A 115343-nucleotide genomic window follows, 5' to 3' on the forward strand; every position below is an offset into this window, starting at 1 on the left:
CTGCTGAAACGCTTGCCAAGGCTCTGCTCGCATGCCGAAGCAAGCACCAGGGTAAGCAAATTCTTCTCATTGTCGACGGGCTTGACCACATCGACAGAGTACGCGGACGCAACATCGGGGGAGGAATCGCAGACCCTGCGCGAGCCATGGTCGAGCAGCTCGCGAGCATCGATCTCCCCGAAGGTACTTGTCTTCTTTTAGCCAGCCAACCGGGAATGCACTTGGACGGTGCTAGGCCGGCAAGTGGCATGCCACTGCAAGTGCCACGTATGTCAACCGACGAACTAGCTACACTCGCCGCGCGCCACGGGGTGCTAAAAGACACCAAAACAGGCCTACCGATCACAGTGAGTAACCGGCAGACAATCGTCAGTCTGCTCGCGGAACGCTCTCATGGGAACGCGTTGTACGCGACCTACCTCTGCCGCCACGCAATAGGCGCATCCCTCCTCGGCCAACCGTTGTCCGCCCCTGTCACCGTCGCAGAGGCCATCGAACGACTCCAGCAAGTACCCGACACTGCCAACGACATCGACACCTACTACCAGCATCTCCTTAACGGTCTTACAGATGGAGAACTCCAAGCGATCGGCGCACTCGCCATCTGCGACTTTGCGCTTACCAAAGAAGAATTGGGCCAGGTCATTCCTGCCTTTGCACTTGGCCTAGAAGAAGCACTCGCAACACTCGCCCCTGTTCTGGTCTCGCTCCCTGGAGCTGGGGGACTTAAAGTCCATCACGAAAGCCTTAGCCGGTTCATACGTCGCGGCAAACCTGAAGCATGGTCAAACCATATCCGGAAGTGCGCAGCCGCCTGGCTTCGCAGTCGAGGTTTCTTCAATGACACACGGTCTTTTCGCAATCTCCCTCAGCTCCTAGCCGATCTAGGTCAGCACGAAGAACTCGTCGCACTAATCGACCGCGACTTTGTCAGCAATGCAATCGCGCAACTGCAGCCACCCGAAGCTATCAAACACGTACTCGCGACCGTCGCCACTGAAGCTCAGAACCGCCGTGACTGGAAGACTCTCATCACCTGTGTGGAGGCAATTCGCGCAGTCAGTGTTTACGAAAACGAATCGTTGCCCGATACCCTAGTTCAGTACGCTGATGTGGTCGTCCGCCTCATCAGCGCCGATACCGTCGCTGAACGTCTCATATATGAGAGCCGCGCGACATTTCCTGCCCGCTGGGGCCTAAATCTGTGCGAAGCGGTCGACCGAGCCGGCGCTCCGGCACCCTGGGACGCCTACTTGAGTGCTCGTATACAGGAAGCTAAGAATGACAACGTAAGCTACGGTGCAGAAAGCGACGCGAATCTTCACCTCTCCGAACAGCTCGGCCACCTTCGCCAGCGGTTCGACGCCGGCCGTACCATCGACAAAACCGAGCTCGCTAAGCACTTTGACGGACATGATGCCAAACCACATCTAGGCCAACTCGTCGAAGTTTTTGCCTGCGCAGTTCCTGCTGAAGACCTTCTTGATACAGCGCGCGAGATGACAGTTGAGAAGAACGCGGCCACCGTCCTTATTACCCTTGCTGAACTTGCTGCCACAGGCTCTTTCAACCTCCCGGACGCGACGGAGATTGCCCGCGAAGCCGCTACACGAGCACCAGAGGCATACATCAATGAGTACCTCGACCATGGAATTCCTGCAAGCGAACTCGTAGCGCTGCTAGCACTGTCGGACTTACAATCCGAACTACGCAATGCCACGAAAAAACTGCTTTCCGATCTCATGACCGAACGCCCGGAACACGTCCGTCGTTGGCTCAACCTCCTACGTATCGCACACGAAACCGATCCGAACATCGTCCTTATCATCGGCAGTGACATCAGTGGTCCTGGTTTTTACCGCGCATGGCTTCGGTTCGCCGTTGCAACAGTCGGTCTGGATGAGGACTCTTCCAACGGTGCGACAACGCCTGATACAGCATCGACCGCGGTTAGAGTTGCGCTGGAGCAGCTAGCAATCGAGGCTGAGCCGTTCACTGGCCGTCCTCGTGCCGTCGACCTCTGGTCTATTCGCCACCTAATTCACGAAGTCATCGAACGAGCCCTCGCTGTCGTTCTCCCTCACGACCTTGGCGAGGTCCTCGCCTTTCTCACGACAATTGGCGATAAAACGACGGCTTCCCTTATGGGTATGGCGGAAGGAGGACCGCTTGCAACCAACGACCTTCTCGCCATCTTGAGCCGATTAGCCGATCGCATGGGCATAGAACCCATCCATAAACTGATGTCCGAGGTCAGGCATAACCGCTACGATGCCAATACCATGTACTCAGTAACGGCCGACTTCGAGATGGCAACCGCACGCATCTGCCTTGATGCGGGGGACCAGCTTGAAGCCCAGGCCTGCTGGGGCCGTGCCGCCGCCCTACTTTGCGCATATGATGGACATAAGGACCCAACGATTTACGAATTCATCGAAGCAACTGCGGATATCGGGGCGATCGATCTCGATTCAGCACGTGCAGCTCTAGCACGTGTCCAAGATGCCGCCTATCTAGCTGCTGACCATAGCGATGGACGTGGAACCAACCATGCCCCTGCCACTTGGTGGCGACGAGCCGCTGAACTCGATCCAATAGCAGCAGCGCTGAACTCGGCGAATACCCTTATCCGTGATTACGGATATGAGGACTTCCATGTGCACACCACACACATCCAACTTCTGGAAACTTACGCCGAGAGCGCCGACCCTATCGTTCTCGCAGCACTCCGCCTAACTACTGGACCAGAATGGCGACAACAAGACACCGATCTGGTACTTCTCAAACGGCTCCAAGCTGAAGTTGGTCTGTCAGTTCAAAGTGACAGAGCCCTCGTGATTTTCGCGAATCAGGTCGCCGCCAGCTACGACAACCAAGCACTCGTGTACGTCAGTGACCTACCAACCAGTACCGCGCCACTTGAGCTAGTAGCTGCCGTCCAGGCCTTAGGCGGACCCGACTTCCCGCTCTATGAACCTCGTGAAGAAAACAACCTCTCCGAGACTCCACTTAGCAGCCCTCACCGTGGCTCCGAATCGTTGCTCGAAATTCTTGAGAAATCACAACGCCCAACGTTCGGATCCGGTGCTCAAGGCGCAGCTCTCGCCGCACGGGATTACCAAGACAAGAGATACCAAGCGGACCAGAAAACCATTAGATTCGACCGCGACGCACTCATCAGTGCCATCGGCTGGCGCATCCTCGAAGCTACCAGCATCGACGGTGCTCAGGGTGGAATGAAAGTTCTCGACGCAGTCACTCGCGAACTACACTTCACAAGCGTCGACGAGCTGCTCGCCGTCATTGTGGAAGGGCTCGCACGATGTTGCGACGGGACAATTCCCGAGCTCGATCAAGTCGCTAGCTACGCACACGTCGTCGCCTACACCCGCATCAGGGGCGGCGGCGGATGGCAAACCTTCGCCGGTCGCGAACGCATCGAGCTTTGGAAACAAGCCCGCGTCCTCGACGCAGACACTGCCGATGATACACTCGCAGCAGCCATCGGCTACAACGTCGCCACTGAAGGGTACGGAGTCTTCGGTATTACTGAGGCTGTAGTCGCGGCATTCGCAGCCGCACCTGCTCAAGGCACCGCTGGCACCGCAGACCAGATTTGGAATACCGCCTTCGACATCCTCGAACAACGGTTACCAGGAACCGTAAACAGAACTGGCCCTCGCTATACCCCGACCCTGGCACCAGACCCGCACGGCGAGTTGGACAGTGCCCTCGCCTCCCTCGCCATCGCCACCATCTGCCAACCCAAGACGGAAGATATCCGAACTGCACTTCTTGCACTAACACTGCTTATCGCATGCAGACCACAGCTCGCTCAGTTTGCTGTGATTCCAGTGATTGAAGCCAATCTAGACGCAGGGCGCATCACGTGGGTCCTCGAAACGGTACATGATCATTTGCGGTACGGAAATCTCACCGACGACCTAAAGGATAAGCTGACCGCACTTGCAACTACCAACCGCTTGTCAGTGCGCACTCTGGCCGGTCAAATCCTGGCACAACATGGTTACCCCGTTCCGAACGTTCCAGCGACACATCCCGACGGTTCGATACGCCGCGCTATTAACCAATCGATGGATGACTCATGACTAAGAACGCCCGAGAGTTCGCTAAAGAGACAGTAAAAGAATTTCTGGGACAACGTCTCGAACTAGCACGGCACCCACCCGGCCTACGAGATGCGGTTGAGACCCGCATAGCCAATATATACGACGAGGTCGTCGATCGATTCAACAACCAAGTCAAACAACTGAAGCCTCGAGACTACGACCGCCCCCAAGCGTACTACGCACACCAGGAAGCGCTCGAAACTAATCTCCAAGAGGCAGCTGCTGGCATCCGTACTGCCATAGCGGACGAAGGGTTTACCATCGATGCGCTCCCTTTCGAACAAGCCGCGACACTATGGCTTGCATCAACAGCAACATGGGCAATTCGAAGCGAAGCTGCACGCGTCCCACGTCCGCCAACTCGACCCTCTACACTCTCGTGGACAATCCCAGCGGTCCCATGGCTCAACGACAACGCGTATATATGGCCGCCAACTGAAGCTGTGACTCTTCAACGGAAGAAAGAAATTTCGTTAACTGAACTACCTCGCTGCGCTGAATTCCCATATAAGAACTGGGTGCAACTTGGACTTTTGGAGCGGCAACGCACTTTCGCCAGTAAACATCCGGACCGGCCTGCCCGTCGCTTCATGATCGCCACAGGACTGGAATCGACTAACGGTGAGCCGAGAGGACGGAATCTGCCATTCGTTGGGTCGAACCCCACAATCTGGAGTAATCGGGCCACAGACCTCGAACCGGCACTTCACCGAGCGCAGGCGCACGCCAATCTCACTGCCCTTGCAAGACCCCTTGTTGCGCTTCTGGATTTTGATACCACTTTTGGCTCCCCTCATACTGATGCGGCGCCTGGGCTCCACCCGTTCCTCTTGGCCCCACACATCGAACTTAGTGCACTCCTTGGACTCTGGCCAGAATCTCCGTCGAACCGATTGATGCTCATAGACGATAGTGGGCCGGCCCTCGTCTGCAGACAATGGAGTTCTTTTCCAGTTCATGTCGGGAGCTACGAGCCGCTTGAACCAGCGGTCGTTGGAACCGACCTACTTCTCAGGCCGGACCTTCACGACAAAGTAATGGAAGCTATTGGTTCCACTAGACTCCGCATCGGGCTATCGGTTCAGGTCTCTACCTGAGACCTAGAACGACAGTCGATGACACCTGTCCAGCCCGGTCACCTGCTCCGGGTAGCTATCGGGCAGCGGGTTGGTGATCTGCATAATAACCGTGCCGACCACGCTGGCATCCATGTAGATGCCAGGAGGAGCGGATGCACCGCGACTGGCTGTACGAACTGGGTGTAGACCAGAAACCCAGCAAAGACGATGACACGCACCATCTGCAGATAGCATTCGACGAGCTTCTCGATGGGCCCGATCCCCGATAACTGTCCCGGGTACGGTCCGTTGCCGCAGTGGTTCACTACCGTTTTGAGGAAGTATGGCAGCGCCTGCAAAACGTCATCTAACAACTTACGCAGTGAAGTTAAGCCCCGACCTGCACATGAACCCAGAACAACTTCGCTCTGGCAGCCAGCGACTGGCACGCTAGCTGCCCGACATCCGCCTCGGAATAGAAGGTTACTAATTAGATGGCCGCAGCGAACTGGCGTGAATACTCACTCAGCAAGCTAGCTATGTCCAGGTAATGGGCATGATTCACCTTCCCATGGGCTATCACGCTCAGGCCCTGCAAGGCCGCCAATTGTTGGTCATCGGAAGCCCTATAGATGATTAGCTAGGACAGCTGGCCGCGCAGAGGCTCGGTATCGACCTGGACCCGGTCCTTCTCCAGAACATTGCCCGGCATGATGTGCAAATGCCCATCGTTAAGCGCGGGATGACCTGCAGCTTCAAATGTGCTGGCGGCGCTTCGTCGCAGTGCAGCGCGACTCTACCGCCCGGCAAGGGCGGTACGTCTTGGTCTAGTGGAGAAGAGCGCTAGGGCACGAGCAGCACCTTGCCGGTGGTTTTGCGCGATTCCAGCGCTCGATGTGCATCACCGGCGTCGGCCAACGCGAATTTCTGCCCGACGCGGACATCCAGGTCCCCAGTGGCGGCCCAGCCGAAGACGTCGCCGAAGCGCCAGGCCCGTTCCTCATCGGTGGCCAGGAAATCCGCGAGTTTCGGCCGGGTGACGGTCAGCGACCCGCCCGCATTCAAGCGCTGCAGGTCGAAGGGAGGCACCTGGCCGCTGGCCCCGCCAAAGAGCACCAGCGTGCCGCGGCGCTTGAGCACCTTCAGCGAGGTTTCGAAAGTGTCTTTGCCGATGCCGTCGTAGACCGCGTGCACGCCCACCCCGTTGGTGACCTTGTCCACGGTGGCTTCGACCTGGTCATAATCCACCACGTGGTCGGCTCCGGCGGCACGGGCCAGATCCTTCTTCTCCTGCGTGGAAGCGGTAGTGATGACGGTGGCGCCCTTCATCTTCAAGATCTGCGTGAGCAGCAGTCCCACTCCACCGGCGCCGGCGTAGGTGAGAATGACATCGCCCGAACGCACCAGGTAGCTCGAATGCGTCAGGTAGTGCGAGGTCATGCCTTGCAGGGGCAGCGCCGCGGCCAAACGCAGGTCGACCTTGTCCGGGACCTTGCCCAGCTCGGACTCGTTGACCACCGTGTACTGGGCGTAGCCCTTTTCGCCGCTGGCGGTGGCGACCCGGTCGCCGACCTTCAAATGGCGCACGTTCTTGCCGATCTGCGTGACGGTGCCGGAGAATTCGCTGCCCGGGGTGAATGGATAGCGAACGGCGTAGATTCCCGAGCGCTGGTAGGTTTCGATGAAGTTCACACCGGTCGCTTCGACCTTGACCAGCACTTGCCCCTCGCGGGGGGTGGGAATTTTGGTTTCGCCGAGCTCCAGAACTTCAGGCCCACCTGCGTGGGAGACGAGTATGCTCTGCTGTTTCATGCGATGCGCTTCCAATCTTTGTCCCTTGCCATATTGCTGTCGGCTTCTAGTAACTAGTCTAGATCTGAAGGGTGCGGGCCGGGTGAGTTGAAACCCTTGAAATGAGGAAATACCAGACAGCTTATGCATATTTATTAGGTTTGATGCATAACCGGTTGTAGAGTGAGGTCATGACGATTTCAGTTGCTGTCTCCGGCGCCAGCGGATACGCCGGCGGCGAGGTCCTTCGAATTTTGGCCAACCACCCACAGGTAGAGATCGGTGCGATCACCGCGCACTCGCAGGCCGGATTGCGCTTGGGCGGCATCGCCCCGCATCTGCATTCCCTGGCCGAGCGCGTGCTCGTGGAGACCACCGTGGAAAACCTGGCCGGGCACGACGTGGTCTTCCTGGCGCTTCCGCATGGCGCGAGCGCCGCGGTCGCCGCCGCCTTGCCCGAATCCACCCTGGTCATCGACGCCGGGGCAGACCACCGACTGGAATCCGCCGCGGCCTGGGAGAAATTCTATGGTTCGCCGCACGCCGGATCCTGGCCCTATGGGCTGCCCGAACTTCCCGGCCAACGCGAAAAGCTGATCGGCGCCAAGCGAGTAGCGGTACCCGGCTGCTACCCGACCGGCGGCCAATTGGCCCTTGCTCCGGGCTACCACGCCGGGCTGCTGGAGCCGCAAGACGTGGTCATCGTCTCCGCCTCGGGCACCTCGGGTGCCGGAAAGAGCGCCAAAACCCATCTGCTGGGCAGCGAAACCATGGGCTCGATGAGCACCTATGGCGTCGGCGGCACCCACCGCCACATCCCCGAAATGGAGCAGGGCCTGTCCAAGCTCGCCGGTCAGGAGGTCACCATATCCTTCACCCCGACGCTGGCCCCCATGCCGCGCGGCATCCTGACCACCGCCACCGCACGCGTCCTGCCCGGCGTCACCGCCGCTGCGCTGCGCGCAGCCTGGGAGTCGGCCTACGCCGACGAGCCCTTTGTGCACCTGCTGCCCGAGGGCCAGTGGCCGACCACCGGCGCGGTGCAGGGGAGCAACCACGTGCAAATGCAGCTGGCGCTCGATGAGCACGCCGGACGAGTGATCGTCACGGTTGCGCTGGATAACCTCACCAAGGGCACCGCGGGCGCCGCAGTGCAATCGATGAATATCGCCCTGGGCCTGCCCGAAACCACCGGATTGATGATGCAAGGAGTCGCACCGTGAGCCTGTCCCACACCCCAACCTTTCCGCAGGCCGAACTGGCCGGCGTCACCGCACCGGCAGGATTCTTAGCCTCCGGGGTCCCCGCGGGCCTGAAATCCACCGGCAAGAACGACGTCGTGCTGGTGCAGAACCTGGGACCGAACTTCACCGCCGCCGCGGTGTTCACCGCGAACCGCGTGGCCGCCGCCCCGGTGCACTGGTCCAAGGAGATCGTCAAGGACGCCCGGGTGGATGCGATCGTGCTGAACTCCGGCGGCGCCAACGCCTGCACCGGTGTCGAGGGATTCGGCAACACGCACCGCACCGCCGAATACGTGGCCGAACTGCTGAACCTGTCATCCGGCGACGTGGCAGTGGCCTCCACCGGACTGATCGGCATGCAGCTGCCCATGGATAAGCTGCTGCCCGGGGTGAAGCAGGCGGCCGAAGCGCTCGCCGACGGCCAGGGCGCCGCCGATGAGGCAGCCGCCGGCATCATGACCACCGACACCGTCCCGAAAATCGCCTCGCGCAGCGTGAACGGATACAGCATCGGCGGCATGGCCAAGGGCGCGGGAATGCTCGCCCCGGCGCTGGCCACCATGCTCGTGGTGCTCACCACCGACGCGGTGATCGAGCCCAAGGCGCTGGATCAGGCCCTGCGCGCGGCCACCGCGGTGAGCTTTGACCGGGCGGACTCCGATGGCTGCATGTCCACCAACGACACCGTGCTGCTGATGTCCTCCGGCGCCTCGGGCATCGCCCCGGACCTGGAGGAATTCAGCGCCGCCCTGGCAGATCTGTGCCAGGAGCTGGCCGCGAAGCTGATCGACGATGCCGAAGGGGCGGCGCACACCATCGCGGTGCGCACCTACAACGCGGCCACCGAGGCCGACGCTTTGGAGGTCTCCCGCGCGGTGTCCCGATCGAACCTGGTCAAGACCGCGATTTTCGGCAAGGACCCCAACTGGGGCCGGGTGCTCTCCGAGGTCGGCACCACGCGTGCCGCCTTCGAACCCGATGAGCTGAACGTGGCGATCAACGGCGTCATGGTCTGCAAAAACGGCGGCGTCGGCGAGGACCGCAATCTGATCTCGCTGGAAGAGCGCTTCGTCACCATCGACATCGACCTGAACGCCGGGGCGATCGAGGCGACGATCCTCACCAACGACCTGACGCACGACTACGTCCACGAGAATTCCGCCTACTCCAGCTAGGCCACCTTCGCAGGAGCAAACCCACCATGCCGCACACAGCACATACCAACCTCGGCGCCGCCCGCACCAAGGCCGAAGCCCTGATCGAGGCCCTGCCCTGGATCCAGCGTTTCGCCGGGACCACGATGGTCATCAAATACGGCGGCAACGCAATGGTCAACGAGTCCTTGCGCCGCGCTTTCGCCGAGGACATCGTGTTCCTGCGCCACGCCGGGATCAACCCGGTGGTGGTGCACGGCGGCGGCCCGCAGATCAACAAGATGCTCGACACCCTGGGGATCGAATCCGAATTCCGCGGCGGGCTGCGGGTGACCACCCCGGAGGCCATGGATGTGGTGCGCATGGTGCTCACCGGCCAGGTGCAGCGCGATCTGGTGGGCCTGATCAACTCGCACGGGCCCTACTCGGTGGGCATGTCCGGGGAGGACGGCGCCACCTTGCAGGCGGTGCGCCGCGGCACCACCGTGGACGGTGTCGAGGTTGACCTCGGGCTGGTCGGCGAGGTCACGCGGGTGCGCACCGATCAAGTGGATTCGCTGGTCAAGGCGGGAATGATCCCGGTCATCTCCACCGTCGCCCCGGAGTTCGATGAGCATTCCGAGCCCACCGGCGCGATCCTCAACGTCAACGCGGACACCGCCGCCGCGGCCCTGGCCACCGCGCTGGGCGCGGCAAAACTGGTGATCCTCACCGACGTGGAGGGGCTCTACGCCGCCTGGCCGGACAGGTCTTCGCTGATCAGCTCGCTGACCAATGAGGAGCTGCGCACCTTGCTGCCCACCCTGGAATCGGGCATGATTCCGAAGATGGGCGCTTGCCTGAAAGCGGTCGACGAGGGAGTGCCCCAGGCGCATATCGTCGACGGCCGCGAGGCGCACTCGATGCTGCTTGAAATTTTCACCACCGCCGGGGTCGGCACCCAGGTGGTACCCCAGAGTAAGGAATCCAAGTGAGTCAGGAACTGCGCGCCACCGGCGCGTTGAACGAGGCCAACGAACTCTCCGCCCTGCACGGTGCGGATCTCTCCGCCCGCTACGCCAAGTCGCTGCTCGGCGTGTTCGGCGCCCCGTCGCGGGTGCTCGTGCGCGGGGCCGGCTGCCATGTCTGGGATGCGGACGGCAATCAGTACCTGGATCTGCTCGGCGGCATCGCGGTGAACACCCTGGGCCATGCGAACCCGCTGCTGACCAGCGTGATCACCAGCCAGCTGGCCACCTTGGGCCACGTCTCGAACTTCTTCAGCTCCCCGACGCAGATCGCGCTGGCCGAGAAGCTGCTCGAAATTTCGGCCGCACCAGAAGGCTCGAAGGTGTTCTTCGCGAACTCCGGCACCGAGGCGAACGAGGCGGCGCTGAAGCTCACCCGCCGGAACACCGGCACCGAAGCGGTCCCGCGCACCAAGGTGATCGCCCTGGAGCACGCCTTCCACGGCCGCACCCTCGGCGCCCTGTCGCTGACCTACAAGGAGAAATACCGCGCGCCCTTCGCGCCGCTGCCGGGCAACGTCACCTGGATTCCTGCAGGCGACGAAGCCGCGCTGCGCGCCGCGGTGGACGAAACCGTCGCCGCCGTGTTCATCGAACCCATCCAGGGCGAGGCCGGGGTGCGCGAGCTGGGCGCCGACTACCTGCGCGCCGCCCGGGAGATCACCACCGCGGCCGGGGCCCTGCTGGTCTTCGACGAGGTGCAGACCGGCATGGGGCGCACCGGCGAGTTCTTCGCCTCCGCGGGAGTGATTCCCGATGTGATGACCTTGGCCAAGGGCCTGGGCGGCGGCTTCCCGATCGGCGCGATGATCGTCTTCGGGCAGGAAAACACCGCCTGGCTGACCCCGGGGGACCACGGCACCACCTTCGGCGGCAACCCGGTGGCCTGCGCCGCCGGACTCGCAGTCATCCACACCATCGAAAATCAGCAGCTGCTGGAGCATGTGCGCGAAACCGGCCACTGGCTGCGCGGCGAACTTTCGGCCCTCAACGGGGTCGGGGAAGTCCGCGGACGCGGCCTGCTCACCGCCTTCGAGCTGGCCAATGGTTCGGCGCCGAAGCTGGTTGGCGCCGCGCTGGATGCGGGGTTCATCGTGAACGCCACGGACGAGACCACCATCCGCCTGGCCCCGCCGCTGATCATCACCCGCGAGCAGCTGGGCACCTTCCTCGCCGCCCTGCCGGCGCTGCTCGCAGCGGCCACCGCCGCATAGCCCACATATTTTCCCGGCACCACCGGAAGCAAAAGGAACAGATCCATGAGCGCTACCCGCCACTTCTTGACCGACCTCGACCTGAGTCCCGCCGAGCAGTCCAAGGTCCTGGACCTCGCCGCGGCGATGAAGGCCGACAAATACGGCTACCAGCCCTACGCCGGACCGCAAACCGTCGCGGTGTTCTTCGATAAGACCAGCACCCGCACCCGCGTCTCTTTCCATGCGGGCATCGCAGAGCTCGGCGGTTCCCCGCTGATCATCAACTCCGGCGAATCGCAGCTGGGCCACAAGGAATCCATCGCCGACTCCGCCATGGTGCTCGAGCGCATGGTCTCCACCATCGTGTGGCGCACCTACGCGCAGTCCGGGCTGGAGGAAATGGCGGCGAACTCGAAGGTGCCGGTGATCAACGCGCTCTCCGATGACTACCACCCCTGCCAGCTGCTCGCGGACCTGCTCACCGTGCGCGAGCACAAGGGCAAGACCGCCGGGCTGAGCATGGTCTACCTGGGCGACGCGGCGAATAATATGGCCAACTCCTACCTGCTGGCCGGGGTCACCGCCGGCATGCACGTGCGCATCGCCGGCCCCGAAGGCTATCTCCCGTCAGCGGAGATCATCGCCGCCGCGGAAATCCGCGCCGAGCAGACCGGCGGATCGGTCATGATCACCACCGACGCGGCCGCCGCCCTGGCCGGCGCGGACGTTGTGGTCACCGATACCTGGGTGTCCATGGGGCAGGAAGAGGAGAAGGCGACGCGCCAGAAACTCTTCGTGGACTATGCGGTGGACGCGGAAGCGATGAAGCTGGCCAAGCCCGATGCCATCGTTCTGCACTGCCTGCCGGCCTACCGCGGCTACGAAATCTCCGCCGAGGTGATCGACGGCCCGCAGTCGGTGGTCTTCGACGAGGCCGAAAACCGGGTCCACGCGCAGAAGGCCATCATGACCTGGCTGATGGTCGCCTCCGGACTGGCCCAGGACGAGCGGGTCGAGCTTTAAATGGGGGCGCAGCCGAGCACGAAAACCGCACGCCAGGCACGGATCCGCGCGTTCTTGGGGAATAATTCGGTCAAAAGCCAGGCCGAGCTGCTCGGGCTGCTGAAGGACGACGGGCTGGAGGTCACCCAGGCCACGCTGTCCCGGGATCTGGTGGAGATCGGGGCGGTGCGCATCCGCGACCACCTGGGCCAGCTGATCTACGCCGTGCGCCAGGAGGGCGGGGACCGTTCACCGAAGACCGCCATCACCCAGGAGGTGCTCGACGCGCGGCTGGCCAAGATCTGCCAGGAGCAGCTGGTCACCGCCGAGGCCTCGGGCAATATCGTCGTGCTGCGCACCCCGCCGGGCGCCGCGAACCTGCTCGCGCTGGCCATCGACCACTCGCAGATGCCCTCCATCCTCGGCTGCATCGCCGGGGACGATACGATCATGGTGATCACCCGGGCCGCCGATGGGGCCGCGGAGGTCGCCGGGCGTTTCCTGCAGCTGGCCGAACCGCGCTAACCGGGCCTCCACGCAGGATTTCCACGCCTGATCAGCCCGCCACCGGATGTTTTCCACACCCGGTGGCGGTGCTGTTTAACCCGCGCCTGCGGCGGTGCATCATCGGTGCATGGACCCCGAACAACTTTCATCCACGCTGCGCGAGCTGGCCGGCCAGCTCGCAACTGCGCCCGCACCGCCCACGAGATCGAGCTGGAAGCGGAAGACCTGCGCAAATTATTGTGCGAAGCAGAAATCATCCCCATGGTTTTCAACTCAGACGGGCAGGTGATCGATGCCGGACGATCCCAGAGGCTGTTTCCCAGAACGATCAAACGGGCCGCGCGGGCACAGGACGGCGGCTGCGTCGTGCCCGGCTGCACCATGGATCCGGCGCTGCTGGACTACCGCCACATCCGGTCTTGGAAGCACGGCGGCAAAACCAGTCTGTCCGACTGCTGCCCATTGTGCCCGGCCCATCATGTCGCGGTGCACCTGGGGTACCTTAAGATCGTGAGCATCGCTGGGCTGCCGCACGTCATCTTGCCCGAACACCTCGACACCGATCGGCGACCGCGGCACAAACAGAGAACTACCCGTCAGGCGCTATGCCATGACGGGTAGTTCACTGAGCAAAGCCGCGAGGGATTGAAGGTTTCAGGCCGCAAGCCGATCCACGGAGGACATGCCAAACGCCTGTTCGAACGCCTCTTGAACCTCGTCGGTATGCGAAACCATCACAACTCGATGGATTGGCGAAATATGCTTATTCGTTTCGATCCACGCGCTGATGGTTTCGAAACCAATCTGCGCGACCTGCTCTGGTGGCCAGCCGAACGCGCCCGCACCCAAGGCCGGGAACGCGATCGAGTGCGCCTCATGGCGCGCAGCTAGATAGAGCGAATTGCTGAAGCAATCGGCCAGGATCTTCGGGTTTGGCTTAATCAGTGCGAGATTTGGCGCAGCGGTGTGAATAACCCACTTCGCCGAGAGGTTCCCCGCTTTCGTTGCCACGGCGATGCCGGAAGGGATCCCATCGGGATACCGGGCCGTGCGTACTTCGCGGCAGGCGGCGAGCAGGCCCGGGCCGGCCGCCGCATGAATAGCTCCGTCAACGCCGCCGCCACCCAGCAATGAGGGATTGGCTGCGTTCACGATGGCATCAACGTTCAACGTGGTGATATCACCGCGGTACAACTGGATTTCCATGGGGTTTCCTCCAACGAAGTATCCGTATTCGGCTGTGTGTCTCTCACCATACGCCCGCCTTCGCACCTGCGGAAGTGTGAAACGCGCAACTCACCGTCTCCTATCAGAAAATCGACTCAGACCGCTCCGGTAGCCGATGGATGCTTGCACCGCGCGCAAGGCATAACGGTGCGTGGTCTCCTTCGGAGCCCTGGCGTTCGGGAGCTACCGATGCTGCGCGCGGCTTATTCCCAAACTCGCTGAATATTTATGAGCGACAATGCATAAAGCTTTGCTAGAGTGGATTCAGCGCATCAAAAACTTTACCCGTCGCCCGGCGGGATCTGGCTGAAAGGAACGAGTCATGACCTCGTCAACAAATGAAGGATCGCTCTGGGGCGGACGCTTCTCCGGTGGTCCGGCAGAAGCAATGGCTGCACTGAGTAAGTCGACCCACTTCGACTGGCGCTTGGCCAGCTACGATATCGCCGGTTCCCGCGCCCACGCCAAGGTGCTCAATCGCGCCGGGCTGCTGACCGAGACCGAACTGACGGATATGATCGCCGCCCTTGACCTGCTCGAAGCCGACGTGAAGTCCGAAGCCTACGTGGCAGCGGAGTCCGATGAGGACGTGCACGGTTCGCTGGAACGCGGACTGCTCGAACGCGCCGGCACCCAGCTAGGGGGCAAGTTGCGCGCAGGCCGGTCGCGCAATGACCAGATTGCCACCCTGGGCCGCATGTTCCTGCGCGACCACGCGCGCATCATCGCCGCTGGCGTCATCGACACCATCGACGCCATGGTTGCACAGGCCAAGGCGCACCCATACGCACCGATGCCGGGACGCACCCACCTGCAGCACGCGCAGCCGATCCTGCTCTCGCATCTGCTGCTCGCCTACGCGTGGCCGCTGCTGCGCGACGTGCAGCGCTTTGTCGACTGGGACAAGCGCGCGGCGGTTTCCCCTTACGGTTCCGGCGCGCTGGCCGGCCAGACCCTGGGCTTGGATCCGAACTTCGTCGCCGCGGAACTGGGCTTCGACTCGGCAGTATTCAACTCGATCGACGGCACCGCCGCGCGCGATGTGTTCGCCGAATTCTCCTGGATCACCGCGATGATCGGCGTGGATCTCTCCCGCGTGTCGGAGGAAGTGATCCTCTGGGCTACCAAGGAGTTCAGCTTCGTGAAGCTGCACGACGCCTTCTCCACCGGCTCCTCGATCATGCCGCAGAAGAAGAATCCGGACATCGCCGAGCTGGCCCGCGGCAAGGCCGGCCGCCTGATCGGCGACCTGACCGGGCTGCTGGCAACACTGAAGGCGCTGCCGCTGGCCTATAACCGCGACCTGCAGGAGGACAAGGAGCCGGTATTCGACGCCGCGGATACCTTGGAGATGCTGCTGCCAGCGATGGCCGGCATGATGGGCACGCTGACTTTCAACACCGAACGCATGGCGGAGCTTGCCCCGCAGGGCTTCGCGCTGGCCACCGACATCGCCGAATGGCTGGTCCGCCAGGGCGTGCCGTTCCGTGATGCCCATGAGCTTTCCGGCGCCGCCGTTACCCTGGCCGAATCGCGCGGCGTGGAGCTGTGGGATCTGACCGACGAAGAATATGCGGGCATCTCCGAACACCTGACCCCAGCGGTGCGCGAAGTGCTCTCCACCGAGGGTTCGCTGAACGCGCGCAACGGGCAGGGCGGCACCGCGCCGAGCGCCGTCGCGGCGCAGCTGACCGAATTCGAACGCCAGCTCGGCGAGATCCGCGCCTGGGTCAAGGGCTAAGCTCAAACCTCCGTTCCGCAGTTGATGGCGGCCGCTGGCTTCGCGATACCGTGAAGCCAGCGGCCGCCATCGGGTGTTTAACCCGCTGGACTTCAGCTCGGATGCGCCCGCGCGCTAGAGTGTGTGCCATGACATACGAACTTCCTCCGGCGCAACTCATTGAGCAGGTCACTACGGCCTTGGACGAATTGGCCGCGCAGCTGGCGGAGCTGCCCGACGAGGCCTTCGCCAAGCCCAGCTCGCTGCCCGGCTGGAGCACCGCGCAATTAGTCGCGCACCTGCATTCGCTGGCGCAAGCGGCCCGCCGGCAATTCGAGAACGCCGGGGCTGCGCACCTGCCGCCGATGTACGACGGGGGACAGGTGGGGCGGATCGAAGCAATCAATATGGTCGCCCTGATGCGTCCGGAAAAGCTGCGCGAACTAGTGGCCGAATCCTTCGCGCAGCTGCGCGTCGTGCTGGCCGGTTGCGAAGCTCAATGGGAGCAGCCGGTGGGCTACCGGCCCGGGGCGCAGGTCGCGGACATGATGTGCGCGGTGTGGCGCGAGATGCTGATCCACGCGACCGATCTGGACGAATTCCTCCGCCCGGCCGCCAGCTGGCCGCAAGAATTTTCCGATCATCTGCTGCGCGCGCTGGCAGCTCGCGTGCGCGAGGGGGACCGTGTGGTGGTGCAGCCCCACGGACGGCAGCGCCAGGTGCTGGGAAGCGGAGAGCGGTCCTGGGTATTGGAAGGCACCGACTACGATCTGGCAGCCTGGTTCGCCGGCCGCCCGGTCAGCGGGGTGGTACGCGCCACCAAGGCCGCTGATTCGGCCGAGTTCCCCACACTGCTGCCCTGGCCCAGCGACACCCTGATGAGTCGTTGATTCCGCGCGAATCCGCGGTCGGCGCGGTGCCGAACTAGCGAAAAGGTGTTCGGGCTCCGCCGCGGCCGCGGGCCGCAGCGCGCCCGTTCCGCGCAAGGCGCAATGGCGCAGTACCCGGCAGGTGCGCGCACGCACTAAAATATTACGCGTGACTAATAACGAGAGCATTTGCGACCTGCTGGACCGACTGTGCGCGGTGGTGCCCGATTACCCGCAGCCCGGGGTCTCCTTCAAGGACCTCACCCCGGTGTTCGCCGACCCGGTGGGCTTGCGCCGCCTGGTCGACGAGCTGATCGCGCCCTTCATCGGGACCTTTGACATCGTCGCCGGGCTGGAGGCGCGCGGCTTCGTGCTCGCCGCGGCCGCCGCCTATGCCTCGGGGACCGGGATGCTGACCATCCGCAAGGCCGGCAAGCTGCCGCGCGAGGTCTACCGGGATGACTACACCCTGGAATACGGCAGCGCCTCGCTGGAATTGCACAAGGATGAGATCGCGCCTGGCACCCGAGTGCTGGTGCTCGACGATGTGCTCGCCACTGGCGGGACCGTGGGCTCCTCGGTGCGGCTGATCGAACGCGCCGGAGGCATCGTCGCCGGAGTCGGGGTGATCCTGGAGCTCGGGGCCTTGGGCGGACGGAAGAACCTGGGCGAGCACCGGGTCATGTCGCTGCAAGTGGTTTAACCACCGCATCACCGCGTGGTGCGGTGCGAAGATGACGCGGTGGCTTCGCCGGATTAACCCGTTGCGCCGCCACACGCGTAAGATTGTCTGTCCTGTTAGTTAGCGCGAGGGGAACCAAGATTGACCGGTACGATCGAGCGGGATCTGCTCGCTGAAAGCCAGTACGTCGCACGCCTGTATGACAGGCTCGATGAGTTGCGCGCCGAAAAGGTGGACCAGCTGGCGCGCACCCGGGCCACCGGTGCGGTGGGGACCTTCCAGAACCAATCCGAACGCGATTCATTCGCCAGCCTCTACGAGGACCGCATCGCCCAGCTGGATGCGGTGCAGGATCGCCTGGTCTTCGGGCGGCTGGATATGGCCGATCACGGCGAGGGCATCGAACCGCGCTATATCGGCCGCATCGGGCTGAGCGACGAGGATCTGAATCGGCTGATGATCGACTGGCGCGCTTCCGAAGCCGCCCCGTTCTACCAAGCCACTGCGTTGAACCCGCGCGGCGTGCGCCGCCGCCGCCACCTGATGCTCAAGGGCCGCCAGGTGGCAGGGATCGAAGACGACGTGCTCGATGAGACGTGGCTCGACGAGGGCCACACCCATCACGGTGAAGGCGCGCTCATGGCAGCGCTGCGCGAAAAGCGCACCGGCCGGATGGGCGATATCGTCGGCACTATCCAGGCCGAGCAGGACGCGATCATCCGTGCTGAGCTTCCCGGCGCCGTGGTAGTACAGGGCGGCCCGGGCACCGGCAAGACCGCCGTCGCGCTGCACCGCGCGGCTTTCCTGCTCTACGAATACCGCGAACGGCTGAAGAACGCCGGGGTGCTGATCGTCGGACCGTCCAACTCCTTCATGCGCTATATCGAACGCGTGCTCCCATCGCTGGGCGAAACCGGCGTGGTCATGTCCTCCGTGGGCGAGCTGTATCACGGGGTGGCGGCCGGACCGGAAACCAACCGCCTCGTGGCCAAGGTCAAGGGCCGGCTGTCGATGGCCAAGGTGATCGCACAGGCTGTGCGCAACCGCCAGCGGCTGCTCGCCGAGGACCGCACCGTGGTGGTCGAGGGCACCCGGCTGACGCTGACGAAGGGCATGGTGCGCAACGCCCGCGAACGCGCCCGGCACAGCCACAAGCCATACAACGAGGCCCGCGAAACCTTCACCAAGGTCATCGTCGGGGACCTGGCCGAGCAGCTGCTGCGCAAACTGGAAGAATCTGCCGGGCAGCCAAGCGCCGCGGACCGCTCCTACCTGCCCCAGGAGGTGCGCGAATCCTGGGATGTGCGCGTAGCCATCAACCTGTGCTGGATGCCGTTGAGCCCCCAGGGCCTGCTCGAAGAGCTTTACGCCAAGCCGCACCTGCTCGAAGCTGCCGCGCCGCGGCTGTCGCAGGCCGAGCGCGACGCGCTGTTCCGCCCGGCGGGCTCGGCCTTCACCGAGGCCGACGTTCCGCTGCTCGACGAGGCCGCCGAATTGCTCGGCGAGTTCGTCAACCCGCAGGATGCCCCCGATAACTCGCAGTACGAGCGCGACGTGGAAAACGCGAAAATGGCGCTGAACAATATGGACACGATGCTCGCCAACGCGGGGATCGACGGGGTGGTCACCGCGGAGCAGGTCGCCGCGGTGAACCAGGAAACCGCCGCCTCGCAGAGCGCCGCGGAACGTGCGGTGGCCGATCGCACCTGGGCCTACGGGCATATCGTGGTCGATGAGGCGCAGGAACTTTCGCCGATGCAGTGGCGGCTGCTGGTGCGCCGCTGCCCGATGAAGTCCTTCACCATCGTCGGGGATATCGCTCAGACTTCCGCCGCTTCGGGCGCGAATAGCTGGGCGCAGGCGCTGGAGCCCTTCCTGGGTAAGCGCTACAACCTCGAAGAGCTCACGGTCAACTACCGCACCCCGGCGCAGATTGCCGATGCGGCGGTTCGTGTGGCTCAAGCCGCGGGCCTGCGCATCACCACGCCACGCGCGGTGCGCGAAGGAGACTGGCCGCCGGTGCTCACCCGTGCACCGCAGGATCGGTTGATCGAAGAACTCATCGCGCAGCTTCCTGCGGAGCTCGACTACGCGGCAGGCGGCCTGCAGGCGATCATCGTCCCGCAGGAATTGCTGGGCGCCGCGCGCGCTGCGGTCACCGGGGTCTACGGCGAGCGTGTTGGCACCGGGTCCGGCGGAATGGCTCAAGACATCGTGGTGATTACCGCGCGCGAGTCCAAGGGGCTGGAATTCGACGGGGTCATCATCGTGGAACCTGCGCAGCTGATCGCGGACGTCGATGGGGGAGTGGGCGATCTGTACGTCGCGATGACCCGCACCACCCAGCGCTTGCACGTGATTCACACCGCGCCGCTGCCCGCGGGGCTCACCGAGTCCTAGCCGTTCGTCCCAAGACAGCCCGGAATCCCCGGGTGTGAGAACGGGAACAAACTAGAACTGGCCGACGGGATTTTGCTAATGTGGACACTGTGTCTGAGAATAAGCAAAATCCCGTCATTGCGGGACAGAGTAATGATCCCTCCTTCGAAAATATCTGGCAGGAACTGAAGTGGCGCGGCCTGGTGCATGTGTCCACCGATGAGGCCGAGCTGGAGCGCGTGCTGTCCGAAGAGAGCATCACTTACTATTGCGGGTTCGATCCGACCGCACCATCCCTTCATCTGGGCAACCTCGTTCAATTGCTGAATATGCGCCGCCTGCAGTTGGCCGGCCACAAGCCGCTGGCCCTGGTCGGCGGTTCCACCGGTCTGATCGGCGATCCGCGCCAGACTGCCGAGCGCACCCTTAACACCAGAGAAACCGTGACCGAGTGGGTTTCCCGCTTGCAGGCGCAGGTTTCCCGCTTCCTTTCCGCCGACGGGGAGAACGCGGTTCGTTTGGTCAACAATCTGGACTGGACCCAGCAGCTCTCCGCCCTGGACTTCCTGCGCGACGTGGGCAAGTACTTCCGCGTTGGCACGATGATCAAGAAGGAAATTGTTTCCGCCCGGCTGAACTCCGATGAGGGCATCAGCTACACCGAGTTCTCCTACCAGGTGCTTCAGGGATACGACTTCCTTGAGCTGAACCGGCAGTACGGTTGCACCTTGCAGACCGGCGGATCGGATCAGTGGGGTAACCTCACCAGCGGCACCGACCTGATCCGCAAGGTGGAGGGCAAGTCGGCTCATGCCTACGGCACCCCGCTGATTACCAATTCAGATGGCACCAAGTTCGGCAAGTCCGAAGGAAACGCCATCTGGTTGGACGCCGAGATGTGCAGTCCGTACACGCTCTACCAGTTCTGGTTGAATACCGCCGACGCGGATGTGATCAACCGGTTGAAGGTCTTCACCTTCCTGACCCGCGAGCAGATCGAGACCTTGGAGATTGAGGTCGCCGAGCGTCCGTTCAAACGCCAGGCCCAGCGCGAACTCGCTTGGCTTGTTACCTCCTTGGTTCACGGTGAAGAGGCCACCAATAAGGTGATCGAGGCTTCGGCGGCAGTTTTCGGCAATGGCGATTTGAGCGAGATCGACCTGCCGACTCTGGAATCGGTGCTCGCAGAGTTGCCGTCGGCGAAGGTCACGACCGATGAGCTCGGTATTTTGAACGTGCTTCACGTTTCGGGTTTGAGCGAAAGCCAGTCTGCGGCTCGTCGTACCGTGAACGAAGGTGGCGCCTACGTGAATAACGAGAAGGTTGCCGGAATCGAAACGGTGCTTACCGCTGAGAACTTCCTACATGGTCGCTATGCCATCGTGCGCCGCGGCAAGAAGAACATGGCGGTAGTAGAGCTTTCGGCCTAGCCCATTAGCCGGATTCGATAACCGAAAAACACGAAACCGCCAGAAATGTCTGTGAACCACGACACTTTTCTGGCGGTTTTGTTGTACCTAATACGTTAAACAACTAGTCAGAGTATGTTCTAAGGCGAAAACTTGGTCAATTCGCCGATTTGCGTGATGCGCAGAAGGCACGTATAGTTTTTCTCTGTTGCCGGAACGAAAACAACGTGGAATACACGTAGAATTCATCCGGTGGCAAAGATCTTTTCACAAGGCGTTTCGACTGGTTTTGACTGGTTCACGAAACATGCTAGAGTTGAAAAGTTGCTCCGGAGCGAAGCAGTCGCCGATTATGGTGGTTGTGGTGTCGAGAGTGTTTGTTGTTTGAGAACTCAATAGTGTGCCAAGTTTATTGATACCGAATTATTTTTAATTTGGTGGATATATAACATTTGCTTGGAATGATGCACCCCCGTGTGTTGTTCCGAGTGTTTTTATTCGCCAGGATTTTATCACTGATTCTTCCCTTATTTTCCGAGGGGTTTCGGTGGCTTTTTGTTTTTTATGGAGAGTTTGATCCTGGCTCAGGATGAACGCTGGCGGCGTGCTTAACACATGCAAGTCGAACGATGACCCCCAGCTTGCTGGGGTGATTAGTGGCGAACGGGTGAGTAACACGTGAGTAACCTGCCCCCGACTCTGGGATAAGCCCGGGAAACTGGGTCTAATACCGGATATGACCTTTGACCGCATGGTTTTTGGTGGAAAGATTTATCGGTTGGGGATGGACTCGCGGCCTATCAGCTTGTTGGTGAGGTAATGGCTCACCAAGGCGACGACGGGTAGCCGGCCTGAGAGGGTGACCGGCCACACTGGGACTGAGACACGGCCCAGACTCCTACGGGAGGCAGCAGTGGGGAATATTGCACAATGGGCGAAAGCCTGATGCAGCGACGCCGCGTGAGGGATGACGGCCTTCGGGTTGTAAACCTCTTTCAGTAGGGAAGAAGCGAAAGTGACGGTACCTGCAGAAGAAGCGCCGGCTAACTACGTGCCAGCAGCCGCGGTAATACGTAGGGCGCAAGCGTTATCCGGATTTATTGGGCGTAAAGAGCTCGTAGGCGGTTTGTCGCGTCTGCCGTGAAAGTCCGAGGCTCAACCTCGGATCTGCGGTGGGTACGGGCAGACTAGAGTGATGTAGGGGAGACTGGAATTCCTGGTGTAGCGGTGAAATGCGCAGATATCAGGAGGAACACCGATGGCGAAGGCAGGTCTCTGGGCATCTACTGACGCTGAGGAGCGAAAGCATGGGGAGCGAACAGGATTAGATACCCTGGTAGTCCATGCCGTAAACGTTGGGCACTAGGTGTGGGGGACATTCCACGTTTTCCGCGCCGTAGCTAACGCATTAAGTGCCCCGCCTGGGGAGTACGGCCGCAAGGCTAAAACTCAAAGGAATTGACGGGGGCCCGCACAAGCGGCGGAGCATGCGGATTAATTCGATGCAACGCGAAGAACCTTACCAAGGCTTGACATGTTCCAGACCGCCTCAGAGATGGGGTTTCCCTTCGGGGCTGGTTCACAGGTGGTGCATGGTTGTCGTCAGCTCGTGTCGTGAGATGTTGGGTTAAGTCCCGCAACGAGCGCAACCCTCGTTCCATGTTGCCAGCACGTAAAGGTGGGGACTCATGGGAGACTGCCGGGGTCAACTCGGAGGAAGGTGGGGATGACGTCAAATCATCATGCCCCTTATGTCTTGGGCTTCACGCATGCTACAATGGCCGGTACAATGGGTTGCGATACTGTGAGGTGGAGCTAATCCCTAAAAGCCGGTCTCAGTTCGGATTGGGGTCTGCAACTCGACCCCATGAAGTCGGAGTCGCTAGTAATCGCAGATCAGCAACGCTGCGGTGAATACGTTCCCGGGCCTTGTACACACCGCCCGTCAAGTCACGAAAGTTGGTAACACCCGAAGCCGATGGCCTAACCACCTTGTGTGGGGGGAGTCGTCGAAGGTGGGACTGGCGATTGGGACTAAGTCGTAACAAGGTAGCCGTACCGGAAGGTGCGGCTGGATCACCTCCTTTCTAAGGAGCTAACCAATTATTGGTTGCCCGTTTCTGCCACGAGTGTTGGCAGGCGGGTTGCTCATGGGTGGAATATCAATGAACTCAGTACCGGAAAACGCGTTGACCTGATGGTTGGGGCGGGGTATTGGCTATGGCTGCATGGTGTTCATGCTCTTTTAGTACGCGTCCCTTTGGGGGTGTTGGAATGAGGGTGTGGGGGTTGTGCGGTTTGTATGGTTTGGCATGCTGTTGGGTTTTGAGGCAACAAGCGTCCTGTCCCTTTGGGGGTGGGTGTTTGGTGTTTCAGTGTTTGTCCTGTGTCTTTGCGCGCTGGCTTAATGGGTTCCTTTTTGGGGGTCTTTGGTCGGTGGTGCGGGGGTGTGGGGTTGTTGTTTGGGAACTGTATAGTGAACGCGAGCATCTTATAAGATGACCATGTCGGATGCCTTTCGGGGTGTTCTTGCGTGGTTGTTTTGTGATTTTGTTGATTGTTTTATTGCTCAATCTGAGACTTTGATTTGTGTTGAAGTTTTTAAGGGCGCACGGTGGATGCCTTGGCATCAGGAGCCGATGAAGGACGTGGGAATCTGCGATAAGCCTGGTGGAGTCGATAACCGGACGTTGAGACCAGGATTTCCGAATGGGGAAACCCCGTACGGTGTCATGCCGTATGACCTGCAGCTGAATGTATAGGCTGTGTGGAGGGAACGCGGGGAAGTGAAACATCTCAGTACCCGCAGGAAGAGAAAACAATAGTGATTCCGTTAGTAGTGGCGAGCGAACGCGGATGGGGCTAAACCGGTTGGTGTGTGATAGCGGATAGGCGTTGCATCACCGGGGTTGTGGGGCCTACATGTGCTAACCCTATCTGGTTAGCGGGATGAGGTGCAGGCGTATAGGTGAATCGGTTGGAATGCCGGACCAGAGAGGGTGATAGTCCCGTAGGTGTAATGCGTGTCTGCCGTTCTAGTGTGGGTACCCGAGTAGCACGGGGCTCGAGAAATCTTGTGTGAATCTGCCAGGACCACCTGGTAAGCCTGAATACTACCTGATGACCGATAGTGAATCAGTACCGTGAGGGAATGGTGAAAAGTACCCCGGGAGGGGAGTGAAATAGTACCTGAAACCGTGCGCTTACAATCCGTTAAAGCATCCCACTTGTGGGGTGTGATGGCGTGCCTTTTGAAGAATGAGCCTGCGAGTTAGTGCTGTGTCGCGAGGTTAACCCGTGTGGGGAAGCCGTAGCGAAAGCGAGTCTGAATAGGGCGTTTGAGTGGCACGGTCTAGACCCGAAGCGAAGTGATCTACCCATGGCCAGGTTGAAGCGCGTGTAAGAGCGCGTGGAGGACCGAACCCACTTCAGTTGAAAATGGAGGGGATGAGCTGTGGGTAGGGGTGAAAGGCCAATCAAACTTCGTGATAGCTGGTTCTCCCCGAAATGCATTTAGGTGCAGCGTTACGTGTTTCTTACCGGAGGTAGAGCTACTGGATAGCTAATGGGCCCTACAAGGTTACTGACGTTAGCCAAACTCCGAATGCCGGTAAGTGAGAGCGTAGCAGTGAGACTGTGGGGGATAAGCTTCATAGTCGAGAGGGAAACAGCCCAGAACGCCAACTAAGGCCCCTAAGCGTGTGCTAAGTGGAAAAGGATGTGGAGTTGCTGTGACAACCAGGAGGTTGGCTTAGAAGCAGCCACCCTTGAAAGAGTGCGTAATAGCTCACTGGTCAAGTGATTCCGCGCCGATAATGTAGCGGGGCTCAAGCACACCGCCGAAGTTGCGTCATTCAAATATTTGCCTGGTTTCGATTGGGCGTTTGGATGGGTAGGGGAGCGTCGTGTGGACGGTGAAGTCGCGGTGTAAACCAGCGGTGGAGACCACACGAGTGAGAATGCAGGCATGAGTAGCGAATGACGGGTGAGAAACCCGTCCGCCGAATGATCAAGGGTTCCAGGGTCAAGCTAATCTGCCCTGGGTGAGTCGGGACCTAAGGCGAGGCCGACAGGCGTAGTCGATGGACAACGGGTTGATATTCCCGTACCGGCGAAGAACCGCCCATACTGAGCTTTTGATGCTAACCACCACTGAGCATGATGTTGCGGCCTTCGGGCTGCTTTTGTGTGAGGTGCTGGGAACCAATTTTGTGAGGTAAGCGTATTAACAGGTGTGACGCAGGAAGGTAGCCGAGCCAGGCAATGGAATTGACCTGGTCCAAGGGTGTAGGCCGAGAGATAGGCAAATCCGTCTCTCATTTATGGTTGAGACCTGATAGGCACCCACTTCGGTGGGTGATTTGGTGATCCTATGCTGCCTAGAAAAGCATCGGCGCGAGGTTCTAGTCGCCCGTACCCCAAACCGACACAGGTGATCAGGTAGAGAATACTAAGGCGATCGAGAGAATCATGGTTAAGGAACTCGGCAAAATGCCCCCGTAACTTCGGAAGAAGGGGGGCCTGCCCCGTGAGGAAGACTTGCTCTTCTTTTGCGGGTGTGGGCCGCAGAGACCAGGGGGAAGCGACTGTTTACTAAAAACACAGGTCCGTGCGAAGTCGCAAGACGATGTATACGGACTGACTCCTGCCCGGTGCTGGAAGGTTAAGAGGACCGGTTAGCAACTTGTTGCGAAGCTGAGAATTTAAGCCCCAGTAAACGGCGGTGGTAACTATAACCATCCTAAGGTAGCGAAATTCCTTGTCGGGTAAGTTCCGACCTGCACGAATGGAGTAACGACTTCCCCGCTGTCTCAACCATGAACTCGGCGAAATTGCAGTACGAGTAAAGATGCTCGTTACGCGCAGCAGGACGGAAAGACCCCGAGACCTTTACTATAGTTTGGTATTGGTGTTCGGTGCAGCTTGTGTAGGATAGGTGGGAGACTGTGAAGCTCGGACGCTAGTTCGGGTGGAGTCATCGTTGAAATACCACTCTGGCTGTACCGGTCACCTAACTTCGGACCATGATCTGGTTCAGGGACAGTGCCTGATGGGTAGTTTAACTGGGGCGGTTGCCTCCTAAAATGTAACGGAGGCGCCCAAAGGTTCCCTCAGCCTGGTTGGCAATCAGGTGTCGAGTGTAAGTGCACAAGGGAGCTTGACTGTGAGAGTGACAGCTCGAGCAGGGACGAAAGTCGGGACTAGTGATCCGGCGGCACCTCGTGGAAGGGCCGTCGCTCAACGGATAAAAGGTACCTCGGGGATAACAGGCTGATCTTGCCCAAGAGTCCATATCGACGGCATGGTTTGGCACCTCGATGTCGGCTCGTCGCATCCTGGGGCTGGAGTAGGTCCCAAGGGTTGGGCTGTTCGCCCATTAAAGCGGTACGCGAGCTGGGTTTAGAACGTCGTGAGACAGTTCGGTCCCTATCCGCTGCGCGCGTTGGAAATTTGAGAAGGGCTGTCCTTAGTACGAGAGGACCGGGACGGACAAACCTCTGGTGTGTCAGTTGTACTGCCAAGTGCACCGCTGATTAGCTACGTTTGGAAGGGATAACCGCTGAAAGCATCTAAGCGGGAAGCCTGCTTCGAGATGAGATTTCCATGCACCTTGAGTGTGAGAGGCCCCCAGCTAGACCACTGGGTTGATAGGCAGGATGTGGAAGCAAGGACTAAAGACTTGTGTAGCTGACCTGTACTAATAGGCCGATGACTTACAACACACACTAAAGCAATCGTTGAAGACAATTATTGCTCGCGTTCACTATACGGTTACGAGACAACAACTCTTGTAACGCACACTGGATCATTGGCTTGATCGTCAGTATTTCCGGCTCACCTTCGGTGGGTTGGGGGTGGTGATGGGTCGGGTTGGTGGTGTGGTTCATAAGACTTAATGGCACTGGATCATCAGGTGTTGTTTCGAGACTGTTACGGCGGTCATAGCGTGGGGGAAACGCCCGGTCCCATACCGAACCCGGAAGCTAAGGCCCACTGCGCCGATGGTACTGCACTCGTGAGGGTGTGGGAGAGTAGGTCACCGCCGGACTTAACTTGAAGTATGTAGTTTGTTTTGATGATGGTTTGAGGCCCTTGCACCTGGTGGTGCGGGGGCCTCACCTGTTTAACCCGCCGTACCGGCGGGGCGGGGTTGTGGTTGTGTGGGGTTCTGCCGGGTGTGGTGGGACCCTTTTCTTGTTTAACCCGTTCCTTTATCCATACTGAGTGTCTGCCCACATTGCTCCGGATTCCTATGGTATGGGTAGTTTGCTCCCGTAGACTTGATAAATATGTACATGCCGAACGGCATGGTGAATAGTAAATAGTGAAGTGCATCGCAAATGCGATCACGAAGGTTGCGGTTTTGAGATAGCCGCTGAAGGGGACATTACATGTCTAACGAATTCCGCCGTAGTTCCGAACGTGGACAGGGCGACTTCCGGAACTCAGATTCAAACCGCAACAGCTCGCGCGATGGCTTCAAGCGCAACGACGATAATCGTGGTGGTGGCTTCAAGCGCGACGATAACCGCGGTGGCGGTTTCAAACGCGATGACAACCGCGAAGGCGGCTTCCGTGGCGGTCGCGATGATAACCGCGGTGGCGGCTTCCGTGGCGGTCGCGATGATAACCGCGGTGGCGGCTTCAAGCGTGATGACAACCGCGGCGGTGGCTTCAAGCGCGACGATAACCGTGGCGGTGACTTCAAGCGTGATGATAACCGTGGTAGCGGTTTCAAGCGTGATGACAACCGCGAAGGCGGCTTCCGTGGCGGTCGCGATGACAACCGTGGCGGTGGCTTCAAGCGCGACGATAACCGTGGCGGTGGCTTCAAGCGCGACGATAACCGTGGCGGTGGCTTCAAACGTGATGACAACCGCGAAGGTGGCTTCCGTGGCGGTCGCGATGATAACCGCGAAGGTGGCTTCCGTGGCGGTCGCGATGATAACCGCGGTGGTGGCTTCAAGCGCGACGATAACCGTGAAGGCGGCTTCCGTGGCGGTCGTGATGATAACCGCGGTGGTGGCTTCAAGCGTGATGACAACCGCGGTGGTGGCTTCAAGCGCGATGACAACCGCGGTGGTGGCTTCAAGCGCGATGACAACCGCGGTGGTGGCTTCCGTGGCGGTCGCGACGATAACCGCGGTGGTGGCTTCAAGCGCGATGACAACCGTGGTGGTGGCTTCAAACGTGATGACAACCGCGAAGGCGGATTCCGTGGCGGTCGCGACGACAACCGCGGTGGCGGTAACCGTTTCGATGATCGCGGCCCAGAGGCACCTCGCGCTCACAACCCAGGCGATCTGCGCATCTCGAACCGTCCCGACCGTGAACAGTCGCCAGATATCGACGAGGACGTTACCGGTAAGGAGCTGGATCGCGTCGCACGCGCCCAGCTGCGCTACCTCGAGGAGCGTTCGGCAAGCTGGGTTGCTAAGCACCTAGTAATGGCCGGACGTCTGCTCGAAGATGATCCTGAGCTCGCGTACGAGCACACCATGGCAGCTTCCCGTCGTGGCGGCCGTGTTGCGGTTGTCCGTGAAGCAGTTGGCATCGCGGCGTACCACGCTGGCAAGTATGCTGATTCATTGCGTGAATTGCGCACTCACCGCCGGATCTCCGGTTCGGACTACAACCTGCCATTGATCGCTGACTCGTTGCGTGGCCTTGGCCGTGCCGAAAAGGCTATCGAGCTGGCGCACTCCGAGGAATGCGCGAACCTGGAAACCGCAGTGAAGGTCGAAATGCACATGGTTGCTGCCGGCTGCTTCGGTGACTTGGGGCAACTGGATAAGGCCCTGGACGAGCTGGAGTCATTGGAACAGCTAGACTTCAACCGTGCGTATTCCTTCAGCCCGCGTCTGTTCACAGCTTACGCTGACCTGCTTTCCGCCGCCGGCCGTGGCGAAGAGTCCAAGCGCTGGTTTGCCCAGGTTGCAACCGCCGAGCGTGCCCTAGGCATCGAGGCAGAAACCGAATCGTTCATCATGGATTTGGCTCCAGAGATGGATGAAGAGGACGAGCGTCCACGCGCCAAGGACGTCGTCGATGAAAACATCGTCGTCGTAGCCGATGAGGACGATGCGCTCGCGCAGTCCGACTCGGACGAAACTGATGACGATGATGATGCCGACCTAGCCGACATCGACGAAGTTGATTCAGATGCCGAACAGATCGGCATCGATGAAGAAGACGCACTGGTCGAGGTTCAAGCCGATGAGGCCGACGCCGAGATCGAGACCGAAACCGACTCCCAGAAGTAGGAACTAGTACCGAATGCTGATCTCCGGATTTGATTCTGTGCTTTCTGACCTCGATGGCGTCGTCTATGCGGGTCCTAATGGGATCCCCGACGCTGTCGAGTCATTGAATGCACTTGCCGAAGTTAATGTCGCGCTCGCGTTCATTACGAACAATGCGGGGCGATCGCCGATGTCGGTTGCAGCACACCTGCGTCAGCTTGGTGTGAAGACCGGTGCCGAACAGGTTTTCGGTTCGGCCGATGCCGGCGCCGAACTGTTGGCACGCGAATTGAATCCGGGCAGCAAGGTCCTAGTGGTCGGGTCCCCGTATCTGCGTGAATGCATCGCGGTGCGGGGACTGGAAGTCGTCGAGTCGCACAAAGACGAACCGGTGGCGGTGATCCAAGGTTTCGATCCTAACGTCGCATGGAACGATCTAGCCGAGGCCAGCTATGCCATCAACAACGGCGCACAATGGGTCGCCACAAATACGGATCTTACGATTCCACGCGCCGAAGGTATCGCCCCGGGCAACGGTTCGTTGGTCCATGCGGTAAAGCTGGCCACGGGCGTGACCCCACGCGTGGCTGGTAAGCCCGAATCCTATCTTTTCTCCCGCGCCGCAGACCGACTCGACTCACGTCGACCGCTGGTAGTCGGCGATCGCCTGGACACCGATATCCTCGGTGGCTATCGGGCGGGGTTCTCGACCGCGCTGGTTCTGACCGGTGTAGATTCCCCGCGTACCGCGCTCGGTGCCCCGGTAGCAGAACGCCCAAACTACTTAATTTCTAGTCTCGCTGACCTCTACCGCCCGTACCCAACAATTAAGGTCCTCGGATACGGGGTTCAAGTTGGCGAGTCCGTGGCTAAGGTAGAAGGCGAATCCATAGAGGTCAACGGCAACGAAACGGACCTGAACGCTTGGCGGGCCGCATGCCATGCTTGGTGGCTGGCTCATCCGCGCCAGCATGAACATGTCAGCCCGGAAATCCAGTTCACCTCCTGCGGATTGGATACCCTGCGACGAGTACAGAGGTGAATGACGTGAATATGCAAACACCTAAACCGGTAGTCCACATGGACGACCAGCAGGTGGACGCAACGTTGTCCTCGCTGGCACAGCAGGACGTGATCGAGCACGCCGCAGTTTATGAACAGTTGCTCGACACCCTTCAAGCAGAACTCAATTCCACGGAGCGCCACGGATGAGCCGACTTGATCAGGAACTTGTGACTCGGTCTCTGGCCCGTTCGCGCACCGAAGCCGCTAAACTCATTGACGCGCACCGGGTGTTGCTCGATGGAGTATGCATCACCAAGGCTGCCAAGAAAATTTCGACCGAGTCCCGGCTCGAAGTCCTGCCAAGTATCGGCGAAGAATACGTGTCTCGGGCTGGGCACAAGCTTGCTGGGGCACTAGATGTGTTTACATCTGTCGATCCCTCGGATTTGCGCTGCCTCGATGCCGGGGCCTCGACCGGCGGATTCACAGACGTGTTGTTGCGCCGCGGGGCTAAACATGTGGTGGCAGCCGATGTTGGCCATGGCCAACTCGTAGATGAGATCCGCCAAGACCAGCGCGTTTCGGTCTTTGAAGGGCTCAACGTTCGTTACCTGAAACCCGAGGATATCGGGGGAGAAGTCGACCTTGTAGTAGCCGACTTATCCTTTATCTCATTGCGCGTGGTGATTGATGCCCTAGCGGGAGCGACACGCAGGAGTGGATCCTTAGTGCTGATGGTCAAACCGCAGTTCGAAGTTGGCCGAGAACATTTGAACCGCACGGGTGTAGTTTCATCACCTGAGCTACGCCGCAGTTCCATTGAAGGTGTCGTGAAATCCGCTCAGGACGCTGGACTGGAGCTTTGCGGATTATCCCGTAGCCCACTGCCAGGACAAGACGGCAACGTTGAATTCTTCCTCTGGCTCGGAAAAGTACGAACTGGTAATCAACAATCGGTCAGTGAAACCGAAATGTTGGAAGCGGTTGACTACTCTTAGAAGTGACTTGCTTGTGCGGTGACAAACTCAGCGCCAAGCGCATACCTCGAACCCGAGAGGGGCAGCCTGCCTTGCGCCGCATTCTAGTTTTCACCCACACCGGTCGCCAAGAAGCGATCGCCGCGGCCATCGAAACCTGTGGTTTGCTCGACGCGGCAGGGGTGAAGCCGGTAATGCGCCGGAAGGATCACGAAGCGGTACTGGCTGCCAGCCCCGGGATGCAGGCTCACATTGAGATACTGGACCAAGACTGCACCATGGACGAGGTCGACCTGGGCGTGGTCCTTGGCGGCGACGGATCGGTGCTGCGCGCTGCAGAACTAGTCCGCCAGGCTCCGTTGCCATTGGTCGGAGTGAATCTAGGGCATGTCGGTTTCCTTGCCGAAGCCGAACGATCCGAACTGGTGAGCACGGTAGACGCTCTCGTCTCCGGAGCGTATTCGGTCGAAGAGCGGATGACCATCGAGGTCAAGGTATGGCTGGATAATGTCTGCCTGGCCGAAACCTGGGCACTGAACGAAGCGGCCGTCGAAAAAGCCAACCGCGAACGCATGATCGAAGTGGTGATCGAGGTGGACGGTCGACCGATCTCCACCTTTGGTTGCGATGGCGTCGTAATGGCTACCCCTACTGGATCCACCGCCTATGCCTTCTCGGCCGGAGGTCCGGTAGTTTGGCCAGAGGTTGCCGCGCTGATCATGGTCCCGATTAGTGCCCATGCACTGTTCGCCAAACCGCTCGTGGTCTCGCCAGACTCGGTAATGGCCGTGGAAACGTTAACCCGGTCAGAAGCCGGAGCGGTGCTGTGGTGCGATGGGCGTCGTACCATCGACCTGCCTCCGGGCGCGCGCATCGAGGTCACCCGCAGCGATATGCCCGTACGCCTGGCGCGGCTAAATACCACTCCGTTCTCCGAACGCCTGGTTAAGAAGTTCGAATTGCCCATCCAGGGTTGGCGTGGACCGGCCGACGAGGACGATCGTCGTCCGGCGACCACCGCGCTACCGGTGATCGGCCCGGGTTTTCAGAGCATCGAGCCGCACCACAAGGATGAACCGGGGATCCCCTTGGTGGCGCGTGACGAAACTAAACAGTAGAAAACACGATCCAAAGCAACGATATTCGAACAAACTTACGATCGAGCAAGTACTATTAGGACGAGAACTGGAACGCATGAACTAGAACGACCGGGAGCGAGCGATGATTCAGGAAATTTCGATCTCCAACCTTGGTGTGATCACTAAGGCAACTCTGCCACTGGGACCGGGGTTGACAGTAGTCACTGGTGAAACAGGCGCGGGTAAGACCATGGTCATCACCGCCTTGTCACTATTGCTCGGGCGGCGGGCCGATGCCGGTGCCGTGCGAAATGGTGCCAAGCATGCGCTGGCCGAAGCCGTCGTGTACTTGGAGCCCGATAGCCATGTGCTTGAAGCTGCCACTCACGCCGGTGCATTCGTGGACGAGGTGGGGGAAAAGAGTGAACTGATCCTCACTCGATCGCTGTCCGCTCAAGGGCGCTCCAAGGCGACCGTCGGTGGTCGAAGTGCCCCGGTGGGTTTGCTGGCCGAATTGGGTCAAGAGCTTGTCGCGGTGCATGGGCAGTCAGATCAGATCCGTTTGAAGGAAGCCAGCGCGCAGCGCGACGCACTGGATCGCTTCGCTGGGGCGAGTCTGGCCCGCACGCTAGGCAACTATCAACGCACCTATCGTCAGTGGCGAGCGTCAAGCAAGGAGCTCGCGGCTCTGAAGCAGGATTCGCGAGATCGCGTGCGTGAAGCCGAAAATCTGCGTCTGGCACTCGACGAGATCGATTCGTTGGAGCCGCTGCCGGGCGAAGACGAGCAATTGCGCGAAACCGCAATGAAGTTGGGCAATGTCGAATCGTTGCGAAACGCCAGCCTGCAAGCCCGCGGGATCGTAGACAGCGAAGATTTTGAGACACCTGGAATTACCACTCTGGCGGAATCCGCTCGCGGCGTACTCGCGCAATCAAGTGGCGATGATCCAGCATTGGCAGCATTTGCCGATCGCGCGGCTGAATTGGGCATTCTCGCCTCCGAGCTCTCAAGCGACATGGCAAGCTATGTCTCGGACCTCGACGAAGAGGGGCCGGAGCGTCTGGCGCAGATCGAATCCCGTCGTGCGGAACTCAATAAGCTGCTGCGCAAGTACGCACCGAGCATCGACGAGGTGCTTGCCTGGGCCGATGAATCCCGGCAGCGACTGGAACAGCTCGGTTCTGATGACACCCGCATCGAGGAGCTCGAAAGCACCGTGGTCGAGCTGGAGCACAAGGCGGCGTCGTTGGCCACCGAACTCTCCGAGTCCCGCCGCAAGGCTGCTGCAAAGCTCTCCAAGCGGGTTAGCGAAGAATTGACTGCGTTGGCCATGCCAGATGCGAAACTTTTTGTAGAGATCAACGACCTGCCTGAGCTTGGCGCCTACGGCCAGGATCAGATTGAAATGCTGCTTGCTCCGCACGCCGGCGCCTCGCCGCGGCCGCTGGGCAAGGGAGCCAGCGGCGGTGAGCTCTCGCGCGTCATGCTTGCCATTGAGGTGGTGCTCGCAGCGGTGGACCCGGTGCCAACCTTTATCTTCGATGAGGTCGACTCGGGCGTTGGCGGTAAAGCAGCGGTGAGCATCGGTGAGAGGTTGGCCATGCTCGCCCGTCACGTGCAGGTCATTGTCGTCACACACCTGCCTCAGGTCGCCGCTTATGCCGATCGGCATATCCGGGTGATCAAGACCTCAAATGGAAAGTCTGCGGCCGGTGCAGGCTTCACCGCCAGTGATGTAATCACCTTGGACGATCCTGAGCGCGTGCGCGAACTAGCACGCATGTTGGCAGGTCAGGAGGATTCTGACACCGCGCAGGCGCACGCCGAAGAGCTGCTCGCCGACGCTCGCAAGATGGTCAACTCCCTGGTGACGAAGAGCGCACGCTAGTTTGCGGAGACGAACTTTGGCATCGCGGTTGCGTGTCGTAGAGTTGCAAAGTGGATGGTCGGTATTCGCGTAATCGAGCAATGGTGATAGGATGAAATCCCGTGGTGCAGCGTAATTTAACTCGTGATTCTCGGTCGTCTGAAACGACAAAGCATATCTTCGTCACCGGCGGTGTGGCCTCCTCCCTGGGTAAGGGATTGACGGCATCCAGCCTTGGACATCTACTTCGAGCTCGTGGTCTCTCAGTGACCATGCAGAAGCTCGATCCGTACCTGAACGTCGATCCAGGTACAATGAACCCCTTCCAGCATGGTGAAGTCTTCGTTACCGACGATGGCGCAGAAACCGACCTGGACATCGGACACTATGAGCGTTTCCTGGATGAAAACCTTCCAGGCAGTGCGAATGTGACCACCGGTCAGGTTTACTCAACCGTTCTGGAACGCGAACGTCGCGGCGAATATCTGGGCGACACCGTTCAGGTCATCCCGCATATCACCGATGAGATCAAGCGCCGTATGCGTTTGGCCGCCACCGATCCCGGTGCCGGCAAGTCCGCCCCGGACGTGATCATCACCGAAATCGGCGGCACCGTCGGCGATATCGAATCCCAGCCATTCCTTGAAGCGGCCCGCCAGGTCCGTCAGGACATCGGCCGGAAGAACGCCTTCTTCGTGCATGTCTCCCTCGTTCCATACATCGGTCCAAGCCACGAGCTGAAGACCAAGCCAACTCAGCATTCGGTGGCGGCCCTGCGCTCCATCGGTATTCAGCCTGACGCACTGGTGATCCGCTCGGACCGCGAAATTCCTGACGAGATGCGCGCCAAGCTCGGCCGTACCTGCGACGTGGAAACCGAAGCGGTCATTAGCTGCGCCGATGCGCCAAGCATCTACGAAGTTCCAAAGATCCTGCACTCTCAGGGCCTGGACGCCTACATCGTGCAGACCTTGGAGCTGAAATTCCGCGACGTGGACTGGGAGGGCTGGGACCGCCTGCTGGACGTGGTGCACAACCCGAAGCATGAACTGACCATCGCACTGGTGGGCAAGTACATCGATCTGCCAGACGCCTACCTGTCGGTGACCGAGGCGCTGAAGGCCGGCGGTTTCGCCAACGAAGCCAAGGTCAATATTCGTTGGGTACCGTCGGATGACTGCGCCACCGAAGCCGGGGCACGCAAGTCGCTTGAGGGCGTCGAAGCGATCTGTGTCCCAGGTGGATTCGGCATTCGCGGTCTCGAAGGCAAACTCGGAGCGTTGCGCTTCGCTCGCGAAAACCAGATTCCAACCTTGGGTCTCTGCCTGGGGCTGCAGTCGATGGTGATCGAATACGCCCGCAATATGGCCGACTTGCCAGAGGCTTCCTCGACCGAATTCGATCCAGAATCTTCCACCCCGGTCATCGCGACCATGGAAGAGCAGCTGAGCATCGTTGACGGAAAGGGCGATCTTGGTGGCACCATGCGTCTGGGACTGTATGACGCAAAGCTCGTCGCCGGCTCGGTCCTGGCCGAAACCTATGGCAAGACCGAGGTCGCTGAGCGACACCGTCACCGCTACGAGGTCAACAACGCCTACCGCGCGCAGCTCGAAGAAGCAGGCCTGGTCTTCTCCGGTACCTCACCGGATGGCCAGCTTGTCGAGTTCGTGGAACTGCCAAAGGACGTCCATCCGTACTACGTCTCCACGCAGGCTCACCCGGAACTGTCCAGCCGCCCAACCCGTCCGCACCCGCTGTTTGCAGGTCTGGTCGCCGCGGCGCTGGCGAAGCGCAAAGCCTAAGCAAAACCCGGTTCTAAACCGTCTAAGGTAGTACCAGCAAGGTAATACCTACAGAAGGGCCCGTTCGCGTGGAACCACAACCGATAGCCGATGAACTTTCTCCACGAGAGCTCATCGCAAGTGAAACCGTTTACGAAGGACGCATCTGGAATGTCGTCCACGATACGGTGCAGCTTTCGGATGATGGAACCCGCATCGAGCGAGACTACATCGTGCACCCAGGTGCCGTGTCGATTCTCGCCCTCGATGAACGCGAACGGGTCCTTCTCGTTAATCAATACCGTCACCCAGTAGGCATGCGGCTGTGGGAACTCCCTGCCGGTCTGCTCGATGTGGCCGGTGAGCCGCCGTTGGACGGGGCCAAGCGCGAGCTCTGGGAAGAGGCGGATCGCACCGCCGCGACCTGGTCGGTGCTCACCGACGTGTTCCTTTCGCCAGGTTCCTCCTCAGAGGCGTTGCGCATCTTCTTGGCGCGCGATGTGCAGCTGGTACCAGAAGACCAGCGCCACGCGCGGACCGAAGAGGAAGCAGAAATCATCACCCGCTGGGTGCCATTGGATGAAGCTGTTGCCGCCGTGCTCGCCGGCGAGATCCATAATCCCTCGGCGGTAGTTGGCCTGCTGGCAGCGCACGCGGCCCGAGCCACCGGTTATGCTTCCCTGCGCGAGGCGAATAGCGCTTTCGAGGCGCACCCGGGGCTGCGCAGCAAAGCCTCATCGTAGCGATGAGCCCAACCGAGCACGCCACGGGGCCAAGTCCCCATACCTCGAAGTTCGTTTCGGCGCTACGCCGCTATTTGCAGCATCTGGCCATCGAACGTGGCCTGGCGAAGAATACGCTGGAGTCCTACCGGCGGGATCTGACCCGGTACCAAGAGGCGTTGGAAGCGCGCGGCATTACCGATCCGGCGCATATCACCGAGAATGAGGTCAGCGGCTACCTGCAACAGCTGGCGCGCGGCGATGACGCATACCAGGCGCTGGGGGCGCGCTCGGTAGCCCGGCATACGGTGGCCATCCGGCAGCTGCACAAATATTGGGAGCTGGAGGAAATCTGCTCCCCGAATCCGGCCCGCGAGGTGCAGCCTCCGGCCGTCGGGCAGTCGCTGCCCAAAGCGATCAGCATTTCCTCCGTCACCCAGATCCTCGACTCGATCGCCCTCGACACCCCCGCGGGGTTGCGCGATCGGGCGATTCTCGAATTTTTGTACTCCACCGGGGCGCGCATCTCCGAGGTCGTCGCCCTGGACGTCGATGACCTGCATTTTGCCGAGGACGCGGTGGTGCGGTTGTTCGGCAAGGGCTCGAAGGAGCGCGTCGTTCCGGTCGGCGGGTTCGCACAGCGTGCGGTGAGCGAGTATCTGGTTCGCGCCCGTCCGGGGCTGGCGGCCAAAGGCAAGGGCACTCCCGCGTTGTTCTTGAATCAGCGCGGAGGCCGGCTCTCGCGCCAGTCGGGGTGGCTGATCCTGTCCAAGGCCGCCGAACGCGCCGGAATCCAGGGCGATGTTTCCCCGCACACGCTGCGCCACTCTTTCGCCACCCACCTCTTGGAAGGCGGTGCGGATGTGCGCGTGGTGCAGGAGCTGCTCGGTCATGCCTCGGTGACCACAACGCAGATCTACACGAAGGTCACCGTCGATTCGCTGCGGGAGGCGTACCTCTTCGCCCACCCGCGCGTGAACTAGCAGCGCAGAGGCAATAGTGAAGCTCACCCCGCCTCAACCCGTCGCGCTTCTTGCGCTGCTGCGCGACGGCGCCCGGGGCACCGAATTGCTGCTGGGACGAAAGCTGCGCGGCTTTGGCCAGGGAAACATCGTGTTGCCGGGCGGAAAGATCGACCCAGGGGAGTCTGCACCCCAGGCCGCGGTGCGGGAGTTCCTCGAAGAGACCGGGATCCGGGTTCACTTGGCCGACCTGGAAAAGGCCGCCCGGGTGACCTTCACTTTTCCGGCGAACCCGCGCGCAGACATGGACTGCGCGGTTTTCACCACGCGAAGGGCCAGCGGAATTCCCACGGCGAGCGAGGAATTAGAACCGTTGTGGTTTCCGATCGAGGAGCTTCCGGCGAGCCAGATGTGGGAGGATTCCCCGCTGTGGCTCCCGCCCTTGGCCGCAGGAGTCCGTTTCACCGCGAAGATCACTTTGGCGGAGGATAATTTGGCTGTGCAATCAATTGATTTCGAGCCCTGGGACTAGCCAATTTTCGACGAGTCCGATGGAATCGTGGCTTGGGGGCGCGGAGCTTCGGATTCGAAGGGTTCGTGGTTGTCCGGCTCGAAGATCAACAGGTCACCCGGCTGGCAATCCAGGACCTGGCACAATGCTTCCAGGGTGCTGAAACGCACCGCCTTGGCGCGGCCGTTCTTCAAGACCGCAAGGTTGGCTGGGGTAATGCCGATCCGCTCGGCCAGTTCGCCGACCGCCATTTTGCGCCGGGCAAGCATTACGTCAATATCCACGCGGATGGCCACTAAATCACCCCGCCCAACTCGGTGCGTAATTGGGCCGCTTGGGCCTCGGTGGCCGCAGCCTGCGACAGCAGATGGCGCAGCACCAAGACGATCAGGGCGATGCCCGCTAGCAAGATACCGAACCCGCCAACCAGAAGCACAACTCCGGGAGCAACCGCCTCGCCGGGTGCCATGATCGCACCAAGTATGAACGTCAGCACTGCTCCGGAGGCAATTGCGGTGATGATGATGTTGACGAATTTGAAGGATGCGTGGCTGAAGACCGTACCGCGTCGCACTCGGGCTACCAGTTTCCAGACGCAGACGCTGCAGATCTGGACGACGAGCAGGGCCAGAGCCGCGTAGCTGAACAACGACATGCGAAGGTAGGCGAATTCGGCTGGACGGTCGGCCAGTTCCATGGCCGCCAAGGGGATCATGAAGCATTGGATGAAGAGTGAGCCGAGGAATACCAGCGCCAGCACGATTCTCAACGCCAAAGTACTCGATTTACCCATGTGACGCTCTCCAATTGTCGCTTAACGATGTATACCTATCGAAAAACAATAGGCCGATTTGCCGGGAAACGCAAGAGCGGGGTCGGACCCTAGGTCCGACCCCGCCGCATGAGCCGTAGCTGCCCTAGGTGCTACAGGGCGCGCTGCTCCGGGCCGTTGTACGCGGACAGCGGGCGGATCAGGGCGTTGGAGGCGCGCTGTTCGAAGATGTGCGCGGTCCAGCCGGTGATGCGCGCCGCGATGAAGATCGGCGTGAACATTTCGGTATCGAAGCCCATCAGGTGATAGGTCGGCCCCGCCGGATAGTCGAGGTTCGGCTTGATCGCCTTCGCCTCGTCCATCGCGGATTCCAGGCCGTCGTACAGGCCGAGAATTTCAGCGCGATCGTAGTGCTCGATCATCTTATCCAGCGCGGCCTTCATCGTCGGCACGCGCGAGTCGCCATGCTTGTAGACGCGGTGGCCGAAGCCCATAACCTTCTTCTTCGCGGCAAGGGCTTCCTCCATCCACGCCTTCGCCCGAGCCGCAGCATCCTCGCGCGATTCGTTCTTGTCGATCCCGATCTCATCGAAGGTGTGCATGACAGCCTCGTTGGCGCCGCCGTGCAGCGGGCCCTTCAAGGCGCCGATGGCACCGGTGACCGCGGAGTGCAGATCCGCGAGCGTCGAGGTGATCACTCGTGCGGTGAAGGTTGAGGCATTGAAGGAATGCTCCGCGTAGAGCACCATGGACACGCGGAACGCGTCGACGACCGCCGGAGCGGCTTCCTCGCCGAAGGTCATCCACAAGAAGTTCGCCGAGTAGTCCAGGTCCTCGCGCGGAGGCACCGCTTCCTGGCCGCGGCGGCGGCGCTGATCGTAGGCGACGACCGCCGGGAAGGCGGCGAACAGCTCCTTCGCCTTGCGCAGTTCGGCCTCGGGGGAGGAGTTCTCCGCCTCGATGTGGTTTGCGCCGATCACCGAGACCGCGGTGCGCCCGACATCCATCGGATGGCAGTCGGTTGGCAGCAGGTCGATGGCGGCCTTCACGCGTGGATCGAGCGCACGATTAGCCCGCTCGAAGGCGCAGAACTCGGTCAGCTCAGACTCGCTTGGCAGCTCGCCGGTCCAAAGCAATAACGCGACCTCTTCGAAGGACTTGTTCGCCGCGAGATCCTGCACCGGATAGCCGCGGTAGAGCAGCGAGTTGGTGTCCGGGTTGACCTTGGAGACGGCCGTGTAGTCCACGACGACCCCTGCTAGGCCCTTCTTGATTTCCTCGGTGGTGGTCATGAGTGCATCCTCTTCGTTGATGGATTCCCGTGTTAGAGGTTCGAATTGTTGGTATCGATGTCCAAGGTGGGGACTTGGAAATTGAAGATCCCGGTGTCGAACCGGTTGTACGCCTCGTAGTCGACAAGCTCGTAGAGGCGTGACCTAGTTAACATGCTATCCACTTCGCGCTCCTGAGTCCCATCTTCGATGATTGCGTCCAGGACACGCTCGGCGGCGCCCATGGCGCTGCGCAGCAAGGTCACCGGGTAGATGATCAGCGCGACACCGGCGTCGGCCAGCTCCTGGCGGTTGAACAGCTCGGATTTGCCGAACTCGGTCATATTCGCCAGCACCGGCACGTCGACCGCGTTGCAGACCGCCTCGAATTCGGCAACATTCTTCATCGCCTCGGGGAAGATCGCGTCGGCCCCGGCATCGACCATCGCCTTGGCGCGGTCGATTGCCGAGTCCAATCCCTCGACCGCGCGGATGTCGGTGCGCGCCATGATCAGGAAGTTCTGATCGATGCGTGCGTCCGCGGCGGCGGCGATGCGCTTGAGCATGGTGTCGGTGTCTACCACGTTCTTGCCATCCAGGTGGCCGCAGCGCTTCGGGTTGAACTGGTCCTCGATGTGGCAGCCAGCCAGACCGGCGTATTCCAGTTCCTGGATGCTGCGGGCCACGTTCATCGGCTCGCCGAATCCGGTATCCGCATCCACGATCGCTGGCAGGTCCGTCATGCGGGCGATCTGCCCGGCGCGGGTGGCGACCTCGGTCAGCGAGGTCAGTCCGATGTCCGGCAGGCCCAGGTCGTTGGCGAGCACCGCGCCGGAGATGTAGACACCGTCGAAGTTCTTCTCGCCGATCAGCTTGGCCGAGAGCGGATTGAATGCACCGGGGAACTGGCGGGCGGCACCCGGGGTGAGCATTTCGCGCAGCGCCGCCCGTTTCGCGGCGGGCGTGAGTGTTGAATACAGCATATTAGAACAGGCCCTTCGGTGCGTTGGACTGGTCGATCACTCCGGCCGCGGCGACGATATTCAGCTGGCCCAGCTCCCCGGCGCCAAGGTTTTCCAGGTTTTCGGCGGCCGCGATGAAGCGGTCGATCTCCTGCTCGTCGACCAGACCGGCAGCCAAGGTGCGGAACTTGTTGACGTACTGTTCGCGGGCGAAGGGGCGAGCGCCCAGCGGGTGCGCATCGGCCACTGCGATCTGGTCGGTGATGACGGTGCCGTCGTTCAGCGTGATTTCAACGCTGCCGCCGAAGGCCTTCTCCGCGATATCCAGCGAGTGGTAGCGGCGGGTCCATTCGGCATCTTCTTCGGTGGTGACCTTGTGCCACAGTTCGACGGTATCCGCGCGTCCGGCACGTTCCGGGGAGTATGAATCCACGTGGTGCCATGATCCGTCCTGCAGTGCGACGGTGAAGATGTACGGGATTGAGTGGTCCAGGGTTTCGCGGGATGCGGTCGGATCGTACTTCTGCGGGTCGTTGGCGCCGGAGCCGATCACGTAGTGGGTGTGGTGGCTGGTCTTGATCAGCACCGACTTAACGTTCTTCGGATCGGTGGCCTCCGGGTGTTCGCCGTGCAGCTTGCGGGCCAGGTCGATCCAGGCCTGCGCCTGGTACTCGGCCGAGTGCTCCTTGGTGTAGGTGTCCATGATCGCGCGCTTGGCCTCGCCGGCCTCGGGCAACGGCACCTCGTAGGCGGCGTCCTTGCCATCGAGCATCCAGGCGATCACGCCGTCTTCGCCTTCGTAGATTGGGACCGGGGAAGTCTGCCCGCGCATCGCGCGGTCCGCTGCTTCGACGGCCATCTTGCCGGCGAAGGCCGGAGCATGGGCCTTCCAGGTGGAGATCTCGCCCTTGCGCGACTGGCGGGTAGCGGTGGTGGTGTGCAGGCCCTGGCCGACGGCCTGGAAGATCGTTTCGAGGTCCAAGCCGAGCAGGGTGCCGATGCCGGCGGAGGCCGACGGGCCCAAGTGGGCTACGTGGTCGATCTTGTGCTTGTGCAGGCAGATCGCTTTGACCAGGTCGACCTGGATCTCGTAGCCGGTGGCGATGCCGCGGATCAGGTCCCTGCCCGAAGCTCCGGTGTGCTGCGCGACGGCGAGGATCGGCGGGATGTTATCGCCCGGGTGGGAGTACTCCGCGGCCAGGAAGGTGTCATGGTAGTCCAGCTCGCGCACGGCCACGCCGTTGGCCCAGGCCGCCCATTCGGGGGAGACCTTCTCGGTGATGCCGAAGACATTAGCGCCTTGGCCGCCGGTGGATGGCGCGTGCGCCAGCGCCTGGGTGCGAGCGGCGATGATCGGACCACGGTTCAGCGACGCGATGGCCACCGAGGCGTTGTCGATGATGCGGTTGATGATCATGTCGGTGACCTCGGCGGTGACCTCTACCGGGTCGACCGCCACGGCAGCGATCTTGTGGGCGAGCTGATCCTCGCGGGCAAGGTTTTCCTCGGAGCGGTAAACGCGAACTGGATGATTGATCATGATGTCCTTTCAGATGCGACCGCGTGGGTCATGATGTGTTCAAACGATTGGTGCAGGTGCACGGTGGTGGCCGCCGCGGCGACCTCTGGTTTGCCGCTGGCGATGGCCCGGGCGATCGCCGCATGTTCCCCGGCTGATTGCTCGAGCCTTTCGGGATTGTCCTTGGCGAGCCGGCGTACCCGTTGCAGGTGGACGCGCAGGGTGCGCAGCGCGTGGGATAAGTAGGCGTTATTTGCCGCGTCGTCGATCATTTCGTCGAGTTCGCCGACCAGTTCGTAGTACCCCTCGGTCGGGGTGCCAACATGCAGCGCCTTGGCGGACGTTTCGAAGCGCTGGGCCAGCGCAGTGAATGCGTCGCTATGGCTGGAGCCTGCAGCGAGCCGCGCGCTTTCGCATTCCAGCGCCCGGCGCAGGACGAACAGGTCTTCCACGTGGGTTTCGGAAACTTCCGAGACGATCGCGCCGCGCCCGCGCTGCTGCACTGCCAGCCCGTCGGCGACCAAGCGGGCCAGCGCTTCACGCACCGGGGTGCGGGAGACTCCGAGTCTGGCCGACTGCTCCACCTCGGTGAGAACCATGCCCGGAGACAGCCGCCATTCGACGATGTCCCGGCGTAGGCTCTCGTAGACCTTGTCGCTTGCTTTCATGGTTCAATTGTATACACGGATGGCAAAAAAGCGACAGTATCCCCAAATATCTTTCGTTATTTAACGAGAAATGTATACATAACTCTTGCGATCATGTGACTGCACTCATACGCTTGGAAACGTAGCAACCGCACAGCCGCCGGGTGTCCGCCCGGCTCCAGGAGGGAAACATGGCACAGGAATACCGTCAGGCCTTTGAACAGGCCGCCACCGATCCGGCCGCGTTCTGGCTCACCGCCGCACAGGATGTGCAGTGGGATCAGCAGCCTACCCAAGCCATCGACGACTCCAAGGCGCCGCTGTACAACTGGTTTCCGGATGGCTCGCTGAACCTCTCAGCCAATGCCCTGGATCGACATGTGGCCGCCGGGCGCGGAGAGGCCACCGCGCTGATCTACGACTCGGCGATGCTGGGGTCGAAGACCAAGTACAGCTACAGCGAACTGCTGCGCGAGGTGGAGATCTTCGCCGGCGTGCTCAAATCCCGGGGTGTGCAAACCGGGGACCGCGTACTGATCTACCTGCCGATGATTCCGCAGGCGGTCATCTCCATGCTCGCCTGCGCACGACTCGGTGCGGTGCATTCGGTAGTCTTCGGCGGATTTGCGCCCAAGGAACTGGCTGCACGCATCAACGACTGCGCCCCGGTCGCGATCATCACCGCCTCCGGCGGCATCGAGCCCTCGCGGCATATTGAATACTTGCCGGCCGTGGCCGAAGCGCTGGCGCTCGCCGAGGCGTCGGTGCGCGATGTCATCGTCGCCCATCGTGAAGGTTTTATGCACGGACTAGGCGAATACCAGAGCGATGCGGCAGCCGAATGGCTTGATTGGGATGAACTGGCCAAGCTCGCACAGCCGGCCGGGCCGGTGTCGGTTCCCTCCACGCATCCGCTGTACGTGCTGTACACCTCCGGGACCACCGGTGCGCCGAAGGGCGTGGTGCGCGATACCGGGGGCTACGCCACGGCGCTGCAGTACTCCATGAATGCAATCTACGATGTGCACCCGGATGATGTCATGTTCACCGCATCGGATGTGGGCTGGGTGGTGGGGCACTCCTATATCGTGTATGCGCCATTGATCGCCGGAGCCACCTCGGTGCTTTACGAGGGCAAGCCGATCGGTACCCCGGATGCGGGCGTGTTCGGCCGCATCATCGAGGACCACAAGGTCACCACGATGTTCACCGCACCGACGGCTTTGCGGGCGGTGCGCAAGGCGGATCCTTCCGGAGCCATGATCGCCTCCCATGACCTGTCCACGCTGCGTGCCCTCTTTGTCGCCGGCGAGCGGCTGGATCCGGACACCTACCACTTCGCGGTGGACCTGTTGGGAATCCCGGTGGTGGATAACTGGTGGCAGACCGAGACCGGCTGGCCGATCGCCTCGAACCCGCTGGGGTTGGAGGAGCTGAGGGCCAAGGCAGGCAGTCCGACCACCCCGGTTCCCGGATTCAACGTGGAAATCCGCGACGCGCTGGGCGATCAGGTGCCCGCCGGATCCGAGGGGAACATCGTGATCAAGCTGCCGCTGCCGCCTGGCGCGCTGAGCACGCTCTGGGGCAACGACCAGCGGTTCATCGACACCTACCTGAGCCAGATCGAGGGCTTCTATCTGACCGGCGACTCGGGTTTCATCGACGAGGACGGGTACCTGTTTGTCATGGGCCGCACCGATGACGTGATCAACGTGTCTGGGCACCGGTTGTCCACCGGAGCGATGGAGCAGGTGCTGGCCAGCCACCCGGCGGTTGCCGAATGTGCGGTGATCGGCATCAGCGACGCGCTCAAAGGCCAGCGGGCCAGCGGCTACGTGGTGCTCAAATCCGGTGTGGACACCGATGAGGCGACACTGAAAAAAGAGATCATCGCGCTGGTGCGCCAGCATATCGGCCCGGTCGCCGACTTCCGCGAGGTCACCGTCGTCGCAGGGCTGCCCAAAACCCGTTCGGGAAAGATCCTGCGCAAAACCATGCGGCAGATCGCCGACGGCAAGGAATACACCGTGCCCTCGACCATCGAAGACACCACGGTGCTCGATGACTTGGCCCGGTTCCTGCGCCCGCAAGCCTAAGCGGCGAGCACCGGGCGGTTAACGCGAAAAGGCCTGACCCCCAGTCTGTGGGGGACAGGCCTTTTGCAGTGCAGAGACTAGAGGCTCACGCCAAAGACCCATGGCAGCAAGGTGTAGATCGTGCCGACGATGAGCACCATCGAGATCACGTTCAGCCAGACGCCGGCGCGCACCATCTGCTTGATGGATACTTCCCCGGAACCGAAGGCCACGGCGTTCGAGGGGGTAGCCACCGGGAGCATGTAGGCCGAGCAGACCGCCAGAGTCATCACGATGATCATCAGCAGCGGATCCACCCCGACGCCCACGGCTACCGCACCCATGATCGGGAAGAAGGCCGCGGCGGTGGCGGTATTGCTGGTCAGCTCCGTCAGCCCCAAGCCAACCAGGGCCGCGATGAGCAACACGAGGATCGGTGGCAGATCGCCCAAGGCTCCAACCTGATCGCCGATCCACTTCGACAGGCCGGTGGAGGTGAACATCGCCGACAGGGAAAGCCCGCCGCCGAACAAAAGCAGCAGACCCCAGGGGATATCGCGGGCCGACTCCCACTTGAGCAACGGCCCCTCGGACTTTCCTGCAGGTACCAGGAAGCAGGCGATCGCGGCGCCCATCGCCACCTGGGTATCGGAGATCTCGCCGAGGAACGGCATCGACCCGGCAATCGCCGGGATCTTGGCGATGAAGGGCAGTGCGACCCAGCAGAAAATAGCGACCAGGAAGATCGCCGCGACGCGTCGTTCGGAGGTGGACAAGGCGCCAAGTTTTGCCAGTTCGGCGCGGATCAGGTCCTTGCCGCCGGGGATCTGCTTCAGTCCGGTGCGGAAAACCAGCTTGGTCAGTACCAGCCAGGCAACCGCAAGCATGACGCCCGCCATCGGAACGCCGACAAGCATCCACTTGCCGAACTGCATCTCGTAGTTCAGCTCGGCATCCAGGTAGGCGGCCATGAGAGCCATCGGCGGTTGGCCGATCAGCGTTGCCATGGAACCGATGGTCACCCCGTAGGCGATGCCCAGCATCATCGATGCGGAGAATTTCGCGTCCACCGCCTTCGGATCGATATTGCGCACCAGCTGCAGGATCGAGACGCCGATGGGCACCATGATCACCGCGGTAGCGGTGTTCGAAACCCAGGCGGAGATGAAGGCGGAAGCGAGCATCAAGCCGAAGACGATCTGATCCGGACGGGTGCCTACCGCGTAGATGGTCAGCAGCGCGATGCGTCGGTGCAGGTTGCTGCGTTCGGTGGCGAGCCCCAGGATCACGCCGCCCATGACGAGGAAGACCACTGGGTTTGCATAAGGCGCGGCCACATTTGTCATGGTGTCCATCCCGAACAGCGGGAAGAGCACCAGCGGAAGCAGCGAAGTCACCGGGATCGGTGCAGCTTCGGTGATCCACCAGATCGCCATCCAGGCAGCGCAGCCGGCGACAGCTTGTCCTTGGAAAGACAGCGAATCGGGCAGGGCTAGGAAAAGAAGGAATCCGACGAGCGGGCCAGCAAGCAGGGGCAGCAGCTTGCGGCTCGGCGGGGCGGTCGTCGGTTCGGTGGGTGCGGTGCGCTGGGCATCGCCCACGCTTACGTGCACATCTTGTGACAAGGGTGATCCTGAGGGGCTCGGCGAGTGTTACCTCGCTAACTTAGTCCTGAGAGCTAGGTAACAGAAATACTTTAAAAAGCCCCATTGAGATGATGCGCATATCAATTCAACCCATGTGCCTTACGCCGGCACGGAAGCCTCCGAAAACTTCAGGCCGCCGCGGACCCAGCTAATTCGAATTGTGCCGGTATTCGAACTCCGGGCGCCCGCGCGTGCCGTGCCGTGGCTGCTTGACCGCGGACCTGGCCATCGCCAGATGCTCCAAATAGCGGCGGGCCGTCACCCGAGAGAGCCCCAGTTCCTCGCCGAGCTCGGTGGCCGAGAAGGCGCGGGCGGGACTGGTGGCCAAATGCGTCTGCACCTGCTCCAGGGTCTGGCTGATCAGCCCCTTGGGCAGGGATACCGAGGCGCTGGTGGTGCGCAACGCGGAGAACGCGGTATCGATGGCTACCTGCGAGGTGGAAGAGCCGGTGGAGCGCATCGTGGCGATAAAGGCCCGGTGGTTTTCTAGTTTTTCGGCGAACACCGCGAAGCTGAAGGGCTTGATCAGGTACTGGGTGATGCCGGTGGCCACGGCCGAACGCACCACCGCCAGGTCGCGTACCGCGGTGATCGCGATGATGTCCAGCGTGTAGCCGCGTCCGCGCATGCGCCGGGCCACATCGATGCCGTGCAGGTCGGGCAGTGTCATATCCAGCAGGACCAGATCATAGGGGGTGCCGGAGGCATGCGCCTCGGCCAGCAACTGCAGGGCGCCGTGCCCGTTGGCAGCGATGGCTCCGGTGCGGAAACCCGGCACCCGGTCCACATAGGCGGCGTGGGCACGTGCGGTTTCCGGTTCGTCGTCGACCACCAGTACGAGGAATTCGGCGGTCGGCTCGGTGTGGCTCACGCGTGCTCCTCCTGAGGTTGTACCGGCAGGGTGACGGTGAAGATCGCCCCGGCGTCGTTGTCTATGGTCATTGTTCCATGAAGCCGCGCCACCGCCTGCTGGACGAGCGCCAGGCCGAGCCCGCGCGGTGCGCTGCCCTGCTTGGTGCTCACCCCGAAGCGCAGCAGGTTCTCCAAGAATTCCGGTTCGATGCCCGGGCCGGAATCGGCCACCGCGATGATGACCTCGTCGGCATGCGCGTTCACCTCCACCCAGACGGTGGCTTCCTCCGTGCCCACCGAAACGTCCAGCGCATTGTCCAGCAGGTTTCCCACGATGGTCACGATGTCCGTGGCGTGGAAGGTATCCGGACGCACCACGCCTTCGGCGCTGATGCTCAGCGTGACCCCGCGTTCGTGGGCCTGAGCGGACTTGGCCACCAGCAGGCTGGAGAGGTAGACGTCGTCGATATTGCGCACGATCGCGTCGGTGAGCGCCTGCGAATGCTGCCGGTCATCCACCGCGAAGGCCAGCGCCTTATCCGCACTGCCATTCTCGATGAGCGTGGCGATGGTGTGCAGGCGGTTCGCATGTTCGTGGGTTTGCGCGCGCAGTGCGGTGGAGAAGGTCTTCAAGGACTGCACCTCGCCGGTCAGCTCCTGCACCTCGGTCAGATCCCGCAAGGTGAGCACCTGCCCGGTGGGCGGCTGCACGCGCAGCCAGCGCAAGGGCAGGCGGTAGCGGCCGGGCAGCTGGGTGCCGGTCAGCCGGGCGTTGCTTTGCGAGACGGCGAGCACCGCGCCGTGGCCCAGATGGATCTCATCGCGGGCGGCTCGGCCGCTGGCCATCAGCTCGCGCAGGGTGTCGGGCAAGCCGGCGTCGGCCAATGCAAGTCCGTCCCCGGGGGTCTGCGCCGGAAGCTGCAGCAGCCGGGCCGCCTCGGAGTTGTAGAGCACGATGCGGTGTTTGCGGTCAAGCAGGATCAGTCCCTCGCGGACCGAGTGCAGGGCGGAGAAGTAGAAGGCATAGAGCCGGCGCAGCCCGTGCGGGCCGAAACCGAGGGTGGCGCTTTGGATGTACCGGGAGAAGGACCAGGAGGTGAAGCCGGCCAAAAGCAGGGCGAAGAGCGAGACCAGCAAGATCTGCGGCAGCTCCTCGCGGTAGAGCACCTGCAGGCTCTCCAGCGTGATGCCGGTGGCGACCATCCCGACCAGGGTGCCATCTTCCGCGTAGACCGGGGCGATGGTGCGCACCGATCGGCCTAGGGTTCCCACCGCCTGCTCCGAGTAGATTTGGCCCTGCAGCGCTTGCGCGGTGGAGCCGGAATAGGTTTTGCCGAGCTGTTCCGGATCCGGGTGGGTCACGCGCAGCCGGTTCGGCGTCATGATCGTGATGAAATCGATGGTCGGCGCGTGGGTCAAGATGTCTTGGGTGTAAGGCTGCAAACCGGCGCTGGGATCCTGCTGCTGCAAGGCGTCAACCACAAACGGGTCGTTGGCCAAGGTGGTTGACACCGTGGCCACGGTCGATTGGCGTACATCGAGGACTACTCGGGCCTGCTGCTGGTAGGACGCGATGCCCAGCCACACCACCACGAGAATGACCAGCAGCATTTGCGCGGCGAATATTCGGGCGGCAAAGGACCAGCCGTCGCGGGTCAACGGGACCGGCGCGTTGGCTGCGGCAACCTCCTGCGGGTTGCTGACCATCTGGCTGACTCCTTCGTCGGGGAAGTTTAAGTTTCTGCTGTGTGAACAATATGAACGCAATAGAGATGCGGATCACTTTGGCGCGCACGATGGGACAAGAACGATTTTACGCGCCAGCCCGATAATGACGTTGAGCTGGCTCCTTGGCAAATTAAGGCTGGAATCTCCATGGCTGTCACAGAGCAAGTACCGCAGGACCCGTCGTCGCAGACGCCGGTCAAGAAAAAAGACCGTACCCACTGGCTGTACATCATGGTGATCGCGGCCGTGGTCCTCGGTGCTGCAGTAGGGCTCATGGCCCCCGAGGTGGGCAAGGCGCTCAAGCCCCTGGGAACCGGATTCGTCGCGCTGATCAAGATGCTCATCGCCCCGGTGATCTTCTGCACCATCGCGCTCGGTGTTGGGTCGATCGCCAAGGCTGCGACAGTGGGCAAGGTGGGCGGTCTGGCCTTGCTGTACTTCATCACCATGTCCACCTTTGCGCTGGCCATCGGCTTGATGGTCGGAAACATCATCCACCCCGGCGCCGGTCTGAAGCTTGAACCATACGAGTCGGGCTCCGCTGGCGGGGAGAACTCCACCATTGCATTCCTGCTTGAAATGATCCCGGGCGATATTCCGGTGCTTCCTACCTTGGTGCTTGCACTGCTGGTTGGCTTCGCCTTGCAGTCCATGGGCAAGTCCGGCGAGCCGGTGCTCAATGCGATCAAGAACGTCCAGGCAGTGGTCTTCCGCCTGATGATGATGATCATGTGGGTCGCGCCGATTGGCGCATTCGGCGCTATCGCCGCCGTGGTTGGTGCTACCGGTTGGGCTGCAATCGGCTCGATGGCGATCCTCATGGGTGCCTTCTACGCAACCTGTGCAGTATTCATTGTGGTCATCCTCGGAACCATGCTGCGCATGGTGACCGGGCTGAACATCTTCGCACTGCTGAAGTACCTGGCCCGCGAATACCTGCTGATCTTCTCCACCAGCTCTTCCGAGTCGGCCCTGCCACGCCTGATCGCCAAGATGGAACACGTAGGTGTTTCCAAGCCAGTTGTCGGCATCACCGTACCTACCGGTTACTCCTTCAACCTTGACGGTACCGCCATCTACCTGACCATGGCTGCACTGTTCGTCTCGACCGCGATGGGCATGCCGATGAACCTCGGCGAGCAGATCGGCCTGCTGGTCTTCATGATCATCGCTTCGAAGGGTGCCGCCGGGGTAACCGGTGCCGGGCTGGCCACACTGGCAGCCGGACTGCAGTCGCACCGACCTGAACTGCTTGACGGCATGGGCGTGATCGTGGGCATCGACAAGTTCATGTCCGAGGCACGTGCACTGACCAACTTCACCGGTAACGCCGTGGCCACCTTGCTGATCGGCAAGTGGACCAAGGAGATCGATATGGATCAGGCCCGTGCAGTGCTCGCTGGCGATCGCCCGTTTGATGAGCTGTCATTGCAGCCAGACGCCCACTAATCATGATGGGTGCATAAACCGAAGATTCCGCGGTTCCTCAAAGAGGAGCCGCGGAATTTTTCTTTATGCTGCGAAGACGCTCTGCCACAGAGTTCAGGGCAGCGGGATAACCAGGGCTCCGGCGAGAACGATGCGATTTCCGTCGGGGTCCGCCAGCTGCAGGATATGCGCACCCCCGCCTAATTGCGGACCCTGATGCGCGATTCCGACCTCGAGCAGCCGGGCCGCCTCAGCATCGAGGTCGGTCTCATCGAGCACAATGGTTGAGTTGCCGGCGCGGTCAGGTTCGGACCAGACTTGCACGCCGTAGCCTTTGCCAAGGTGCCATTCCAGCAGGCCTGGCATGGGCCGGTGATCCGGTTCGCGCCCGAACAAGTTGGTGTACCACTGTTCGGCACGTGTCAGATCGGTTACCGTGCAATTGGCAAGTATTCCTTTGATCATGGCTCTGTCCTTCTTTGCTGGCTTCTGCCCGGTGGAGTTCCAGTCGAACACGGCAGTTGAACTGCTGCAAGCCTTTGGCGCCGACCAGTTTCCCAACTACGGGTTTGGAATTTCTTCGACGCGACGGCCAAGGAATGCAACGAGCCGTTCGATCGCGGGCGCATCATCCGCGATGGCCTGGGCAGGAGCGAAGCGCCCGGTTCTGGATTGGTCTGCGAGCTGAAGTTCAATGAACTGCAAAGCTTGTTCTGCCATGCCTTCTAACGGCTCCAGTTGCTGGCCGGTGGCTTTGGCAAGATCCCAGCTGTGTGCGAGCAGGTCATACATTCGAATCTGCAACCGCTCCTGGCCGGTGGCTGAACCCAATGGGCTCTGAAAGCTGCGTTCAAGCGCTCCAGGCTGCTCGAAGGCGGCGAGCATCCGGGCAGACGAATCGAGGTACGCGGCGAACGGATCATCGCCCAGTACGTCGGTCCCGCGCTGCGGTGGCGACTGACCGGTCATAAGTGCGGCGAAGACGAGGTTCATGCCCACCAGATGCTCGACCAAATCACGCACCGTCCATTCGGTGCACGGGGTGGGCGCCGAGAATTGCGCAGGTTCAGTTCCCTCGATGAGCTGTGCGACCGAGGACAAAGCATGCTCAAGCTGTTCGATGGTTAATGGATGTGTATCGCTCATGATTCCTTCACATGCTTGGTGCGGTCAGCTGGAGAACCCAACGCGAAATCCACGGCAACGGTTTCCCGAAGCTGTTTATCGAGGGCAGCGTGCTGTGGGAGGTATTCTGCTTCCAGTATCTAAGCCTTGCTGCGCTGTTGGCGAATATCTGTTGAATCCATTACCAATATCCGCCCACCGTGACCGCTAAAGCTTTCGCGCCCTAGGCATCGACCTGCCTCACGAAGCTCATGCCGTGCCCGCGATTTCGGCAGCCAGCTCCTCGGATAACTGCTGGTTGGTACTCCGCCCCAGGTTTCCAGCAGAACCTGCGAGAGCTTTGCGAGATGTCGTGTGGATGGCTTCAAAAGTGGCTAGGGGATCCTCTGATCGGTTCATGGGGGAGAGTCACAGATTCGGCGTGGAGGCTGCGAAATCCTCGTGGCTCCTGCATCCGCTGGTACCCCGAGAGCACGTCCAGCTCCCTTACAACATTTGAGTTAAGGTTCAAGGTAAAGGCTCGCCGTATTAGTGGCGTAAACCCGAGAATTTTTGCACCGAACCGTTAACCTTAAACCAAGTACATCGTCCGATCCGAACGGGAAGTGTGGTTCACCCATCGTGAGCGAACAGCAGGGAAGTAAACAGCGCGGCGCAGGAATGCTCAAGGAGCCCCTCCCGCTCGGTCCCACCGGCAAGCCGCTAACCGAATTCCCGACCCCGCAGGAACTGCCATCGCACGGACCAGCACGGGTGATCGCGATGGTGAACCAGAAGGGTGGCGTGGGTAAGACCACCTCCACCATCAACCTGGCTGCCGCGCTCGCCGAATATGGCCGCAAGGTGTTGCTGGTGGACTTCGATCCGCAGGGCGCGCTCTCCGCGGGCTTCGGCATGAACCCCCACGAGCTGGACATGACCGTCTACAACGTGCTGATGGACCGCAAAGTCGACATCACCGATGCGATCCGCAGCACCGAGGTGGAGAATATCGACCTTTTGCCGGCGAATATCGATCTGTCCGCCGCCGAGGTTCAGCTGGTCAACGAAGTCGCCCGCGAACAGGCATTGGAACGCGCGCTGCGCAACGTGATCGACGACTACGACGTAGTGCTCATCGACTGCCAGCCTTCCTTGGGGCTGCTGACGGTCAACGCATTGACCGCGGCTCATGGCGTGATCATCCCGCTGACCGCAGAGTTCTTTGCGCTGCGTGCGGTGGCGCTGCTGATGGAAACCATCGACAAGGTCAAGGACCGGCTAAACCAGGTGCTTGAGGTCGATGGCGTGGTGGCCACCATGTACGACGCGCGCACCCTGCATAGCCGCGAAGTCATGTCCCGCCTGGAGGAAGCCTTCGGGGACAAGCTCTTCGAAACGGTCATCAAGCGCACCATCAAATTCGCCGATGCCAACGTGGCCGCCGAACCAATTACCACCTACGCGGGCAACCACCCGGGCGCTGTGGCGTACCGGAACCTCGCGAAGGAACTGATCTACCGTGGTGGCGCCCCTTAATGAGTGCGCAGGCCATCGATGAAACCGCCACCGACCCATCCGCCACGGATGAGACGGCTGGCGGTTTTCGCCTTGCACTGGAGAATTTCAACGGCCCATTCGATGTGTTGCTGCACCTGATCACACAGCGTGAAATGGACATCACCGACGTGGCGTTGGCCGAGGTCACCGACGAATTCATCGAGTACCTCAAGGAGATGCAGGGCTCCGGGGACGGGCTGAAGCTGCTAGATGAGACCACCGAATTCCTGGTGGTCGCCTCAACTCTGCTCGATCTCAAAGCCGCCCGGCTGTTGCCGCGCGGGGAGATGGCCGATGAAGAAGACTTCGAACTGCTCGAAGCACGGGATCTGCTCTTCGCCCGGCTGCTCCAGTACAAGGCGTTCAAGCACGCCGCAGAATTCCTAGGGCAGCGCTACCACGAGGAGTCGGCCCGCCGGCCGCGCGAGGTGTCGCTGGAGCCGCAATTCGCCGCGCTGCTGCCGGAACTGATCTTCAACATCGGACCGGAGAAGTTCGCGCAGCTCGCCGCCCAGGCGCTGATCCCGAAAGCCGAACCGATAACCGAGGTGGGGCTTTCGCACCTGCACGGGGCGAATGTCACCATCGGTGCCGAGGCGGAGGTGATCACCGCGATGCTCACCGAGCGCGGCACCCTGGATTTTGCGGCACTGATCGCAGACACCAGCGAACAGTTGGTCGTGGTGGTGCGTTTTCTGGCATTGTTGGAGATGTTCAGGCAGAAGGTCATCGTGTTCGCGCAGCAGGATCCGCTGGGACGGCTGGAGATTTCGCTGGCCGGCGAGCAGGATTTTGATGTCCAAGCGGTGCAAGACAGCTATGAGGGGAGCACTGGTGAGCGGGATCATGAGTGAGATTGCACCCATCGACGAGCTCCCTGGAGGGCTTAAATCGGGGCTTGAAGCGGTGCTGATGGTCGCTGATTCCCCCGTATCCACGGCGCGTTTGGCCGAAATCTTCGACCTGCCGGTAGCTCGGATTGCCACCACTTTAGAAGAGCTGGCGACCGAGTATGATGGTAAAGATCGTCCGCGTGGATTTGAACTACGCCGTGTCTCCTCTGGCTGGCGCTTTTATACGCGGACCGATTACGCCGATTTCGTCTCCAGTTATGTGCTCGACGGGCAAACAGCACGCCTTTCGCAGGCCGCCCTAGAAACCCTGGCTGTCATCGCTTACCGACAGCCGGTCTCGCGTGGACGTATTTCGGCGATTCGAGGTGTCAATGTCGATTCGGTAGTGCGCACACTGCTGACTCGAGGATTGATCACGGAGTACCCGGAAATTGGCGACGGCGGAGCGACGCTGTACCAAACTACCGAGTACTTCCTGGAACGACTGGGACTGGGCACGCTGGAAGAACTTCCGGCGCTCTCCCCGTATCTTCCCGGAGTGGCCGACCTTGAATCGCTCGATTCGGCAACCTACGACGAATAGGCATCCGCGTAAGTAACGGATGCCGACCGGACACCAGATGCGTCCCGCTTGGCTGAGCGGTGCGCCCGCGATACGTAACAGACAAGGGAAATACGAACCATGAACAAGGGTTCCTCGGCACCGCGCAATCCGCGTGGCCCCAAGAGCTTCGGCGGCAAGTCCGCTGGCAACAAGTCCTACGGCGAGAAGTCGTACGGCAACCGCTCCAATGACAACAAGTCCTTCGGCAATCGTTCCGAGGGTGGTCGCTCTGAGGGCGGTCGTTCCTACGGTGAGAAGTCGTATGGCAATCGTTCCGAGGGCAATAAGTCCTTCGGCAATCGTTCCGAGGGTGGTCGCTCTGAGGGCGGTCGTTCCTACGGTGAGAAGTCGTATGGCAACCGTTCCGAGGGCAATAAGTCCTACGGTAATCGTTCCGAGGGTGGTCGCTCTGAGGGCGGTCGTTCCTACGGTGAGAAGTCGTATGGCAACCGTTCCGAGGGCAACAAGTCATTTGGCGCGAAGAACGCATCCGGTGCAAAGCCATACGGCTCCAAGCCCGGAGCCAAGTCCGGCAAGCCGGGCGACAGCCGCGACAAGTCGAACTCGTCAGCCTTCGGAAAGAACTCCGAGCGCGCCTTCGGCAAGGAGCGCTTCGGTAACTCGGTGCAGTCCACCTATGCCCGTCCAACCCAGCGCGCTCGCGCTCAGGCTCGTGTCGAAAACCAAGCGAACCGCGTAGAAAACCAGGACGGAATCCGTCTGCAGAAGGTCATGGCCAACGCCGGCGTCGCCTCGCGCCGCGTCTGCGAAGAGATGATCACCGAGGGCCGCGTCGAGGTCAACGGGTCGCTGGTCGTCGAACTCGGTGCCCGAGTGGATCCGAAAAAAGACTCGATCCACGTCGATGGCATGCGCCTGCAGCTGAACCAGTCGAACAAGTACTTCGTGTTCAACAAGCCGAAGCACGTGATGTGCACGATGGATGACCCAGAGGGCCGCCGCACCATCGCCGACTACTTCCGCCACGAGCACGAGTCGCTGCGCCTCTTCCACGTCGGGCGCCTGGATTACAAGACCGAAGGTCTGCTGATCCTGACCAACGACGGGGAACTGGCTAACCGCCTGCAGCACCCGAAGTACGAGGTTCCAAAGACCTACCTGGTGCAGGTTCCTGGCCCGATTTCGCGCGCCGCGAGCAATGCCCTGCGCGAAGGCATCCGCTTGGAAGATGGCTGGATTAAGGTTGATGACCTTAAAGTGATTGACACCACGCCGAAGTCCGTGATGGTGGAGGTGACCCTGCACTCGGGTCGCAACCGCATCGTGCGCCGCATGTTCGACGCGGTTGGCCACCCGGTGGAGCGCCTGGTGCGCGTGGGCATCGGCCCGGTGCAGCTGGGCGACCAGAAGCAGGGAACCATCCGGCCACTGGGCAACCAGGAAGTCGGACACCTGATGGCCATGGTGGGGATGTAGCCCATGCCCACCTCTCACCTTGCCGGCCCGGTGCTGGTGATCGGCACCGGACTGCTGGGCACCTCGGTGGGTCTGGGGCTGCGCGCCAAAGGCGTGGCGGTTTACCTGCAGGACATCTCGCCGACCGCGGCGGGCGTGGCCCAGGACATTGGAGCCGGCGCGCCGTTGGCGGCGCAGACGCGCATTGCCCCGGAGCTGGTGGTCATCGGCGCTCCGCCGGATGTCACCGCCGCGCTGGTGGCAGACGCATTGCTGGCCTACCCGAACGCGACGGTGGTGGACATCGCCAGCGTGAAAGGCTCGATCCTCGACGCGGTCTGCGCCGACGAGCGACTGGGTGAGGCCGAACGCGCGCGCTATGTGGGAACCCACCCGATGGCAGGACGGGAGAAATCCGGTCCGGCCGCCGCGCGTGGGGCGCTGTTCACCTCGATGCCGTGGGTCATCTGCGCACATGCGCAGGCCTCCGCGGCCAGCGTGCGGACCGCCGAGGCGCTGGCCATCGATCTGGGGGCGACCCTGCATCGCATGGACGTGCGGACCCACGACGAGTCTGTCGCGCTGACCAGCCACTTCCCGCAGGCGGCCAGCTCGATGATCGCCTCGCGGTTGCTTAACGCCGAGGCCCACCAGCTGGGTCTGGCAGGCAACGGACTGCGCGATATGACCCGCATCGCGGCCAGCGATGAGAAGTTGTGGATCCAGATTTTCTCGCATAACGCCACCGCGTTGATCCCGATCCTTTCGGGGATGAAGGAAGATCTGGACCGGCTGATCAACACGCTGCGCAATCCGCAGGGCCATGGGGCGCTGCTGGACTTGTCGCAGCTGATGAGCGAGGGCAACGCCGGACAGGCCCGGATTCCGGGCAAGCACGGTGCGCCGCCGCAGGCCTTCGCCCTGGTCACCGTTGTGGTGGATGACAAACCGGGGCAGATCGCCGCGCTGATGGCAGACATCGGAGCGGCAGGGATCAACCTGGAGGATCTGCGCATGGAGCACTCCGCCGGACACCAGGTAGGCCTGGTGGACGTGTCGGTGCTGCCCGGCCGGCGCGATGAACTGATAAACGTATTGACGAACAACGGATGGAAAGTAGCCCAGTGACGCACGCAGCTAACCCGACGAACCTTGTCGTTGCCATCGACGGACCCAGCGGTTCGGGCAAGTCCTCGGTCTCCAAGGCCGTAGCCCGCGCACTGGGTGCGGCTTACCTCGATACCGGTGCGATGTACCGGGCAATCACCTATTCGGTGCTCGACGCGGGAACCGATCTGAGCGATGCCCACGCGATCGCCCAAGCGGTGCGCGAGGCCAAGCTGGAGATCTCGGTGGATCCGGACCATGAACATGTGGTCATCGGGGATACCGTGGTGACCGACGCGATTCGTGAACCGCGCATCTCCGAGCAGGTTTCGGCGGTGGCCACCAACCTGGAGGCCCGCGCCGAGCTGGTGCGCCGGCAGCGTGAAATCATCGCTGCCAACGCGCGCATCGTCGCGGAGGGACGCGATATCACCACCGTCGTCGCCCCCGGCGCTGATGCCCGCATCCTGCTGACCGCTTCCGAACAAGCGCGCCTGCGCCGCCGCGGAATTCAGCTCGGCGGAACCCAAGACGCGAGCCAGCTCCAAGCCCAGGTGCTGGAACGGGACAAAAAAGATTCGACGGTAGTGAACTTCACCCAGGCCGCCGACGGAGTCATCACCGTGGACTCTTCGGACCTGGATTTTGAGCAGACCGTCGCAGCCGTGCTTGACGCAATCACCACGGCTGCGAAAAAGTAGTACTGACTAAGCCGTAATCGGCGCCCATCCTCGGCGAGAGCCGATGAAGATTCACGTCCCGCCCGCAACCACGGGCCGGACCTATCGCCTTGAAGGGAAAATCATGAGCGAGCACAACACCTCCCACGACGGGGAATACACCCCGATCGTAGACGACGATATCGCCGAGCGCCTAGCCGAATTGAGCGAGGAAGACGCGGAAATCCGTACCCGCGCCCTGCTCTCCGGACTCGAAGACTATGACCTGGATGCGGAGGACGCCGCCCTGCTTTCGGGCTTGGACGACGACTCCGAGGACGAAGCAGACGTTGTCATCCCACCGGTGCTGGCCATCATCGGCCGCCCCAACGTGGGCAAGTCGACCTTGGTCAACCGCATCCTGGGCCGCCGCGAAGCCGTCGTGGAAGACGTTCCCGGTGTGACCCGTGACCGTGTTTCCTACTCGGCCGAATGGCTAGGCCGCCCGTTCACCGTGGTGGACACCGGCGGTTGGGAACACGATGCCAAGGGCATCAACGCTTCCGTTGCCGATCAAGCTGAAATCGCTGCCGACGTGGCCGACGCGATCCTTTTCGTTGTCGACTCCCACGTGGGCGCCACCGCGACCGATGAGGCAGTGGTGAAGATGCTGCGCAAGAAGCGCAAGCCGGTCTTCCTCGTGGCCAACAAGGTCGATGATTTCAACCAGGAAGCCGAAGCAGCTAGCCTGTGGGGCCTCGGTTTCGGCCAGCCATGGCCGGTCTCTGCCCTGCACGGCCGCGGTACCGCGGACATGCTGGATGCGGTTATGGAGAAGCTGCCGGCGCACTCCGCCTTCGGTGGAGTGATCCCTTCGGGCGGTCCGCGCCGTATCGCGCTGATCGGCCGTCCAAACGTGGGCAAGAGCTCGCTGCTCAATAAGCTCGCAGGTTCCGAGCGTGTGGTCGTCGACGATTACGCCGGTACCACCCGCGACCCGGTCGATGAGCTCATCGAACTCGGTGGCGAGGTCTGGCGCTTCGTGGATACCGCAGGCATCCGCCGCCGCCAGCACATGGCGCAGGGCTCGGACTACTACGCCTCGCTGCGTACCCAGACGGCCCTGGAAAAGGCGGAAGTTGCGGTGGTCCTCTTGGCCGCCAATGAGACCGTTTCCGAGCAGGACGTGCGCATCATCCAGCTGACCATCGAAGCCGGCCGTGCGCTGGTGATCGTGTTCAACAAGTGGGATGAGGTGGACGAGGATCGCCGCTACTACCTGGAGCAGGAGATCGAGCGCGACCTGGCCCACATCGAGTGGGCGCCACGCGTGAACATGTCCGCGCTGACCGGCTGGCACAAGGACAAGATGGTTCCGGCGTTGCATACCGCGCTGGAATCTTGGGATAAGCGTGTTCCGACCGGCAAGCTTAACGCGTTCCTCGGCGAACTCGTTGCGGCGCACCCGCACCCGGTGCGCGGTGGCAAGCAGCCACGAATCCTCTTCGGTACGCAGGCCTCGTCCCGTCCGCCGAAGTTCGTGCTGTTCACCTCGGGATTCCTGGATCCGGGTTACCGCCGCTTCATCGCCCGTCGCCTGCGCGAAACCTTCGGTTTCGAGGGCACCCCGATCGAAGTTTCGATGCGTATCCGTGAACGCCGTAGCCGTACCCGGTAACGGTTCGAAAATTACCCCGCACTTGAGGTAGGGTAATTAAGGAGCTTTTCGTAGACGGCACCCCGGGCCGAAAGGCACGGGGATAACGGCTGCGGGAGCATCGGGCTATGGCGCAGCTTGGTAGCGCGCCTGACTGGGGGTCAGGAGGCCGTGGGTTCAAATCCCGCTAGCCCGACCACATGGAAAACCCCGGCGAAAATTCGTTTTCGCCGGGGTTTTGGCATGTCGAGACGCATGTGAGCGCGCCTTTCGCTAGTATTTTTGATACCCGGGTGAAAGGTCCCATCTCATGTTGCGCAATTTCCGACAGATCGACGTTTTCGGTGCACAGCACTATAAAGGCAACCCGGTCGGCGTCGTGCTAGATGCCGCTGGACTGAGCCAGGAGGAACTGCGCGATTATTCGGTGTGGTCGAATTTATCGGAGTGTACTTTCGTCTACCCGCCATCCGCGCCGCAAGCCGACTATCGGTTCCGGATTTTTAGTCTGAGCACGGAGCTTCCCTTTGCTGGACACCCCACCTTGGGGACCGCTCGGGCGTGGCTGGATCAGGGCGGAGTGCCGCGCCAGGCCGGGATGATCATTGCCGAATGCGAAGCGGGCCTCGTCCCGATCCGCATCCAAGATGAGAAGCTCAGCTTCGTGTCCCCTCCTGCTACCCGCACCGGCGACGTAGAACCTGGCTATCTGGCGCAGGTTATCGAGATCCTGGGCGTCGCCGCCGAAAATGTGCTCGCCGCCCAGTGGATGGACAATGGCCCGGGCTGGGTCGGACTGCAGCTTTCCGGCGCGGCAGAAGTTTTGGCTTTGAACCCCAATGCTTCCGGCCACCCAGGCAATTGGAATATCGGTGTCATCGGTGCACTAAAACCGGGCGCAAGCCCGACCGGAGAAGACTTCGAAGTGCGGACCTTCTTCACCGAAGACGGCTTCGAGATGCGGGAGGACCCGGTCACTGGAAGTTTCAACGCGGCGGCCGCAGCGTGGATGCTGGATACCGATCGCGCGACGGCGCCCTATGCGGTGCGGCAGGGAACGGCGATGAATCGCCGCGGTCACCTTGAAATTTCGGTCGCCGACGGCAAGCTCTGGGTAGGAGGCGCAACGCACGTGGCGATCTCGGGTCAGATCGATCTTTAGGGTCGCAGCTGGGACCGCTGCGCGTTGCAGATTCGGTAGCGAACCTTGGCGGCAGTGAAGCCTGCGCGTACTGTGGAATGCATGGGAACGTTGTTTTTGTAGATCGGGACACCGCGTTGAGTCACACTCCGCGGTGGGTCCTTGGCACGAATCTTGGGTTAAGCCCGGAATTAATTCGTGAACCCGGTCCATTTCTGGCACTTTGCCGACGACTATTCGTGCAGCCCTAGTGGAATTTCGCTTCGGCTCGCGAGGGAGGTTATCCCCATGTCCCGCGAACCCATACACCCCGAAAAATCGCAGCGTCCTGCAGAAGGCGTCGAAAATTTCCAATGCTCGCTCCAGGAAGTCAGCCTCAGCTTCGGCGAACGCGATGTGCTGCAGGAGATTGAACTGCATGTAGCCGCGCACCAGAGGCTAGCGGTACTTGGCGACAACGGGGCAGGCAAATCCACGCTGTTGCGGTTGCTAGCTGGAACGTTGGTCCCAAGCTCGGGCCAACGCAGAGTTCATGTGCCCGGTGGAATCGCCATGTCCAGCCAAAATCCACAGTTCGCACCAGGCACCACCATCCAGCAGGCCATTGATGGCTACCACAGCACCTTCCGCGAACTTGAACGTTTGCTTGAGGCCATCGGCCGCCGTTTGGAAAATTCCCCTGCTGCTGAAGCCGAAGGGCTTCTAGTGCAGCTGTCGCAGGTGACGGAGCTTTACGAAGCACGGCAGGGGTACACGCTGGAACATCGCCTTAACCGCGCCTTGGAACAGTTGGGCTTAGGCGAGCTTGATCGAGACGCTTCAGTTGCGACGCTCTCTGGCGGTCAAAGATCCCGACTGACCTTGGCAGCTGTGCTGTGCGCCGAAGCGCAGCTATTGCTACTCGACGAACCGACTAATGATTTGGATGAGGCGGCCTTGGTATGGCTGGAGGAGAGTCTGCACATCCATCGCGGTGCATTGGTGGTGGTCAGCCATGACCGGGTGTTTTTGCGCAGGTTCGCCCACGATATCGTGCAAGTGCATCGGGGAAAGTTGCAGCATTATGGCGATGGCTACCAAGGTTTCTTGAGCGAGAAGAAACGGGAACGAGAGCGACTGATTGCCGAACACGAATCGTGGAGTCAGGAACTCGAGCGAGCCCGGAAGCTTGTGCTCAAAAATGCGTCCAGGGTGGCCGCGGTACCGAGAAAACGCGAAAAGGCAGGATTTGGGCACGGCGCGTTTCGGCAACGCAGCCGTACGCATGGGTCCACGAGCAAAACCCGTCAAGCCAAGTCGCGTATCAACGAGCTAACCGCAGCGCCCGCCGTGGAACCGGCCAAGGAATTGCACTTTGCCTTGCCCGAGGCAGTCGCGCAAAACGATGGGGCCAGCGAGGCTTTGATCGTTGTTGATGGTGCCTCACGTAGTAATGCGCCGGCGGTGAACACCGGCAGCTTCATCATCCGCCCGGGGGAGCGGTGGCTGGTTTCGGGGCCAAACGCGTCCGGTAAAACCGCACTGTTGAGACTTCTGGCCGGTGAGCTCCAGGAGGAACATGGAACAGTGGCGCGCGCTTCGCACTTGAACGTGCGGTGGTTACGCCAAGAATTAGGATCCCTGCCCGGGCGAAGCGTAGTGGAAGCATTTGCCTTGGCAATTGATGAGTATGTACCTCAAGCATGGGTGAAGCTGGCGCATTTGGGGCTTTTTGACCCGGAGGATTTCACTCGCCATCCTCAAAGTCTCTCGGTGGGTCAACAGCGCAGGTTGGAACTGGCGGTCGCCTTGTCCAGCAGGGCCGAGTTGTTATTGCTCGATGAACCGACGAACCATCTGTCACCAGAGCTCGTGGAAAGCATGGAAGAAGCGCTAGTGGACTATGCCGGAACCGTCATTACGGTGACCCACGATCGGCGTTGGCAGCAAAAGTTGTTCGAGACCTTTCAAGTGCGGCGCCTGTTTGTTGCACCCGGCGGGATGGTTACTGAAGTTTCCTGAATTCAACAAAAGCCGTCGATTGGCCGGTGTTTCTCTAAGTTGAGGCTCGGACGGCTATATCCAGAAAAGTATTATCGGCGTAGATTTTGAGCCAATGACTTCGGGAAAGGTGAGACGTACGCAATCTCAGCTTGTGTCGACGTTCACAATACACTTATAGTTAGTGTGCGATATGCGAATCTAATGTTCGATTATCGAACACCTAAGTTTTGAGCCTAGCGTTCACAGAGAAGTGAGGATGAAGCTGTGCAGTTTCACCACAATGGATATGTATCGGGCGACCCACGCATCGAGCCGGCTGCCGGAACCGGACTCAACCGACCGGCCGAACTTTCGGAGACTATGGACGTACTGATCGTCGGTGCTGGTCCGGCCGGTATCATTACTGCTGCGCAACTTTCGCAGTTCCCCGAGGTTCACACGCGCATCATCGATCGGCGCCCGCACCGTCTCGAAATCGGCCAGGCTGACGGCATCCAGGCGCGCAGCGTCGAAACTTTCCAGGCCTTCGGATTCGCTGAGCATATTACCGCCGAGGCCTACCAGATCAAGGAGACCATCTTCTGGGAGCCGGATCCGCAGAATCCGGAGAACATCATCCGCGGCGCCCGCACGCCCGATGATGCGCATGGCATTAGCGAATTTCCGCACCTGATCGTGAACCAGGCCCGCGTCATCGACTACTTTGCCGACTACGCAAAGAACTCGCCAGCACGCATCACCCCGGACTATGGCTGGGAATTCAAGACCCTCGAAGTCCAGGACGGCGAGGAATACCCTGTCAAGGCCACCTTGATTTCTACCGATGGGGAGACCAAGGGCCAAGAGCGCGTCGTGCGCGCAAAGTACGTCGTTGGCTCGGATGGAGCACGCAGCGGCGTGCGTCGTGCGATCGGCGCGCAGCTCGCCGGCGGTGCAGCAAACCATGCATGGGGTGTTATGGACACTCTTGCGCTGACAGATTTCCCCGACATCCGCACGAAGTGCGCAATCCACTCCCAGGCCGGCTCGATCTTGCTGATCCCTCGCGAGGGTGGCAACTTGTTCCGCCTCTATGTGGACCTTGGTGAAGTGCCGGAAGACAACAAGGGCAAGGTCCGCGAGACCACCCTGGACCAGGTTATCGAGCATGCCAAGGCGATCTTGCACCCTTACACCCTTGAGGTGAAGGACGTTGCATGGAATAGCGTCTACGAAGTTGGCCATCGCCTGACCGACCGATTCGATGATGTATTAGTCGAAGAGATCGGTACCCGAGAGCCACGAGTATTCATCACCGGCGATGCTTGCCACACTCACTCGGCCAAGGCCGGACAGGGTATGAACGTATCCATGCAGGACGGTTTCAACCTCGCATGGAAGCTCGGTTATGTGCTGACCGGCCGTGCTCCAGAAGAACTGTTGCGCACCTATTCAGGCGAACGTCAGGTCATCGCAAAGAACCTGATCGACTTCGATAAGGAATGGTCCTCATTGATGGCCGCCAAGCCTGAGGAATTCGAAGGCAAGGAAGGTATCGCAGAGTTCTACGTGCGAACCGCAGAATTCCCTGCAGGCTTCATGACCGAATATCAGCCATCGATCCTCACCGGTGAAAAAGACCATCAGGAGCTGGCCAAGGGCTTCCCAATCGGCAAGCGTTTCAAATCGTCAGAGGTCATGCGCTTGGGTGACAACAACCCGGTACATTTGGGTCACCACCACCGCGCAGACGGTCGATACCGCATCTACGTGTTCGCCGACCAGGCTGTGGCTGGCGCCGATTCGAAGGTGACGGACCTTTCTAAGTGGTTGCTCGAATCTCCAGATTCGCCAATCGTGAAGTTCACCCCAACGGGTGCCGACATCGATTCTCTCTTTGACGTGAAAGTGGTCTTCCAACAGGACTACACCACGTTCAACCTCAATGACGCGCCGAAGGTCTTCCGTCCAAACAATGGTAAGTACGGGCTGATGGACTACGAGAAGGTCTACGCGGTACTTGACGGTTCAGATATCTATGAGAAGCGTGAAATCTCGGGCGACGGCGCAATTGTAATCGTGCGTCCGGATCAATACGTTGCAAATATCCTGCCTCTTGATGCAACCGCTGAGCTGGCGACTTTCTTTGATGGTGTCCTGGTTCCAAAGAACTAAGAGACTCCCGAAGCCGAATAAAGATGCATAATTGCCCTGTCACGATTCATGTGGCAGGGCAATTATTGTTGTTGCCGGAATATTCAGTTCTGTATTGCTGTTTTCTATTCTAAGAAACGCCATAGTTTAGGGAGCTCCATGGAATTCAAAATCGATCTGCAGCAAGTCTCGGAGTCGGATATGGCGTGTGTCGACGGCGTATGTTTTGTTCCCCCATCACCGGAGCAAGACGAAGTCACTGGTTCAGCTGTGCCAGCAGAAAGTCACGAAGCACTACCGCATGATTAACTTCCTCGTTTTTGGCCGCATAAACGAGCGTGACTACGGGTTGATTGGCGACTAATTCCAGAAAGTCGTCGAGAGCAGGACTCTGATTGAGTTCTTGACGGTAATGCTCTGCAAACTCATCAAAACGCGCCGGATCATGGTGCCAAGCTTTGCGCAATTCAGTGGACGGGGCGATGCCCTTGGCCCAGCGCTCCAAACTGAGTTTTTCCTTTGTTTGCCCGCGCGGCCACAATCGGTCGACCAAGACCCGGAATCCGTCAGAGGCTACAGCTTCTTCGTAGGCGCGCTTGATCAGGATGTCTGTCATGGTTTTCCGGTCATTGAGCTTCATTTTGCGTGTTGGAACGGCGCTGTGTTTCATGTTGCGCCTCAAGAGCTTTGAGCCGGGCTCCTCGCCGACGCAATATCAGCCACGTAATGAGGATGATCAAGAAGATCGTGGCGCCGCTGATAGCTCCAGCAAGAGTGGCGCCACCAAACCAGGTAGCACCGGTATTCAAAATTGCTTGAGCCTTCTGCGCAGCGTCCGAGCCGTTCCAAAAGATTCCTAGAGTTAGCCAATTAGGCAGCGCGAGAATGATTGCCAGGACCGCAATAGCCCCACGCCATCGCCAGCTCAACTTTCGGTAACGAATCTGCCAAAGTACGAGCAGAGGGACCAAAGTAAAGACGAACCCGAGAGAGAACCCCGAAATCCATCCTCCGGTGGCCGATCCGACGTTCTGGCTGGAAATTCGGGTAGCCCACCAGACCGGCATAAAGATCGTAGAGATCGCATAAATTGCGAGCATGATGATGACGGCAAGTGAGCCTAGTATGAGCCGTAATTTCCAATTTGAGCGCTTATCAATAGGTGCGGATTCACCACGCGTTATCGGCGCGGTGGCCTTCGAATTCTCTCTCATGCAGGAATCATTGCACGTTTGAGCATGCCAAGCATTGAAATTGTGTAATTTCGCGTTATCTCTTGAGCGTTGAGTAGGCTAATCTGGAGATAGTCTGGTGCAAACCACCAAACACCCGTTTAACCGAAGGTCGTCAAGCGTAAGCTTGAGAGCAAATTTTCTTGGAGGACCCCAAATGTCTGAACATGGGCCGGTTGACCCGCATAACGAGTCTGCCTCCGAAACGACCAATATCTCCTTACCGGCAGCTCACAAGGTCGCAGAGCCATCGATAATTTACCCGCTGTCCGAGGACGAACGCGTCGCCGTTGCAGCGCTTCCCGCAGGATCCGCCTTGCTGATTGCTCATACCGGGCCAAATAAGGGCGCTCGTTTCCTACTGGATACCGATTCAAGCGTTGCAGGTCGCCACCCGGATGCGGACATTTTCTTGGACGATGTCACGGTTTCTCGACGGCACGCAAAGTTCGAGCGCGTTGGCGACGTTTTTAAGCTTGCCGACATTGGTTCATTGAACGGAACATACATCAATGGCGACCGTATCGATTCGGTGACCTTGGCAAACGCGGTTCAGGTGCAGATCGGTAAATTCCGTCTAAATTTCTACCAGAGCGTACCGAACGTTTAAACTAGTGAAGTACTAGTTTCCTGGCAGTCGCGCAAGTGGCTGTCGTTCCGCTTAACTATTTGAGGAGATTCTCCTTTGCCACTCTTTGATGCAGCCCGCAGTCCACGACTCGAGGCACTACGCCCCGAGAACGTGAGGGCGGCAGCACTGAATATCGGCGAAGTGCTCTCTGAACTGAAAAACGAATTCCCTCGGGTGACGGCCTCCAAGATTCGCTTCTTGGAGGACAAGGGATTAATTATCCCGCAGCGTACCTCGGCCGGGTATCGGAAATATTCCGCTTCCGATGTGAGCCGACTGCGTTTCATCCTCTCGGTACAGCGCGATCAGTACCTGCCGTTGAAGGTCATCAAGGACCACCTTGATGCCATAGACCGTGGTGAAGCTCCTGCAGCATTGCCTGGTGGAGCACCCACAGCGCCCCAGGCCGTCGATAGCGACATGGTCGAGGCTGTCGACCGTCATTCTCGTCCTGTCTCCTTGGCGGAGCTGCAGGGGTTGACGGGGGCCAGCGAAGAGCTCGTCCACGAGCTAATCAACTATGGTCTGATCGAACCGGAATCAGGCAAATTCGATGCCCATGGCGTGCGGGTCACCAAGTCCGCCGTTGATCTTGCAAATCATGGTATTGAGCCTCGCCATCTGCGTCAGTTCCGTACCGCTGCAGAACGCGAATTCTCGCTGATCGAGTCCATTATCGGAGCGGACTTGAAAAAGCCTGAAGTCTCCGCACGTGCTAGGGCAGCCGAAGAAGCCCAAGAAATCTCGCGACAGTGCCTAGAGCTTCACGAAGCGCTTGTGCAGCGTGCGATTTCCAAGCTTGATCGCTAGGCTGGGAGCAGAGACGAATTCGCAACGCTAGGGGGAGTGCATGCTTGAACTAGAATTTGCCGGCATTCGAATCCAGCTTCCATCGAATCAGCCATTGCTACTGCTTAAACGTCATGAGCAGAATCTGTATTTACCGCTGTGGATTGGCGCACCCGAAGCATCCGCTATCGCGATGTCGGAACAAGGACTTACGCCGCCGCGACCTATGACTCACGATTTGATAGTCAACATGCTTGAAGCTCTCGACGTGAAATTGCTGCGGATCGAGATCGTCTCGGTCCAGAACGCAATTTTCACCGCTGAGTTGGTACTGTCCAATGGAAAGCGCGTGGACTCTCGATCTTCTGATGCAGTCGCGCTGGCGGTACGTGCACAATGCCCAATCCTGTGTACTGAAGAAGTCATGGAATCTGCAGGTGTAGCCATCGAAATCGAATCCGAAGGCGAAGAGCTTCCCGAAGAGCAAATGCGCGAATTCCGGGAGTTCCTAGACAATATTGATCCCGAAGATTTCTCGGCTTAGCTGGGCATCAGCTCCCCACTTACGACACGCCTTAAAGTTAAGCTTGAAGGTCTTTGACCAATGCCCCTTATGGCCGTACCGTCGAAGCATAGAGAAAATTCTTGTTGACCGATTCAAGGTTCGTCATCACTCGCACCTGTCAGTCGCATGAAGTCTCTGGCCTCTCAATTGAATGAGCTTACACGCTAGGAGTATTTGGATGGAGTCTAGCCAGACCGGTCCTCGTCATGGGACCACCGGTGGCGTTCAGCGATCCAATACCCAAGGTTTGCTCTTCACCGATGATCTACCCGAGTTGGATGAACATGCCGGCTACCGGGGACCCGTCGTGTGCAAGGCTGCCGGGATCACTTACCGACAGCTGGACTACTGGGCTCGTACTGGTCTAGTCGAACCGGCGGTACGTGGAGCCAAGGGATCCGGTACTCAGCGCCTGTATTCATTCCGTGACATTCTGGTTCTGAAGGTTGTTAAACGCCTATTGGACACTGGCGTCTCACTGCAACAAATCCGTACAGCAGTGAGCCACTTGCGCGAACGCGGTGTGGAAGATCTGGCTCAGATTACGCTAATGAGCGATGGCGCTTCGGTTTATGAGTGCACCAGTGCCGACGAGGTTATCGACTTGGTTCAGGCCGGCCAAGGTGTCTTCGGCATCGCGGTAGGCCGGGTATGGCGCGAGGTTGAAGGATCCTTGGCCATGCTGCCATCCGAAAGCATCGGGGACCAAATAGTCACCGATGAGCTCGCTTCCCGCCGCGCTGCCAAGGCCGCACGTAACGTAAGCTGATGCGTATTTAGAATTAAAAAGGCTTCGGCTCGAACAATCTCCTACGAGATGTTCGAGCCGAAGTTTTTTTGTTTCTAAACTCTTTAGGACTGGCCGTTCTGCGTCGGCGCTGCGGACATGAGGTCCTTAAGCAATGCATCGAACTGCGAAAGCATTGGCGCGGTGGCCTTGCTTGGCCACTGATGCACTGAATATGCTGCGCCCTGGATCTGCTGCCATTCTGGGTGTTCGGGGATCTCTGGCTTCACCATGGAATCACCGAACATCTGACGCATTTCGTTTATCCGGAACGTATGCTCCGCCGAATCCTTGCGTACGCGGTTGGCAACCACGCTAACCGGACCCAGCGATGGAGCGAATTCACGGCGGAAAAGTTCAAGAGCGCGCTGTGTGCGTTCGGTGCCAGCCACAGAGAACAAGCTAGGCTCGGCAACTAGCAACAACTGATCCGAAGCGCTCCATGCCATACGGGTTAGACCGTTCAGCGATGGAGGGCAATCGATAAGTACCAGCTGGTATCCGCTGGTGCGGCTCAATAGCTGGGAGAGGCGTCGCAAATCTCGTGTACGAAGATCCGGACGATCATAAATTCCGGTGAACGCGTCGCCGACGGCAACATCTAGTACCGGGATTCGCGTGCGCGATTTCTTCTCGGCAGCTTTAGACTGCCATGCGCTGGCTGCGACGTTATCTTGAAGTCGCGCACGGCGGACGTTCTTGAGCATTTGCCCAATTGGCTGCTTGCCATTGACTCGGGCGCCCAGGCCGGTGCTCGCATCTGCATGCGGATCTAAATCGATCACGAGCGTCGGAATTCCGGCTGCGAGTGCTGCTGAGGCCAATCCGAGTGTTACGGAGGTTTTTCCTACGCCACCCTTGAGGCTGCTGATGCTCACTACATGCACGGACCAGACCACGCCTTTCACTGCTTGTTGATTAAACGTCCCAACGAATATTTAGTCTCTCTTTATCATAGTGTGCCGAGCGGTATTTCCCCGACTCCGCAACATGGGATTTTTAGCACGAATGTAACTAAGGTATAAAAACTGCGCTTGGACAATAGTTTGTTTCGTGGTCAGACCACATGGTGAAATGTTTGGTAATTGTGCACCCCGTCACGATAGGGTATTCACAGCAGCGGTTAAAAATATCCGTTTTGCGAGGCCCTACACCCGGGAAAACGGGAACAACGCGTCCTACCAAGGACGTCCCCGTCTCCCACAAGGGTGTGCTGAATCGATGTAGGGAAACTATGTTTGAGAAAATCTTGGTCGCCAACCGCGGTGAGATTGCAATTCGTGCTTTCCGCGCTGGTTATGAACTAGGCGCAAAAACAGTTGCTGTCTACCCATATGAAGATCGCAACTCGATCCACCGCCAGAAAGCTGGAGAGGCCTACCAGATCGGCGAAGAGGGCCACCCGGTCCGCGCCTACCTAGACATTGACGAAATCATCCGCGTCGCCAAAGAAGCCGGCGCAGATGCGATTTACCCAGGTTACGGATTCCTTTCGGAAAACCCAGACCTGGCACGTAAGTCGGCAGAAAACGGTATTAAGTTCATCGGTCCAAAGGCGGACGTGCTTGAGCTAGCCGGAAACAAGGTTGCTGCGTTGAAAGCGGCCCGCAAAGCGGGTATTCCCGTGTTGGAATCATCTGAACCGAGCGACGACGTCGACTTCCTCCTGGCCGAGGCCGACCGGATTGGCTTCCCGATCTTCGTCAAGGCAGTAGCCGGCGGTGGCGGCCGCGGCATGCGTCGTGTTGATAAGCGCGAAGACTTGCCCGAGCTAATGGGTGCGGCAATGCGCGAAGCCGGTACCGCCTTTGGCGATCCGACCGTATTCCTCGAGCAGGCGGTCCTGCGTCCGCGTCACATCGAGGTACAGATCCTCGCCGACGAGCAGGGAAATGTGGTGCACCTGCACGAGCGTGACTGCTCCTTGCAGCGTCGTCACCAGAAAGTTGTCGAGATTGCCCCGGCGCCAAACCTTGATGACTCCATCCGTCAGGCGTTGTTCCGCGACGCCGTGAAGTTTGCGACCACCTTGGGTTACCAGAACGCCGGTACCGTCGAATTCTTGGTCGACACGGTTGGCGAGCGTGCAGGCCAGCACGTGTTCATCGAGATGAACCCGCGTATCCAGGTAGAGCACACGGTGACCGAAGAAGTCACCGATATCGACCTCGTTCAGGCGCAGATGCGCATTGCCTCCGGCGAATCACTGAGCGATCTGGATATCAGCCAGGACAATATTCAGGTTCGTGGTTGGGCGCTGCAGTCGCGCATCACCACCGAGGACCCGGCCAATGGTTTCCGACCAGATGTGGGTACCATCACCGTTTACCGTTCTGCTGGTGGTTCCGGTGTGCGTCTTGACGGCGGCACCATCTACACCGGCGCCGAGGTATCCCCGCACTTTGACTCAATGCTGGTCAAGCTCACTTGCCGTGGCCGCGACTACAAGACCGCCGTTGCGCGTGCGCGCCGTGCGCTAGCCGAATTCCGCGTTCGTGGCGTCGCCACCAATATTCCGTTCATCCAGAATGTCTTGAACGATCCACAGTTCATCGCCGGAGACGTCGCGACCGACTTCATCGACTCGCGCCCGGACCTGCTGACCGGTAACGAATCCCAGGACCGTGGCACCAAGGCCCTGAACTACTTGGCTTACGTGACCGTTAATAAGCCCAATGGTGAACGTATCGATGGCATTGATCCACGCAAGAAGCTTCCGAGCTTCCCGGGGGATAAGGCTTCCGAGCCGGAGCGTTCGCCATTCGATGGGCCTTCCAAGTCGGTAGCGCCGCCGGCGGGCTGGCGTCAGAAGCTGCTGGATTTGGGTCCGGAAGGTTTCGCCAAGGCACTGCGCGACTCGCAAGCTGTGGGCGTCACCGACACCACTTTCCGTGATGCGCACCAGTCGTTGCTGGCAACTCGCGTGCGTACCCGAGATCTGCTCGCCGCAGCTCCTGCCTATGCGCACGCCGTTCCGCAGTTGTTCTCCATGGAAGTCTGGGGAGGCGCCACCTACGACGTCTCGCTTCGATTCCTGGGCGAAGATCCGTGGAAGCGTCTGGAACTACTGCGAGCCGAACTGCCGAACATCCCGCTGCAGATGCTGTTGCGTGGCCGAAACACCGTGGGCTACACGCCGTACCCAACCGAGGTCACCGACGCGTTCGTAAAGCAGGCTGCTAAGAGCGGCATCGACATCTTCCGCATCTTCGATGCGCTTAACGATGTCTCGCAGATGGCTCCGGCCATCAAGGCTGTTCGCGAAACCGGGACGGCAGTCGCCGAGGTGGCCCTGTGCTACACGGGCAATCTGCTCGATTCCAACGAGAAGCTGTACACGCTTGATTACTACCTGAATCTGGCTCAGCAGATCATCGATGCCGGTGCCCACATCATCGCCATCAAGGACATGGCAGGCCTGCTGCGTCCGGCCGCCGCGAAGAAGCTGGTCACTGCGCTGCGCGAACGCTTCGACGTTCCGGTGCACCTGCATACTCATGACACCTCCGGCGGGCAGCTCGCCACATTGATGGCAGCGATCGATGCTGGCGTGGATGCAGTGGACGTGGCTTCGGCCGCGATGGCCGGCACCACCAGCCAGCCTTCCGCTTCTGCCCTTGTGGCAGCACTTGAGCACACCGAACGGGATTCGGGGCTTTCGTTGGACGCGGTAGCTTCGCTGGAACCCTACTGGGAAGCGGTGCGTGCCATGTACAAGCCGTTCGAATCCGGGCTGCCTGCGCCAACCGGGCGTGTTTACCAGCACGAAATCCCGGGCGGCCAGCTCTCTAACCTGCGCCAGCAGGCCATCGCGCTGGGACTGGGCGAGCGTTTTGAAGCCATCGAATCCATGTACGCTTCGGTCAACGACATGCTTGGAAATGTGGTCAAGGTGACCCCGTCCTCCAAGGTTGTCGGCGATCTGGCATTGCAGCTGGTCGGCTCCGGTGTTCCTGCGGCAGATTTCGAAGCTAACCCGCAGAACTTCGACATCCCGGATTCGGTCATTCAGTTCCTCTCCGGAGAGCTAGGAAACCCTCCGGGTGGCTGGCCGGAACCATTCCGCACCAAGGCACTGCAGGGTCGCAATGTGCGCCCGCATGTTGAAGAGCTCTCCGACGAAGATTCGGCGGCGCTCAACGCCGACGATGAGACTATTCGTGCGACCTTGAACCGCTTGCTGTTCGCCGGTCCGACGCGCGACTTCGAGAAATCGGTCGAGAGCTACGGTGACCTGTCGGTGCTGCACACCCGTGACTACCTCTTCGGGCTGACCCCAGACGTCGAGCGCGTGGTGTCCCTTGGCACCGGCGTGCGCCTGCTTGTGAAGCTGATCTCGGTTTCCGAGGCCGATGAGAAGGGCCTGCGCACAGTGGTGTTCTCGCTCAACGGACAGTCGCGCCAGATCAAGGTGCGCGACGAATCGGTTGAGTCGACGGTGAAGACCGCGCCAAAGGCCGACCCGAATGATTCGGGACATGTAGCCGCACCGTTCGCCGGTGCCGTGACAGTCAACGTCAAGGTTGGCGACCTCATCGAAGCAGGCCAGTCGGTAGCCACCATCGAAGCGATGAAGATGGAAGCCGGCATCACTGCCAACGCATCGGGCGTCGTTTCACAGGTAACGTTGAACGGAACCAGCCAGGTGCAGGGCGGAGATCTGCTGCTCGTCATCGATTCCAAGTAAGTCAACGAAGGCACAGCGTTCGTTGAACAAAGGATTGTGGCCCCGGGAATTTTTCTCCCGGGGCCACACTTTTTAACTGTTGGCGTCCCTGTGCATGTGCGCATTCTATGGAAGCGGTGGGCCTTGGAGCTGATGCGGCACGATGCGCTCTGATGGCTTCGATTTACTCCAGAAGTCCGGGTAGCCTAGATCTTGTTCAAGGAGAAACATGCGGATATCGCGAAAAACAGTTCCGACGTTGAGGCCAGAGACCTTGCGGGCGAAAGCCATCGCGGCTGGCAGACTACGTCAAAACTTGCAAATTACCATCTTCGCGCTTGATGCGAACCTACCGGCCGCAGAACTTGCCGAGTTTCTTCAGGGCCAGTTGGCGCAGCTATCGCTGGATTCGCAGGTGGACGCAACTGGTCCCGAAAGAGTTCGAGCGGCACTTGCAGGACGCTTCAACAACGCCGACGTGCTAGTCGTTGTGGGCGATGACTCCGCGGAAGCAGAACCCGCGCTGATGGACCTAGTCCAGTGGCTGCTGCTAAACGGCCGGACGACACTGGCCGAGAACCTGGTGTACGTACAACTCGGTTCTAGAGCTTCAAGCAGCCCGGCGCCGGTCTTCGAACGGATTATCCTCCCTAAGAATTTTGCCCAGCAGACACAGCAAAGCGGCCGCAGGTTGCCCTGGGCCGCTTCATCCCACGAATCGTGGGAACTTGCTAATGCTGTTTTGGACTACGCGACGGGCTTGTCCGCCGAATAGATCTCCTCGATGATCGCTTCGTAGTCCTTGAAGACCACTGAGCGCTTGATCTTCAAGGAAGGGGTCAGGTGTCCGGAGGATTCGGTGAAGTCCGTCGGTACAATCCGGAAGGACTTGATTGCCTCTGCCCGGCTAACTGAAGCATTGGCTTTGTCGATGAGGCTCTGCACGTGGGTCTTTACCTGATCGAGATCGCCAGCTTGTTCTACGGTCAGCGAAGTATCGAGCTGGTGGCGTTCCAACCATCCATGCAATGCCTCAGGGTCTAAGGTGACCAGGGCCGAAATGAACGGTCGGCCGTCGCCCAAGACCACACACTGGGAAACTAGTGCATCGGCTCGAATCTGGTCTTCGAGCAGTGCAGGGATAACGTTCTTGCCGCTGGCGGTAACGATGATTTCCTTCTTGCGCCCGGTGATCCTCAAGAATCCATCGGCATCCAGCTCACCAACATCCCCGGTGCGGAACCAGCCGTCGATAAAGGTTTCCGCTTCCAGTTCGGGGCGGTTGTGATAACCGCGCATTACGCAGATGCCTTTGGCCAGAATCTCGCCATCATCCGCGATGCGTACAGCATTGCCCGGCAGCGGTGGTCCCACCGTGCCGATCTTGATGCGATCGATGGTGTTCACGGTGATGGGAGCGGTGGTCTCGGTCAGCCCATAGCCTTCGAGGACGGTCAGCCCGATCCCGTGGAAGAAGTGACCTAGGCGTTCGCCTAGTGGGGCACCGCCGGAGACTGCGTGGCGGATGTTTCCGCCCATGGCCGCGCGCAGCTTGCTGTACAGCAATGCATCGAACAGCTTGTGCTTTAGCTTGAGGACTAGAGGTACCTTGCCGGCCCCCTGCGCCTTGGAGTATGCGACAGCAACATCCACGCCTGCATGGAAGATTTTCCCCTTGCCCCCGTCTTCTGCCTTGAGCATCGAAGAGTTGTAGACCTTTTCGAAAACTCGCGGCACCGCGAGGATGAAATTCGGTTTGAAGGATTGTAGATCAGGCAAGAGATTTTTAACATCCGGAGTGTGTCCCACTCGGCAACCTGCGGAGACTGCAAGAACCGAGATATAGCGGGCGAAAACGTGCGCCAACGGCAGGAACATGATCGTCGCGGCACCCGGATACACGCACTGCGGAAGCTCGGCGGCAGCGTTTTCGGATAGTTCGACGAAGTTTCCGTGGGTCAGCTCGCACCCTTTGGGACGACCGGTGGTGCCGGAGGTGTAAATCAGGGTCGCCACATCTTTCAGCGTGGCCGATGTGCGACGTGCTTCCAACTCTTCGTCGCTGACATTTTCCCCGGCTTTGCGCAGCTCATCGAGGCCGCCTTCAAACTGCCAGATGTGGTCCAAGGATTCGAGGGCCTCTTGATGGGCCGCCTGACGGACGACATTCTCGTGGTTAGGCGATTCCACGACCATGGCGCAGGCTTCGGAGTCGGCTACGATCCATGCGACCTGGCTGGGGGAGGAAGTTTCGTAGATGGGCACGGTAATGCATCCCGCATACCAGATAGCGAAGTCTACGAGAGTCCACTCGTAGCGGGTACGGGCCATGAGCCCAATGCGTGAGCCCTGCTCAATACCGGAGGCAATGAAGCCACGTGCAATGGCCGAGGCATCGGCGGCGAACTGCGATGCAGTGATGTCCTGCCAGGCCCCACTGGCGGTAGGCACGGAGAACAAAGCCGGATTGGCTGCCGAATTTGCATGTCGTAGGAGCAGATCGGTGATGTTCGAATTTTCCGGCGAGTGGATGCGAAGTGGCGAGCTATATTCGCGCATCTGGTACTCAACTCCTGTGGTAAGTGTCCGAGGTTATAACGCTTCGTAAGCTGCGTCACATTTATATTACTCGATAGTAACGTACTAATGAAGTGCACCAAGTCGATTAGACCTTTGCCCCATCATCTCCCGGATCGCGCTGAGTCGGAAGTCTTCTCAAGAGGTAAAAAATGCCAAGAATCGCCGCGGCAGCCAAGCCGAGATAAATAAACCCCGGCGCGCTGCGGAAAAAGATTACGCAAAACAGCAATCCGAAGGGTCCGCCCGCAGCGCCGACCCACGCCAAATTCAACATCGGATCGCCACTGCCCAGGGCCGCTGGCTCTTCGGGGACGAATTCATCGGGAGTGTCGGCTGGTTCGAAATCGCGTGGGCCGCGCGCGAGCGGCCCAGTATTGAACAGCTTTTCCAATTGGGCAGCACGTTCTGCGGCGCTTGCTTCACGAGGTGCTTGTGCGTCGAGGCTTTTGAAGTTCTCCACCAACTGATCCCAGCGTGGGTCCTCGGCCTTTGAAGGCTCGTTCTCTGCAGGGCTCATTGGGCTTCTTCCCTGGCTGCGACATCGGTGAAGAAGCGCAGCGATTCTTTGAAAATCTTTGGCGCATCGTAATCCAATGTCGCCACATGCCTACTACGTGACAACGCAATTCGCTCACGCAGAATTCCCGGGCCGAGGCCTTTGAGCAATTCGTGAACGGATGCATCCGAAACCACATTGTCAACCGCGGAACGGAGCAACTGCACTGGTGCTTTCACCAATGGCAGGCGCGCCCGTGTCTGCGCAAAAAGTTTGTACACCTCGTGGACGGCCGCTACCGGCGTACGTGCGTAGGCGTTCTCATCGGCCCCGGGATAAGCAATGTCATTGCTGATCGGCGCAACGGTCCGCACCACCCGGCGCAGGTAGCCCGCGTAGGGAGCAACCGGTGAATCGATGACCAGCCCGGGGTTAACCAGAGACACGCCGCTGACATTACGACGCGTTGCTAGGTGCAGTGCCAACGCTCCGCCCATGGAGAGGCCGGCAACAAAGACATGTTCGTGCGCAGCTGCCAGTTCGTCGAAGGCGTCCTCCGTCGCTTGGATCCATTGCCCGAAAGGCTGGCCGATCAGATCCTGCCAGCGTGTCTCATGCCCGGGAAGTATGGGAACACTCGTGTGCACACCGTGGTGTTGCAGCGACTCGGCCCAAGGGCGCATGGCCGTCGTGGAGCCGGTGAAACCGTGGATCAGCAGTACCGCCACGTCCGAAGCTGACCCGGCTTCCGGGACCAAAGAAGTATCTTTCATTATGCGCACCCCTAAAATTCAACGGTTCACTGTCGAGCGTAGTGCACAATTGTATGGTGTGGGCCAAGGCGCCGTCCGGTTGTCACCCGCCAAAAGTTGTTCGAAGACGAGAAGAAGGAAACGCCACCCCGTGCTCTACGACTTTCTTAAACGGTTCGCAGTCCGGCCACTGTTGCGTGTTTTCTTCAGGATCGACCTCCGAGGGATTGAAAATATCCCCGAGCATGGTGCAGCGATCCTCGCCTCGAACCATCTGTCGGTCAGCGATTCGGTCTTCCTGCCAGGGAGTCTTGAGCGCCCCGTCATTTTTCTCGCCAAGGAGGATTATTTCAACGGCAAGGGGCCCAAGGGGCGCTTCGTCGCCTGGTTCTTCCGAAATATCAATCAGCTACCGATGGACCGCTCCGGAGGAAAAGGCTCGGCCGCCTCGCTGGACAGCGCCAACCGCGCATTGCAGGAGGGCAAGCTGTTGGGAATCTACCCGGAAGGCACGCGTTCGCCCGATGGCAGGCTATACCGAGCCAAGTTGGGAGTAGCGAAGCTCGCCTTGGAATCCGGTGCCCCGGTTATTCCGATCGCCATGATCGGCACCGATAAGGTCCAACCGATCGGGCGGGCCATCCCTCGGCCTGGCCGGATCGGCATCCGCATCGGAGAGCCGCTGGATTTCAGCCAGTACGCCGGACAGGTCGATGACCCGCAGTCGCTACGACATGTGGCCGACGAAATCCGCAAAGCCATCAATGAGCTTTCCGGACAGATCTACGTCGACGTTTACGCACCGAAGAAAATCAAAAAATAGTTGTTCGCGCATTGCGCGTGACTGCCTTTATCGGTGTGTTACGTCGTGCTGTTACATTCATCGCGGTGCTTTGATGGTCTCGGACGTAGAATTGTTAAGGTGAGCGAAGAAAACCGAACCCCATTGCCTGGCTCTTCTGTAGCCGGCCCCGCCACCGACCCTCAACTTGATGCGTGGCGTGATTTGCCTATTGCCCAACAGCCCACCTGGCGTGAGCACCCGGACTATAGTGCCTCGATATCCGAGCTGGGTTCACGTCCGCCACTGGTATTTGCCGGTGAAGTGGATATCCTCCGCGAACGCCTTGCAGCCGCCGCGCAGGGTAAAGCCTTCTTGCTGCAGGGCGGCGACTGCGCCGAGACCTTCGACGCGGCCACCGCGGATAAGATCTCAGCTCGTGTGAAGACCATTTTGCAGATGGCTGTCGTCCTGACCTATGGCGCTTCGATGCCAGTGATCAAGATGGGACGCATGGCAGGCCAGTTCGCTAAGCCACGTTCCTCGAACGATGAGACGCGCGATGGCGTAACCCTGCCGGCCTTCCGTGGCGACATCGTCAACGGCTATGACTTCACGCCAGAGTCCCGTGCGCATGATCCGAAGCGTCTGGTCCAGGCCTACAACACTTCATCGGCCACGCTGAACCTGATCCGCGCTTTCACCCAAGGTGGATTCGCAGATCTGCGTAGTGTCCACTCGTGGAACGCTGGCTTCATGGCTAACCCTGCGCACTCTGCCTATGAGCAGCTTGCCGGCGAGATCGACTCGGCCATCCGTTTCATGGATGCCTGCGGAGCCGATTTCGAAGCACTGAAGCGTACCGAGTTCTTCGCCTCCCACGAGGCGTTGCTGCTGGACTACGAGCGCGCCTTGACCCGTACGGATTCGCGTACCGGCCAGCCATACGACACCTCGGGGCACTTCCTGTGGATCGGTGAACGCACCCGCCAGTTGGATCACGCACATGTGGACTTCTTGTCACGCGTGCGCAACCCGATTGGAGTGAAGCTTGGCCCGAACACCTCGCCAGACGACGCACTGGCACTGATCGAGAAGCTGGATCCGAACCGCGAACCAGGACGATTGACCTTCATCACCCGAATGGGTGCGCAGAACATTCGCGAGAAGCTGCCAAATCTGGTCGAGAAGGTCACCGCCTCCGGTGCCCAGGTGCTCTGGGTGACCGACCCGATGCACGGCAACACCGTCACCAGCGAGAACGGGTACAAGACCCGCAAATTCGATGATGTCATGGACGAAGTTCGTGGTTTCTTCGAGGTCCACGATTCGCTGGGCACCTTCCCAGGTGGCCTGCACGTGGAAATGACCGGCGACGATGTGGCCGAGTGCCTCGGCGGCGCCGATCCAATCCGTCAGGAACAGTTCGACGATCTCTACGAGTCGGTCTGTGACCCACGCCTGAACCACAAGCAGTCCCTGGAAATGGCCTTCTTGGTCTCCAGTGCACTGCAGAGCCGCGGTCGTCGCTAAACGCCCGAAGCTCTGAAAACCTTGGCCTCCCGCGTTTGCGGGAGGCCAAGGTTTTTTGTTGAGCGGAGCTTTTAGTCTAGAAAGCGTAGAGGCTGACTTCACTGCCACGAACGGCGCGCTGGTTCAAGGGGGTTTGCATGCGGACCGTATCCGAGAAGCCGCCAAGCACCGATCGCGTCGAGACGGTGAAGCCAGCTGTTTCCAGCGTTTCGGTCGCCTCGGCCAGACTCAGACCGATCACCGACGGCACCTGAAGGTATTCAGGTCCCTTGGACACGTGGGCGGTGACAGTGCTGCCAAACTCGACGGTCTGGCGCCGCGGGCTCTGATCCGCGACCAGCCCCTGGTCAACCTCCGAGGAGTGCTGCTGTTCGCCGAGCTTCAGCTTCAGTCCGGCCTCGCTCAGGGCCTGTTTGGCGTGCGCCGGTGTCATACCCACGAGGTTTGGCACCTGGACCGGTGCCGGCCCACGCGAGAGCACCAAAGTCACGGTGTTCTTTCGCCCCGATAGCTCGCCGGCAGCCGGCGAGCTGGAAATGACCTGTCCCTTGGCGATGGACGAGGAATATTCCTGGCTCGTCTTCACCTTGGCTAGGCCCAGATCGGAGAGTTGATCCGTGGCCTCAGATTCCGTCAATCCTTCAAGCGCTGGAATTTCGAAGCGTTCCGGGCCGCGGGAAATCAGTAATTCGACGCCCTGGAACTTCATCATGCTTTCACCGGTGCTCGGCTGGGATTGCACTACCCGGCCCACTGCGATCTCATCGTCATAGACGGTGTTCACCCGCACCGGCACACCTTGTTCGTCGAATTGGGCGACAACTTGGTTTTGCAACATTCCGGTCAGCGATGGGATCCGAATAATGCTTCCCGGACCGCGGCCGAAGAACCATGCACCAGCGACGACCAATGCGACGATGAAGATGAATGCCATCGTGATCACCGCGCGCCTTCCGGCAGACTTGGGGTTCACCAATTGGTGAGTGGGTACTTGCGCGGTTTTGCGCCATTGTTTAGCCGCACGTTTTTGCTCTTGCTTTTGTGCGCGGGCGGTACCTTTGACGATCGCTGGGGCCACAGGCCCACTGGCTACCGAGGCTGAATCGTCGAACCCAGCTAAATCTTCGCGAGAGTAAGCCGCGGTGGCGTTCATTTCAGGTAGCGCTTGGACAGCGTCACCGGGGGACAGCAGAGGTGTCACCATAGTGGCCTGTGCCTCGCGAAGGTCAAGAACCTCGGTAGCTTGGGAGGTGCTAATGACTGTGGTGACATCTTCACCTGGAACCGCGGAATAGTCTTCAGTCGATGAGGCTACCGGTTCGCCGAGAGTATTTTCTTCCATCCACCATGGCTGGCGTCGTTCTTCGCGGTAACGCTGCCACTCATCAAGTCGTTGTTGCACAGTGGTAGGCATTGCCGTGGCAGCCAATGGAGCGAGATCCGAAATTTGGCCTAGGGAATCGGCGTCAAGGTCGAGTTCATCATCGGTGAGTGTGGATCGAATTTGGATGACGTCATCCAGTAAGAAGCCCGCATTCTGCGGTCGGTGCTCCGGGTCTTTTTCTGTGCAGCAGCGCACCAGTTCATCGAGGTCTTCGCTGAGTCCTGGAATTATCGCTGAGGGCAATGGCATCGGCGAATCGAGATGTTGCTTCATCATCGCCGCGGGATTAGATATCGGGAATGGCAGCTGCCCGGTGAGCATTTGATAGATCATGATGCCAACGGCGTAAATGTCGCTGCGCGAATCGGAAGGTGCCCCGGAAACTAGTTCAGGGGAGACATGCGAGAGCGTGGCGACAAGAGTCCCGGACTGTGTATGCGCGCTTGCCGCGCGCGCCAGACCAAAGTCGGTGATCTTGATTTCGCCATTGTCTGAAAGTAATACGTTCGCCGGTTTCATATCCCGGTGCACAATGCCTTCAAGATGAGCGGCGCGTAGTCCGCTACAGATTCGTTCGAGAACGCTGAGTGTCTGCCGTGGAGTAAACCTTCCATGCTCCTCGATAACTTGGGCGAGATTGCGTCCGCGAACGTACTCCATCACCAGATAAACGTGGCTTCCGGAGACCGCATGGTCACGGATGGAGACCACATTTGGGTGGGAGATGTTCGCTGCGATAATTGCTTCCGACTCGAAGCGTTCGCGGACCAGAGATTCGCTGGCAAAATTTTCATCCAGCACCTTGACCGCCACAGAGCGGTGCAAGTTCTGATCCATTGCCCGGTATACCCGTGAGGTCCCGCCCAGCGCTATCAGCGTATCTAGCCGATACCGATTGCCGAGTACTTGTCCTACGAGTGAATCTCGTCGATCCGGGCTAATCAAAGAAAAACTCCTGCCACAATGGAGCACTGATGACGAGTCGGGGACACGACCGGGCTCCTTTCGAACACAGATACTAAGTGTAGATTACTCAGCTGGCCTGAGAATTTCACGAGTTAAAATCGAAATCCGCCAGTAGAGTTGCCACTGACGGATTTCGGACAGCAACCCGGGTTGCGAGAACTACCTCGGGTGCAGCTATTACTCTAAGAAGCGCGACGTGCCCGAGCAGCGCGACGCTTTAAGGCACGACGCTCGTCTTCACTCATGCCGCCCCAGACGCCGGCATCCTGCCCGGACTCGATGGCCCACTGCAGGCAGGTTTCCGTGACGTCGCATCGACGGCATACGCTTTTGGCCTCTTCGATCTGCAAGAGGGCCGGACCGGTGTTACCCACCGGGAAGAAAAGTTCCGGGTCCTTATCCAGACACGCCGCGCGGCTACGCCAATCCATGCTTATTGATGCTCCTTGAAATATTTAGGGGAACGAAGACCTCCCGGAAAACGTCACAAATTGAAAACAACTGCGAATTGGAAATGCAGTTGCGTTACGTTGTGTGTACCGGAATGGTCCTCGATGAGTTGGAGAGGTACGAGCAGAGATGTTCGTTTAACCAACCACATTAGGTTTTCATGTTACGAGAAAGTAAACAAGAGTCACGGAAGTGAAATGTGGTTGAATGCCTGAGTGCTTTCTCACATGGATTTCCAAGGCTCTCTGCGCTATCTGAAGGGGTTGTGGTCGGCGCCATGTTCGCCGCCGACACCGTGCGTTTGAGTTCCTGAGGTGCTTGCACGAAAATTGTTCTCGTGAGCAATAATGAATCTTCCGTATCCCGACCTACTAGCGTTTTCGCCGTTGCTGCCCTGACGATGCTCGAAGCTGTGGCGGTATTGGTTTACGCGGTCAACTACCTTCTACATCTCTCGGACGCGGGGGATCTGAACATGGGCGGCCGAATTTTCATGCTCGTCCTGTGCATCGCCGCAGGAGCCTGGCAGGCCAGCGTTTCCATTAACTTCTACAAGGGCAAGGCCTTCACGCGTGCACCGATCATCGTGTGGCAACTGTTCCAGCTGATCCTCTCGTTCTCCTTCATTCAAGGTCCGTTTCGGGGCATCGCCATTGCGGCCATCGTAATTGCCGGAATCATCGTCGTGATGTTGTTTGCACCCAAGACAACGGAATTTTTGGGAGATCGACCGCAGTCCTAGATTTCATCCTTGTTGATATAGAAGGCGCGTGGTTGCCCACGGAAACTGGCAATCGCGCGCCATTTTTTTACCCGTTGTCCCGATTCGCGGGAACTCAATGGTTCCCACGCCATGGGTTGCATATCGTGCGGATGGTGGGCCTCGATGATTACAACACAACGGTTATCAAGTGCCATCCCTGGTGCCCCGATCTCATAGGCAAGCCGGCCAGATGGCGGTACAAACAGCACCGGCACTACCGCGTGGCTCAACGCAACGTTCAATAGACCGGCAAGTCGGGGATCGTTCGTATGCTCGAGTACCAGCGCGATATGCCCCGGCGTGAGCTGGTCCAGCCGTGATTCGAACTCGTCGATTCCGCGCACACGATCTAGCGACCACCGGTGACACAGGCATTGGCTTAGCTCTTCTCGGATCACCGGGTTTGCGCAGATCAGGATAGTCATCGCCGATGCGGGAAGGCTCAATGTGGCAGCCACAAGTGACCGTCTGCCAAGCGGGAGCGTCCCTGGCTCGGATAGGCATGCAGAATCTTCGATATTCGTCGTCCACAGACTTTGCGCGAAAGGTGCCGAACGGGGCGAACCTATCTGGATGGTGCGTGCAGGGTCGTTGCCGCTCACTAACATGCCTCGACCAACTACGTCTGCTACCTCCGGCAAGCGAGGTCAGAGCATCTTCAACGATTCTGTAGCCTGATAGGGAAAATACCATTGCTCGGTGCACAATCCTCCGGCTTTGAGTAGAGACTGATCCCGATCCACCGCGAGGACAATGGTTAGACCGCTGGCCGGACTGCGACGCAACAGGCCCCCAAGAACTTCATCGAAGCGTTGAAAATGCTGCGGGTGCAGCAAGGACTGCAGTTGTGATACCCCATGAATCAGTACGAGCAGACCCGAGTCTTCGCGCCGTTCTTCAAGGTAGTCCAGTGCGTCTAAAAAGTCGTAGACGTCCTCTCCGGTGATTTGTCGCAGCTGTGCGCTGCTACGTTCATCTGGGACCAATGCCGGTCCGAAACTCAGGATTTTCCGCGGGAGCATGCACAATCCGGTCAACAGTTGACGCGGGCCAGCCTCTGGCAGGCCACATACCAACAGACTGTGGCTCGCCTCGCCGCCGATGAACAATGGTTCGAGAGTTCCGTGCTTTAGCTGGTCGATAAGCCCGCACCAGATGGATGCAGGCTGCGCAGATAGCCATTCCGATTCGGGAGGTACGGGCTGCGAAGGAAGCGCCGGGGCAAACGGAGAGCCAGCAAGTCCAGGCGTTGCCCAGCGCTGAGCTAAGATTTCCACCTGGTAGTGCAGTGCCTCCATGGCTTCGTGGGCGGTGGGTGGAGTACCAAAGGTGCAGATCTGCCGTGCGCCGAGGTTCTCTGGTCCACGTTCGGCTAATTCACCATAAGGTGGTGGGTCAAAGGCGAGCGCAAATTGGAATTTTCGTGTCTTCCGTGTGGCGCAGTGGATAATTGCCTGCCCGGGATCGACCAGCGAAGCCGCATCCCGGATGCCAACCAGTTCGATGGATTCACCCGGATCGTTAACTCGCAGCGCGATAACTGTGTTCAAATTTGCACGGGTTTGCCCGGTCAGAGTTCCGGCAGGGCGTTGGGTGCTGAGCAACAGGTGAATGCCCAGCGCCCGGCCCACGGCCGCGAGCCGGTCAATGCGAGGGTTCGCTTCGGGGATGGATTCGCTAAACACTCGAAATTCGTCGATCACCACCAATAGCCTGGGCATAGCGGGCGCCGGATCACTGAGCTGATGGTATTCGAGCAGGTCGCTGCAGCGATAGCTGGCAAGAAGTTGTTCACGGCGGGTGACTTCGACTTCTAATTGCGACAGGGTCCGCTGCGCGGCCGCCGCGTCGAGGTCGCTTGCGAAGAGCTGGACGTGGGGCAAAGTGGCGAAGACCGAAAGCCCCGCGCCGCCCTTGAAGTCCACGAGGGCGAAGGCTAACTCCTCGGGGGAGTAGCCGGCAGCTAGTTCTTTGACGATGCGGCGCAATGCCTCGGATTTTCCGGATCCGGTGGTGCCGCAGATCAGCATGTGCGGCCCGTCGGCGTCAAAATCCAGAATCACCGGTTCATGTCCAGTGGTGTCGCCGATGTGGGCGCTCAACCCGCGCCGTGCGCGCTGAATCTCAGCGTTCGGCGAGGTGGTGCTGTTGAGGTTTCGGTGGGTTTCGGTGAGGGCCAGACAGCTGTCGACGAGCCGGTTGAATCGTGGTGCGCTTAATCGTTGCACGCTCTGCAACGTCAGCTGCGGATCTTCAAGCCGCGCTTCGGGCATCGCAGGATTCACCCACCAGGTGCCCTGCGGAACTGGGGCGCGGCTCAGCCCCATCACTACAGATTCCTCGCACCGCTCTGCTGCGGAGGCCACCACATAGATGGAGCGCACCTCGCCGGTCGCCGGTGCCGCCAGCGTGGGAGCGCTTGGAGCCGGTGGCCGCCCAGTGCGCACCCCGGGGAGCAGGATCAGACTGGCTGGAAGGCATTCTAGTTGCGGGTCGAGCACCAGTTCGAGCCGTCCGGCAAGAACTGCGGGCAGGTAGCGGGCGAGCAATGCCAGCAAGAGTTCGCTGTTCGTCTTGTCCTGGTCTCCAACGATCTGCCAGGCCCCGGGAACAGTGGCGGTGAACACCGGCGAAGGGCAAGGGGCATCCAAAGCCCTACGCGGTCTCCTGCGTCGTTTCTTGCTTGTATCCACTGATTCCGCAGCCGGGGACCACAGCCCTCGGCCGAACACTAGCGGAGGCAACCCAGAACTCGGTATCCCCAATTCGGTTCGGGTCAACCCGGCAAGCAGCGAGATCCCTAACGGTGGCGCATAGGCTTCGCGAGCTTGAGCTACCTGGGCGCGGTGCACCACCGCCTTGGCCTTCCATCGGCGACGCTCGATGATCAACTGACCAGCCGGCACGATACCTAAAAGGGCTGAAGCACCACTGAGCAGCAAGAACAGCATGGAGCCGGTGAGCACCGCCAGCAACACTCCGGAGAGCATCGGGACCAAGGCAGCGAGGCATAACGCGATCAATCGTTGCAGTTCGGGTTTATCCGGCAACTGCCAGCGCAGTTGCTCGGCAGACAGGCAATGACCGGTATCGAGCAGCACCGGATCGCCGACGCGCAGTTCGGTGTTTCCCAACCAGAAGCGCGATCCGCGCTGAAGCTGCAGCTGGGTCACCGCACCGCGCCTGCGAACGTTATCTTCCACCCGGATCGAATTCGCATCATCACAGGTCAGTACCAAGGCCAACTGGTCCACTGTAATTTGCGCATGATGCCGGGCGATGAGCGGGTCCTGCAACCACAGCGGGGCACAGCGCCCGAGTCGATGCACGCCTTGGGTCAGCTGCAAGCTCGCCCCGGCATCCGGTCCAGATGCGACAAAGAGCTGCAGTGCGGAGGGCAGCTGGCCATCCGCAGTGGCCGTGGCCCGCGGAATATCGGTTAGCAGCAGGTAGGTGCGCGCGCTGAACAGCCCACAATCTTCCAGAGCAGTCTCTGCCACGAACCAGCGCGTCGCACCGAAGGATCCGGCCAGAATCTTGGCCAGCTCAGCGCCATCTAGCTGCGCGGAGACTTCCAGCCGGAATTGGCGCGGTTGGGCGAAGCACCGTGCCGCGAGCAACAGCTCATAGCGCACCATGGACTCTCCTCCTCGATTGCTTGCTGGGTCTTGGCAACACTTCAGCACGCGCCAGGGACCACGCTTAATGGAGCACCGCACACTGTGGAAAACCAGCCGGAGTTTATCCACATCTTCGCGCAAGCTATTGAAAGCGCTAGCCGGTGGGGATAGGCTCCCTTGACATACCCTTTCTAGCGAATCCCCAGGCAAGGGTTGCAAGACGTTGATCCGGTGCCGCGCTCGCCGGAGTACCTCGAAGCATTCGGGAACGACTTTCATAGGTTCGGCTAAGGACTTTGACGTGGACGCGCTATCCATCGTGGAAGACGAAGTGCGAGAGCTGGTGCGCCGGCGCGGACTGGACCCTGGCAAACAACCTGCGCTCATCAGATCTTTAATCGACGATGTCCTGCGCGACTACGACGAGCGGGCACTGCTTGGTGCGGTCCCCGCCGTCGGTTCGCTCGACCAGGTCCGCCGCTCGGTTTTCGACAATGTGGCAGGATTCGGGCCGCTGCAACCGCTGCTCGATGACCCCAGCGTCGAAGAAATATGGATCAACTCGCCGCACCAGGTTTTCTGTGCGCGAGGGGGACAAAGCGAATTGACGCACATCAGACTCGAAGCCGACGAGGTAGCAGCCTTGGTGGAACGAATGCTGAAATCCTCCGGTCGCCGGTTGGATTTGTCCCAACCCTTCGTGGACTGCCAGCTACCCGACGGTTCCCGACTGCACGTGGTCATCCCGGACATCACCCACGAGCACTGGGCGGTGAACATCCGTAAATTCATCGCCCGCGCATCGAAGCTCGAAGATCTGGTGGAACTCGGTTCGCTCAGCCAGGACGGAGCGTCCTTTTTGGGGTGGTCGATCGCCGCGGGGCTCAACGTGGTGGTCACCGGACCCACACAGGCTGGCAAGACGACGATGCTCAACTGTCTGGCCTCCTCCATCGGCTCGCGCGAACGCATCATCACCATCGAGGAGATCTTCGAACTCAATCTGGCCGCGCGCGATGTGGTCAGCATGCAAACCCGCCTCGCAAATTTGGAGGGCACAGGGGAAATCACCATGCGCCGACTGGTCAAGGAAGCGCTACGCATGCGACCGGATCGGATCATCGTCGGCGAGGTACGCGAGGCCGAATCGTTGGACATGCTCATCGCCCTGAACTCGGGCATCGCTGGATTGTGCACCCTGCACGCCAATTCTGCGCGCGATGCAATCACCAAGATCTGCACATTGCCGCTGCTAGCCGGGCCCAATATCACCAGCGACTTCACCGTGCGCACCGTGGCCGCCTGCATTGACCTAGTGGTGCACTGCACCCGAGATCCGAGCGGCAAACGCTATGTGCAGGAAATTCTCAGTGTGCGCGGACGGGTGGAAGACGGCCAGTTCGAAACCTCCACGCTCTTCGAATATGGGCAGGGCGAGCTGACCCAGGCGCCCGGAGCGGACTGGGCACACGAGAAATTCGCGCTCGCCGGGATTAACATCGCCCAACTGCTGATGGAACGATCATGATCGCGTTTCTAGGATTGCTCGGCGGCTTGGGCATCGCGTTGATCGTGGATTGGCTGCTTTTCGATCCGAGCCCGCCGCGGGCCAAACGCCAGTCGGCGATCCGGCTCTCCCTGCTACGTGCGGGCATCGTGAACTTGAGCCCGGCAAAATTTGTGGCGATCTGCGCGGCCAATGGATTGATCTTCGTGCTGATCACCTTGGCCTTGACCGGCTCCTGGCTTTTCGCCAGCGTGTTTTTGCTCTTCGGGCTGTGGGCGCCGTGGGTGTACCTGCGACATCAGGCGGCCAAACGACAGGCGGCGTTGCACGAGCAGTGGCCCGAGGTGGTCGATCACTTGCGCAGCGCCATCCGGGCCGGGCTATCGCTGCCCGAATCGTTGAGCCAGCTGGCCAGCATGGGACCGGAACTGCTGCGCCCAGCCTTCCGCGACTTCGCCTTGGACTATCGGGCAACGTCCAATTTTTCCATCGCTCTTGAGCAACTGGGTGCACGGCTGGCTGACCCGGTCTCCGATAAGATCCTAGCCACGTTGCGGATCACGCGCGAGGTGGGCGGCACCGATCTGGGCCAAACCCTGAGCACCCTGGCGGCATTCTTGCGCGATGACGTGCGTACCAGGGGAGAACTGGCAGCCCGCCAGTCGTGGATAGTTTCCGCAGCCCGACTGGCGGTCGCTGCACCATGGATCCTGTTGTTGGTGCTCGGCACCCAAGATGCGGCGAAAAACGCCTACTTGACCTCCGGCGGGGTGATCGTTCTCGTCGGAGGCCTGCTCATTTCGCTGTTGTGCTACCGGGTGATGCTGCGCCTTGGCACCTTGCCGGTGGAAGAACGGGTGCTGGCATGAATTCGCTGATCCCTTGGGCAGTGCTGTGCGGCTTTGGTTTTGGTTTGGGCCTATGGATGATTATCGTGAACCTGCCCGCTTGGCGTCCGATGTCCTTCGCCGAACGCGTCGCCCCGCATATTCGTGTGGGCATGCGTTCCTCAAGGATGCTCGAGGATTCCTGGCGAGCGGAATCGCGCAATCCAGCAATGGTGCAATTCGCCGCACCACTGCTGACCCAGATCAAACGCCTCGCAAGTCTGCACAGCCCCAGCACCGAAACCGTACGTAAGCGACTTCGTGCCGCAGGGCTGAAGGCCAGCGTTGTGGACTATCGCTCGCAGGAGATCATCTGCGCGCTGCTGGGTCTTCTGGCCGGCGCCGCGTTCATGGCCTTGCTCGCGCTGAGCCGACCTACTAATTTCGCGTTCGCCCTCATCGTGGTGCTCGGCTGCGGCGTGCTCGGATTCCTGGCCCGCGGCTGGTGGTTGAACGAACAGATTCAACGCCGTGCCCGCAAGGTTCTCACCCAATTTCCCACGGTCGCTGAAGTTCTGGCCCTCACTGTGGGCGCCGGCGAATCGACTACCGGAGCGATCGAACGAATCTCTCGCATCTGCCATGGGGTGATAGGCGATGAATTCACCGAAACGCTCAATGAAATCCATGCCGGTAACTCGATGATTCAGGCGATGCAGAACATGTCTGATCGCATCCAAGTAGGGGCGATGACCCGGTTCGTCGATGCTATCGTCGTGGCCACCGAACGCGGCACTCCGCTGGCCCAGGTGCTTCGCGACCAGGCTCAAGACGTGCGAGATGCATCCAAACGAGAGCTGATGGAAGTTGCTGGAAAACGGGAAATCAGCATGCTAATTCCAATAGTTTTTGGAGTACTGCCGTTGACCATCGTGTTCGCGGTGTTCCCCGGCCTGGCCCTCTTGGAGATGAGCTATTGACAGCTAGCCGCACCATCACAGTACTTACCCATCGCCAAAATGTTAGGAAGTAATCCCATGTCCAGCATCCAATCGTGGCTCATGATTGTGTCACTACGACTGTCCGAAGGGTGCCAAGAGTTCTGGCGTCGAATCACGCTGCGGCTACGCGAAGAGCGTGGCGACGTGCCTGGTTGGGTGATGATAACCCTCATGTCAGCGCTATTAGTTGCCGCATTGTTGGCCATTGCCGGTCCACGTTTGCAAGACCTATTCAATCAGGCAATCGATCGAGTCTCCGGACTAGGCTGAGCCAGAGGTTCACGAAAATGCGCGGCGCCGCGTCCGTTGTCATACGTCGCTTCCGAAGGCAGGGCTCTGATGAGGCGGGCTCGGCCGTGGCCGAATTCGTCATGATCACCAGTTTGCTGATCGTCATCACGCTAACGCTGATCCAACTGACGCTGGTGCTCCATGTGCGCAATACGCTCACCGATGCGGCGGCCAACGGTGCGCACTACGGAACGCTGGCCAACCGAACTCCAGCCGACGCGGGTGGCCGAACCCGATTGTTGATCACCGAATCCTTACATGGCGGTTTCGCCCAGAACGTACAAGTTACAACTAACGCGGTCGGGGAGAGCCAGTTAGTGAGCGTCACTGTGTCAACGCGGGTGCCATTGATCGGCCTGCTGCCCAACGGATGGGATCTGACTGTACGAGGCAATGCGGTGCGCTATGAGTAAACGTGCATCCATTGCCGTCCACGATGAGGGCAGCGCCATCGTGGAGTTCATATTCGCCTCCACTGTTCTGCTGATCCCGATGATTTACCTGATTCTCGCCGCTGGACAGCTTCAGGCCGGATCCTATGCGGTAGTCGGCGCCGCGGATCAAGCCGCAAAGGTCTTCGCTGTCGCTGATACACCTGCCCAAGCTCGGTCCAATGCCCATCAGGTGGTGGAGCGCTCGATGAATAACTTCGGTTTATCCGGTGCCAGTACGCAGATAACCTGCGATCTTGAGTGTTTGAGCCCCGGCAGCATAGTCACGATTCAAGTATCTCTGCGCGTTCAATTGCCGTTCGTCTCCGACTACTTTGACGCCTCCGTTTTCACCGTCGATGCTGCCTCGACTCAACGAATTGACCGTTTTGGCTAGCGGCGGTCGATGGCACAAGTTCTTGCATGCTGCCCGCGCAGAGGACGGGCAGTCGCTGGTGCTTGCGATTGGGTTGTGCGCGATTACCTTGCTAACAATTTCGGTGGTGCTCGCCGCGAGTGCGGTGAACCTCAAAGCGAGGCAGCTGCTGTCCGTCGCAGATGGTGCTATCGTCGCGGCCGTGGACGAATTCGAATTTATTGCCGACGGAGGTCAACCGCGGATCGAATTGAGCCAGGCTCAAGTAAGGGCTGCGGTTCAGCGCTATCTGCAGGATGTCGACGCGGGACAGCGCATCGATAATCTTGCTATCGGGTCGGTTCAAATCCTGCCCGACGGTCAAGGCGCGCGATTATCTCTGACTGGTTCAGTACAGCCACCGATCATCGGCTGGATCGTACCCTCCGGGGTGAGTATCAACGTCAGTTCCTCCGCTCGCACCGTTTTGAGCAGATAGCGTCGTGAGCTTAAGCCGTCCGCCTGCATGGCGTAGGCTTAGATAACCATGGCAAAAACAGACTTTTCCGCTGAAATTCGTTCGCTTCGATCCACTTTCTCCGCGATTGAGGACGTGAGCGACGTTGCTCAAATTAAAGCCGATATCGCCGTACTTTCGGAGGAGGCCGGCGTCCCTGACCTATGGGATGATCCAGCGAGCGCGCAAATTGTCACCAGCAAGCTCTCCCATCGACAGACAGAGCTTGAACGCCTGAACCAGTTGCGCACGCGAATCGACGATCTTGAAGTTCTCGTGGAACTTGCCGAAATGGAGGATGACGACGAAACGCTTGCGGAAGCGGACAAAGAACTCATCTCGATCCATAAGGCGCTAGACGAGCTGGAAATCGTAACCTTGCTCAATGGCGAGTTCGATTCGCGCGGTGCGGTGGTGACCATCCGTGCAGGAGCCGGCGGTGTTGATGCCGCAGACTTCGCCGAAATGCTATTGCGCATGTACCTACGCTGGGCTGAGAAGCACGGTTACAAGGCAACCGTAATGGATACCTCCTACGCGGAAGAAGCCGGTCTAAAATCTGCCACTTTCGAAATCGACGTGCCTTACGTCTTCGGAACCCTATCCGTCGAGGCTGGAACCCATCGCCTGGTTCGGATCTCACCCTTCGATAATCAAGGCCGACGCCAAACATCCTTTGCCGCGGTGGAAGTTGTGCCTCTGATCGAGCAGACTGACACCATCGAAATTCCTGAATCAGAGATTCGAGTGGATGTCTTCCGTTCCTCGGGACCGGGTGGTCAAAGTGTGAACACCACAGACTCTGCGGTCCGTATGACTCACATTCCAACCGGCACCGTTGTGTCGATGCAGAACGAGAAATCACAGATTCAGAACCGTGCTGCCGCCTTGCGCGTCATGCAATCGCGACTGCTGTTGATTAAGAAGCAACAGGAAAGCGCGCAGAAGAAGGAATTCGCTGGTGACGTCAAAGCATCGTGGGGTGACCAGATGCGTTCCTATGTGCTCAACCCATATCAAATGGTGAAGGACCTGCGTACCGAACACGAGGTCGGTAATACGCAGGCCGTACTTGATGGTGAGATCGATGATTTTATCGACGCGGGGATCCGTTGGCGAGCGGGAAATCGACGCCCGTCGAACTAAATCAAAGGCCTGAAACTGAAATTGTTTCAGGCCTTTTTATTATCCGATTTCAATCATTTTTAGAACTAAAAAGTTCAAGCTTATCTCGGGTTCCGAAGGCTAATTCTAGGATCTAGGACACGCAAAATTTGAGTGCATGCTAAGATGAAAAAGTTGCTGAAGGCATTGCACTCTTCGATTTTCGCGATTCTAGTAGCTTAAAACCCGTTCATTGCAGGCTAAGTGTCCTCATTGAAACCGTGGGAAGCGCCAGCGATTATGGCCGATATACGCGAAGATTAGGTGCATCATTTCGAGTAGCCTCGACAGTAAATGATCTACCGAGATTCTCTAGGATTGAACGGTCATTCGCGCGCAATTGCGTATGGCAATTCGGTTTTTCAACGAAGGAAATCGCATTAATGCGGCAGCGCTGTCCCGGATTCGGGACGGCGCTTTGTATGCCAGCACGAGGATGCGAAGCAAAAGATAACGATACGTAACGTGAGTGAAGGAAGTGATTGATGGACAGAGGGCTTATGTACGTCGGCTAAGCGAATCCTCGCGAATCACCTCGCGGGATGAGACGTGCGAACCACGCATCAAGCGTTCCGAGGCTTGCCTCGGAGGATGCCAATTCACAACTACGTCGTTTGAAGGAGGTGGCGTGTGAACAACCCGGAAACGGTCGGTTTCAGCGCCCTGATCATCGTACTTTTACTGGTCTTATTCTATGGTGGTACCTTTTGGGTTTCCACGAGGATTGGCCAGAAAAATGAAAACGCCGACGGTTATATGACCGCAGGCAATAAAATCGGATTCGGAATCTCCGCGGCCAGTATGACCGCGACCTGGATCTGGGCATCCTCAATGTATGCCTCGGCCGCCTCGGGCTACACATATGGCATCAGTGGGCCAATCCACTACGGCCTCTGGGGTGCACTGATGATTCTGTTCATCTACCCATTCGGTAAGCGAATACGTAAGGTCGCGCCGAAGGCCCACACACTGGCCGAAGTTATGCACGCCCGACACGGCCGCTCTAGCCAGCTGATGCTTGCCGGTTCGAATATCGTCGGTTCGGTCATCTCTTTGATGTCCAACTTCATCGCCGGTGGCGTGCTCATTTCCATGCTCTCGCCCTTCAACTTCATTCAAGGCGTTCTCGCGGTTGCCGGCGGCGTATTGCTCTACACACTGTGGTCCGGATTCCGCGCCTCGGTTCTCACTGACTTTATGCAGGTTATGGCGATGCTCGGTGCCGTAGCAATCATTGTTCCTTTCATTTTCTTCGCTTCCGGATTCCCAGCGGCGTTCGAAACCGGTGCCAGCAACCTGACGGCCCAGCAGTCGAACTTCTTCTCTTCCGAGGCATTCCTGAATCAGGGCGCGCCATATATCGCTGCTGTCCTGGCATACGCAATCGGCAACCAGACCATTGCACAGCGCCTGTTCGCGGTTCGCGAGGACCTAATCAAGCCGACGTTCATCACCGCCACCATCGGCTATGGTGCCATGGTCATCGGCGTAGGCATGCTCGGCGTGCTAGCGCTATACCTAGGCTTCGAACCAACCGATGGCAACGTCAATAACATCATTCCGGAAATGGCTATGAGCTACCTGCCTGGTATCTTGTTGGCACTGTTCTTCGTCATGATCATTGGTGCGCTTTCATCCACCGCCGACTCGGACCTGGCTGCTCTGTCATCGATCATGATGGCCGATGTATACGGTCAGAACGTTGCAGGTAAGAAGAAAGCCAATCCGAAGACGATGTTGTTGGTTGGCCGAATCACGATGATAGTTGCAACGGTCTTGGCCGTCTGCCTCGCCAGCTTGCAATTGAATATCCTTGACCTTTTGGTCTTCGTCGGTGCACTCTGGGGTGCTCTGGTCTTCCCAGTGCTCGCCAGTTTCTACTGGAAAAAAGTCACGAACAAGGCCTTCACCGCAGCGGTATTGGTCGCCCTCGCCGTTTTCATTCCGGTGCGTTTTGAAATCATTCCGATGGTGGGGTTCACCGCCGTGGTCATCGAGCTACTGGCGATCCTAGGAATTGGTATCGTGCTGGGTCTGATGAGTTTCGGCTTCTTTGGACTGCGTCCTGCACTGATCATCGGTACCGTCGCTTCCATCGCCGCGGCGCCGTTCTGCTTCGGGTTCTTGCGCGACTACACGACTTTGACGGCCTCGCTCGTTGCTTATTCGGTCAGTACTTTGATCTGTTACTTCATGTCATTCCGTTCCAAAGAAGACTTTGACTTCTCGGTCATCGCCGAACGCGCAGGCGACTTCGACCCAATCGAAGAGTTGATCAGCACCGCCACAAGTGGTGCAGACAAAACTGACGGCACGAATGCTCCGAAGGGGAAGGAATAAACATGTTGGCACTCACTATTTACGTATTAGCCTGGCCAGTGGTGGTCGCCGGCGTTGCGATCTTTATCGGCAGGGCCTTCATTTCTGAGGCCCTCGAGGCAAAGCGCAACGGCGAACCGCTAATCTAGGGTTTGAATTTCAGGGGTAAGAGTCGGTCACGAGCCGGCGCTTACCCCTGAAATGTATAGTGGCGACCAGACCAGAATCCATTGTTGGGTATGCGGAGTCTGGAGAATCTTCCGGACGTGCCGCCGATGTGTGGAAGGTCACCGGGGCTACTTGGTAGACGAATAAGTAGTCAGGTCACCGTACTCCACGAATATCGACAAGCCTGTGGAAACAGCATGAATGTGACAACACACCGCCTTAGCCGCGCATGATGTTCACCTTGCACCGATAAGGTTTGGAAGACTGGCGCATCAAAAACGTTCGATCTCGACCTGAGTTTCCGTGGGTCGCGCCCCGACGGCAACTAGCGATTGAAGACATGATTAAATTCGAAAATGTCTCGATGGTTTACGAGCCGAAGCAGAAGAATGCTGCTTTGAACGACGTAAACATCGAGGTTAACCGTGGCGAATTCGCCTTCTTAGTTGGAGAATCCGGCTCGGGAAAGTCTACTTTCCTGAGCTTGATCCTGCGCGAAAAACGCGCCACGGATGGAGCCGTATACGTTGCAGGTCAAAACCTGAACCGTATACCGAGCCGACGTGTGCCCAAATTACGCCGCGACATAGGTTTCGTGTTCCAGGACTTCAGACTGCTTCGCGAGCGGACCGTGTTCGATAACGTCGCGTTTGCGATGGAAGTTATCGGTGCCTCACGTGCTCAGATTCGTGAACGTGTTCCGGATGCGCTGCGAATGGTAGGGCTAGAAGATAAGGCCCGCCGTAAACCAACCGAACTTTCTGGTGGCGAGCAGCAACGTGTGGGCATTGCCCGCGCCATCGTAAATAAGCCTTCGATCCTGCTGGCCGATGAGCCAACTGGTAACCTCGACCGGAAAAACAGTGTCGAGGTCATGAACGTGCTCGATCGGATTAATCAGAATGGCACCACCGTGCTGATGGCTACGCACGCCCATGAACTGGTCAGCGAATTCCGTCATCGAGTCATAGAACTGAGCAAAGGCAACGTCGTTCGCGACGAGGCAGACGGTCAGTACACGGCGATGACCACCGTTATTAATCAGGATGGCTCGCGCGAACTGCTCACCGGTGAAGCCGCTAAGGAAGCATCTGGCGAGTTGGCGACGAATGTAGAGAAAGAGAAGGACCAGTGAGACTAGGATTTATCCTCCGCGAGGCCGCAAAGGGTCTTCGCCAAAATGTCATCATGGTCGTCTCGGTCGTTTTGGTGACTTTCGTGTCCCTGACCTTCGTTGGTGCTTCGGCTTTGCTGCAGTTGCAGATCAATCAGATGAAGGGCTACTGGTACGACCGCATGGAAGTTGCGGTCTTCTTGTGCGATGACAATACCGCCGCGCCGAATTGCGCAGGTGAAGGTGTCACCGATGAACAACGCGCGAGCATTCAGCAACTGCTGGAATCAGACGAAATGGCTCCGTACATCAAGGAATTCGCTTACGAGTCGAAGTCTGATGCGCTGAAGAACTTCAAGGAGCAGTACAAAAATTCCTCCCTGGTTGATCAGGTTACCGAGGATCAGCTGCCGGAATCCTTCCGTGTCGGGCTAGTTGACCCGGAGAAATACCCGGTAATCAACGAGGCGTTCTCCACCGTAGCGGGTGTTGACTCGGTGGTGGATCAACGCGAACTTTTGGAGAAGGTCTTCCAACTTGTCCGCGTCGCGTCAGCCGCCGCGGCAGTGGTGGCGATCGTGATGATTGCCTGTGCAGTGCTGTTGACGGGTACCACCATCCAGCTGTCTGCGATGCACAGGAGACTGGAAACCACGATTATGCGTCTGGTAGGCGCTTCCAAAACGACCATTCAGCTTCCGTTTATTATCGAAGGCGTGATTGCCTCCGTTATCGGTGGTTTACTTGCTTCGGGCACTTTGTGGCTCCTTGTGAAGTTCCTAGTCCAAGATAAACTTGCCAGCGAAAACGTTGGAGTTGCCTTCATTTCGACGAATGAAGTTCTGTTAGTTGCTCCGGGGCTCTTGATTATTGGTATCGTTTTGGCCACAATTTCTTCAGTGGTAACGTTGAAGCGTTACCTGAAGGTTTAGTTGTTCGTTATCTTTGATCGAACTTCCGAACCTGATGCACAAAAACCTCTAAGGAGCAGTATGCTGTCCAATGCGGTGCGACGTAAGTTCCTACGCGCCACCATCGGTGGAGCCCTTGCATTGTCACTTACGTTGCCGGCGGGGATCGTACTTGCCGACGAACTGGATGACCGTAAGGAAAAGGTCGAACAGAACATCGACAATCTAGAACAGGATATGGAAGTCCTGGACTCGGACATCGTTGAGACGGATCGAAAGCTGCGAGAGCAGCAAGCGCAGGTTCCGGTGGCAGAAGCGGCCTTGGCAGACGCGCAAAGCCGTGTCTCTAACGCCCAAGCCACTGTCGCAGACCTGACAAACCGGTTGATCAGTGCCCAGGCCACGCGTGACAAGGTCGCTAAGGTGATCGAAGAAAACGCGGCTAAGATTGCCGAAGCCGAGAACACCATGGCGCAGATTGCCTCCGAGGCATATAAGCGCGGGGGAGTCTCTAGCGGACTAGACATGATCCTGAACATGGACTCAGCAACTGCCATGGCCGAAGGCCTCGACATGGCAAATAGGGCCATGGATTCCCAGAACGCGGTTTATAACGATCTGGCGCAGGAGAAAGCAACCGACGAGAGCAACAAACTTCGTCTGGCAGCGGTGGAGGAAGAAATTTCTTCGCTCAAGGGGCAAGCTGAAGAAGCTCTCGCGCAGGAACAAAGCGCTCGCGATGCAGCACAGTCAGCCAAGGATGAACTTAATGCCCTCGTAGCCAGCACCGAATCACTTAGTGCCGAGCTGGAATCCAAAAAGCCACAAATTCAGGCGAAGCTCAAGTCACAAGAGCAGGAATACGCTACGGTCAACCAGCAGATCAAGGAACGCCAAGAGCGACTGATCCGCGAAGAAGCCGAGCGTAAGCGCAAGGCGGAAGAGAAGGCTCGCCAGGAAGCCGAAGCGGAGCGTCAGCGCATCGCCAAAGAAAAGGCAGCTTACGAGGCCGAGCAGGAGCGCAAGGCCGCGGAGGCCAAGCAGAAGCAGCAGATTTATAAGAAGAAGCAATATGTCGCGCCTAAAGCTAAGCCTAAAACCCAATCTCCTTCGGAACCGAGCAGCTGGGGCTTGATCAAGCCAACGAGCAGCTCGCGAATTACTTCCAGCTTCGGCTGGCGTCCAACTCCTGCTGGAACCATTGACTACACGGGCCAAGGCGGATACGTTCACGCGGGCGTTGACTGGGGTTTCGGCGGCCAATGCGGTTCTCCGGTTGTCGCAGCCACCAGCGGCGAAGTTTGGTTCTCAGGATGGGGAGGTTCCTCAGGCAACAAGGTGACCGTCTCGCACGGTGTCGTCAAGGGCAAGGCCCTGGCGACAAACTACCACCACCTGTCGCGTATCGCTGTGAGCAACGGTCAGAACGTCAGTCAGGGCCAAGTCGTTGGGTATGTGGGCACCACGGGCAACTCGACCGGCTGTCACTTGCACTTCGAAACGATCATCAACGGTTCGCACGTGAACCCATTGGGACTTCTCTAACGTTAGACTTGTTCTTTGTGCGCGGGAATCCGCCCGCGACATGCAAGGAGTGTCATGGCTAAGAAGAACCAAGAAGATCGCATTATCGCGAGCAACCGCAAGGCGCGCCACGATTTTGAAATTCTAGATACCTTCGAAGCGGGCATGGTGCTGACCGGGACCGAAGTTAAGTCACTACGTGAAGGTAAAGCTTCGCTGGTGGATGGCTTCGGACAGTTCTACCGCAATGAGCTCTACATTGAGAATTGCTACATTCCGGAGTACCTGAACGGTTCGTGGACTAATCATGCCGCAAGACGTCGTCGCAAGCTCTTGCTGCATCGCGCGGAACTGCTCAAGATTGAACGTAAAATCTCCGAGTCAGGCCTGACGATCGTCCCGCTGAAGTTGTACTTCAAAGAGGGCCGCGCGAAGATTGAAATCGGCGTGGCCAGGGGTAAACGCGAATACGATAAGCGGCAGACGCTGCGCGAACAGCAAGACAACCGCGAAGCACTCCGTGCGATGCGAGAGCGTAATCGCGGTCACGCCTAAGCGTGGGGCGAAACTCGTTGGGTTACCCTCCCAGATTGCGCTATGATTGTTTAACGCACCTTTTGGTGCGGTTGTACCCGGGAAACCGGGACTGACAACAAAATACGGGGATGATCGGTTTCGACGGTGTGAGTCGCGACAGATGAAGCGGGCCGAGGATGCAAAGTTATCTCGTAAACGCTCTTTGCAAAACAATAAGTGCCGACTCAAAGCGCACTGACTTCGCTCTCGCTGCCTAAGCAGCCAGACAGTCCGTAAGCCAGGGGATGCTATCGCCCCTGATACTTACGTCATTTAGATAGCCACTGTAGCCAACGGCCGTTACCGCTGTTGGGTACATATTTTGGTAACTGTGCCCGGATCAACCACATGTTTGCGTGATGGTTGGGGCAGAGAAATTCCGCAGCAAACTGCGCCCGGAGAAGACCTGGCAACACCACATCGGACGGGAGTTCAATTCTCCCCATCTCCACGTATTTTAACCCCGGGATCCTAGTGATCCCGGGGTTTTCTTTTGCCCGATATCTTAAACTGCGCGGGTCTGCTTGTCACCGAGCCGCTGTGGTGGAAGTGGGCACATTCCCTAGGCTTGTGTCACCAGAGGCCCGGGATCTCTGCGCGACTAATCGTAACGCTATTGCTACCATCTTGCGTTGTCAGGATGACGCGTTCCAGTTCAGGCGATTCGTATCCCACCCCCGACATGACTGCTTCGGCAAATGCATGCGCGGCCTGAAGGTTGACCCAGTAGGCGTCCTCGAGCGTGATCACGAGTAAACCTGTCTCCGGTGATTCCCAGTCGATGGTTCCGCGCTGTGGGGTCCAGCCGTTGAATTCCGCGAAACTACGAGCGCCTTGGCCGTTGAGATACTGATTTATTTTCTCGTCCGCCCATTTCTGCGGATCCTCTGGCGTGGTGAGCTCATTGGCGTAGAAGCGCAGTTCGGTGGAAGGGGTATTGGTTTCGGGGCCTTTTTCCAAGGCGGGCATCGTCCGAGGTCCCGGGGTTACTTCGTAGGCCGTGCATCCGGCAAGCAACAGAGCAACCACCAAGGGGAGCGAGGCTAGTTTCTTCACGATTTCTCCAGTCGACGTCGACACGATTGTATCGGGCCGGGACGACCAAAAGGGTCCGGCACTGCAGCGCCTAACTTGATTGCTCGGAAGCGTTTCGGGCGAACGCCTCGGTTTTCAAAACCTATAGCGAATACTCGGGCGGAAATATGTGGCCGCGCAACGTGCGCTGATGGACTGAAATCATGCAGAACTTGGCCATCACCGCCTCAGCAACTACTACTTGTGCAGTAGTTTTAGTTCCTTTAGCCCGAGTAGTATCAACAGTCCAGACGCCGTAGCTTGTCCGTAGAAATGAGTGCACAAGATAGGTAACAAGGCGCCTCGCGAGCGAGTCATGTCGCGGGGTCGCTGTTTAGCACATAGACTTGAACAGAACGGCCAAGCCGACGGCCAGATCGCTGAAACGGAGTGAGATCGAAAACGATGGGTAAAACTGGTTCCCAGCGGGTATCACCGGTAATTTCGGCAATCTATGCTGTGGTCGCATTCCTCCTCGAGGTTGGTTTGCTTTTCGCCGCCGCGCTAGCCGCTATCGCTTTCATTCCGTGGCCGACCATCCCGGCGATCCTCGTGGTTGTGGTGCCGTTGCTGATCATCTGGGCGCTATTCTTCTCGGCCAAGGCAAAGTTTAGGCTCCGCCTCCGCACTCGCTTGATGCTCATTCATCTGATTTATCTAGTCGGTGCTTACGTGCTTTGGCTCAGCGTGGATCATTCATTCACCGATCAGTCACAAATCTGGGCGATTGCAATGCTTTCGCTGACCGGCATCAGCGCAATATTAATTTTGGCTACCGGAGGATTCGTGGTTCCGCACGACCGCCAGAGGCGCGGAACGATCGCCCCGCAACCTGCGCAGGATGCCAAACGCGGCCAAAACCGCGGCCGTCGCGCTGCACGCTAAATTTTCACAGCCAGTAGGCAAGGGCTCGGTCAATCGACCGGGCCCTTGCTCGTATCCACCGGCCATCGTTTAAACGCTGAGAAACCAGCCCAGCCATCCTGCGGCACCGGCAAGCACCAGCGTGCCTAGCAGGAACATGATGGCGCGGGCTCGTCTGACCTCGTAGAGCAGGTGGAACCCGACGAACAAGGTGCTTGCAGTGGTCAGCGAGCCGCAGAACCCGGAAGCCAGCAACCACAATCGGTCGGCGGCAGGTACGGTGCCCGCGAAGTTTTCCTGCGTGAGATCTAGCCCGTGCGCGCGTGCATAACCAAGGACTAATCCCAGCGCGAAGGTGCCGATGATGTTCGCCGTGAGGACTCCCAGCGGCCAGCCGCGCCACCAGCTGCGGGTATCGTCATGGGTGGCAGGCAGTGCTCGGTCAAGAAGGTATCTTCCCACCGCACCGAGTGCCCCAGCCAGCAGCAGAAGCCCGATCATCGGTGGCTCGCTGATGCGGGAACTAGACGCAGGATGACCCGGTGGGTGATGAATACCGCGGCCAGGCATGAGGCGGCGGTCAGCAGCAGATAGCCGAAGTAGCCGGCGGCACTCATCGTAGTGAAGAGCAGCAGCACCGTGGAAAGAGTGGTGAAGGCCCCGCAGAAACCGGTGCCGGCGACCAGCTGGAGCAGCGGAGCCAACGGCCTGCGCGCACCATAGGCGCTCAGCCCGGCCAACGCGGTGCAGCCCAGCACATTGACCAGCAACGTCGAGAAAGCCCACTCGCCCACCGGCAGCAGCATGTCCACAACGACCCGCGCGTAGGCTCCGAGCGCGCCGCCGATGGCTACCGCCAACAGCCCGTAGACGGTTTGCCTGCGGATCACAGGTCCCGGACCCAGATCAGCGACGCCGAGATGTAATCCAAGCCATGCGGAAGATCGATAACGGCTCCGGGGACGAGCCCAAGTTCCTTGGCGCGGCGCAGGAACTGCGGGTCTTCGTCGCTCACCCGGCAGATGACCGCGCGAGAGCCGTCGAAACGGTCCAGGCGTTGTGCATCGCGTGCGGCGAGCACTCCGGCGGCCGAAGGGATCGCATCGCCGTGCGGGTCCACCGCGGGGTGGCCCAGACGGGCGTGCAGCGCGTCGATGAACCGGTCGGTGACGGTGTGCTCGAGCTGTTCGGCCTCGTCATGGACCTCGTCCCAGCCGTAGCCGAGCTCATCGCGCAGGAAGGTTTCCAAAATACGGTGCCGGCGGACCATGCGCAGGGCTTCGCGCCGCCCGACGGCGCTGAGCGAGATGGCTCCACGCGGGATGTGATCGACCAGGCGCTTAACTGCCAGTTTCTGCACCATCGCGGTGGCCGAGGCGGGGGACAAACCCAGCTGGTCGGCCAGCGCTCCGGTGCCCACCGGAGTATCCTCCCACTCGGTGAGCAGGTATAACGCCTTGAGGTAGTCTTCCTCGCTGGTGGTCAGCTTGCGCGGATCAGCTCCGGGCACGGCTAGCCGCGGTTCAGGTAGGGCAGGATCGCGCCGTGCAGCTTCCCGTTGCTGGCCAGCGCATTGCCTCCGTGGCAACCTTCCACGCCGGCGATGCTGGTGAAGCTGCCGCCGGCCTCGCGCACGACGGGGACCAGCGCGGCCATATCGTAGAGTTCCAGCTCCGGCTCGAAGGCGGCATCCACCGCGCCCTCGGCGACCAGCGCGTAGGACAGGAAGTCGCCGTAGCCGCGGGTGCGCCAGGCAGCCTGCAGCAGTTCAAGCAGGTCATCGAGCTTGCCCAGCTCCTTCCAGCCATTCAGCGACGCGTAGGACAGCGAGGAGTCGGATAGCTCCGAGACCTGCGAGACCTGCAAGCGGCGTGCTCCTTCGGTGCCCGGTTCGGTGACAAAAGCCCCTAAGCCGGTGGCCGCATGCCAGCGGCGGGAGAGCGCCGGAGCGGACACGACGCCGAGCACCGGCTCGTCGTCGATGAGCAGCGCGATCAGCGTCGCCCACACCGGCACGCGGCGCACGAAGTTCTTGGTTCCGTCGATCGGGTCGATCACCCAGCGCCGCGACCCGGTGCCGTGCACCCCGAATTCTTCCCCGAGCACCGAATCATCGGGACGATGCGCGGCGATCTCTGCGAGGATCAATTCCTCGGCCCCGCGGTCAGCATCGGAGACCGGGGTCATATCTGGTTTGGTTTCCACCCGCAGGTCGTTCGAACCGTAGCGGGCCAAGGTGAGCGCATCGACCTTGTCGGCCATCGCCAGAGCGAACTGGAGGTCTTGCTGCAAGCTGTATTCGACCATGGTGTGTTGGCGCTAAAGCGCGCCCAGCTCCTTTTCGTGCGTGGTGTCCTCGGTGGTGATCAGTCGGCGGTAGGAGGCCAGCCGGGAGGCGGCGGCCGGAGAGGTTTCCGGGTCCTGCACCCAGGCCTCCAGCGCGCAGCCGGCGGCGTTTGCCTGGTGGTTGCAGCCGCGCGGGCAGCCGGTGGCGATATCCGCAAGCTCCTCGAAAGCGCCCAGGATATTGTCCGGATCCACCAGCCCGAGCCCGAAGGACCGGATGCCGGGGGTGTCGATCAGCCAGCCGCCGGCTGCTTCGCCCAAGCGCAGCGCCAACGCATTCGATGAGGTGTGCCGGCCGCGGCCGGTCACCGAGTTGACCTGGCCGGTGGCGCGGGTGGAACCGGTCAGCGCGTTGACCAGCGTGGATTTGCCCACTCCAGAATGGCCGAGCACCACCGACACGCAGCCCGAAAGCAGTTCTTCGAGTTCGTGCAGCGCGCCGACCGCGAGCCGGGCGCTGGATCCGTCGGCACCGCGCGCATCCACCCCGGTGGCTTCATCCCCGGTGGTGCGCGAGATAACCACCGGCAGCGCCAGCCCCTCGTAGTGGCCCAGGAATTCGGTCGGGTCCTTCACATCGGCCTTGGTCACGCAGAGCACCGGCTGGATGCCCGCGTCATAGGCGGCTACCAGTGCGCGGTCCACAAAGCCGGTGCGCGGCTCGGGATTGGCGGCGGCGACCACGATGACGAGCTTGTCCACATTCGCCACCACCACCCGCGCGGTCGCGTCGGTGTCATCGGCGCTGCGGCGCAGCAGCGTGGTGCGTTCCTCGATGCGCACCAGCCGTGCGAGGGTGTCCGGCTTGCCGCTGGTGTCGCCGACCAGCGCTACCTGATCCCCGGGCACGACCGCCTGGCGGCGCAGCTCGCGGGCGCGCGCGGCGACCACGATCCGCTCCTTGGGGGTGTCCTCGTCCAGAATCGCCGTGTAGCGGCCGCGGTCCACGGTGATGATGCGCCCGATGACCGCCTGCTCGTAGGCCGGTCGCTCTTTGGTGCGCGGGCGCGTGCCCTTCTTATTGGGCCGGACCCGCACCGTGAAATCGTCGTAGTCGCTGTAGCTCATCAGCCTGCCTCGCCCGGTGCGCCCGGCGCGGCGGTGCGCGCCATCTGCGCCCAGAGCTGCGGGAAGTCGGGCATGGTTTTCGCGGTGGTGGCGATGTTCTCCACGCGCACCCCGTCGATGGCCAGACCCAGCAGCGCCCCTGCGGTGGCCATCCGGTGGTCCTCATAGCTGTGCAGATCCGCCGCCTGTAGCACGCCGGGCTCGATGCGCAGCCCATCCTCGGTGGCGCTCACCCGGGCGCCCACCTTGGACAGTTCGGTTTCCAGAGCGGCGAGCCGGTCGGTTTCGTGCCCGCGTAGGTGCCCGATGCCGTGCAGCGTGCTCGGCGCATCGGCCAGCACGCACAGCGCCGCCAGGGTGGGAGCCAGCTCGGAGGCGTCCGCGAAGTCGATGCCGCGGATGGTCCCGGAACCGCGCACCGAAAGCACCCCCGCGTCGGAACGCGAGACCTCGGCGCCCATGGCGGAGAGAATCTGCACCCACTTACCGCCGACCTGGGTGGTATGTTCGGGCCAGAAGGGCACCCGCACGGTGCCCGCGGTGGCCAGCGCCGCGGCCAGGAATGGTCCGGCGTTCGAGAGATCCGGTTCCACGGTGACGGTGAAGCCGGCGATGGCCCCGGGGGCGATCTTCCAGCCGCGGCCGTCGGCGTCCACCGAGAGGCCAACGCCCAGTTCGCGCAGCGTCGCCACGGTCATCAGGATGTGGTCGGGGCTGGCGATATGCCCGTCGGCGGCCCGCAGGTGCAGCCCGCCGGGCAGCGCGTGCCCGATGAGCAGCATCGCGGAAATGAATTGGGAGCTGCTCGAAGCGTCGATGGTGACCGAGTCGCGCGCGGCCACCGTGGAGGCATCCATGGTGAAGGGCAGCATCGAGGGCTGCTCATCGAAGGCGAAGTCGACTCCGAGCGCGGCCAGGGCGTCCAGCACCGGGGCCATCGGACGCACCCGGGCGGCCGGATCCCCGTCGAAGTGGACCTTCGCCCCGGTGACCGCCGCCAGCGCGGGCACAAATCGCATGACGGTGCCGGCCAGCCCGCAGTCCACGCGCAAGGTCCCGGTGCCCGAGGTTCCGCCGGGGGTGAGCACCACCGTGGTGGAGCCGTCCTCCTGCTCGGTTCGCTGAACGCGCACGCCGAACTGCTCCAGGGCGCGCAGCATCAGTTCGGTATCGCGGCTGATCAGCGTGTTATGGATCGTGGAGGGGGAATCTGCCAGCGCAGCCAACACCAGATACCGGTTGGTCAACGATTTCGACGCCGGAACGCTCACCGTCGCATCCAGCGCTCCGGAGGCAAAAGGTGCCTCCCACCAGTTCAGCTCGCTCCCATGAGTGCTCACAGAGATAATCGCACTTCCTTCAAATCAGCCGTCGGACTCTTGGCACAATTCTAGCCGAGTGCGCCGCGGGAATAACCGCGCAGCCACCGCGGTTGAGATAAGTGTGACGACGATTGAAGGCATTCAGACGAAGCAGGCGGCTCGACCTGGTGTGAGCCGCGCCCTGTCCAGCCATCGGGCCAAGCGCGTAGACTCAGTGGTGATGACTGATAACACCGTGGAGACGGACTTGCCCGATGTGAGCAAGGAGACCGATCAACAACGTCGCGAGCGCTTCGAACGCGACGCGCTCGGCTATGTCGACCAGCTGTATTCCGCTGCGCTGCGCATGGCACGCAACCCCTCGGATGCCGAAGATCTGGTGCAGGAGGCTTTCACGAAGGCCTACTCGGCATTCCACCAGTACAAGCCCGGCACGAACCTGAAGGCCTGGCTTTACCGGATCCTGACGAACACCTACATCAACCTGTACCGCAAACGGCAGCGCGAGCCGCAACGCACCTCTACCGACACGGTCGAGGACTGGCAGATGGCCGCCGCGATGGAGCACTCCTCCACCGGGTTGCGCTCCGCTGAGGCCGAGGCCTTGGACCACCTGCCCGACTCCGATGTGAAGGCTGCCTTGCAGTCCATCGGCGAAGACTTCAGGATGGCCGTGTACTTCGTGGACGTCGAAGGCTTCAGCTACAAGGAAGCGGCGGAAATCCTCGGGGTGCCGATCGGCACGGTGATGTCGCGGTTGCATCGCGGACGCAAGTCGTTGCGTGAACTACTAGCAGATTATGCGACCGACCGGGGAATCAATACGGCGGGCAGCAAAGCCAAGGCCACAGCGAAGAAAGCAGAGAAGTAGCGATGGACTGTAATTCATTGGGGGATTGCGCCGATGACCGGATGGTACGCATCTATGAGTACCTGGACGGCGCGCTGACGCTGAACGACCTCAAAGACGTCAAAGCGCACTTGGAGCACTGCCCGGAATGCACCGAGCAGTACGACCTGGAATGCATCATCCGATCCGTGGTGCGCCGCAGCTGCCAGGAGCATGCCCCGCAGCAGTTGAAGGCCAACATCATTACGCGCATTTCGCAGATCCGGATCGAATCAGGACACTGATTTTTCACGCTTTCGATGCCAGCGCCAGGCATGAGCGCCCAAGGGCATAAAAGAACCCCGTAGCATTCGAAGTTTTTTTCGAATGCTACGGGGTTCTTTTTATTCGCATCGCTTAGCTGTTTGGGCGTTTGCCGTGGTTGGCACCGCCACGCTTGCGATCTTTGCGCTTACGCGAACGCTTCGACATGGTGACTCCTTTGCGGGATCAATAATGGTCTTCCCGATTGCTCGGGCCGGCTAATAGTCTTTCACACTCTCATGTGATTTCCCTAACCAGAGGGCTAGGCCCGCGATTCGCCGGCCGACGGTTTAGCTGGCGTCGGGTTCGGGCAGATCCAGCCAGGAGTACCAGCCGCGGTGCAGCACCAACCAGGCCATCAGCCCGTAGCCTGCCTGCCCGGGCACTCCGCCGGAGGCAGTCAGGTCGCTGCGCCACTGCGAATGCGCCCGCAACGGGGTGAAGGTGTCGATGTAGTGGTGGTTGCGGCGCAGGGCCACATCCGAGTAGACCCGGTTCAATTCCGCGACGCGCTCATTGCGCGCGTCATCCAAGCCGGGGGCCGGACCGACGAGCAATGCTTTGATGTTCATCTGCGAGGCCGAATCGAGAATATTCGCCAGGTTCAGCCGGCTGCGTGCGGTGGTCAGCCCGAGGTCGACGTCTCGATCGGAGAGCGCGATGACCAGACGGTTTTCCACCTGATCGCCGAAACGGCGGGAGGCTTCGCCCATCCAGCGTTCGGCAAGGGCCTCGGAGCCTTCGGCGGGGCTTGCCAGCACGAAGGACTGCAGGCGCAAGGCCGGGTCCTGGGTACGGGCCATCACGCGGCCGAACCAGCCCAGCGCGCGCGGGTCGCCATGTCCTGCAAGTAGCTCATCGCCGATGGCGGTGATGCGGATGGTGCGAAACTCCAACTTGGCGACCTTTCGTTGGGAAATCTGAATCTTTGTCAACCTTAGCAGTGTTGACTTGCCGGATCGGGGAGGACAAGGCGGGTTAAATGCCACAGCCGGCGAACCTGACTCCGTGCTCACGGGGTCAGGTTCGCCGGCTGCGCGCCGCTTAGCCGAGCGTGTCGGCTAGCGGGCGAAGGCCTGCTTCAGCAGTACAGCCGCTTCGGCGTCGTGACGCTTCGCGGTACCCGCAGAGGTCGCGGCCGAGGCCGGACGCGAGACCAAGGTGACCTTCTTCTCCAGCTCCGGGGCGACGTACAGGCCGAAGAACGGCCATGGACCCTGGTTGGCTGGTTCGTCCTGAACCCACGAAACCGTGGCGTTCGGGTACTTGGCCAGCTCGGCAGCGATCTGCTCGGCCGGAGCCGGGTAGAGCTGCTCGACGCGGACGATCGCGACCTTCTCGTCTTGCGCCTTGGTGCGCGCAGCGAGCAGATCGTAGTACAGGCGACCGGAAACCAGCAGCACCTTCTCCACGGCATCCGCGTTGGCGATCGACTTGTCGCCGATGACCTCTTGGAAGCCGCCGGTGGTGAAGTCCTCCACGGAAGTTGCAGCCGCCTTCAGGCGAAGCAGCTGCTTCGGGGTGAAGACGATCAGCGGCTTGCGTGGTCGGGCGTAGGCCTGGCGGCGCAGCAGGTGGAAGTGGTTTGCACCGTTCGATGGCTGCGCGACCACCATGTTGTTCTCCGCGCACATCTGCAAGAAGCGTTCGATGCGTGCCGAGGAGTGGTCCGGACCCTGTCCTTCGTAGCCGTGCGGCAGCAGCATCACCAAGGAAGAGGACTGCGACCACTTCTGCTCGGCCGAGGAGATGAACTCATCGATCACGGTCTGCGCGCCGTTGACGAAGTCGCCGAACTGCGCTTCCCATAGGACCAATGCATCCGGGCGCTCCACCGAGTAGCCGTATTCGAAGCCGAGGGCCGCGTATTCGGAGAGCAGCGAGTCGTAGATCCACAGCGGGGCCTGGTCATCGCTCAGGTGGTGCAGCGGGTACCACTCGTTGTCGTTCTCGCGGTCGTGGAAGACCGAGTGGCGCTGCACGAAGGTGCCGCGGCGCGAGTCCTGGCCTGCCAGGCGAACCGGCACGCCTTCCATGGACAGCGAACCGAGGGCCGCCAGCTCGGCGAAGCCCCAGTCGATGCCGCCTTCGCGGGACATCTTCTCGCGGCGCTCCAGCAATGCCTTGAGCTTGGTGTGCATGGTGAAGTCTTCGGGCACCGCCAGGTGGGCAGCGCCGATCTTCGCCAGAGTGGACTCGGTGATGGCCGATCCGCGGGCGCCATCGACGGTGTTCTCGTCGGCGGCCTGCGCGAAAGGCTTCTCCAAATCGTTGATGGTCGAGCCCGGGGTGATGATCGGGATCGGGGAGGTCTGGGCGGCATGCGTCTCGGAGAAGATGCGCTCCAGGTTCTCCTTGTATTCGGCCAACACGTTCTCGGCTTCTTCCGCGGTGATGTCTCCGCGGCCGACGAGGGCCTCGGTGTACAGCTTGCGGGTGGAGCGCTTCGCCTCGATCAGGTTGTACATGATCGGCTGGGTCATCGAGGGATCGTCGCCCTCGTTGTGGCCGCGGCGGCGGTAGCAGATGAGGTCGATGACGACATCCTTGCCGAACTTCTGGCGGTATTCGAAGGCCATCTGGCCTACGTGCACCACTGCCTCCGGGTCATCCCCGTTGACGTGGAAGATCGGTGCCTGCACGGTGCGTGCCACGTCGGTGGCGTACACCGACGAGCGTGAAGAGCTCGGAGCGGTGGTGAAGCCGATCTGGTTGTTCACGATCACGTGCACGGTGCCGCCGGTCTTGTAGCCGGGCAGCTGGCTCATCGCGAGCACCTCGGAGACGACGCCCTGGCCGGCGAAGGCCGCGTCGCCGTGCACCAGGATCGGCAGCACGTTGTTCTTCGAGCCCATGCGGTCCAGCTTTGCGCGGGTGATGCCCTCAAGCACCGGATCCACGGCTTCCAGGTGCGACGGGTTCGCAGCCAAGTAGACCTTGGTCTGGTTTCCGGCGTCCGAGGTGTAGGAACCCTCGGTGCCCAGGTGGTACTTCACGTCGCCCGACCCCTGGACGGAGCCCGGGGTTGCGGTGCCTTCGAATTCGCGGAAGACCTGTGCGTAGGTCTTGCCGGCGATGTTGGTCAGCACGTTCAAGCGGCCTCGGTGCGCCATGCCGATGGCAACCTCGTCCAGCTGCTCGTCGGCGGCATCGGAGATGATCGCATCCAGCAATGGAATCAGCGACTCGCCGCCTTCCAGCGAGAAGCGCTTCTGGCCGACGAACTTGGTCTGCAGGAAGGTTTCGAAGGCCTCGGCGGCGTTCAGCTTGCTCAGGATGCGCAGCTGCTCGTCGCGGGTTGGCTTCGCGTAGCCGGACTCCAGCTTCGCCTGGAACCACTCGCGCTCCACCGGGTTCTGCAGGTGCATGTATTCGGTGCCGGTGGTGCGGCAGTAGGCGTCACGCAGGATGCCCAGAACATCGCGCAGCAGTGCGCGGTTCTTGCCGCCCAGCCCGCCGGCAACCCATTCGCGATCCAGATCCCACAGGGTCAGCCCATAGGTCTGAATGTCGAGGTCCGGGTGCTTGCGCTGGACGTATTCCAGCGGGTTGGTGTCGGCCATCAGGTGGCCGCGCACGCGGTAGGAGTTGATCAGGTGCTGGATGCGAGCGACCTTGTTGACCGCCAGGTCGACGTCGACCTGGTTGTCGATGGCCCAGCGCACCGGCTCGTAAGGGATGCGCAGCTGCTCGAAGATCTCATCGTAGAAGCCCTGCTCGCCGAGCAGAAGCGCTTCGATCAGCTTCAGGAATTCGCCCGAACCAGCACCCTGGATGACGCGGTGGTCATAGGTGGAAGTCAGCGTGATGTGCTTGCCGATGCCCAGGGACGCGACGGTCTTCTCGGAAGATCCGCGGTACTCGGCAGGATATTCCAGCGCGCCCACACCGATGATCGCGGCCTGGCCCTTGGACAGGCGCGGCACCGAGTGCACGGTGCCGATGCCACCTGGGTTGGTCAGCGACACGGTGGTGCCGGAGTAATCGTCGGCGGTCAGCTTGTTATTGCGAGCGCGTTTGATCAGGTCTTCGTAGGTGGCCCAGAACTCGTTGAAGCTCAGGGTCTCGGCGACCTTGATATTCGGTACCGCCAGCATGCGCGAGCCGTCCGGCTTTGGCATATCGATCGCGATGCCGAAGTTCACGTGAGCCGGCTGGATGGCGGTCGGCTTGTTGTCGATCACATCGTAGGTGACGTTCATCGATGGGATCTGCTTCAGCGCGCGAATCACGGCGAAGCCGATCAGGTGGGTGAAGGAGATCTTGCCGCCGCGGGCACGCTTGAGGTGGTTGTTGATGACGATGCGGTTATCGATCATCACCTTGGCCGGAACCGCGCGCACGGTGGTGGCCGTTGGCACGGTGAGGCTGGCATCCATATTGGTTGCGATGGCCTTCATTGGCCCACGCAATGGGGTGCGCTTCTCCTCGCCGTACAGCTCGGTCGAAGGCGTTGCCTTCGGAGCCTGGGCTGGAATTGGAGCAGTCTTCGGAGCTGCATCCTTTGCTGCTGGCTCAGCCTTGGCCGCGGCTGGCGCAGCTGCGGGAGCCGGTTCGGTGCTGCGCGCCGCGGCCGCGGCGCGAGGTGCGCCCTGGCCGGTGGCTGCAGGAGCAGGTTTAGCCGCTGCCGCCGGCGGTGCGCTCTGCGCGGTCTTAGCCGCGGGTGCTGCCGGTGCGTTGTTTTCGGTGGTGAGGGATTCGAAAATGTCCCACCATTTCTTATCGACCGAGTTCTTATCGACGAGATACTGCTGATACAGCTCGTCTACTAGCCACTCGTTTCCACCAAACTCTTCAGTAAGTCGGTGGTGTGCTTGCTCTGGCACGTGCAACGCCTCTTCCCTGATTTCTACGTTGTTCTAGCTTGAGCCGGTGGTAGCCCGAGGACGTGAATAATGGCCACCGATACTCACAAGATTTCTAGATCTGCGCCCCAGTCTAGTGACTTTCTGACCGGTTTTGCCACGAGTCGTCAGGAATATCACGAAAGTGGCGCTTAACACTGCCCATTTAACATATTTCCCATGCCGCTGGTCGTGCGCGTGTGGCTATTGTGCGCGAAGCGGGATCGTTCGATAGAATAAATCGCACTATGGAATCTCATTCTCCTAGCCGGTCCGCCGCCCGTGGGCGCAGCACCGGCCATCCTTGCCATCGTCCGGAAGGCTCCGCCTCTCAATTGGAGCCTTCTAGTTGCCGCTTACGGCAAATTAGACGCAACCTCACCCATCCAGTCCAGGGGCGTGGCTAAACGCCCATGGAATGGATCTACATACTTTTTGGGTTCCTGCTGATTCTGGGAACCGGCTTCTTCGTGGCCGTGGAATTCTCCCTCGTTGCCCTCGATAAAAGCACTGTTCAACAGGCCATCGATCGCGGCGAACGCGGTTCCAAAGCGCTCCTGCAGTGCCTGACCTCGCTCTCCACCCAGCTTTCCAGCTGCCAGTTGGGCATCACCCTGACCACCCTGCTCACCGGTTATGTGCTTGAACCGGCGATGAGCAAGCTCTTGGCTCCGGTCCTGGAAAACCTCGGCGTGGTGGGAGCAAGCTCCACGGCCATCTCGGTGGTCATCTCGATGGTGATCGCCACGCTGCTGTCGATGCTGATCGGTGAACTGGTGCCCAAGAACCTGGCTATCGCCAAGGCCATGGCCGTGGGCAAGGCGCTGGCCCGCCCGCAGCTGATCTTCACCGCCATCTTCAAGCCTGCCATCGTGGTGCTCAACGGTTTTTCGAACTCGGTGCTGCGCAAGTTCTTCGGGCTGGAAGCCAAGGAAGAAATTTCGGCGGCCCGCAGCGCCCAGGAGCTCGCCTCGCTGGTGCGCCGCTCGGCCGAACTCGGCACCCTGGACATCCAGACCGCGCGCTTTGTGGAATCGACTATCGAATTCTCCGAACGCACCGCGGCGGATGTGATGACTCCGCGCACCTCGATGTCCACCATCGAGTCCGAGGCGGCATTGTCCGAACTGATCCTGATGAGCGCGGACACCGGGTTCTCCCGGTTCCCGGTGACCGAGGGATCCAGTGATGACATCCAGGGCATCTGCCACGTCAAGGCGGTGGTCTCGGTGCCGCGCGAACGCCGCGCGGCGCTGCAGGTCGGCGAATTTGCGCGCGATGCGCTCTACGTGCCGGAAACCATCCACTTGGATGTGCTGCTTGAGCAGCTGCGCGCCGCGGAATTCCAGGTGGCCATCGTGATGGACGAGTACGGCGGAACCGCCGGGCTGGTCACCTTGGAGGACCTGGTCGAAGAGATCGTCGGCGAAGTCTCTGATGAGCACGACGAGGACGAGGAGGAGGCGGTCACCCAGCCGGACGGCAACTGGCTGTTCCCCGGCATGTACCGCCCGGACCAGGTCAACGAGCACTTCGCCAGCGATGTCATCGCCGACGACTCGGCCTACGACACCATCGGCGGGTTCATGCTCTCCGAGCTGGGGCGTCTGGCCGAGCTGAACGACATAGTGCAAACCGAAGCGGGAATTTTCACGGTGACCGAGCTCGATGGCCGCCGGATCGCCCAGGTGCGCTTCGAACCTGCAGCGCACACCAAGGAGGGCACCAATGAGTGATTTCATCGGGCTGGCCTGGCTGGTCGTGCTGCTGGCGGTTAATGCGTTTTTCGTCGCCGGCGAATTTGCGGTCATGTCCGCGCGCCGCTCGCAGATCGAGCCGCTGGCCGACGAGGGCAACAAGCGGGCGAAGATTGCGCTGTACGCGATGGAGCACGTCTCCATCATGCTCGCGGTCTGCCAGCTGGGCATCACCGTCTGCTCGCTGCTGATCCTGAACATCTCCGAACCAGCGCTGCACCACCTGCTGGAGGTGCCGATGACGGCGCTGGGCATGCCGGAGCAAATCGCGGACACCGCGGCATTCCTGATCGCGCTGGTGCTGGTGACCTTCCTGCACGTGACCTTCGGCGAGATGGTGCCGAAGAACATCTCGGTCTCCGTGGCCGACAAGGCGGTGCTGGTGCTGGCCATGCCGCTGGTGGGCGTGGCCAAGGTGCTCAAGCCGATCATCTCGATGCTCAACGGGGCGGCGAACCTGTTCCTGAAGCTCTTCGGCGTCGAACCGCAGGACGAGGTGACCAGCTCCTATACCGCCGCGGAGGTCCGCTCGATCATCGACACCTCCTCCCAGGAGGGCACGCTGCGCA

At 60.1% G+C, this 115343-nt stretch carries 97 protein-coding genes, 1 tRNA gene, 3 rRNA genes and 1 other RNA gene (2 of these 102 running past the window's edge); 68 read left to right on the top strand and 34 right to left on the bottom strand.

The features are described from left to right. Nucleotides 1–4109 carry the 3' portion of an ATP-binding protein gene (locus LG294_RS05375; protein WP_404290234.1) on the top strand. It extends 1099 nt beyond the left edge of the window, so the window shows 4109 of its 5208 coding nt (coding positions 1100–5208); its start codon lies off the left edge, out of view; the stop codon is at nt 4107–4109. Nucleotides 4110–6031: 1922 nt separating this feature from the next. Here the strand turns inward: LG294_RS05375 and LG294_RS05380 are convergent. Continuing rightward, nucleotides 6032–7000 carry a quinone oxidoreductase family protein gene (locus tag LG294_RS05380; protein WP_404290236.1) on the bottom strand — a complete coding sequence of 323 codons (969 nt, stop codon included), beginning with the start codon at nt 6998–7000 and terminating at the stop codon, nt 6032–6034. A 170-nt stretch (nt 7001–7170) separates the two neighbouring features. Here LG294_RS05380 and argC point away from each other — a divergent pair, with 170 nt between their 5' ends. The 7 genes from argC (at nt 7171) to LG294_RS05415 (ending at nt 13710) form a co-directional block, all read left to right on the top strand. Next, nucleotides 7171–8202, top strand: coding sequence for an N-acetyl-gamma-glutamyl-phosphate reductase (gene argC / locus LG294_RS05385; protein WP_404290238.1), 1032 nt, complete (start codon nt 7171–7173; stop codon nt 8200–8202). Beyond that, nucleotides 8199–9398 (top strand): bifunctional glutamate N-acetyltransferase/amino-acid acetyltransferase ArgJ, encoded by a 1200-nt coding sequence (gene argJ, locus LG294_RS05390; RefSeq protein ID WP_404290240.1) that lies wholly within the window; start codon nt 8199–8201, stop codon nt 9396–9398. Before argC ends, argJ begins: the two co-directional genes overlap by 4 nt. A gap of 26 nt (nt 9399–9424) precedes the next feature. Continuing rightward, a complete protein-coding gene (gene argB, locus LG294_RS05395; RefSeq protein ID WP_404290242.1) occupies nt 9425–10351 on the top strand; it encodes an acetylglutamate kinase in 927 nt (308 codons plus the stop codon). Continuing rightward, nucleotides 10348–11598: an acetylornithine transaminase gene (locus tag LG294_RS05400; RefSeq protein WP_404290244.1), complete on the top strand. Its 1251-nt coding sequence runs from the start codon at nt 10348–10350 to the stop codon at nt 11596–11598. The genes argB and LG294_RS05400 overlap by 4 nt, the downstream gene beginning before the upstream one ends. Before the next feature lie 45 nt (nt 11599–11643). Next, entirely contained in the window at nt 11644–12603 is a 960-nt protein-coding gene (gene argF / locus LG294_RS05405) for an ornithine carbamoyltransferase (RefSeq protein ID WP_404290246.1), read from the top strand. Beyond that, on the top strand, nt 12604–13107 hold the full coding sequence (locus tag LG294_RS05410) for an arginine repressor (RefSeq protein ID WP_404290248.1): 504 nt from the start codon (nt 12604–12606) through the stop codon (nt 13105–13107). Nucleotides 13108–13212: 105 nt separating this feature from the next. Continuing rightward, nucleotides 13213–13710 carry an HNH endonuclease signature motif containing protein gene (locus LG294_RS05415; protein ID WP_404290250.1) on the top strand — a complete coding sequence of 166 codons (498 nt, stop codon included), beginning with the start codon at nt 13213–13215 and terminating at the stop codon, nt 13708–13710. A gap of 33 nt (nt 13711–13743) precedes the next feature. On the opposite strand, the gene LG294_RS05420 is transcribed toward LG294_RS05415, so the two are convergent. Beyond that, nucleotides 13744–14295 carry a macro domain-containing protein gene (locus tag LG294_RS05420; protein WP_404290252.1) on the bottom strand — a complete coding sequence of 184 codons (552 nt, stop codon included), beginning with the start codon at nt 14293–14295 and terminating at the stop codon, nt 13744–13746. Nucleotides 14296–14638: 343 nt separating this feature from the next. Between LG294_RS05420 and argH the strand changes: the two genes are divergently transcribed. The 8 genes from argH to rrf all read left to right on the top strand — a co-directional run bounded on the left by argH (nt 14639) and on the right by rrf (nt 27424). Beyond that, nucleotides 14639–16057: an argininosuccinate lyase gene (gene argH / locus LG294_RS05425; protein WP_404290254.1), complete on the top strand. Its 1419-nt coding sequence runs from the start codon at nt 14639–14641 to the stop codon at nt 16055–16057. 128 nt (nt 16058–16185) lie between these two features. After that, nucleotides 16186–16926, top strand: coding sequence for a maleylpyruvate isomerase family mycothiol-dependent enzyme (locus tag LG294_RS05430; RefSeq protein WP_404290256.1), 741 nt, complete (start codon nt 16186–16188; stop codon nt 16924–16926). Nucleotides 16927–17074: 148 nt separating this feature from the next. Beyond that, a complete protein-coding gene (locus tag LG294_RS05435; protein WP_404290258.1) occupies nt 17075–17608 on the top strand; it encodes an adenine phosphoribosyltransferase in 534 nt (177 codons plus the stop codon). Nucleotides 17609–17728: 120 nt separating this feature from the next. After that, nucleotides 17729–19987, top strand: a complete 2259-nt coding sequence (locus LG294_RS05440) for a HelD family protein (protein WP_404290260.1) — start codon at nt 17729–17731, stop codon at nt 19985–19987. A gap of 89 nt (nt 19988–20076) precedes the next feature. Continuing rightward, entirely contained in the window at nt 20077–21396 is a 1320-nt protein-coding gene (gene tyrS, locus LG294_RS05445; RefSeq protein ID WP_404290262.1) for a tyrosine--tRNA ligase, read from the top strand. Nucleotides 21397–21936: 540 nt separating this feature from the next. Then, nucleotides 21937–23462 (top strand): 16S ribosomal RNA (locus LG294_RS05450). Nucleotides 23463–23966: 504 nt separating this feature from the next. After that, nucleotides 23967–27098, top strand: a 23S ribosomal RNA gene (locus LG294_RS05455). A gap of 209 nt (nt 27099–27307) precedes the next feature. Next, nucleotides 27308–27424, top strand: a 5S ribosomal RNA gene (gene rrf / locus LG294_RS05460). The 16S, 23S and 5S rRNA genes sit together here, the layout of an rRNA operon. Before the next feature lie 403 nt (nt 27425–27827). On the opposite strand, the gene LG294_RS05465 is transcribed toward rrf, so the two are convergent. After that, nucleotides 27828–28817, bottom strand: coding sequence for a hypothetical protein (locus tag LG294_RS05465; protein WP_404290264.1), 990 nt, complete (start codon nt 28815–28817; stop codon nt 27828–27830). A 6-nt stretch (nt 28818–28823) separates the two neighbouring features. Here LG294_RS05465 and LG294_RS05470 point away from each other — a divergent pair, with 6 nt between their 5' ends. From LG294_RS05470 to LG294_RS05515, 10 genes are all read left to right on the top strand, one after another. Next, a complete protein-coding gene (locus LG294_RS05470) occupies nt 28824–29639 on the top strand; it encodes a hypothetical protein (protein WP_404290266.1) in 816 nt (271 codons plus the stop codon). Between the two features lie 13 nt (nt 29640–29652). Continuing rightward, entirely contained in the window at nt 29653–30660 is a 1008-nt protein-coding gene (locus tag LG294_RS05475; protein WP_404290268.1) for an HAD-IIA family hydrolase, read from the top strand. Between the two features lie 5 nt (nt 30661–30665). Further along, complete coding sequence (locus tag LG294_RS05480; protein ID WP_404290270.1) at nt 30666–30830, top strand: hypothetical protein; 165 nt, start codon at nt 30666–30668, stop codon at nt 30828–30830. Beyond that, nucleotides 30827–31621 carry a TlyA family RNA methyltransferase gene (locus tag LG294_RS05485; RefSeq protein ID WP_404290272.1) on the top strand — a complete coding sequence of 265 codons (795 nt, stop codon included), beginning with the start codon at nt 30827–30829 and terminating at the stop codon, nt 31619–31621. Before LG294_RS05480 ends, LG294_RS05485 begins: the two co-directional genes overlap by 4 nt. Before the next feature lie 71 nt (nt 31622–31692). Continuing rightward, nucleotides 31693–32718, top strand: coding sequence for an NAD kinase (locus LG294_RS05490; protein ID WP_404290274.1), 1026 nt, complete (start codon nt 31693–31695; stop codon nt 32716–32718). Between the two features lie 103 nt (nt 32719–32821). Beyond that, nucleotides 32822–34570, top strand: a complete 1749-nt coding sequence (recN, locus tag LG294_RS05495) for a DNA repair protein RecN (protein ID WP_404290275.1) — start codon at nt 32822–32824, stop codon at nt 34568–34570. Nucleotides 34571–34671: 101 nt separating this feature from the next. Beyond that, nucleotides 34672–36354 (top strand): CTP synthase, encoded by a 1683-nt coding sequence (locus LG294_RS05500; RefSeq protein ID WP_404290277.1) that lies wholly within the window; start codon nt 34672–34674, stop codon nt 36352–36354. Nucleotides 36355–36422: 68 nt separating this feature from the next. Beyond that, nucleotides 36423–37076, top strand: coding sequence for an NUDIX domain-containing protein (locus LG294_RS05505; RefSeq protein ID WP_404290279.1), 654 nt, complete (start codon nt 36423–36425; stop codon nt 37074–37076). Between the two features lie 2 nt (nt 37077–37078). Further along, on the top strand, nt 37079–38038 hold the full coding sequence (gene xerD, locus LG294_RS05510) for a site-specific tyrosine recombinase XerD (protein ID WP_404290281.1): 960 nt from the start codon (nt 37079–37081) through the stop codon (nt 38036–38038). A gap of 16 nt (nt 38039–38054) precedes the next feature. Further along, a complete protein-coding gene (locus tag LG294_RS05515) occupies nt 38055–38549 on the top strand; it encodes an 8-oxo-dGTP diphosphatase (RefSeq protein WP_404290282.1) in 495 nt (164 codons plus the stop codon). Here the strand turns inward: LG294_RS05515 and LG294_RS05520 are convergent. The 6 genes from LG294_RS05520 to LG294_RS05545 all read right to left on the bottom strand — a co-directional run bounded on the left by LG294_RS05520 (nt 38546) and on the right by LG294_RS05545 (nt 43720). After that, nucleotides 38546–38824: a helix-turn-helix domain-containing protein gene (locus LG294_RS05520; protein WP_404290284.1), complete on the bottom strand. Its 279-nt coding sequence runs from the start codon at nt 38822–38824 to the stop codon at nt 38546–38548. The two genes, LG294_RS05515 and LG294_RS05520, sit on opposite strands and share 4 nt — an antisense overlap. Next, nucleotides 38824–39321 carry a DUF2975 domain-containing protein gene (locus tag LG294_RS05525; RefSeq protein WP_404290286.1) on the bottom strand — a complete coding sequence of 166 codons (498 nt, stop codon included), beginning with the start codon at nt 39319–39321 and terminating at the stop codon, nt 38824–38826. Before LG294_RS05525 ends, LG294_RS05520 begins: the two co-directional genes overlap by 1 nt. Before the next feature lie 131 nt (nt 39322–39452). Then, entirely contained in the window at nt 39453–40592 is a 1140-nt protein-coding gene (locus tag LG294_RS05530) for a bifunctional 2-methylcitrate synthase/citrate synthase (protein ID WP_404290287.1), read from the bottom strand. A gap of 32 nt (nt 40593–40624) precedes the next feature. Continuing rightward, nucleotides 40625–41554: a methylisocitrate lyase gene (prpB, locus tag LG294_RS05535; RefSeq protein WP_404290289.1), complete on the bottom strand. Its 930-nt coding sequence runs from the start codon at nt 41552–41554 to the stop codon at nt 40625–40627. A 1-nt stretch (nt 41555) separates the two neighbouring features. After that, complete coding sequence (locus tag LG294_RS05540; RefSeq protein ID WP_404290291.1) at nt 41556–43073, bottom strand: MmgE/PrpD family protein; 1518 nt, start codon at nt 43071–43073, stop codon at nt 41556–41558. Beyond that, nucleotides 43070–43720 carry a GntR family transcriptional regulator gene (locus LG294_RS05545; protein WP_404290293.1) on the bottom strand — a complete coding sequence of 217 codons (651 nt, stop codon included), beginning with the start codon at nt 43718–43720 and terminating at the stop codon, nt 43070–43072. The genes LG294_RS05540 and LG294_RS05545 overlap by 4 nt, the downstream gene beginning before the upstream one ends. A 170-nt stretch (nt 43721–43890) precedes the next feature. On the opposite strand from LG294_RS05545, the gene LG294_RS05550 reads away from it, so the two are divergent. Next, nucleotides 43891–45795 carry an AMP-binding protein gene (locus LG294_RS05550; RefSeq protein ID WP_404290295.1) on the top strand — a complete coding sequence of 635 codons (1905 nt, stop codon included), beginning with the start codon at nt 43891–43893 and terminating at the stop codon, nt 45793–45795. A 77-nt stretch (nt 45796–45872) separates the two neighbouring features. Here LG294_RS05550 and LG294_RS05555 read toward each other — a convergent pair whose 3' ends face one another. The 3 genes from LG294_RS05555 to LG294_RS05565 form a co-directional block, all read right to left on the bottom strand. After that, a complete protein-coding gene (locus LG294_RS05555) occupies nt 45873–47399 on the bottom strand; it encodes an SLC13 family permease (protein ID WP_404290297.1) in 1527 nt (508 codons plus the stop codon). A 169-nt stretch (nt 47400–47568) separates the two neighbouring features. Continuing rightward, nucleotides 47569–48291, bottom strand: coding sequence for a response regulator (locus LG294_RS05560; protein WP_404290299.1), 723 nt, complete (start codon nt 48289–48291; stop codon nt 47569–47571). After that, nucleotides 48288–49979 carry an ATP-binding protein gene (locus LG294_RS05565; RefSeq protein ID WP_404290301.1) on the bottom strand — a complete coding sequence of 564 codons (1692 nt, stop codon included), beginning with the start codon at nt 49977–49979 and terminating at the stop codon, nt 48288–48290. The genes LG294_RS05560 and LG294_RS05565 overlap by 4 nt, the downstream gene beginning before the upstream one ends. Before the next feature lie 168 nt (nt 49980–50147). On the opposite strand from LG294_RS05565, the gene LG294_RS05570 reads away from it, so the two are divergent. Next, on the top strand, nt 50148–51449 hold the full coding sequence (locus LG294_RS05570) for a cation:dicarboxylate symporter family transporter (RefSeq protein WP_404290303.1): 1302 nt from the start codon (nt 50148–50150) through the stop codon (nt 51447–51449). 93 nt (nt 51450–51542) lie between these two features. On the opposite strand, the gene LG294_RS05575 is transcribed toward LG294_RS05570, so the two are convergent. Both LG294_RS05575 and LG294_RS05580 read right to left on the bottom strand, forming a co-directional pair. Further along, nucleotides 51543–51893 carry a VOC family protein gene (locus tag LG294_RS05575; protein ID WP_404290305.1) on the bottom strand — a complete coding sequence of 117 codons (351 nt, stop codon included), beginning with the start codon at nt 51891–51893 and terminating at the stop codon, nt 51543–51545. Between the two features lie 96 nt (nt 51894–51989). Continuing rightward, a complete protein-coding gene (locus LG294_RS05580) occupies nt 51990–52574 on the bottom strand; it encodes a TIGR03086 family metal-binding protein (RefSeq protein WP_404290307.1) in 585 nt (194 codons plus the stop codon). A 639-nt stretch (nt 52575–53213) separates the two neighbouring features. Between LG294_RS05580 and LG294_RS05585 the strand changes: the two genes are divergently transcribed. The 11 genes from LG294_RS05585 (at nt 53214) to LG294_RS05635 (ending at nt 65667) form a co-directional block, all read left to right on the top strand. Next, complete coding sequence (locus LG294_RS05585; RefSeq protein WP_404291653.1) at nt 53214–54071, top strand: ParA family protein; 858 nt, start codon at nt 53214–53216, stop codon at nt 54069–54071. Then, nucleotides 54071–54946 carry a segregation and condensation protein A gene (locus tag LG294_RS05590; RefSeq protein WP_404290309.1) on the top strand — a complete coding sequence of 292 codons (876 nt, stop codon included), beginning with the start codon at nt 54071–54073 and terminating at the stop codon, nt 54944–54946. Before LG294_RS05585 ends, LG294_RS05590 begins: the two co-directional genes overlap by 1 nt. Beyond that, complete coding sequence (scpB, locus tag LG294_RS05595) at nt 54939–55529, top strand: SMC-Scp complex subunit ScpB (RefSeq protein WP_404290311.1); 591 nt, start codon at nt 54939–54941, stop codon at nt 55527–55529. The genes LG294_RS05590 and scpB overlap by 8 nt, the downstream gene beginning before the upstream one ends. Before the next feature lie 99 nt (nt 55530–55628). Further along, nucleotides 55629–56987: a pseudouridine synthase gene (locus LG294_RS05600; protein ID WP_404290313.1), complete on the top strand. Its 1359-nt coding sequence runs from the start codon at nt 55629–55631 to the stop codon at nt 56985–56987. A 3-nt stretch (nt 56988–56990) separates the two neighbouring features. Then, on the top strand, nt 56991–58094 hold the full coding sequence (locus tag LG294_RS05605) for a prephenate dehydrogenase (protein WP_404290315.1): 1104 nt from the start codon (nt 56991–56993) through the stop codon (nt 58092–58094). After that, on the top strand, nt 58076–58774 hold the full coding sequence (gene cmk / locus LG294_RS05610) for a (d)CMP kinase (protein ID WP_404290317.1): 699 nt from the start codon (nt 58076–58078) through the stop codon (nt 58772–58774). Before LG294_RS05605 ends, cmk begins: the two co-directional genes overlap by 19 nt. 103 nt (nt 58775–58877) lie before the next feature. Further along, complete coding sequence (gene der / locus LG294_RS05615; RefSeq protein WP_404290319.1) at nt 58878–60410, top strand: ribosome biogenesis GTPase Der; 1533 nt, start codon at nt 58878–58880, stop codon at nt 60408–60410. Between the two features lie 101 nt (nt 60411–60511). Further along, nucleotides 60512–60588 (top strand) — tRNA-Pro (locus LG294_RS05620). A gap of 111 nt (nt 60589–60699) precedes the next feature. After that, complete coding sequence (locus LG294_RS05625; RefSeq protein WP_404290321.1) at nt 60700–61551, top strand: PhzF family phenazine biosynthesis protein; 852 nt, start codon at nt 60700–60702, stop codon at nt 61549–61551. Nucleotides 61552–61818: 267 nt separating this feature from the next. After that, complete coding sequence (locus LG294_RS05630) at nt 61819–63531, top strand: ABC-F family ATP-binding cassette domain-containing protein (protein WP_404290323.1); 1713 nt, start codon at nt 61819–61821, stop codon at nt 63529–63531. Between the two features lie 246 nt (nt 63532–63777). Further along, nucleotides 63778–65667: an FAD-binding monooxygenase gene (locus LG294_RS05635; RefSeq protein WP_404290325.1), complete on the top strand. Its 1890-nt coding sequence runs from the start codon at nt 63778–63780 to the stop codon at nt 65665–65667. A gap of 235 nt (nt 65668–65902) precedes the next feature. Here LG294_RS05635 and LG294_RS05640 read toward each other — a convergent pair whose 3' ends face one another. Continuing rightward, nucleotides 65903–66286 carry a DUF488 domain-containing protein gene (locus LG294_RS05640; protein ID WP_404290327.1) on the bottom strand — a complete coding sequence of 128 codons (384 nt, stop codon included), beginning with the start codon at nt 66284–66286 and terminating at the stop codon, nt 65903–65905. After that, nucleotides 66273–66860, bottom strand: a complete 588-nt coding sequence (locus tag LG294_RS05645) for a hypothetical protein (RefSeq protein WP_404290329.1) — start codon at nt 66858–66860, stop codon at nt 66273–66275. The genes LG294_RS05640 and LG294_RS05645 overlap by 14 nt, the downstream gene beginning before the upstream one ends. Before the next feature lie 175 nt (nt 66861–67035). On the opposite strand from LG294_RS05645, the gene LG294_RS05650 reads away from it, so the two are divergent. From LG294_RS05650 to LG294_RS05665, 4 genes are all read left to right on the top strand, one after another. Next, nucleotides 67036–67488 carry an FHA domain-containing protein gene (locus LG294_RS05650; protein WP_404290331.1) on the top strand — a complete coding sequence of 151 codons (453 nt, stop codon included), beginning with the start codon at nt 67036–67038 and terminating at the stop codon, nt 67486–67488. A 75-nt stretch (nt 67489–67563) separates the two neighbouring features. Beyond that, nucleotides 67564–68319 carry a MerR family transcriptional regulator gene (locus LG294_RS05655; protein ID WP_404290333.1) on the top strand — a complete coding sequence of 252 codons (756 nt, stop codon included), beginning with the start codon at nt 67564–67566 and terminating at the stop codon, nt 68317–68319. Between the two features lie 40 nt (nt 68320–68359). Continuing rightward, nucleotides 68360–68842, top strand: coding sequence for a bifunctional nuclease family protein (locus LG294_RS05660; RefSeq protein ID WP_404290335.1), 483 nt, complete (start codon nt 68360–68362; stop codon nt 68840–68842). A gap of 199 nt (nt 68843–69041) precedes the next feature. Continuing rightward, nucleotides 69042–69632 carry a MerR family transcriptional regulator gene (locus LG294_RS05665; RefSeq protein ID WP_404290337.1) on the top strand — a complete coding sequence of 197 codons (591 nt, stop codon included), beginning with the start codon at nt 69042–69044 and terminating at the stop codon, nt 69630–69632. Nucleotides 69633–69715: 83 nt separating this feature from the next. On the opposite strand, the gene LG294_RS05670 is transcribed toward LG294_RS05665, so the two are convergent. Then, nucleotides 69716–70537: a ParA family protein gene (locus LG294_RS05670; protein WP_404290339.1), complete on the bottom strand. Its 822-nt coding sequence runs from the start codon at nt 70535–70537 to the stop codon at nt 69716–69718. A 347-nt stretch (nt 70538–70884) separates the two neighbouring features. Between LG294_RS05670 and LG294_RS05675 the strand changes: the two genes are divergently transcribed. Further along, the gene (locus LG294_RS05675; RefSeq protein ID WP_404290341.1) at nt 70885–74337 is read left to right on the top strand and encodes a pyruvate carboxylase; all 3453 of its coding nucleotides are present in this window, start codon (nt 70885–70887) and stop codon (nt 74335–74337) included. 208 nt (nt 74338–74545) lie between these two features. Beyond that, nucleotides 74546–75091: a hypothetical protein gene (locus tag LG294_RS05680; RefSeq protein WP_404290343.1), complete on the top strand. Its 546-nt coding sequence runs from the start codon at nt 74546–74548 to the stop codon at nt 75089–75091. Here LG294_RS05680 and LG294_RS05685 read toward each other — a convergent pair. The 3 genes from LG294_RS05685 to LG294_RS05695 form a co-directional block, all read right to left on the bottom strand. Continuing rightward, nucleotides 75064–76875 (bottom strand): AMP-dependent synthetase/ligase, encoded by a 1812-nt coding sequence (locus LG294_RS05685; RefSeq protein WP_404290345.1) that lies wholly within the window; start codon nt 76873–76875, stop codon nt 75064–75066. The genes LG294_RS05680 and LG294_RS05685 overlap by 28 nt on opposite strands. Nucleotides 76876–76981: 106 nt before the next feature. Further along, nucleotides 76982–77413 (bottom strand): hypothetical protein, encoded by a 432-nt coding sequence (locus LG294_RS05690; RefSeq protein WP_404290347.1) that lies wholly within the window; start codon nt 77411–77413, stop codon nt 76982–76984. Continuing rightward, nucleotides 77410–78165 (bottom strand): alpha/beta hydrolase, encoded by a 756-nt coding sequence (locus LG294_RS05695; RefSeq protein ID WP_404290349.1) that lies wholly within the window; start codon nt 78163–78165, stop codon nt 77410–77412. The genes LG294_RS05690 and LG294_RS05695 overlap by 4 nt, the downstream gene beginning before the upstream one ends. A 130-nt stretch (nt 78166–78295) precedes the next feature. Here LG294_RS05695 and LG294_RS05700 point away from each other — a divergent pair, with 130 nt between their 5' ends. Next, the gene (locus LG294_RS05700) at nt 78296–78967 is read left to right on the top strand and encodes a lysophospholipid acyltransferase family protein (protein WP_404290351.1); all 672 of its coding nucleotides are present in this window, start codon (nt 78296–78298) and stop codon (nt 78965–78967) included. A gap of 99 nt (nt 78968–79066) precedes the next feature. Beyond that, entirely contained in the window at nt 79067–80458 is a 1392-nt protein-coding gene (locus LG294_RS05705; protein WP_404290353.1) for a class II 3-deoxy-7-phosphoheptulonate synthase, read from the top strand. Between the two features lie 76 nt (nt 80459–80534). Here LG294_RS05705 and LG294_RS05710 read toward each other — a convergent pair whose 3' ends face one another. Together LG294_RS05710 and LG294_RS05715 are read right to left on the bottom strand one after the other, a co-directional pair. Then, nucleotides 80535–82679, bottom strand: coding sequence for a PASTA domain-containing protein (locus tag LG294_RS05710; RefSeq protein WP_404290355.1), 2145 nt, complete (start codon nt 82677–82679; stop codon nt 80535–80537). 311 nt (nt 82680–82990) lie between these two features. Continuing rightward, nucleotides 82991–83239, bottom strand: a complete 249-nt coding sequence (locus LG294_RS05715) for a WhiB family transcriptional regulator (RefSeq protein WP_265161012.1) — start codon at nt 83237–83239, stop codon at nt 82991–82993. A gap of 356 nt (nt 83240–83595) precedes the next feature. On the opposite strand from LG294_RS05715, the gene LG294_RS05720 reads away from it, so the two are divergent. After that, nucleotides 83596–84000, top strand: coding sequence for a hypothetical protein (locus tag LG294_RS05720; RefSeq protein ID WP_404290357.1), 405 nt, complete (start codon nt 83596–83598; stop codon nt 83998–84000). On the opposite strand, the gene LG294_RS05725 is transcribed toward LG294_RS05720, so the two are convergent. Together LG294_RS05725 and LG294_RS05730 are read right to left on the bottom strand one after the other, a co-directional pair. Next, a complete protein-coding gene (locus tag LG294_RS05725) occupies nt 83997–84467 on the bottom strand; it encodes a hypothetical protein (RefSeq protein ID WP_404290359.1) in 471 nt (156 codons plus the stop codon). The genes LG294_RS05720 and LG294_RS05725 overlap by 4 nt on opposite strands. A gap of 201 nt (nt 84468–84668) precedes the next feature. Further along, entirely contained in the window at nt 84669–87659 is a 2991-nt protein-coding gene (locus LG294_RS05730; RefSeq protein WP_404290361.1) for an FtsK/SpoIIIE domain-containing protein, read from the bottom strand. A 283-nt stretch (nt 87660–87942) separates the two neighbouring features. Here LG294_RS05730 and LG294_RS05735 point away from each other — a divergent pair, with 283 nt between their 5' ends. From LG294_RS05735 to ssrA, 15 genes are all read left to right on the top strand, one after another. Further along, nucleotides 87943–89169 carry a CpaF family protein gene (locus tag LG294_RS05735; RefSeq protein ID WP_404290363.1) on the top strand — a complete coding sequence of 409 codons (1227 nt, stop codon included), beginning with the start codon at nt 87943–87945 and terminating at the stop codon, nt 89167–89169. Further along, nucleotides 89166–90017, top strand: a complete 852-nt coding sequence (locus tag LG294_RS05740) for a type II secretion system F family protein (protein ID WP_404290365.1) — start codon at nt 89166–89168, stop codon at nt 90015–90017. Before LG294_RS05735 ends, LG294_RS05740 begins: the two co-directional genes overlap by 4 nt. Further along, on the top strand, nt 90014–90955 hold the full coding sequence (locus LG294_RS05745; RefSeq protein ID WP_404290367.1) for a type II secretion system F family protein: 942 nt from the start codon (nt 90014–90016) through the stop codon (nt 90953–90955). The genes LG294_RS05740 and LG294_RS05745 overlap by 4 nt, the downstream gene beginning before the upstream one ends. Nucleotides 90956–91012: 57 nt before the next feature. Next, nucleotides 91013–91246, top strand: coding sequence for a hypothetical protein (locus LG294_RS05750; protein WP_404290369.1), 234 nt, complete (start codon nt 91013–91015; stop codon nt 91244–91246). 86 nt (nt 91247–91332) lie between these two features. Further along, entirely contained in the window at nt 91333–91680 is a 348-nt protein-coding gene (locus tag LG294_RS05755) for a TadE family protein (RefSeq protein WP_404290371.1), read from the top strand. Then, nucleotides 91673–92095: a hypothetical protein gene (locus tag LG294_RS05760; RefSeq protein ID WP_404290373.1), complete on the top strand. Its 423-nt coding sequence runs from the start codon at nt 91673–91675 to the stop codon at nt 92093–92095. Before LG294_RS05755 ends, LG294_RS05760 begins: the two co-directional genes overlap by 8 nt. Further along, nucleotides 92079–92552 (top strand): hypothetical protein, encoded by a 474-nt coding sequence (locus tag LG294_RS05765; protein ID WP_404290375.1) that lies wholly within the window; start codon nt 92079–92081, stop codon nt 92550–92552. Before LG294_RS05760 ends, LG294_RS05765 begins: the two co-directional genes overlap by 17 nt. Nucleotides 92553–92600: 48 nt before the next feature. Continuing rightward, nucleotides 92601–93716 (top strand): peptide chain release factor 2, encoded by a 1116-nt coding sequence (gene prfB, locus LG294_RS05770; RefSeq protein WP_404290377.1) that lies wholly within the window; start codon nt 92601–92603, stop codon nt 93714–93716. A 648-nt stretch (nt 93717–94364) separates the two neighbouring features. Next, the gene (locus tag LG294_RS05775; protein WP_404290379.1) at nt 94365–96074 is read left to right on the top strand and encodes a sodium:solute symporter family protein; all 1710 of its coding nucleotides are present in this window, start codon (nt 94365–94367) and stop codon (nt 96072–96074) included. Between the two features lie 2 nt (nt 96075–96076). Continuing rightward, nucleotides 96077–96202 (top strand): putative transporter small subunit, encoded by a 126-nt coding sequence (locus LG294_RS05780; RefSeq protein WP_404290381.1) that lies wholly within the window; start codon nt 96077–96079, stop codon nt 96200–96202. Nucleotides 96203–96561: 359 nt separating this feature from the next. Beyond that, nucleotides 96562–97356: a cell division ATP-binding protein FtsE gene (gene ftsE / locus LG294_RS05785; protein ID WP_404291655.1), complete on the top strand. Its 795-nt coding sequence runs from the start codon at nt 96562–96564 to the stop codon at nt 97354–97356. Beyond that, the gene (ftsX, locus tag LG294_RS05790; RefSeq protein ID WP_404290383.1) at nt 97353–98267 is read left to right on the top strand and encodes a permease-like cell division protein FtsX; all 915 of its coding nucleotides are present in this window, start codon (nt 97353–97355) and stop codon (nt 98265–98267) included. The genes ftsE and ftsX overlap by 4 nt, the downstream gene beginning before the upstream one ends. A 60-nt stretch (nt 98268–98327) precedes the next feature. Further along, nucleotides 98328–99791, top strand: coding sequence for a peptidoglycan DD-metalloendopeptidase family protein (locus tag LG294_RS05795; protein WP_404290385.1), 1464 nt, complete (start codon nt 98328–98330; stop codon nt 99789–99791). Between the two features lie 54 nt (nt 99792–99845). After that, complete coding sequence (gene smpB / locus LG294_RS05800) at nt 99846–100325, top strand: SsrA-binding protein SmpB (protein WP_404290387.1); 480 nt, start codon at nt 99846–99848, stop codon at nt 100323–100325. Between the two features lie 106 nt (nt 100326–100431). Continuing rightward, nucleotides 100432–100800, top strand: a transfer-messenger RNA (tmRNA) gene (gene ssrA, locus LG294_RS05805). A gap of 119 nt (nt 100801–100919) precedes the next feature. Here the strand turns inward: ssrA and LG294_RS05810 are convergent. Then, a complete protein-coding gene (locus tag LG294_RS05810; protein WP_404290389.1) occupies nt 100920–101402 on the bottom strand; it encodes a hypothetical protein in 483 nt (160 codons plus the stop codon). Between the two features lie 423 nt (nt 101403–101825). Between LG294_RS05810 and LG294_RS05815 the strand changes: the two genes are divergently transcribed. Then, entirely contained in the window at nt 101826–102305 is a 480-nt protein-coding gene (locus tag LG294_RS05815) for a DUF2568 domain-containing protein (protein ID WP_404290391.1), read from the top strand. A gap of 69 nt (nt 102306–102374) precedes the next feature. Here LG294_RS05815 and LG294_RS05820 read toward each other — a convergent pair whose 3' ends face one another. Genes LG294_RS05820 through aroA form a run of 6 tightly spaced genes read right to left on the bottom strand, consistent with a single transcriptional unit; the run spans nt 102375 to nt 107038 of the window. Beyond that, nucleotides 102375–102785: a fluoride efflux transporter FluC gene (locus tag LG294_RS05820; RefSeq protein ID WP_404290393.1), complete on the bottom strand. Its 411-nt coding sequence runs from the start codon at nt 102783–102785 to the stop codon at nt 102375–102377. Beyond that, nucleotides 102782–103174: a CrcB family protein gene (locus tag LG294_RS05825; protein ID WP_404290395.1), complete on the bottom strand. Its 393-nt coding sequence runs from the start codon at nt 103172–103174 to the stop codon at nt 102782–102784. Before LG294_RS05825 ends, LG294_RS05820 begins: the two co-directional genes overlap by 4 nt. Then, the gene (locus LG294_RS05830) at nt 103171–103794 is read right to left on the bottom strand and encodes a metal-dependent transcriptional regulator (RefSeq protein WP_404290397.1); all 624 of its coding nucleotides are present in this window, start codon (nt 103792–103794) and stop codon (nt 103171–103173) included. The genes LG294_RS05825 and LG294_RS05830 overlap by 4 nt, the downstream gene beginning before the upstream one ends. Before the next feature lie 2 nt (nt 103795–103796). After that, nucleotides 103797–104591 carry an inositol monophosphatase family protein gene (locus LG294_RS05835; protein ID WP_404290399.1) on the bottom strand — a complete coding sequence of 265 codons (795 nt, stop codon included), beginning with the start codon at nt 104589–104591 and terminating at the stop codon, nt 103797–103799. 12 nt (nt 104592–104603) lie between these two features. Then, a complete protein-coding gene (locus LG294_RS05840) occupies nt 104604–105698 on the bottom strand; it encodes a ribosome small subunit-dependent GTPase A (protein WP_404290401.1) in 1095 nt (364 codons plus the stop codon). After that, complete coding sequence (gene aroA / locus LG294_RS05845; RefSeq protein ID WP_404290403.1) at nt 105698–107038, bottom strand: 3-phosphoshikimate 1-carboxyvinyltransferase; 1341 nt, start codon at nt 107036–107038, stop codon at nt 105698–105700. Before aroA ends, LG294_RS05840 begins: the two co-directional genes overlap by 1 nt. A gap of 202 nt (nt 107039–107240) precedes the next feature. Between aroA and LG294_RS05850 the strand changes: the two genes are divergently transcribed. Together LG294_RS05850 and rsrA are read left to right on the top strand one after the other, a co-directional pair. After that, complete coding sequence (locus LG294_RS05850; protein WP_404290405.1) at nt 107241–107891, top strand: sigma-70 family RNA polymerase sigma factor; 651 nt, start codon at nt 107241–107243, stop codon at nt 107889–107891. Between the two features lie 2 nt (nt 107892–107893). Then, entirely contained in the window at nt 107894–108154 is a 261-nt protein-coding gene (gene rsrA, locus LG294_RS05855; RefSeq protein WP_404290407.1) for a mycothiol system anti-sigma-R factor, read from the top strand. Between the two features lie 112 nt (nt 108155–108266). On the opposite strand, the gene LG294_RS05860 is transcribed toward rsrA, so the two are convergent. The 3 genes from LG294_RS05860 to LG294_RS05870 all read right to left on the bottom strand — a co-directional run bounded on the left by LG294_RS05860 (nt 108267) and on the right by LG294_RS05870 (nt 112999). After that, a complete protein-coding gene (locus LG294_RS05860) occupies nt 108267–108341 on the bottom strand; it encodes a 50S ribosomal protein bL37 (protein WP_374954809.1) in 75 nt (24 codons plus the stop codon). Nucleotides 108342–108463: 122 nt separating this feature from the next. After that, on the bottom strand, nt 108464–109069 hold the full coding sequence (locus LG294_RS05865) for a GDSL-type esterase/lipase family protein (protein ID WP_404291658.1): 606 nt from the start codon (nt 109067–109069) through the stop codon (nt 108464–108466). A gap of 165 nt (nt 109070–109234) precedes the next feature. Then, nucleotides 109235–112999 carry a multifunctional oxoglutarate decarboxylase/oxoglutarate dehydrogenase thiamine pyrophosphate-binding subunit/dihydrolipoyllysine-residue succinyltransferase subunit gene (locus LG294_RS05870; protein ID WP_404290409.1) on the bottom strand — a complete coding sequence of 1255 codons (3765 nt, stop codon included), beginning with the start codon at nt 112997–112999 and terminating at the stop codon, nt 109235–109237. A 431-nt stretch (nt 113000–113430) separates the two neighbouring features. Here LG294_RS05870 and LG294_RS05875 point away from each other — a divergent pair, with 431 nt between their 5' ends. Together LG294_RS05875 and LG294_RS05880 are read left to right on the top strand one after the other, a co-directional pair. Next, nucleotides 113431–114753, top strand: a complete 1323-nt coding sequence (locus LG294_RS05875; RefSeq protein WP_404290411.1) for a hemolysin family protein — start codon at nt 113431–113433, stop codon at nt 114751–114753. Then, a protein-coding gene (locus LG294_RS05880) for a hemolysin family protein (RefSeq protein WP_404290413.1) crosses the window boundary here: on the top strand, nt 114746–115343 show its 5' portion. It continues 473 nt past the right edge of the window; 598 of the gene's 1071 nt are visible here — the first part of the coding sequence; the start codon lies at nt 114746–114748; the stop codon falls past the right edge of the window. Before LG294_RS05875 ends, LG294_RS05880 begins: the two co-directional genes overlap by 8 nt.

Source organism: Glutamicibacter arilaitensis, from assembly GCF_044793945.1.
Taxonomy (GTDB): Bacteria; Actinomycetota; Actinomycetes; order Actinomycetales; family Micrococcaceae; genus Glutamicibacter; species Glutamicibacter arilaitensis_B.

Coding starts and splice junctions, on each gene's coding strand:
- LG294_RS05820 (WP_404290393.1), bottom strand. CDS start 102,785: ATGATCGGGCTTCTGCTGCTGGCTGGGGCACTCGGTGCGGTGGGAAGA.
- LG294_RS05470 (WP_404290266.1), top strand. CDS start 28,824: ATGGCCGGACGTCTGCTCGAAGATGATCCTGAGCTCGCGTACGAGCAC.
- LG294_RS05565 (WP_404290301.1), bottom strand. CDS start 49,979: ATGGTCAGCAACCCGCAGGAGGTTGCCGCAGCCAACGCGCCGGTCCCG.
- LG294_RS05690 (WP_404290347.1), bottom strand. CDS start 77,413: ATGAGCCCTGCAGAGAACGAGCCTTCAAAGGCCGAGGACCCACGCTGG.
- LG294_RS05685 (WP_404290345.1), bottom strand. CDS start 76,875: ATGCGCGAATATAGCTCGCCACTTCGCATCCACTCGCCGGAAAATTCG.
- LG294_RS05630 (WP_404290323.1), top strand. CDS start 61,819: ATGTCCCGCGAACCCATACACCCCGAAAAATCGCAGCGTCCTGCAGAA.
- LG294_RS05660 (WP_404290335.1), top strand. CDS start 68,360: ATGCTTGAACTAGAATTTGCCGGCATTCGAATCCAGCTTCCATCGAAT.
- LG294_RS05475 (WP_404290268.1), top strand. CDS start 29,653: ATGCTGATCTCCGGATTTGATTCTGTGCTTTCTGACCTCGATGGCGTC.
- LG294_RS05795 (WP_404290385.1), top strand. CDS start 98,328: ATGCTGTCCAATGCGGTGCGACGTAAGTTCCTACGCGCCACCATCGGT.
- LG294_RS05580 (WP_404290307.1), bottom strand. CDS start 52,574: ATGAGCGATACACATCCATTAACCATCGAACAGCTTGAGCATGCTTTG.
- LG294_RS05380 (WP_404290236.1), bottom strand. CDS start 7,000: ATGAAACAGCAGAGCATACTCGTCTCCCACGCAGGTGGGCCTGAAGTT.
- LG294_RS05760 (WP_404290373.1), top strand. CDS start 91,673: ATGAGTAAACGTGCATCCATTGCCGTCCACGATGAGGGCAGCGCCATC.
- argF (WP_404290246.1), top strand. CDS start 11,644: ATGAGCGCTACCCGCCACTTCTTGACCGACCTCGACCTGAGTCCCGCC.
- LG294_RS05530 (WP_404290287.1), bottom strand. CDS start 40,592: ATGACCACCACCGAGGAAATCAAGAAGGGCCTAGCAGGGGTCGTCGTG.
- LG294_RS05835 (WP_404290399.1), bottom strand. CDS start 104,591: ATGGTCGAATACAGCTTGCAGCAAGACCTCCAGTTCGCTCTGGCGATG.
- LG294_RS05605 (WP_404290315.1), top strand. CDS start 56,991: ATGCCCACCTCTCACCTTGCCGGCCCGGTGCTGGTGATCGGCACCGGA.
- LG294_RS05625 (WP_404290321.1), top strand. CDS start 60,700: ATGTTGCGCAATTTCCGACAGATCGACGTTTTCGGTGCACAGCACTAT.
- LG294_RS05525 (WP_404290286.1), bottom strand. CDS start 39,321: ATGGGTAAATCGAGTACTTTGGCGTTGAGAATCGTGCTGGCGCTGGTA.
- LG294_RS05575 (WP_404290305.1), bottom strand. CDS start 51,893: ATGATCAAAGGAATACTTGCCAATTGCACGGTAACCGATCTGACACGT.
- LG294_RS05665 (WP_404290337.1), top strand. CDS start 69,042: ATGGAGTCTAGCCAGACCGGTCCTCGTCATGGGACCACCGGTGGCGTT.
- LG294_RS05730 (WP_404290361.1), bottom strand. CDS start 87,659: ATGGTGCGCTATGAGCTGTTGCTCGCGGCACGGTGCTTCGCCCAACCG.
- LG294_RS05585 (WP_404291653.1), top strand. CDS start 53,214: ATGCTCAAGGAGCCCCTCCCGCTCGGTCCCACCGGCAAGCCGCTAACC.
- LG294_RS05740 (WP_404290365.1), top strand. CDS start 89,166: ATGATCGCGTTTCTAGGATTGCTCGGCGGCTTGGGCATCGCGTTGATC.
- LG294_RS05715 (WP_265161012.1), bottom strand. CDS start 83,239: ATGGATTGGCGTAGCCGCGCGGCGTGTCTGGATAAGGACCCGGAACTT.
- LG294_RS05650 (WP_404290331.1), top strand. CDS start 67,036: ATGTCTGAACATGGGCCGGTTGACCCGCATAACGAGTCTGCCTCCGAA.
- LG294_RS05680 (WP_404290343.1), top strand. CDS start 74,546: ATGCGGATATCGCGAAAAACAGTTCCGACGTTGAGGCCAGAGACCTTG.
- der (WP_404290319.1), top strand. CDS start 58,878: ATGAGCGAGCACAACACCTCCCACGACGGGGAATACACCCCGATCGTA.
- LG294_RS05875 (WP_404290411.1), top strand. CDS start 113,431: ATGGAATGGATCTACATACTTTTTGGGTTCCTGCTGATTCTGGGAACC.
- rsrA (WP_404290407.1), top strand. CDS start 107,894: ATGGACTGTAATTCATTGGGGGATTGCGCCGATGACCGGATGGTACGC.
- LG294_RS05420 (WP_404290252.1), bottom strand. CDS start 14,295: ATGGAAATCCAGTTGTACCGCGGTGATATCACCACGTTGAACGTTGAT.
- LG294_RS05570 (WP_404290303.1), top strand. CDS start 50,148: ATGGCTGTCACAGAGCAAGTACCGCAGGACCCGTCGTCGCAGACGCCG.
- ftsE (WP_404291655.1), top strand. CDS start 96,562: ATGATTAAATTCGAAAATGTCTCGATGGTTTACGAGCCGAAGCAGAAG.
- LG294_RS05640 (WP_404290327.1), bottom strand. CDS start 66,286: ATGAAGCTCAATGACCGGAAAACCATGACAGACATCCTGATCAAGCGC.
- LG294_RS05710 (WP_404290355.1), bottom strand. CDS start 82,679: ATGGATCAGAACTTGCACCGCTCTGTGGCGGTCAAGGTGCTGGATGAA.
- LG294_RS05550 (WP_404290295.1), top strand. CDS start 43,891: ATGGCACAGGAATACCGTCAGGCCTTTGAACAGGCCGCCACCGATCCG.
- prfB (WP_404290377.1), top strand. CDS start 92,601: ATGGCAAAAACAGACTTTTCCGCTGAAATTCGTTCGCTTCGATCCACT.
- smpB (WP_404290387.1), top strand. CDS start 99,846: ATGGCTAAGAAGAACCAAGAAGATCGCATTATCGCGAGCAACCGCAAG.
- xerD (WP_404290281.1), top strand. CDS start 37,079: ATGAGCCCAACCGAGCACGCCACGGGGCCAAGTCCCCATACCTCGAAG.
- LG294_RS05750 (WP_404290369.1), top strand. CDS start 91,013: ATGTCCAGCATCCAATCGTGGCTCATGATTGTGTCACTACGACTGTCC.
- argH (WP_404290254.1), top strand. CDS start 14,639: ATGACCTCGTCAACAAATGAAGGATCGCTCTGGGGCGGACGCTTCTCC.
- LG294_RS05545 (WP_404290293.1), bottom strand. CDS start 43,720: ATGAAAGCAAGCGACAAGGTCTACGAGAGCCTACGCCGGGACATCGTC.
- argC (WP_404290238.1), top strand. CDS start 7,171: ATGACGATTTCAGTTGCTGTCTCCGGCGCCAGCGGATACGCCGGCGGC.
- LG294_RS05815 (WP_404290391.1), top strand. CDS start 101,826: ATGGGTAAAACTGGTTCCCAGCGGGTATCACCGGTAATTTCGGCAATC.
- recN (WP_404290275.1), top strand. CDS start 32,822: ATGATTCAGGAAATTTCGATCTCCAACCTTGGTGTGATCACTAAGGCA.
- LG294_RS05695 (WP_404290349.1), bottom strand. CDS start 78,165: ATGAAAGATACTTCTTTGGTCCCGGAAGCCGGGTCAGCTTCGGACGTG.
- LG294_RS05840 (WP_404290401.1), bottom strand. CDS start 105,698: ATGAGCTACAGCGACTACGACGATTTCACGGTGCGGGTCCGGCCCAAT.
- LG294_RS05410 (WP_404290248.1), top strand. CDS start 12,604: ATGGGGGCGCAGCCGAGCACGAAAACCGCACGCCAGGCACGGATCCGC.
- LG294_RS05675 (WP_404290341.1), top strand. CDS start 70,885: ATGTTTGAGAAAATCTTGGTCGCCAACCGCGGTGAGATTGCAATTCGT.
- LG294_RS05485 (WP_404290272.1), top strand. CDS start 30,827: ATGAGCCGACTTGATCAGGAACTTGTGACTCGGTCTCTGGCCCGTTCG.
- LG294_RS05540 (WP_404290291.1), bottom strand. CDS start 43,073: ATGATCAATCATCCAGTTCGCGTTTACCGCTCCGAGGAAAACCTTGCC.
- LG294_RS05850 (WP_404290405.1), top strand. CDS start 107,241: ATGACTGATAACACCGTGGAGACGGACTTGCCCGATGTGAGCAAGGAG.
- LG294_RS05645 (WP_404290329.1), bottom strand. CDS start 66,860: ATGAGAGAGAATTCGAAGGCCACCGCGCCGATAACGCGTGGTGAATCC.
- LG294_RS05600 (WP_404290313.1), top strand. CDS start 55,629: ATGAACAAGGGTTCCTCGGCACCGCGCAATCCGCGTGGCCCCAAGAGC.
- LG294_RS05590 (WP_404290309.1), top strand. CDS start 54,071: ATGAGTGCGCAGGCCATCGATGAAACCGCCACCGACCCATCCGCCACG.
- prpB (WP_404290289.1), bottom strand. CDS start 41,554: ATGCTGTATTCAACACTCACGCCCGCCGCGAAACGGGCGGCGCTGCGC.
- argB (WP_404290242.1), top strand. CDS start 9,425: ATGCCGCACACAGCACATACCAACCTCGGCGCCGCCCGCACCAAGGCC.
- LG294_RS05430 (WP_404290256.1), top strand. CDS start 16,186: ATGACATACGAACTTCCTCCGGCGCAACTCATTGAGCAGGTCACTACG.
- scpB (WP_404290311.1), top strand. CDS start 54,939: ATGAGTGAGATTGCACCCATCGACGAGCTCCCTGGAGGGCTTAAATCG.
- LG294_RS05745 (WP_404290367.1), top strand. CDS start 90,014: ATGAATTCGCTGATCCCTTGGGCAGTGCTGTGCGGCTTTGGTTTTGGT.
- LG294_RS05780 (WP_404290381.1), top strand. CDS start 96,077: ATGTTGGCACTCACTATTTACGTATTAGCCTGGCCAGTGGTGGTCGCC.
- cmk (WP_404290317.1), top strand. CDS start 58,076: ATGGAAAGTAGCCCAGTGACGCACGCAGCTAACCCGACGAACCTTGTC.